The sequence below is a fragment of the Shinella zoogloeoides genome (assembly GCF_030733845.1).
Classification (GTDB): Bacteria; Pseudomonadota; Alphaproteobacteria; order Rhizobiales; family Rhizobiaceae; genus Shinella; species Shinella zoogloeoides_C.
The window spans coordinates 57,672-165,325 of sequence record NZ_CP132311.1; the positions used below are offsets into that span (position 1 = coordinate 57,672).

Consider the following 107,654-nt stretch of genomic DNA (forward strand, 5'->3'; position numbering starts at 1 on the left):
AGAAGAGCTTGCGCCGCAAGGACGGCGTCTGGGATCCGCTGGCAGACAGCGCGCAGGACAAGCACCGCGCCGCGGTGGTGCCGCAGACGCCGCAATCGGCTAGCCCCGCCTATAGGCTTGCCTATGTCGACGACGATTTCCTCTGCCGCGAGGAACTGCGCCCCGTACGCCTCCAGCTCGAATTGCTGAAGGTCGAGATGATGCTCGCCGAGCGCGGCATCAAGTCGACCGTGGTCATGTTCGGCGGGGCGCGCATTCCCGCGCCCGGCGCGGACGCATGGGCCGCGCGCAACGAGACGCAGCGTGCCAATCTGGAGGCCGCTTCGATCTACTACGAGGAAGCGCGCAAGTTCGCCCGCATGTGCTCGGAAAAGTCGGCCGAACTCGGCCACAAGGAATATGTCGTCGTCACCGGCGGCGGCCCGGGCGTCATGGAAGCGGGCAATCGCGGGGCGGCCGATGTCGGCGCGCCGTCGATCGGCCTCAACATCGTGCTGCCGCACGAGCAGGCGCCGAACCCCTATGTGACGCCGGAGCTAAGCTTCAACTTCCATTATTTCGCGATCCGCAAGATGCACTTCCTGCTGCGCGCCAAGGCCGTCACGGTCTTCCCGGGCGGTTTCGGCACGCTGGACGAGCTGTTCGAGACGGTGACGCTGATGCAGACCGGGCGCATGGCCCTGGTGCCGCTCATCCTGTTCGGCAAGAAATTCTGGCACAAGATCATCGACTTCGACGCGCTCGCCGCCTTCGGCACGATCGCGCCGGGCGATGTCGATCTGATGCAATTCGTCGAAACGGCCGACGAGGCCTGGGACATCATCGTCAAATTCTACGAGAATCTGGAAGCGGAGCAGGCGGTGGCGGCGCACGGCTGACGGGACCTGCCAACCCTTTCCTCCGTCATGCCGGACTTGCTCCGGCATCCAGCCGCTCACGTCCGTGAGCGCAAAAGACAACCCTGCCAGATGCGGAGAGTTCTTTCACCGCGCGGACGCGCGGTGGCTGGACCCCGGATCGGGTCCGGGGTGACGGCGGGGAGGAGAGCTTGCGTCACACAAAAGACGCCCCGGAAAACCGGGGCGTTCAGTCGGACGTGCTGCGAGGAGATGTTATTTCTTGTGACGCTTGCCGATTTCGTCGGCGGTGATAAAGCCGTCGCCGTTGCGGTCGCGCTTCTTGAACATGTCGGCCGCGGCGGTTTCCATCTCCGCCTTGGTCAGCGTGCCGTTCTTGTCGGCATCGGCCCGCTCGAACATGCGGCTGCCCATGCGGTCCATCCGCGCATTGCGCAGTGCCGCGCGGGCGGCGTCCCGTGCTTCGCCTTCGCTCGCCTTCACCGCACGGAAGGCCTTGCGGGCATCGCGGAAGGCTTCACGCTTCGCATCGACCTCCGCTTTGGTCACCTCGCCGTTCTTGTCCGCATCGACGCGCTGGAAGGTCTGCGTGGCGCGCGCCAGCATCTCGGCCTGCGAGATCTTGCCGTCCTTGTCGGTGTCGAGGCGCTTCAGCATGCGCTCGGCGCGCTCTTCGCCGCCCTTCCCGTGATGGCCCTTGCCCTTGCCGGGACGGGCATCGGCCGTGTCGAGGGCGCCGTCCTTGTTGCTGTCGCGGCGCTGGAAGATTGTTTCGGCCGAGGCGAGCACTTCGGCCTCATCGAGCGTGCCGTTCTTGTCGGTGTCGGCCCGGTCGAACATCTTGCCGGCGCCGGGCAGCCAGAAGGGGCCGGCAGCGCGCAGCGCCTCGCGGGCCTTGTCCTTGTCGGCGTCCGCCGCCTCGCGAACCGCCTTGCGGGCGTCCTTCAGGGCAGCCTGGCGCGCCTTCACTTCGTCCTTCGTCACCGCGCCATTGCCGTCAGCGTCGAAGGTCTTGAAGGTGGCGGAGACGTTCGTCTTGAACTCGTCGAGCGAGACCTTGCCGTTCTTGTCGGCGTCGAGGCGCTCGATTATCGCGGCGTGGCGCTGGTGGTGCTTGCCTTCGCCCTTGGCGGCGAATGCGGGCGAGGCCGCACCCGAGAGAAGAAGGCCGGCGGCAACGGCGCCGAGAAGAAGTTCCTTTTTAGCCATGGTCGTTCCTTTCATCCATCATCGTCCCTTGAAGGGCAGGATAGGGGGAACGCCGGCTTGCACCAGTTACAAATTGGTAATTCAACCTTTTGACGGAAAAGGGCTTTTTCCGTGTCCTGATTGTGTCGCTGTTGCCTAGAGGAGCGCGTTCAGGAAGGCCGTGAGGTTCGACGTCATGTAGTCGATGTGCTTGTCCTCGTCGGTGCGCTTTTCCCAGGCATCGACGAATTCGTGGTTCTCGTCCAGCGGGGTCAGGAGCACCGTCTTCATGCCGAGCGCCTTCGGCACGACGAGGTTGCGCGGCAGGTCCTCGAACATCACGGCATGGTTCGTGTCGACCCGGTGCAGCGCCATGAACTTGTCATAGGTCGCGCCGGCGGGCTTCGGCACATACTCGGCTGCCACGATGTCGAAGACGTCGTCGAAATGGTCGAAGATGCCGAGCGCCTTCGCCGCCATCTCGGCATGCTTGACGCTGCCATTGGTGAAGATGAACTTGCGGCCCGGCAGCGCCTGGATCGCCTCGCCGAGCGAAAGGTCGGGCGACAGCACGTTGTAGTCGATGGCATGCGCCTTCTCCAGGAAGTCCGCCGGGTCGATCTTGTGGTGGATCATCAGGCCGTTCAGCGTGGTGCCGTGGTCGAAATAGTATTGCTTCTGCAAGGCCCGCGCCTCCTCGCGCGAAAGGCCAAGCAGGGCGGAGACATAAGCCGTCATGTTCTTGTCGATCTGGGCGAAGAGATCGATGTGATGCGGATACAGCGTGTTGTCGAGGTCGAAGACCCAGTCACGCACATGGGAAAAGTCGGCTTTGTTCGGAAGATCGCTCATGGGCCGTCTTATGACACGAGCGATTGCCGAGGGAAACGGAATTTTCCGCGTGGGGCTGGCCGGGCGATGGATTTGGCGCCGGCCGCATGCTAGCGGGCTTCGCATGGAAACCTGGGTCCTCATCACCATCACCGCGGCCTTCCTGCAGAACGTCCGCTCCGCCATGCAGAAACACCTGAAGGGCCGCATGGGCACGACGGGCGCCACCTTCGTGCGCTTCGGCTTCGGCATGCCCTTCGCGCTGATCTACATGGCGCTCCTCGTCTTCGTGTTTGCCCGGCCGATGCCGGCGCCGAACGGCACGTTCTTCTTCTGGGCGGTCGTCGGCGGCGTCGCGCAGATCGCGGCGACCTTCCTGCTCGTCCACCTCTTCTCTTTCCGTAATTTCGCGGTCGGCACGGCCTATTCGCGCACCGAGCCGGCGCAGGCCGCGCTGTTCGGCCTCGTCTTCCTCGGCGAGCGGGCCTCCGCCGGCACGCTGGTCGCCATCGCCATCTCGGTCGTCGGCGTTATGGTGATCTCCGTCGCCCGCAGCGTCGTCTCTGTGCGCTCGCTCTTCACCTCGGTTCTGACGCGCACGGCCGGCATCGGCCTCCTCTCCGGCACCTTCTTCGGCGTTTCCGCCGTTGCCTATCGCTCCGCCTCGCTGGCGCTCGCGCCCAGCCTGCCGGCGCCTGACTATGCGATGCAGGCGAGCTACACGCTGGTCTTCGTCATCATCCTGCAGACCGTGCTGATGTTCGGCTGGATCCTTGCGCGCGAACGGGCCGAGCTGCCGCGCATCGTGGCGGCCTGGCGGCCGGCGCTGCTGGTCGGTTTCGTCGGGGCGACGGCCTCCTTCGGATGGTTCATGGCGATGACCTTGCAGCAGGCGGCCGTCGTCAAGGCGCTGGCGCAGGTGGAGATGCTGTTCACCTTCGCCTCCACGGTCTTCATCTTCAAGGAGCGCATCAACCGGCTGGAAATCCTCGGCTGCGCGCTCATTGTCGTGGGGGTTCTCGCGCTGCTCTTCTACGGCTGAGCGCCTTTACCATCGCGGCCCGCCACGCTAGTTTGCGGGCCTTCCAAGCACTGCACAAGGGAAACGGGGCCAATGGACGGATTCATGCGAGGCGCGGGGGAATTCCTGCTGCTGCTCGGCGCGATCTATGCGGTCACCGTGGCGATCTACTTCATCCTCGGCTTCGGCATCACCTGGCTGAACGACCGCAATCCCGAGCGACGCATCCAGAAGAACCGGCGCGGCGAGAAGCGCAAGAGGGCGGAAATCCGCCTCAGCATGGCCTCGATCCTGGTCACCTGCCTGTCGGTCTCGATCGGCCTGTTCGCGCAGTACAAGGGCTGGGCCTGGACGCCCTGGTCGTTTTCCTGGTGGACGGCGGTGCCGCTCTTCCTGCTCGCCATGGTGCTGTTCGACGCCTGGTTCTATTTCGCGCACCGCCTGCTGCACACCAAGCCGTTCTACCGCTTCCATCTGGAGCATCACCGCAGCGTCGCGCCGACGGTCTGGAGCAACGATTCCATCGGCCTCGTGGACACCGCACTGTCCCAGGGCTTCTATGCGGTGATCGTCTTCATCGTGCCGTTTCCGCCGGTCATCCTGCTGGCGAACCGGCTTTTCGACCAGATCAACGGCACGTTCGGCCATGCGGGCTTCGAATACTTCGCCTCGAAGACCGCGCGCCACCCTTCACCCATGCTGTGCACGACCTATCACGACCAGCACCACGCGGAGTTCAAGTACAACTTCGCCAACTATTTCTCGTTCTGGGATCGCGTCATGGGCACGATCTCGCCGGTCTACGACAAGCGCGTCGAGACCTTCGAGAAGGAAGCGCCCCCCTTGAAGCTGACACTTGCGAAGGAAATGGCGTCGCAGGGGCGCGACGCCTCCGTCTGAGGTTAAAGATCAGGGAACGATGAGCGTGCCCGCGCCGTGCTCGGTGAAGATTTCGAGCAGCACGGAATGGGCGGTCTTGCCGTTGAGGATGACGACGCCCTGGACGCCTGCCTTGATGGCGTCGATGCAGGTTTCGACCTTCGGGATCATGCCGCCGGAAATCGTGCCGTCCTTGATGAGCGCGCGCGCCTCGGCGACGGAAAGCTCCTTGATGAGCTGGCCGTTTTTGTCGAGCACGCCCGGAACGTCCGTCAGGAAGAGCAGGCGCGTCGCGTTCAGCGCCCCGGCGATGGCGCCGGCGAAGGTATCGGCATTGATGTTGTAGGTATGGCCGTCGCGGCCGGGCGCGACCGGCGCGATGACCGGGATCATCTCCGATTTTGCCAGGAGGTCGATGAGCGTGCGGTCGACCTCGACCACCTCGCCGACGAAGCCGAGATCGAGGATGCGCTCGATATTGCTGTCGGGGTCGACGACGGTCTTCTTGGCCTTCTCGGCGAAGACCATGTTGCCGTCCTTACCGCACAGGCCGATCGCCCATTCGCCCGTCTGGTTGATGAGGGCGACGATTTCCTTGTTGATCGAACCGGCGAGCACCATCTCGACGATCTCGACCGTCTTCTGGTCGGTGACGCGAAGGCCGCCCTCGAACTTCGATTCAATGCCCATCTTGCTCAGCATCGCGCCGATCTGCGGGCCGCCGCCGTGCACGACGATCGGGTTGACGCCCGACTGCTTGAGGAGCGCGATATCGCTGGCGAAAGCCTTGCCGAGCTCCGCATTGCCCATCGCATGGCCGCCATATTTCACCACGATGGTCTTGTTCTCGTAGCGCTGCATAAAAGGCAGGGCCTGGGCGAGAAGGCGTGCTTGGGTTTCGCTTTCGGATAGGGACATGGCGGCCTCGTGGAATTGGACGGGGGCCTGTTTAACGCATGTTTTGTGACGATGGAATGATTCCCGAACGAGATTGCGCAAGGCCGGGCAAAAAGACTAGGGTTGCCGGCAACAGGCAAGGAGCCGCGCGTGACGGGCAATGACCTCTCCTACCTCATCGGCCGCATCTGCCTGAAGGACCGCAAGGCCTTCGCCGCGCTCTATGATGCCAGCGCCCCGAAACTCTTCGCCATCTGCCTGCGTATTCTCCGGGACAGGGGGGATGCGGAAGAGGCGCTGCAGGAGGTCTACGTGAAGATCTGGCATCGCGCCGATCGCTACATGGCCGGCAATGTGCATCCGATGGCGTGGCTCGCAGCGATCGCGCGCAACCATTCCATCGACGTCATTCGCGCGCGAAGACCGGTGGCAACGGACATCGATGAGGCTTATGATATCGCCGATCCGCTGATGTCGCCGGAGGAGGCTGTCGTGATGCGCTCGGAGGGCCGGCGGATCGACGCCTGTATGGAAGAATTGACGCCCGACCGGGCATCAGCCGTGCGGCGTGCCTATATAGAGGGCCTGAGCTACGAGGAACTCGCCGATATCCACGGCGTGCCGCTGAACACGATGCGAACCTGGCTTCGCCGAAGCCTGTTGAAACTGAGAGAGTGCATGAGCCGATGACGGCGTCCGACAAAGAGATGAGAGACCCCCGCCGCGACGAGGTGATCGCGGGCGAATACGTGCTCGGGGTGCTTTCCGCCGAAGACCGCCGCAAGGTGGAGGCGCGGCTTGCCAAGGACCGCCAGTTCGCCGCCATGGTGAACCGCTGGGAGGAAAACCTCTCCACCTTCAACGACGACTACGAAGCGCTGCAACCGCCGCCGCGCGCCTTCTCCGCCATCGAGCAGCGCATCCTCGGCCCGGCCTCGCCGCCGGATGCGGCCTTTGCCGGCAATGTCGCCGGCGGTTTCTGGAATTCGCTGGCGCTCTGGCGCGCGCTTGCCTTCGCCTCGCTGGCGGTCGCCGCCGGGCTTGCTTTCTCGATGAGCACGCTGCTTGCGCCCCGCCCGGTTAGCGGCGGACGGCTGGTCGCGGATCTCTCGGGGGAGGGCGCTGCGATCAATCTCGTGGCGCGCTATGACGAGGCGAACGGCGCGCTGCGCGTCACGCCCGTCGCGGCCGGCAAGGAAAAGGAAAAATCGCTCGAACTCTGGCTCGTCGAGGACGGCAAGTCGCCGGTCTCGCTCGGCGTGCTGCCGCAGACCGGCGAAGGAGAACTGGCGGTGCCCGAGCAGATGCGCGGCCGCCTCGTGCAGGGCGCCGTGCTGGCCGTCAGCGTCGAGCCTTTCGGCGGCTCGCCGACCGGCAGCGCGACCGGCCCGGTCATCGCATCGGGCGCTGCCCGGTTCGACTGATCGCATCGGAAAGAAAACATGAAGGCCGCGCTCTGTGCGGCTTTTTTGTTGCCAGGACAATGACTTACGAGAAATATCGCCGTGTCCTGAAACTCTTTTTCCCAAGCTCCCGTTGCTCGCAATGATCGCCCATCGGGCATCGCAACCGGGAGGACCCGCATTCCGCGGGCCGGAAAAAAAGGACGACCCATCATGATCCGTTTCACGTTCCGCACCGCCGCTCTCGCCTCGGTTCTCGCGCTCGGCGCCTTCGCTGCCCATGCCGAGAACCCGATGGTCGGCGGCGCGCCGATGTATGAGGACAAGAACATCGTCGAGAACGCGGTCAACTCGAAGGACCACACGACGCTGGTCGCCGCGGTGAAGGCCGCCGGCCTTGTCGAGACGCTCTCGGGCGCCGGTCCCTTCACCGTCTTCGCGCCGACCAACGCCGCTTTCGACGCGCTGCCGGCCGGCACGGTCGATACGCTACTGAAGCCTGAAAGCAAGGACCAGCTCGTCAAGGTGCTGACCTGCCATGTCGTCGCAGCGGATGCCATGTCCGAGGCGATCGGCAAGATGATCAAGGACGATGGCGGCGCGCATCCGGTCAAGACCGTGGGCGGCTGCACGCTGACGGCCAAGATGGACGGGGACAAGATTACCCTGACCGACGAGACGGGCGGCGTCGCGACGGTGACGACTGCCGACGTCAAGCAGTCGAACGGCGTCATCCATGTCATCGACAAGGTTCTGCTGCCGAAGGCCTGATAACACCAAGGGTCAGACCTTCCAAAGCACTGGCCGCCGGCTCTGCCGGCGGCTTTTTATCGGGTGATCGCGGTGAGGATGGCGCTGCGCAGTTCGTCGAGGCCGCGGCCCTTTTCCGACGAGGTGGCAAGCACTTCGGGATAGGCGGCGGGACGCTTGGCGATCTTTTGCAGCGTTTCGTCGAGAAGACGCGGCACGCCAGCATCCTTGATCTTGTCGGTCTTGGTCAGCACGATCTGGTAGGAGACGGCCGCCTTGTCGAGCAGCGCGAAGACCTCCTCGTCGTTCTTCTTGATGCCATGGCGGCTGTCGATCAGCACATAGACGCGCTTCAGCGTAGAGCGGCCGCGCAGGTAGTCGAAGACGAGCTTCGTCCAGGCGTCGACCTGTTCCTTCGGTGCCTGCGCATAGCCGTAGCCGGGCATATCGACCAGCGCCATCGGCGGCAGGTCGTCCTGCGCGCCGGAAAAACCGTCGGGAACGAAATAGTTGAGTTCTTGCGTGCGGCCGGGAGTGTTGGAGGTGCGCGCCAGGCCCCTGTGGCCGACCAGCGCGTTGATCAGCGACGACTTCCCGACATTCGAGCGCCCGGCGAACGCGATCTCCGGGGGGCCTTCCGGCGGCAGGAACTTCATGGCGGGCACGCCGCGGATGAAGATCCACGGCCTGCCGAACAGCGGCTTGTCGTCCGGTGTCGTCGTCTCGGTCATAGGTGAGGCCTTTGTTGTTAGGCTCCCCGCTTCCGGGTTTTGGCCGCGAAAGTCAAGCGCGGCGCTGGCGCCAGAGCTCGACGCCGAGATAGCACAGGAGGGCCGCGAGCACGATGACGCCGCCGATCACGGTCCTGATCCCAGGTACCTCGCCATGGATGAGCGCGACCCAGAACGGGGCCAGCACGGTCTCGGCGGTGCCGAGAAGAGCGGCCAGCGCCGACGGGATGAGCCGGGCGCCGGTGACGAATAGCGCAAGCCCGAGGCCGAAATTCAGCGCGCCGAAGACGACGAGGACACCGAGTTCCTGCGCGGACACGGCAAAGCCCGAGGCCTGGCTTGCCGCCGTCGCGGCGGCTATGACGGTGCCGAGAAAGACGGCGGGCGTCATGCGCACATGCGCGAAGCGCCGGGTGATGATCGTCGCGGTGGCAAAGGCGAACGCGATGAGGAGGGCGAGCGCGTCGCCCATCGGCGAGACGCCGCCGCCGAGCGATTCCGACACCATGATGGCCACGCCGCCAATCACCGCGGCGATGGCGATCCAGGTATGGACGGCAACCTTTTCGCGGAAGAGCAGCCACGCCATCAACGCCGCGATCAGCGGCACGCCGGCCTGGATCAGCACGACATTGGCGACGGTCGTATAGGCAATGGCAAGGATGAAGGACGTGGAGGCGGTGGCGAAGCACACGCCGACGGCGAGGCCGGCAAGGCCTATGCCCCTGAAGAGCTGGATCGTGCCGCGCGGGCCGTCACGCAGCAGCATGAAGCCGAGCAGAAAGAGGGCGGCGAAGAGCGAGCGCCAGAAGACCACGGTCCAGCCGTCCTCGATGGCGAGGAACCGGGCGATCGTGCCGCCGAAACTCCAAACGATGGCGGAGCCGAGCACAAGGGCGGCGCCATAGCCTTGCCCCCGGCTTTCCGGGAGGGTGGGCGTGAGCGGAAGCGTCGAAGCGGACATGGAAGCGCTCGCAGGGCAGGATCGAAGGCGAGCATGACAGCAGCGCGCCCGTTTCGCTTCCATGCCAGCGACGAAGCGCTGTCGCAAGCGCGACGGACGGAAAGTTCAGGGCAAAAGAAAACCCCGGCGCGAGGCCGGGGTTTCTGCTTGTCTTGCCTGACGCGCCGTCAGGATGGTTTGGGCTTGTTGCCGAACAGGCCCTTCAGATTGTCGAAGAGCTCGATCTTCACGCCGTGGCGCTTCATGATGATGCCCTGCTGGATGATCGACAGCGTGTTGTTCCAGGCCCAGTAGATCACGAGGCCGGCCGGGAAGGTCGCCAGCATGAAGGTGAAGACCAGCGGCATCCAGGTGAAGATCATCGCCTGGGTCGGATCGGGCGGTGTCGGGTTCATGCGCATCTGAAGGAACATCGTGATGCCCATGACGATTGGCCAGACGCCGATCATCAGGAAGTGCGGCACGTCGTAGGGAAGCAGGCCGAACAGGTTGAACAGCGACGTCGGATCGGGCGCGGAAAGGTCCCGGATCCAGCCGAAGAACGGCGCGTGGCGCATTTCGATCGTGACGTAGATCACCTTGTAGAGCGCGAAGAAGACGGGAATCTGCAGGAGGATCGGCCAGCAACCCGCGAGCGGATTGATCTTCTCTTCCTTGTAGAGCTGCATCATCGCCTGCTGCAGCGCCATGCGGTCGTCGCCGTGCTTGGCCTTCAGCTCCTCCATCTTCGGCTGCATCTTCTTCATGTTCGCCATGGAGGCGTACTGCTTGTTGGCAAGCGGGAAGAACAGGCCCTTGACGACGATCGTGGTGATCAGGATCGCGATGCCGAAATTGCCGAAGTAGCGGTAGAAGAAGTCCATCAACTGGAACATCGGCTTGGTGAAGAACCAGAACCAGCCCCAGTCGATCATCAGGTCGAACTGCGGAATGGCATAGGCCGTCTCGTACTGGTCGATGATCGGCACTTCCTTGGCGCCGCCGAAGAACAGGTTCTTGACCTCGATCGTCTGGCCCGGCGCGATGGAGACGTCGTCCTGGCGATAATCCGCCTGGTAACGCGGACGGCCGTCCTTGAAGTAGGAGAAGCGCGTCTCGTAGGGCGTCGCCTGCGGCGGCACCAGCGCGGTCGCCCAGTACTTGTCGGTGATGCCGAGCCAGCCGCCGGTCGCCTTGCCGGGCGCGACGGTCGTGTCGTCCTCGGTCGTGGTATACTTCACCTCGTGCAGGCCGAGATCGCCGAGCACGCCGATGAAGCCTTCATGCAGCACGTAGACGGACGGATCGGTGGGCTTGAAGAAGCGTGTCGCGCGGCCGTAGGGCGACAGGGCGACCGCTGCGTCCGTGCGGTTCTCGATGCTGTCGCTGATCGTGAACATGTAATGTTCGTCGACCGAGATCGTGCGGGTGAAGGTGATGTTCTTGTCGTTGGTGAAGGTGAGTTTCACCGGGGTCGTCTGCGTCAGCTTGCCGGCGCCGTCCTGCGTCCAGACGGTCTGCGGGCCCGGAACGGTGCCGGTCGCATCGCTGCCGACATAACCGACTTCGGCGAAATAGCCGTGTTCGGTCTCGGCGGGGCTGAGCAGGGTGATGATCGGGCTCGTCTTGTCGACGGTCTCGTGGAATTCCTTCAGCTTCAGGTCATCGAAGCGGGCGCCCGTCAGGCTGATGGAGCCGGAGAGCGACGGCGTGTCGATCTCGATGCGCGAAGACCTTGCAAGGGCGGTCTCGCGCGTCTCGGTCGTGGCGGTCGTTGCCGCGCCGCCCGGTAGCGCGCCGTTCGTGCCGGTCGCCGTCGTCGTGGTGGTCGTGCCGCCGGATGTCGTCGTCTGCTGGGTCTGGGCGGCCTGCTGCGCTTCGAGCGCGGCACGGTCCTTCTCCAGCTTGGGGTTCACATAGAGGAACTGCCAGGCAACGAGGATCAGCACGGACAGCGCGATCGCCACGAAATAATTGCGGTTTTTTTCCATCACTCTTTCCCGGGAGCAGCAGGGCGCTGCTGCTTCTGTTTCTGCCTTGTCGCGATCCTGTCCTTGAGGCCGGCTTCAAGGGATTTGAAGGGCGCGCTCAACACGTCCCGTCTGGCGACAACCACATAGTCGTGTCCGGGCTCCATTGCAAACCCGGCCGATAGCCGCACCGCCTCTTTCAGGCGTCGGCGCATGCGATTTCGTTCCACGGCATTGCCGTGCTTCTTGGTAACGGTGAAGCCGACGCGGGGCGCTTCGTCCGGCATCTGCCGGTCGCGCACTTCGAGAAGGAACAGTGGTCCCCGGCGCTTCTCGCCCTCGCGCACAAAAAGAAACTGCGGACGGCTTTTCAGCCGTCCGACAGCAGATTGTCTAACAGTCTTCGTCATTGCCCGTCGCCTCTGTTCCGGGCAGGCACGGCCTTAGGCCGAGAGACGTGCGCGGCCGCGGGCGCGACGAGCGGACAGGACCTTGCGGCCGCCCTTCGTTGCCATGCGGGCACGGAAACCGTGACGACGCTTGCGAACAAGCTTGGAGGGTTGGTAGGTACGCTTCGACATTTATTTAATACCGCGGTGTGCGGCCCTTCTTGGATTTGCGATACGCAAGGAGCGTTCAAAGTCCGGCACGGCCCGACCCTCGCGGGAAGGCAGTTTTCCAGACGTGCGCGGCTTATAAGGGTAAAGCCGGTCAAAAGTCAATTGCAGGCAGGCACCGATCCGAACTGTCGCAATCGTTAACGGATTTGCTGCCATAGGTTGTGATTCGGTTGAATTTTGGCATTTCTGTGTCACGTAAGGTAATCTGCGCGCCCTGAATTTCCGGCAATCCGACATCGATTAAATATTAGTGAAGGTGAATGCTGCCAATATTCGGGCGGTTGCATCAAAATCTAGTTAACCTTTAGCGTTTACCGTCCCTATCAAAGGGTGAGGTGGATCGTGCCGTCTTGCCGGCGTGTGTCCTGTGGCTTTGGAGCGTGACGTGAAGATACGTGGCAAGATCTACCTTATCGTGGGGGTGATGGGCTTCATCTCCGTCCTCATCGGCGCCATCGCGGTCCACGTCGTCTCCGAATTCAGCGAAAAGCTCCATCAGTACGAGAACGCCGCCGACCGCGCCTTCCTCGGCGAGCACCTGAACCGCCAGGTCACCGCCGTCGTCATGGAAGCGCGGGGCATCTATGCGTCCAAGGACATGGAAGGCGCCAAGAAGTTCGCTGCGGGCATCGCCAAGGAACTCGACGGCATCGACAAGACGCTGAACGAATGGCGCCCGCTGGTGCCGGATGAGCAGAAGGCCGCCTTCGACGCAGTCGTGACGCGCTCGGCCGAATTCCGCACCTTCCGCACGGAGACCGCCCGCCTCGGCACCACGGTCTCGATCGCCGCCGCCAACGAGCAGGGCAACAACGAAGGCAACCGCGCCAACCGCAAGGCCTTCCAGAAGGAAATCGATGCCGTCGTCGAGACGGACAACCAGAACCTCACCGCGATCAAGGACGATATCGCGGCCTTCGAAACGCTGATGCTGACGCTGGTGCTCGGCACGGTCGGCGCCGGCCTCATGCTGGGCGGCGGCGTTGCCTTCTACATCGCGACCAACGAACTCAGCCGGCCGATCCAGAATGTCACCGACACGATGAAGCGCCTTGCCGGCGGCGACCTCGAGACGGAAGTGCCCTATGCCGGCCGCAAGGACGAGATCGGCGAAATGGCCGGCGCCGTCGCGGTCTTCCGCCAGAACGCCATCACCGTGCGCGATCTAAACGCCCAGGAGCAGATCCTGCGCGAGAAGAGCGCCGACCTTCAGTCCTCCATCGCCACCGTCGTCCATGCGGCGGCGGCTGGCGACTTCTCCTCGCGCATCACCAAGGACTACCAGAACGAGGACCTCAACCGCTTCGCCCGCAGCGTCAACGAGCTCGTCGCCGGCGTCGAGGAAGGCATTGCCGAAACCCGCCGCGTCATCGGCGCGCTCGCGGAAGGCGACCTGACGCAGAGCATGGACGGCAGCTTCCGCGGCGCCTTCGCCGAACTGCAGCAGAACGTCAACACGACGCTCGCCACGCTCCAGCGCACGATGCGCGAGGTGCGCGCCTCGACGGACGCCATCAACGCCAATTCCGGCGAACTGCGCACGGCTTCCGACGATCTGTCCAAGCGCACCGAGCAGCAGGCTGCGGCGCTGGAGGAGACATCGGCCGCATTGGACGAGATCACCGTCGCCGTCAGGAATTCCACGGAGCGCGCCAACGAGGCGAGCGTCATGGTGAACGAGGCGACGCAGAGCGCCAAGCAGTCCGGCGCCATCGTGCGCAATGCCATCGACGCGATGGGCCGCATCGAGCAGGCCTCCAGCGAGATCAGCCAGATCATCTCCGTCATCGACGAGATCGCCTTCCAGACCAATCTTCTGGCATTGAACGCCGGCGTCGAGGCGGCGCGGGCGGGCGAGGCCGGCAAGGGCTTTGCCGTCGTGGCGCAGGAAGTGCGCGAGCTCGCCCAGCGCGCCGCAAGCGCCGCAAAGGACATCAAAGGCCTCATCACCAAGTCGGGCAGCGAGGTTTCCGTCGGCGTCAAATACGTGCAGGAGACCGGCACCGCGCTTTCCGACATCGAAAGCCGCGTCGTCACCATCAACGATCGCATCCACGCGATCGCCACGGCCGCCCGCGAGCAGGCGACCGGCCTTCAGGAAGTCAGTACCGCCATCAACCAGATGGACCAGGTGACCCAGCACAATGCCGCCATGGTGGAGGAGACCTCGGCCGCCACGCACAAGCTGAAGGGCGAGGCGGACGGCCTTGCCGATCTGGTCGCGCGCTTCCGCACCGGCGATACCGCGCAGCGCCTCGCCGCCGTGCGCGCCGAAACCCGGCCCGTCGAATCGCCGGCGCGCCGCATGATGGGCAATGTCGCCCGCGCCTTCGGCGGCAGCCGCGCCGCCACCGCAACGACAGCCCAGGAGAGCTGGGAAGAGTTCTGATCCAAGGCGAACGGTTCGAGCAGGCGCGGCGGTCCCCGGATCGCCGCGTCTTGCTTTTTGCGCGGCGTTGGAAAAATTGCCGCAATCTCCTATAATTGGCTGTCGGCTGTGGCCGGAGCGGGTCGCCGATGCTTCGCCGCGAAGTCGAGATGTCCGGGAGTTGAGAGATGGTGGACAAAGACGGGGCGCCGTCCTTGACCGAAACGCCGGTGCCGGCGGTCGGCTTCCTGTCCGGTCTCTCGGGCAGGCTCCTGCTGCTCACCGCCGTCTTCGTCCTGATCGCCGAGGTGCTGATCTTCGTGCCCTCGATCGCCAACATGCGCCTGATGTGGCTGCGTGACCGGCTCAACATCGCCGCCGCCGCCAGCGTCGTCATCGAGGGCCTGCCCGACCAGGAATTGCCACGCAACGTGCAAGTGGAAACGCTGCTGGCGACCGGCGCCAAGGCCATCGTGCTGAAGAAGGCGGATGCCTCGCGCATGGTCGCCGCCGTCGACATGCCGCCGAGCGTCGATGCGCAATACGACCTTTCCGATGTCTCGACGCTCGCCTCGGTCTACGATGCGTTCGATACGCTGATGTTCGGCGGCGACCGCATCATCCGCGTCTATGGGCCGGTCGGCGAAACGACGACGCGCATCGAACTCCTGCTCGACGAACACGCGCTGCGCCGCGCCATGTTGCGCGCCGCACGCAACGTCTTCATCCTCTCGATGATCATCTCGCTGGCGACGGCAGGCCCGATCTTCTTCGCGCTCAATCGCCTGCTGATCCGCCCGATGCGCCGCATGACGGCGAACATCCAGGAATTTGCCGCCGACCCTTCCAATCCGGCGCGCGTGCTGGAACCCTCGGGCGGGCGCGACGAGATCGCCGTTGCCGGCATCCATCTCGCCGCCATGCAGCAGACCTTGCAGCGCACGCTGAAGGAACAGAAGAACCTCGCCGATCTCGGCCTCGCCGTGTCGAAAATCAACCACGACATGCGCAACATCCTCTCCTCCGCCCAGCTCATGTCCGACCGCCTTTCCGACGTCGACGACCCGGTGGTCAAGCGCGTCGCGCCGAAGCTGCTGCGCAGCATCGACCGGGCGGTGGGCTATACGAACGAGGTGCTTTCCTATGGCCGCATGCGCGAGCCGGAGCCGCGCCGCCGCTTCGTGGCGCTACGCCCGCTGGTGCTGGAGGTCTCCGAAGTGCTGGCGCTCGATACGCGCGGCGAGATCGACTTCGTGCTGCAGGTCGAGCCCGGCCTCGAGGTCGATGCGGATGGCGAGCAGCTCTTCCGCGTCATCCACAATCTCTGCCGCAACGCCGTCGAGGCGCTGTTGCAGGATGTCGGCATCCAGCGGCGCACCGTTCTGGTGACGGGCCTTCGCACCGGCAGCGTCGTCTCCATCGCCATCGACGACAACGGCCCCGGCATGCCCGCCAAGGCGCAGGAAAACCTCTTTGCCGCCTTCCGCGGCTCCGTGCGCTCCGGCGGCACCGGCCTCGGCCTTGCCATCGCCCGCGAACTGGTGCTCGCCCATGGCGGCACGATCGCGCTCGTGGAAAAGGCGACGCCCGGCACGCTGTTCCGCATCGAGCTGCCGGACCGCCCCGTCCCCCTCGACGCCTTCCGCCACCGCGCCTGATGCAGGCAGGCCCCGGCCGGATGTGACGGCTCGATGAAAAAAGTACATTTTTTCTCAGAAAGGCGCTTGCAATAAACCCGTCTACCCTTTAGGAACCGCCTCGCAGCCGGGCACAACGTCCCGCCACTGCCAGCGCACCCGTAGCTCAGCTGGATAGAGCACCAGACTACGAATCTGGGGGTCAGGAGTTCGAATCTCTTCGGGTGCGCCATTTTCAATGCATTGTTTTGGCATGTATTTTCACTTCCGATGCGGGACAAAACCAGGACTCGCCTGGTGATTGTTCGACGAGCCGCGCGCAAATCGGCCAGGTGGCTGGCCAACATGCCGGCTGAAGGCCGTGCTGAACGTGCTGGCCGATCCGTAACCGACGCGCTCGGCGACTTCAGCGATTTCGATGTCCTGTCGGCGAAGAAGGTCTTTTGCCAGCGCCATCCGCCACGACAGCAAATATTCCATGGGCGGCACCCCGACGTTGCGCGCGAAGCGGTCAAAAAAAGCAGAGCGAGATAACGCAGCCTGTTTGGCCAGATCGGCCATTGTCCACGGACGTGCCGGATTGGCGTGCATCTGTCTGATAGCTTCCGCCAGCCGAGCATCGCCGAGCCCTCGCAGCAATCCCGCGGGAGCGTCGGATGCCTGTGTAAGCCTCAATGCTTCCAACAGCAAAATCTCGACGAGCCGGTCAAGCACCAGTGTGCGCCCCGATCGATCCGATGAAGCTTCGTCGATCAAAAGCCGGACCAGTGTCGATAGTCGCTCGACGCCGTAAACATGAATCTGCTCTGGCAGCAGCGACAGGAGGAGACCAGAATCCTCGCCGCCAAAAAGAAAGTAGCCGCCCATAATGCGAACGCTTGGCGGGCCGTCCTGCCGGCCGTGGCGGACCTCGCCGGTCGCGTTCGCTGCAACGTGCGGATCAATGAATTCCGGCGTGACCTGCTCAAAGCCGGACATAGTGAAGCCGGGCGTAGTTGGCAGGAGAACAAAATCACCCGCGTTCAGGACCAGTTCCTTTTGACCATCGACAGCCAGACGGCAGGAGCCTTCGATCACGATGGCAAAGCTCGGATGGCCAAAATTGCTGTAGCGGACGCCCCATACTCCCGCACCGCTGATTCCTTTTGTAAAAACAGCGTGAGGACGGAGCAGGCCTATAACTTCAGAGAGCGGATCGATCATCTCTGGACTATTGCAAATAAATTGCGGACTTTCAATTGTATATAGTCCGAAGCATGCAGGTTAGGATGGAATTCATGGATATTTGAACAAGGAGATGAAGCCATGAAAACCATACTGATTACGGGCTGCTCGTCGGGCTACGGCCTTGAGACGGCTCGCTATTTTCTTTCAAAACAGTGGAACGTCATTGCGACGATGCGCACCCGGCGCGAGGGCATCCTGCCGCCCTCGGAAAACCTGCGCATCCTGCCCTTGGACGTAACGAATGATGCCAGCATCGCGACGGCGATCGAAGCCGCCGGTCCCATCGATGTGCTGGTCAACAACGCGGGCATCGGCGTCGTTGGCGCGTTCGAAGCAACACCCCTGTCTCACATCCGAAGGGTGTTCGATGCCAATACCTTCGGTGTCATGGCAATGACCCAGGCTGTCATTCCGCAGATGCGCGAGCGCCGGTCCGGCGTGATCATCAACGTGACGTCGAGCGCGACCCTGGCCCCCATGCCTTTGGCGGCAGCCTACACTGCCAGCAAGCAGGCTATCGAGGGCTTCACCGGCTCGCTCGCGCACGAGTTGGCGCACTTCAACATCCTGGCCAAGCTGGTGGAGCCCGGCTATGCGCCGACCACGCGGTTTGCCCAGAACACTGCCGTACGGGTAGAAGATCTCATTCCGGAGGCTTATGCCGCCTTCGCAGGTCCTGTCTTTGAGGCATTCGCTAAGCCGGCACTGACCACGAGGGAGATCGATGTTGCCGAAGCCGTATGGCGGGCAGTCAACGACACCACCGGTACGTTGCGCTTTCCAGCGGGACCGGACGCAGTAGCGCTTTCACGCACTGCGTAGCCAGGGCCCGCGCCGGCCTCAACGCATCGAGAGGTCGGCGCGAGGTTGTCAATTTTTTTGATTGTGGACGCCTCCGGCCGGGGTCAGGTCGTGGCGGCACTGGATATCGCTTTGGTCGGGGTTTGATTTGGCGTTCCCGATGGCCTCCGCCGTGGCGAATATGCCACGTCGCGCGGACTCCTCGTATGCCAAGGCTTCAAAACAATCCGCCGCTCGGCTAAGCAGGGATGAGCGGTGCGTGCACGGCACCGGCGAACACAGGGAAGCGGAAGGAAGCGGTACATGACGAGCCGCACGATGCCGCGCGTATTGCGTCGCGTGATCTTCGCCGGAATGCTGGTGCTGGCAGGCTGCGCCGGCCGGCCGGAAGGCGTTATGGTGCCGAGCGGCGAGGCGCCTCCCGGCGTCTCGACTGTCGACCTGCTTGTCGCCACGACCCGCGCCCCCTCCAGCCAGCCCGGCGTGCTCTTTTCGGGCGAGCGCGGCTCGCAGCTCGAAATGCGTGACATCGTCGTGTCGATCCCACCGGAGGGCAACCGCAAGGTCGGGCAGGTCCAGTGGCCGTCCAAGCTGCCGGCCGACCCGCTGAAGGATTTTACCACCGTCAGCGTCAACCAGGCCGACGGCGCGAAAGCCGGCCGCATCTGGCTCGACCGCAACTTGCCGAAGAGCCGGCGCGTGCTCGTTTTCGTGCATGGCTTTAACAATCGCTACGAGGACGCCGTCTACCGCTTCGCGCAGATCGTGCACGATTCGAAGACGGACGCCGCGCCGGTGATCTTCACCTGGCCGTCGCGCGCCAGCATCTTCGATTATTCCTACGACAAGGAAAGCACCAACTATTCGCGCGATGCTCTGGAAGAGCTGCTGCGGGCTGCCGTCGACACGCCCGAGGTCGGCGAAATCACCATCATGGCCCATTCCATGGGCACCTGGCTTGCGGTGGAGACGCTGCGCCAGATGGCGATCCGCGACGGGCGCGTGCCGAAGAAAATCCAGCAGGTCATTCTCGCCTCGCCCGATCTCGACGTCGACGTCTTTGGCCAGCAGTTGCGCGCCATCGGCAGGGAGACGAAAGACCGGCCGCAATTCACCCTGTTCGTCTCGCGCGACGACCGGGCGCTGACGCTGTCGCGCCGCATTTCCGGCAATGTCGACCGGCTCGGCCAGATCAATCCGGCGGAAGAACCCTATAGGTCGATGCTGGAAAAGCAGGGCATCACCGTACTCGACCTGACGGCGCTCAAATCCGGTGACCGGCTCAATCACGGCAAGTTCGCCGAAAGTCCCGAGGTCGTGCGCCTCATCGGCAACCGACTGATCGATGGCCAGGCGGTGACGGATTCGCAGGTCGGCCTCGGCGAGCGGCTCGGCGCCGTCGCGCTCGGCACGGCCCAGACGGTCGGTAGCGCCGCGAGCATCGCCGTCTCGACGCCCATCGCCATCTTCGATCCGGTGACGCGCAAGAATTACGACGATCAGTGGAGGCGCCTCGGCAACTCCGTCGAAGACACGACGATTACCGCAGCCGGGCGATAAAAAGGCGGCCGGAAGGCCGCCTTTTCCATCAACGGGCTGAGGCGTCAGCGCACCCAGATCACTTCGCGGCTGGTGCGGTCGACGAGAACCGGGCGCTGGTCGACATAGATGTAGCCGTAGCTCGGGTTCTCAGGCACTTCCACGATCTGCACGGTCTCCGGGATCACCACGCCGGCCTCGACCGGCCCTTCCAGCACCACCGGCTCCAGCGGGTGGCGCTCGACATAGGTGATCGTCGCCTCGGGAATGTCGGACGAGATGCTGGCCGTCGTCTCGACTTCCGGTGCGTAGATCACCTGGCGGCTATCCGTGCGCACGATGACCGGGCGGTTGTCGACATAGACATAGGCGAGGTCAGGGTGCTCGGGAATCGGCGTCAAAGTGACGGTTTCGTCGAAGCGGGTATCGGCTGTTACCTGTCCCTCAAGGACGACGGGCGGTGTCGGGTTCTGCATCACGTAGACGCGGGCGTCTTCGGGAACGGCCGCTTCCGCGCCGATGGCGAAGCCGGCGACGCCGCCGACGATGGCGCCGACAGGGCCGCCGACGACAGCGCCGGCAGCAGCACCCGCAGCGCCGCCTGCCGCGCCGCCGAGCGCTTCCTTGTCGCGGTCGTCAGCATGGGCGGCGGTGACGCCGATGAGTGCGAGGGCCGCACCGGCCATGAGAATCTTACGCATGTCTTTCTCCTTCGAAAATCGGGTTTCCCACCCCTTCGGCGGAGACAACGTCAGACGTCCCACTCGGTTCCGGCCGATCGGCGGCCGGGCATCACGATGTGTAACCGGCTTTAATCGCCCGGCTCAGGCGATTTCCGGATCGCGCCTTGCGATTTCATAGTCCTCGTTGTGCACCTGCAAGCCTTCTTCCGTCACCACGACGATACCGTAGGCGGCGGGCTCGTCGACCGACAGCGAGGCGTTCGGCATGTCGAAGGGCATGGGCTGCTGGTGCACCGGGCTCTTGAAGATCGAGAATGGAATGCCGCGATGCGAGCCGCCGATCGTGCGGTGTACATGGCCGGCGAAGATGTGGCGGACATTGCCGTGCCTCAGCACGAGATCGTAGAAGGCGTCCTCGTTGCCGAGGCGGATCGCGTCCATGCCGGTAAAGCCCGTCTTGTGCGGCGGATGGTGCATGAAGATGAGGACCGGCAGGCCGTCCGCGGTCGCGAGCGCCCGGTCGAGCCAGGCGAGGCGCCGTTCGCACAGATAGCCGGCATGGCTCAGTGGGTAGTCGTAGGGCGGGGCGAAGAGCGTATCGAGCAGCACGACGCGGCAATCGGGAAAGTCGATCGCCTGCTGCACGAAGCCGTCCGCGTCCGGCGTCACATGGGAAAAGGTTTCGAGGAAACGGTCGCGGTAGTCGTGGTTGCCGATGGTGATGGCGGCGGGGGGCACGAGCAGCGACAGGAGGCCGCGCAGGCGCTCGTAGGACAGCGTGTCGGCGCGGTGCGTCAGGTCGCCGGTGAAGATCACCCGGTCCGCATCGGCATGGTAGCGATTGACGTGCTCGATGCCGGCCAGCAGGCGCTGGTACGGGTCGAGGCCGATGATCGTCATGCCCTCGGGCACCATGTGCAGATCGGTGAAGACAATTAGCTTGGTCATGGAAATGTCTCGTGGCGGGAGGAAAATACGGCGTGCGGGGTTTGCGCTTCGGGACTATTTTCGTAGCGCGCAAACCTGTCGCATGAAAAGCAGTTGGAACGCATGACGATCTGATATATCAGGGAGCCGAGAGCAGCCGGAAGGCCGGCGAGAACGGAGCATGTCGACATGAGATGGAAGCGTACGATCCAGTTGCTGGACGTTCATTGCGAAGGTGAAATCGGCAAGGTGGCGATCGGCGGCGTGCCGAAGATTCCCGGCAACACGATCGCCGAACAGCTCAACCACATCAATACGGTCGATGACAGCCTGCGCCGCTTCCTTTGCCTCGAGCCGCGCGCGGCCGCGACGGGCTCGGTCAACCTCTTGGTGCCGGCCAAGCGCCCGGAAGCCGATGCCGGCTTCATCATCCTGCAGGCCGACCAGGCGCATGCCTCTTCCGGCTCCAACTCGATCTGCGTCACCACAGCGCTGCTCGAATCGGGCATCGTCGAGATGAAGGAGCCGGAAACCGTCGTCGTGCTCGACACGGCGGCCGGCCTCGTCAAGGCGACGGCGACCTGCCGCGACGGACGCTGCGAGAAGGTGAAGCTCACCATGGTGCCCTCCTTCGTCGAGGCGCTGGACGTGGAAATCGACACGCCGCACTGGGGCCGCGTGCGCTTCGACATCTCCTATGGCGGCATCTTCTATGCGCTGGTCGATGTCGACCAGATCGGCACGAAGATCGAGAAGGGCAATGCCCGTGCGCTCGTCGATGCCGGCATGGCGCTGAAGGACCTCATCAACAAGTCGATGAAGATCGTGCATCCGGAAATCCCGGAAATCAATGGCATCGCCTATGTCATGTTCCGCGATCGCGATCCCGATGGCCTCGTGCGCACCGCTACCACCATGTGGCCGGGCCGCGTCGACCGCTCGCCCTGCGGCACCGGCAATTCCGCCAACCTCGCCACGCTGCATGCCCGCGGCCTTGCCAAGGTGGGCGATACGTTCCGTTCGCGTTCGATCATCGGCTCCGAATTCGAGGTGGGGCTCCAGGCCGAGACCATCGTTGCCGGCCGCAAGGCGATCATCCCCACCATCACCGGCCGCGGCTGGACCTTCGGCCTGCACCAGATCGCGCTCGACCCGACCGATCCCCTGGCGAACGGTTTCGCCATGACGGACACCTGGGGTCCGCAGGCCGGCGAGATCGTCTGATCCCGTCCGTGCCGGGAATTCACCTCCCGGCGTAATGCTTCTCGATGGCGCCGAGGGTGATCGGATCGATCTCCGCGTTTTCGGCGTCGTCGATCAGGTCGCGCTCGGCGAGCACGCGCTTGATGGCAAGGCGCGCATCGGCGGTAAGCTGCTCCGGCTGGTCGCGCAGGATCACTTCGAGGTCGACGTCGCGCATCCGGAAGGCGGCGACGAGGCTGTTCACCGCCTGCTCCACGTTCTTGACGATGCCGGTGCCACTCTGCTGCATCAGGCCGAGCTTAAGCTTGCCGTAGCTGTCGCCACGCTCGGCCGCCTTGCTGAAATAGCCGGCGGCGGCGGGAAGGTCCTGCGCGATGCCTTCGCCCGATTCCAGCATGAGGCCGAGATTGATCATGGCATCGACATTGCCGCCCTCGGCCGCAAGCCGGTAGAAGGCCGCCGCCCGCGCATTGTCCTCCGCGACAAGGCTGCCGTCGTCGAACAGCACGCCGAGATTGAAGGCGGCCGTCTCGTCGCCGCCTGCCGCCGCCTTGTCGAACCAGCGGGCGGCTTGCGCGCCGTCGATCTGCGTGCCGATGCCGTCGCGATAGGCGACGCCGAGATTGTAGGCGCCGAGCAGGTCGCCCAGTTCCGCCGCCTTCTTGTAGTGGTTGAATTCGCCGGCGGGGTCGCCGCGCTTGCCCAGCATGCCGCCATAGTTGACCATCGCCACCGTGTGGCCGAGGGCGGCGGCCTGCGCATAGAGCTTCATGGCTTCGAGGTCCTGGCCGGCGCGCTCCAGCGCACGGCCGAGCTGGAACGCCATGCGGGCGCCGCCATCGGCATTGTATGCCGCGCGGCAGGCCGAAAGCGCCGGGCCGATCTTGATGTCCTCCAGCGCCACCGGCGAAAAGCGCGTGTTGCGCGTCCGGTCGTAGCGGCTACCGGCGCTCGCGTCGCACTGGTACTGGATGGAAGGCGGGCTTGCGAACGCCCCGCCGGCGGCGCCGGAAAGAAGGACCGCGAAGAAAAGGGCGCGGCCAGCCGTCTTCATGTTTGTGGATCGCGTGATCATTTCCGTTTCCCTTCGTTGGATGGCCACACCTTAGACAAGGGGAAAAAGCCGGCTGTTTCCGCGGGAACAGAGCGGGCAGGGCGACGGGCGCATAAGGGATGCATGAGGGGAGGGCGCATGCGATTGACGCGCCGGCCCCGATCGGTTCAATTCCTCCGGCGGGCGATCCCGCGCGAAAGGTGTACGATGCAGACGTTCAACGCTCCCGGCCCGGTTTCCATCAGCCGCAGGCTCTTTCTTGCCGGCGGCGCGCTCGCGCTGACGGGGATCGGTATCCGCGCCACCCAGGCCAATTCGATCATCGGCAAGGCGGTCGAGATCACCGGCGACGTCACCCGCAAGCAGGCGGATCATCTGGAAGGGCTGAAGGCCGGCGCCAGCCTGATGGACCACGATTTCGTCGCGACCGGCAAGGAGAGCTTCGCCGAGCTTGCCCTCGGTGACGATACGAGCCTGCTCCTCGGCAGCGAGACGGAACTCCTCATCGACACCTTCATTGCCGGGCAGGGCGGAACGATCGAGCTCGGCACCGGCCAGATGGTCTTCGACCGGCCGGAGGGCCTTGCCAAGATCGACCTCACCGTGCGCACCGCCTTCGGCATGATTGGCGTGCGCGGCACGAAATTCTTCGCCGGCCCCAGCCGCGGCGTCTTCGGTGTCTTCGTCGAGCATGGGCTTGTCGAGGTTACCGGCGGCGGCGTGACGCGGCAGGTCGGCCGCGGGCAGGGCGTCGATACCGCATCGCCCGGCGCGGCGCCCAGCGAGGTCGCGCAGTGGGGCGATGCCCGTATCCGCGAGGCCTATGCCCGCGTCGGCATCCGTTAATCCAGGGTGAAAAGCTCCATCGTGCCGAAGCCGCGGATTTCGTGGCTGCCGATGGCGCGCAGCGTCCGGCTGGTTTGCCCGGCCGCGTGCGGGCCGATACAGATCTGGGTGCCCAGGAACTTGTTGGCATCCTGAAGCCGTGCCGCAAGGTTCACCGCGTCGCCATGGGCCGTGTAGTCGAGCTTGCCGCCGGCACCCACCTCCCCGAGCACCGCCATGCCCGTCTCGACGCCGATGCGGGTGCGCCCGAATTCCTTCTCGAAGAAGGCGGGCCGCCGGCGCATCTCCTCGGTCAGCATGCGGATCTCGTCGGCGCAGGCGAGCGCCTTGTCCACATGGCGGTCGAGATCGTCGGGTGCGTTGAAGAGCGCATGCACGGCATCGCCCACCACCTTGTCCACCATGCCGCCATGGCGCGCGACAAGGGCGTTCACCTCGGAGAAGTAGATATCGAGCAGCTTGACGAGATCGTGCGGGCCGATCTTCTGGGCGAGCGCGGAAAACCCTTCGATGTCGGTGAAGAGCGCCGTTACCTGCCGCTCCTCGCCGGCGACGCGGCCGAGGTCCGGATTGTCGATATAGCGCGAGACGACGGATTGCGGCAGGTATTGCGCAAAGCGCAGCCGCGCCGTGGCCTCGGCCCGCCGCACATGACCATATTGCAGGAGGCCGGTGACGAGCGCCGCCGTCGCCACGATGAGCGAGACGCCGACCGCATCGGACAGCAGCGCCGTGCGGGCATAGAGCAGCACCGAGGCGCCGAAGACGAGGCCGACGAGACCGATGCCGGCCACCGCCGCGCCGAGCGGGCGCAGCCGCGCCGCCGCAAAGGCCGCCGCGGCCCCGGCGAGGAAGGCGAAGCCCGCCTCGAACGGCAGGAGACCGAGATCGCGCCTCGGGATGTGATCGGTCAGGATCGCGTTCGCCATGTCGGCATGGATCTGCACGGAGGGTTCGAGCGGCATGGAGGCGCTGGTGCGCAGGCCGCCGAGATTGGGCAGGCTGCTGCCGATCAGCACGACCTTGCCGGTGATCCTGTCGGCCGGCACTTGCCCCGCCACGACATCCGCCGCGGAGAAGGTGCGCGCGCCGATCGCCGCCGCGCTGCTCGCCACGAAGCGCAGGCTGCCGTCTTCATCGAGCTGCAGGATGCGCGAATCGTGGCGCAGCCATGTGGGCGTGCCGCCCAGCATGGGCGTACGAGCGCCGGCGGCCAGCCGTGCCGCCTCGACGCCGAGCGCCGGATAGGCGGCGTTGCCGATGATGGCATAGGCCTGAACACGGCGCACGACCGCATCCTCGTCGCCGACGAGGAAGGCAGCGGCGGCGGCGGCGGACTTGTCCTGCAGGAAGGCGCAGGAGCTTTCCGTGCCCTCGATGAACCAGAGGTCCGGCACGGTGACCGGCCGCTGCAGGGCGAGCTTGGGCACTGGATGCGGAGCGCCGTCCAGCGTCTCGCCGATCAGGAAGCCGAGAATGGTCGGCACCTTGCCGATTGCGGCGGCAAGCGCGGCATTGGCCGGTTCTTCCGGCGCGCAATCGGTACTGAAGATGAAGTCGAAGGCGACGGCCGCCGGCTTGGCGGCTGCGAGCCGCTCGATCAGCTGTGCCGTCTGCGCGCGCGTCCATTCCTTGTTCTCGGCGCTCTGGAAGGCCTTGCGGTCGATGTCGACGACGACGATCCGGTCGCTTGTGGCTGCCGGAACCGCCTGCGTCAGGGCGTCGAAATAATATTCGCGCTGCTGCTCCAGCGCGCCCTCGCCAAGCACGAAGAGCGCCAGCGCCCCCGCAAGGCTCGCGACGAGGCCGGCGGCAAGGGGCCTGTATCTCTTGGCGATCAAGGCGGAAATGCTCTAGTCGTCATCGGGTTCGGCAATCGTGTAGAGCCGGCCGATATGGCAGTGGATGATGCCATCGCTGCGGCGGATGGCGCCGGCCTCCTCCAGCGCCAGGATCGACCGGTTGATCTTCGGCCGGCTCGCGCCGAGGATGCCGGCGATCTCGGTCTGGCTCAGCGAAAGCTGGAGATTGGCGCTGTCAGGCAGTTCCTCGCCATGGATGGTGCGCAGCGTCGCCAGGAAGAAGCGGGCGACGCGGGCGTCGAGATCGTAGAGCGCGATGGTCTCGAGCTGTTCGGTCGTCTCACGCAGCTTGGTGCAGAGATAGTGGATGATCGCCTGCGCGGCCGTAGGGTGGCGGGTGATGAGATCGAGGAAATCGCGCTTGGAGATGACGTAGCCTTCTGTCGCCACGGCGGCGGTGGCGTCGGCCGAGCGCGGCTGGCCGTCGAGGATCGCCATCTCGCCGAGCACCGAACCGGGTTCGAGCTGGCGCAGCGACAGTTCCTTGCCCTGCGGCGTGATGAGGGAAAGCTTGATGCGGCCGGAGACGAGCACGATGAGATAGGTGCCTTCGTCGCCACGCTGGAAGATCACGGTGCCGGCCGGCCATTTGCGAAAGGTCGCGATATCGGCGATCTCACCGATCGTTTCCTTGCTGAACCCCTCGAAAATCGGAAAAGAACGCCAGAACGCGGCACTCTTGTTGATCTCGTTCATATCCGGTTTCCCCCGGCCGCCGCTACAAGGGGCCGCTCGCGGGAAATCTTCGCCCAGCCGCCGGGCGCTTGCAACAGAAAAGAACGGATCTATCGGCAGATGCGCACGCGCTTGCTGACCGTCCGGCCGTAGGCATCGGCGGTGCGGATGCGCTTGGTGATGCAGTTCTGCTGGTAATGGCCATAGTAGCCTTCGCCGTAGGAGGTGCCCGCATGGCCGGTGGAGGTGAAAACGAGGGAGGCGGCGGCAAGGGCAAGGGCGATCAGGGTGTGGCGCATGATATCTCCGGCAGGAAGGCAGGTGGGATGGGCCCTTGTTGCACGGCCGGCCGCACCGGTCTGTTCCACCGGGAACAGGTGGTCGTTCACAAAAAGAGAACGATCTGTCGTCCAATTGCCCGTCTAGCTTGACGCTGGAAAGCTGATATCTGTCTGCCAACGCAACGATTGAAGCCTCAGGAGCTTTCCATGCAGCAGAACGCCGTCGTCCTCGTCGGACGCATCCTCCTCGCCCTCATGTTCATCACATCGGGTTATCCCAAGCTGATCGATCCGTCGGGCACCGCCGGCATGATCGCCGGTGCGGGCCTCCCGGCCGCCACCGCGCTCGCCTACCTCGCCGGCATCTTCGAGCTCGTCGCCGGTCTTTTCATCCTCGTCGGCTTCCAGACGCGCATCGCCGCCTATCTGCTCGCCGCCTTCAGCGTGTTCACGGCTCTTGTGTTCCATAGCGGTTCGATCAACATTCCGGATTTCCCGGAAGGCGCCAACGGCCTTCTTACGGTCTTCAACGGCCTGATGATGTGGAAGAACATCACGATCGCCGGTGGCTTCCTCGTCCTCGCCGCCTTCGGCCCGGGCTCCCTCTCGCTCGACGCCCGCCGCGGCGCCGCCTGAACGACAGCGCGACCGCGATATCAAGGAACCCTTCCCGGCCTCCGGGGAGGGTTTTTCGCCATCTGGCCCTTGGAAAACCCCGCAGCCGCTGGAAAGCCGCGGCTCTTGCTGCTATGCGCACCGGCAGACAGACATGTGGGAGATGCCGATGTTTTCCAATTCCTTTCCGGACAAAGACGTGATGGCGGAGCTGATGGCCCGCATGCTGTGGGAGATCAAGGCGGTGCATTTCCGTCCGGAGGAGCCCTACAAGCTCGCCTCCGGCATGGCTTCCCCGGTCTACATGGACTGCCGCAAGCTGCTCTCCTATCCGCGCATCCGCTCGGCGATCATGGATTTCGCCGCCGCGACCATCACCCGCAATGCCGGCTTCGAGCGCTTCGATGTGATTGCTGGCGGGGAGACGGCCGGCATTCCCTTCGCGGCGCTGCTCGCCGACCGCCTCGGCCTGCCGATGATCTATGTGCGCAAGAAGCCGAAGGGCCATGGCCGCAACGCGCAGATCGAGGGCGTGATGGCGGAAGGCGCCCGCGTGCTGGTCATCGAGGATCTCGTGACGGTCGGCGGCTCCATGTTCACCTTCATCGACGCCATCCGCGCGGCCGGCGGTATCGTCGATCACGGCATGTCGCTGTTCTACTACGGCATCTTCAAGGAAGCCGAAGCCCGTTACGCCAATGGCGGCGTCAAGCTGCACCACGTCGCCACCTGGCGCGACGTGCTCGCCGTCGCGCGGGCGGAAAAGCTCTTCGACGATGCGACGCTCGCCTCCGTCGAAGCCTTCTTCGACGCGCCGCTCGTCTGGTCGGCGAACCATGGCGGCGTTTCGGAACTGCCGACGTCGTAAATGGGGCTGGCGCTTTCCGCTGCGATCGTTTAAATCGATTGAAAATCGCTTGGAGGACTCTGGATGATCCTGTGTTGTGGTGAAGCGCTGATCGACATGCTGCCGCGGATGACGACGCTCGGCGAGGATGCCTATGCGCCCTATGCCGGCGGGGCGATCTTCAACACGGCGATCGCGCTCGGCCGTCTCGGCGTGCCGACGGGCTTCTTCACCGGCCTTTCCGACGACATGATGGGCGACATCCTGCGCAAGACGCTCGCCGAGAGCGGCGTCGACTACAGCTATTGCGCAACCCTCTCGCGTCCCACCACCGTCGCCTTCGTCAAGCTGGTCCATGGCCATGCGACCTATGCCTTCTACGACGAGGGCACGGCCGGCCGCATGATCACCGAGGCCGAGCTTCCGGTGCTGGGCGGGGATTGCGAAGCCCTGCATTTCGGCGCGATCAGCCTCATTCCCGAACCCTGCGGCTCCACCTACGAGGCGCTCCTGGCGCGCGAGCACGACAAGCGCGTCATATCGCTCGACCCGAACATTCGTCCCGGCTTCATCAAGGACAAGGACGCCCATATGGCCCGCATCCGCCGCATGGCGGCGATGGCCGATATCGTGAAATTCTCCGACGAGGACCTTGCCTGGTTCGGCCTGGAGGGCGACGAGGATGCGCTGGCGCGCTACTGGCTGCACCATGGCGCCAAGCTCGTCGTCGTCACGCGCGGCGCCGAAGGCGCGGTCGGCTATACGGCGGGCCACAAGGTCGTGGTGCCGAGCGAGCGGGTGAGCGTGGTCGATACGGTCGGTGCCGGCGATACGTTCGATGCGGGCGTGCTCGCCTCGCTGAAGATGCAGAACCTGCTGACCAAGGAGCAGATCGGCAGGCTGAGCGAGGAGCAGATCGCCAAGGTTCTGGCACTCGGCGCCAAGGCCGCCGCCGTCACGGTCTCCCGCGCGGGCGCGAACCCGCCCTGGGCGAAGGAAATCGGCCTCGCCTGATCCGGGCCACCTTCATTCGCCTGTCATCGCGGCATGGTCAAAGGGGCCATGCTCGATCACCCCGCCCCCGATTCGCTCGTCCCCGACCGGCCGGATGGCCGGGCGCCCACCGTTCTCGTCGTCACGGATGCGTGGCGGCCGCAATTGAACGGCGTCGTGCACACGCTGGAGGAACTTGCCCGCTCCATGGCGGAGGAGGGCGTCGACATCGTCTTCCTGACGCCGGAAAAGTTCGCGACGATCCCGCTGCCATCCTATCCGGAAATCCGCCTCGCCCTCACGTCGAGCCGCCAGGTGTTGGCCGAGATCGAGGCGGTCGCGCCGGACTATATCCACATCTCGACGGAAGGCCCGCTTGGCATGGCGGCGCGGCGCGCCTGCCTGCAACGCCGGCTGCCGTTCACCACGGCCTATCACACGCGTTTTCCCGAATTCATCAGCGCGCGCCTGCCCATTCCGGAAAGCTGGAGCTACTGGTGGCTGCGGCGCTTCCACAATTCCGGCGAGGGCATGATGGTGGCGACCAAGTCGCTCGGCGCGGAAATGGCGGCGCGCGGCTTCGTGCGCATCAAGCGCTGGTCGCGCGGGGTCGATACCAAGCTGTTCGACCCGGCTCGGCGCCGCGATCTCGGCCTGCCGCGGCCGGTCTTCCTCAATGTCGGGCGTGTGGCGGTGGAGAAGAACCTGCCCGCCTTCCTCGGCCTCGATCTGCCCGGAAGCAAGGTCGTCGTCGGCGACGGGCCGGATCTTGCCGCCCTGCGCCAGCGCTATCCCGACGTGCACTTCCTCGGCCGCAAGACCGGCGAGGACCTGGCCTCGATCTACGCCTCGGCCGACGTCTTCGTCTTCCCGAGCCGCACCGATACGTTCGGCAATGTCATGCTGGAAGCGCTGGCGAGCGGCGTTCCCGTCGCCGCCTTCCCGGTGACGGCGCCGCGCGATGTGCTGGGGGAGGGCGGGGCGCTGTCGGAAGACCTGCGGCAGGCGGCCCTAGCCGCGCTCGAAATTCCCCGGGATGTCGCCCGGGGCCGCGCCATGGCCTATAGCTGGCGTGCCTGCGCCCGCGAATTCCTCGGCAACCTTGCGCGCGTGCCGCGCGGTGCGTTCGCGGCACGCCGTCTCAGCCTGCGCTGAGTTATCTGGCGGCCTTGAGGAGCGCCGCGACAAGCCCGGCCGTCGACGAATCGTGGCCTTCCGCGCTCTCCTTGCCCTCGACGACCGGCAGCAGGCCCGTCGCCAGCTCCTTGCCTAGCTCCACGCCCCACTGGTCGAAGGAGTTGATGTTGAAGAGCGCGCCCTCGACGAAGACGCGATGCTCGTAGAGCGCGATCAGCCGGCCGAGCGCGAAGGGCGTCAGGCTGTCATACACCATGGTGATCGACGGCCGGTTGCCGGAGAAGACGCGGTGCGGCGCGATCTTGTCCGCCTTCGCCTCGTCCATGCCCTTGGCGGTGAGCTGCGCCTTGGCCTCGGCCAGCGTGCGGCCTTTCATCAGCGCCTCGGACTGCGCCAGGCAATTGGCGATAAGGAGCTGGTGCTGATGGCGAAGGTTCTTCTCGTGGCCGTTCGCCGCGATCATGAATTCGGTCGGGATGACCGACGTGCCCTGGTGGATGAGCTGGTAGAAGGCATGCTGGCCGTTGGTGCCGGGCTCGCCCCAGACGACCGGGCCGGTCTTGCCCGCGACGGGCCTGGAGTCGATGGTCACGGACTTGCCGTTCGATTCCATGTCGAGCTGCTGCAGATAGGCCGGGAAGCGCGACAGGCGCTGGTCATAGGGCAGGATGGCGCGCGAGGGATAGTTCAGTACATTGCGGTGATAGTAGCCGATGAGGCCGAGCAGCATCGGGATGTTCTCCCGGATCGGCGCCTCGCGGAAGTGATTGTCGATGGCATGGCCGCCGGCGAGGAACTGCGCGAAATCCTCCTTGCCGATGGCGATCATCAGCGGCAGGCCGATGGCCGACCAAATGGAATAGCGCCCGCCGACCCAGTCCCAGAAGCCGAAGACGCGGGCCTCGTCGATGCCGAAGGCGGCGACCTTGTCGAGCGCCGTCGAGACCGCGCAGAAATGGCTGCCGACGGCCGCCTCGCCCAGCGCCTCGGCGATGAATGCGCGCGCCGTCGCGGCATTGGTCATCGTCTCGATGGTGGTGAAGGTCTTCGAGGCGACGATGAAGAGCGTCGTTTCCGCATCGAGCAGCTTCAGCGTATCGGCGATATGCGCGCCGTCGATATTGGAGACGAAGTGCAGGCGCGGGCCATCGTGGAAGGGTGCGAGCGCCAGCGTCGCCATCACCGGGCCGAGGTCCGAGCCGCCGATGCCGATATTGACGACGTCGGTGATCTTCCTGCCCGTCGCGCCTTTCAACGCGCCGGAGCGGATGCCGTCGGCAAAGGTGCCCATGGCGTCGAGAACCGAATTGACGTCGGGCATGACGTCCTTGCCCTCGACGAGAACGGGCGTGTTCGAGCGGTTGCGCAGCGCCGTGTGCAGCACGGCGCGCTCCTCGGTCATATTGATGATCTCGCCGGCGAACATCGCGTCGCGTTTCTTCTCGACGCCGGCATCCGTGGCCAGTGCTTCCAGCCCGTCGAGCACGGCATCGTTCACCGCGCATTTGGAATAGTCGAAGAGGAAATCGCCGAGCGTCGTGCTGTAGCGGGAGAACCGTTCGGGATCGGCCGCGAAGGCAGCCCTGATGTCTGTGGCGTTGGTATCGCGGACGATGGATTTCAGCTTATCGACAAGCGCGTTCATCGGCGTCTTCCCTGGCTTTGGACGATGCCCTAGCTAGTCGCTTTGGCATGTCCAAATCAAGGCCGCAAACGCTCTTGAGCGAAAAAATTAAATCGGTTTAACCGGGGCTGCCCTCAGCCCCGGAGGTCCTTGCGCAGGATCTTGCCGACATTGGATTTCGGCAGTTCGGCGCGGAATTCGACGAATTTCGGCCGTTTGTAGTTCGTCAGGTTCGCCGCGCAATGCGCCTTCACGTCGGCTTCGGTCAGCGCCGGGTCCTTCTTCACCACGAAGAGTTTCACCGCCTCGCCGGAATGCTCGTCCGGCACGCCGATCGCCGCGCATTCGAGGATGCCGGGATGCGACATGGCCACTTCCTCGACCTCGTTCGGGAAGACGTTGAAGCCGGAAACGAGGATCATGTCCTTCTTGCGGTCGACGATCTTGGTGAAGCCTTCCGCCGTCATTAAGCCGATGTCGCCGGAGCGGAAGAAGCCGTCCGGCGTCATCACCTTGGCGGTCTCGTCCGGCCGCTGCCAGTAGCCGGCCATGACCTGCGGGCCGCGGATGCAGATCTCGCCGACCTCGCCGAGCGCCAGCGTCCGGCCGTCGTCGTCGCGGATCTCGATGTCGGTGGAGGGCAGCGGCAGGCCGATCGTGCCGGTGAATTCCGGCTTGTCGAAGCGGTTGGCGGTGGCGACCGGCGACGTCTCGGACAGGCCGTAGCCCTCGGTGATCGCGCAACCCGTCATCTTCTGCCAGCGCTCGGCGACCGGGCGCTGCACCGCCATGCCGCCGCCGAGCGTCAGCACGAGTTCGGAAAAGTCGAGTTTGGCGAATTCCGGATTGTTCATCAGCGCGTTGAACAGCGTGTTGAGGCCGGGGAAGATGTGGGTGCGGATCTTCGCCAGTTCTTTGACGAAGGCCGGGATGTCGCGCGGATTGGCGATCAGCACGTTGTGGCCGCCAAGCGCGATGCCGGCGAGCCCGTTCACCGTCAGGGCGAAGATATGATAGAGCGGCAGCGCGCAGACGAAGGTGAGCTGTTCCGGCCGCTTCTTGATGCGGAATGTCGGCTCGATCCACAGCTTGATCTGCTCCATGTTGGAGAGCAGGTTCGAATGGGTCAGTGTCGCGCCCTTGGAGACGCCCGTCGTGCCGCCGGTATATTGCAGGAAGGCGGTGTCGCCCGGAACGATGCTGACCGGCTTCAGGGTGCCGCGCGCACCCTCGGACATCACCTGCTTGAAGGGAATGTGTCCCGGCAGCGACCAGGCGGGCACGAGCTTCTTGACCTTGCGCACCACGAGATTGACGATCAGCCCCTTGAGGCCGAGCATGTCTCCCATCGCGGTGACGACCACATGCTTGACGGCCGTGCGGGAGATGACCTGCGCCACGGTGCTGGCAAAATTCTCCAGCACGAACAGCGCTTTCGCGCCGGCATCCTTCAACTGATGCTCCAGTTCGCGCGGCGTATAGAGCGGGTTGACGTTCACCACGACGAGGCCGGCGCGCAGGATGCCGAAGATGATCACCGGGTTCTGCAGGATGTTCGGCATCATGACCGCGACGCGGTCGCCCTTTTCCAGGCCCCGCGCCTGGAGCCAGGCGGCAATGCTGCGCGTGGCAGCGTCGAAATCCCGGAAGGTCAGCGTCTTGCCCATGCTGGTGAAGGCGGGGCGGTCGGCAAACTGGGTGCAGCAGCTTTCCACCAGCGCGCCGATGGAATTGTGTCCGAGCGGCACGATCTCGCCGGCCACGCCCTCGGGATAGGAGGCGAGCCAGAAGCGGCCGGACGGCAGCGTGGAAGGGGACGTCTCAGTGGCCGACATATGTGCTCCTCCTCGTTGGGCGCAGGCATCGTCCGTCCCGCCGCCATCGAAAGATCCTCCAACCATCCGATACCGACAAGATGATGCTTTTGACGGGCGCCATCAAGAGCCATCGCTATCTTACATTGACGTAAACGTCAACAATTTGCGAGGCGTTCACACGGTCGCTTTTTCGTGAAAGCGGCGATTTCCTGTTGCGTGCGACGTCTCAGCGCGCCATTGCCCAAAAAACCGCGTATATGTTTAACATTCCTCGGGTAGATCATATGTAGGTGATCCGGCCGGGCGCCGGTCTCAGGAGTTGGACAGTTGCTGCATTCGGAACATCGCAGAAGTGAGCCGCGGTTTCTCGGCGCCGCCCGCCAGACGGGCGCCGCGATCCTGTCGCCGATCTCGGTGGCGCGCTGGCTGCTCGTGCTCGTCGCGCTTGCCGGCATCTATTTCTTCCACGGTTTCGTCGTTCCGGTGCTCGCGGCGCTCGTCATTGCCTTCGCGAGCTGGCCGCTCTATGTCCGGCTCCTTGCACGGGTGAACGGCAACCGCACGCTGGCCGCCTCCATCGCCATCCTGCTCATCCTGGGCTTCATCGTCGGGCCGGTCATGTTCGCGGCGACCTACGCCATTCACGAGATCCGCGACTGGATCGGCTGGGCCGTCGAGACGAACCGCACCGGCGCGGCGACCCCGGACTGGATTCGCGTGCTGCCGGTCGTCGGCGGCTGGCTCGACATGCAATGGACGCGTTTCCTCGATCATCCCGGCGCGATCGGCGAACTGACGCAGATCGTCAGCGGTGCCAATATCGGCAACATCTACCGCGTCGCGCTCGCGACCGGCGGAAAGGCCTTCAACCTGCTGCTCGCCGCGCTCTTCATGCTGATCGCGCTCTTCTTCATCTACCGCGACGGCCAGTCCTTCGCCGGCCAGGTGGATCGCCTCGGCGAGCGCATCCTGCCCACACGCTGGGAGCGCTTTTCCCGCATCGTGCCGGCGACGATCAGCTCCACGGTCACCGGCATGACGCTGATCGCCATCGGCGAGGGCATCGTGCTCGGCATCGCCTACTGGGTCGCAGGCGTGCCCTCCGCCGTTACGCTCGGCGTGCTCACCGGCGTCATGGCGCTCTTTCCCGGCGGCGCGCCGCTGTCCTTCACGCTGGTCTCGATCTATCTGGTCTCCAGCGGCTCGCCCGTCGCGGGCCTCGCCTTGTTCCTGTGGGGCTCGGTGGAACTCTTCATCGTCGACAAGACGCTGCGCCCACGCCTTGTCGGCGGACCGATCAAGCTGCCGTTCCTGCCCACCTTCTTCGGCCTCATCGGCGGCGTGAAGACCATGGGCTTCCTCGGCCTCTTCATCGGACCCGTCCTCATGGCCCTCCTCGTCGCCATCTGGCGCGAATGGATCCGCGAGATCGAAGCGACGGAGCCAGGCTCTCCCATCCTGCTCGACCCCCATTCCGAATCGCCGGCTCAAGGAGAGCAGGAGCGCAATGTCGGCTGAGACCCGGGCCTCGACTCGCGGCCACGGATGAGCGAATGTTGCCACGGGGGTGGCGAACATGCGCGTCGTTGGATCTATCGCAGCAGCATCCGCATTCGTTTTGACCTTGCCGGTCTGCGCGCAGGATTTCGATGCCAGCGGCCCGACTGGCCCGCGCACCAGCCGCAACGATGCCCAGGTGGAAATCGAGCGCCTGAAGGGCATCATCCGTGAACTCGAACGCGAGATTTCCCGATTGCGGCAGGACGCCGCCGCGCCGGATGCGACGCCTGAGAAGGGTGATCTCATCGGAACCTGGCTCGGCAGTGTCGGCTGTGGTCGCCGCCAGTTCTCCATCACCTTCTCCGTCAACGAGCAGTTCGGCAGGGTGGCCAAAGGCAAGTGGGAATTCAGCGGCGCCGCAAAGGGCACCGACGAGGCACAGATAAGCCCCGCGCCGACCGGTGATACGCCCGACACCTACACCATCGTCACCGCACAACCCGGCACCTTTGACTATGTGGTCCAGGTGGAGGCGAACACGATGTCGGGCAAGTCGACGCGCCAGAACTGCCAGATCCGGCTGGAACGCGGCTAGCCTGAAGCACCTGAACGGATTGTCTTTGGAAGGAAGTGGTGCCGCTTACGTGACTCGAACACGTGACCCCGTCATTACGAATGACGTGCTCTACCAACTGAGCTAAAGCGGCATTCTCAGGTCCCGAAGCGTGTCGGGACCGGAATGGGTGCGCTGATAACCGCAATGGACGGAGATTTCAAGCGCGTAGTTTCAACTTCCGCATTTTTCCCATGCGGTGCAGCGAAATCGTTCGGTCAGGCGCCGGTGATGCGGGCCTTGGCGGCCGCATATTCGCGCTCCATCCGGGCCACGAGGTCTTCGACCGGGCCGATGGCCTTGACCGCGCCGATGCCCTGGCCGCAGCCCCAGATATCCTTCCAGGCCTTGGCGCCGGTGGTGGCCGTTTCGAAATCCATCTTTGACGGGTCGGCCTCGGGCAGGTGCTCGGGGTCCATGCCGGCCGCGGCGATCGAGGGTTTCAGGTAGTTGCCGTGGATGCCGGTGAAATAGTTGGAATAGACGATGTCGACCGCCGCGCTGTCGACGATCATCTGCTTGTAGGCATCGCTCGCCCGCGCCTCGCTGGTCGCGATGAAGGGAGAGCCGATATAGGCCATGTCGGCGCCCATCGCCTCGGCGGCGAGGATCGCCCCGCCCGTCGCGATCGCGCCGGACAGCAGGAGCGGGCCGTCGAACCATTCGCGGATTTCCTGGACCAGCGCGAAGGGCGAGAGCGTGCCGGCATGGCCGCCCGCGCCGGCGGCAACGGCGATGAGGCCGTCCGCGCCTTTGCGGATCGCCGAACTGGCATGGCGATTGTTGATGACGTCGTGCAGCACGATGCCGCCATAGGAATGGATCGCCGCGTTCACCTCCGGCACGGCGCCGAGCGAGGAGATCACCACCGGCACCTTGTATTTAACGCACATCATCAGGTCGTGCTCGAGCCGCTTGTTGGAGCGGTGGACGATCTGGTTGACGGCGAAGGGGGCGGCGGGGCGATCGGGGTTCTTCGCGTCATGCGCGGCAAGACCCTCGGTGACTTCCGCCAGCCATTCGTCGAGTTGGGATTCCGGGCGCGCGTTCAGCGCCGGAAAGGCGCCGATGACGCCGGCCTTGCATTGGGCAAGGGTCAAGGCAGGGTGCGAGATGATGAAGAGCGGCGCGCCGACGACGGGCAGGCGCAGCTTGTCCTTGAATATCGCGGGCAGGGCCATGGCGGATGTCCAGTCTTTTATTGACGTTTACGAAAACGTCAAAACCATAGCAGCGTGTGCCTGCTCTGAAAAGGGGGCTTTAGATGCAGGAAGGGCGGGTGTTTTGGCTTCGGCCTATCGGCGCCCGATGCCTCCGGCAGGATCGCAGTGCGCTGTCGGCGTCACGTAAGGCGGCTTATCCCCGATGAAGGGTGGGCACTTTCGGCCGCAAGGCTTGCGCAATTTCCCTGCAAACGTTACGCAAAAACTAACAAAAGCCGGAAAGTAGGGCTCTTTCCACAGTGTATCGTCGCCGCCCGGTTTGGCGGCGCCCGCAGAAGGGTCGGATGTGAGCGGACTGGAAACGGCAATCAGGAACGCGCTGGCGCGCTCGGAACGCGGCAATGCCGAAGTTCGGGCGCGCATTTACCAGTCGGCACGCAACGCGCTGGAGGCGGGCCTGCGCAAGCAGGAGGTCAACGATCCCGAGGCGATCGCCGCGCAGCGCCACCGGCTGGAAGCCACCATCCACCAGATCGAGGGCGAGGAGCGGGCGGAGCTGGCTGCCGCCGCACGCGACATGCGCGTCGAGCCGGTGGTGGAGGCGCGGCCCGAGCCTGTGCTGCGCGCCGAGCGCGACGTGCGCCCCGAACCCTCCCTCGATGCCGAGCCGCGTCTTGAGGCGGAACGGCCGGCCGCGGCTGCAAGCGACATCGGCGCCATCAGGCCCGAGCGTCAGGACGGTTTCGCCAAGGCAGCCGCGCCCACAGGCAGTGAGCACGAAGGCGAAGCGTCGGATTTCCGTCCGGAGCGGGTCGCGAAGGCCCGCAAGCGCCGTGGCCGCCTGTTTTCCTTCCTTCTCGTCGTCGCGACCCTGATCGCGGCCTTCGGCGCCCTCGCATGGTGGGTGCAGACGAGCGGGCTGCTCGACGACCTGCGCAACCGCGGCGACGATTCCACGCCGCCGGCGCGGGTCTCCGGCGAGGATTTCTCGGGCGAGGACCCGATCAAGAAGGCGCTCGATACCCAGAGCCGCTTCTCCTCCGAATGGCGCGCGGTCTTCTCGCCGGGCGATACGGCAAGCATATCCGCCGGCGCGGCGGGCCGTTTCGAATCCGTCAGCACGAACGAAGGCCCGGCCGTGCGCGTCATATCGGATAATCCCGAGCGCGACGGCGCGGTGCGTATCGAGGTCTCGCCGGAGGTCCTCGGTGAGATGGGCGGCAAGACCTCGACGGTGGCACTCACCGTGCAGGCGGCCGGCGACAAGCCGGTGCAGCTTGCCGTCGAATGCGACTTTTCCAGCATGGGCGGCTGCGGGCGCCACCGGTTCACCGTGTCGGAGCGCACCGACATCCTGTTCCAGGTGGAGTTCGACCGCTCGCTCTCGCCGAGCGCGGCAGGCCACCTACTCCTCAACAGTGACATCACCGGCGGCAAGGCGGGCGTCAATCTCTTTGCCGTCCGTATCCTGCCGGGTGAATGAGCCGCCGCGTTATTTGAGGAAGCCCGGTCCCGAGCCGACGATCTTGTCGTCGATCTCGCCGATCGCCTTTTTGTCCTTGCCCTCGTAGTCGAGCGTCTTGAGGATGTGGCGGATCAGGTTGATGCGCGCGCGGCGCTTGTCGTTGGCGCGGATCACCGTCCACGGCGCGTTGTCCGTGTGGGTTTCCTTCAGCATGCGGTCGCGCTTTTCGGAATAGTCGTCCCACTTGTTGAGGGCGGCGATATCCATCGGCGAGAGCTTCCACACCTTGAGCGGATCGTGCCGACGGTCGTGGAAGCGCTTGAGCTGCATTTCCCGGCCGATATTGAGCCAGAACTTGAAGAGGTGGATGTCTTCCGAGACGATCATCTTCTCGAAGCGCGGCGTTTCCTTGAGGAATTTCTCGTATTGCTCCGGCGTGCAGAAGCCCATGACCGGCTCCACGCCGGCGCGGTTGTACCAGGAACGGTCGAACAGCACGAATTCGCCCGAGGTCGGGAAGGTCGCGACATAGCGCTGGAAGTACCATTGCCCCTGCTCGGTGCCGGTCGGCTTGGTCAGCGCGACGATGCGGGCCGAGCGCGGGTTCATGTAGGACATGGTGGCGTGGATCGCGCCGCCCTTGCCGGCAGCATCGCGCCCCTCGAAGACGGCCATGATGCGCTTGCCCGTCTTCTGCTGCCAGAACTGCACCTTGACCAGCTCGATCTGCAGGAGCTTCAGCGTCTTTTCGTACTCCTTGTTGTCGAGCTTCTTGTCATAGGGGTAGTCGTCGGAGCCGAAGGCCTTCTCCTCGATCCAGTCGGGAAGCACCGGATCGTCGATATCGAATATCCGCTTCTTGCCGTGGATATCCAGCTCAACAGCCCGGTTTTCGGTCTTCTCCGCCATCGTCTGCTCCTTGAAATGTCGGGGCGCGGCACGCGCCGCGTCGCCGAAGGTGGCCACAACCGGATTGCGAATTCAAGCGTGCCGTGAAAAACATGTCATGAAGCCGCGCTATCCATGGGGAATCGATGGAGGCGCGGAGGATACGATGCTTGCAAGGGAATGGGTGGCAGTGACGGATCAGCGGACCGGCCTCGGCTGGCTGACGGCGCAACTGTGGAACGAACGCGTTCTCATCGCATCCGCCGTCTTCGTCGGTTTCATGATGTGGCTTGCCGGCCTGCATCTCGGCTGGGTGTCCTTCGCCGTCCTCCTGCTCGTCATCGCCGGCCTGATGCGCACCGAGCGACGTGTCGCGGACGCAGTGGGCGGGGCGGTGACGGTAGCTCCTGTCCCGCCGGCCGCCGTAACCGCGCCGCCGGCAGATGACCTGACGGCGATCGCGGCTGTCCTCGGCGCATTGGACGCGCCCGCGCTGCTCCTTTCCGCGCGCGAGACGGTGAAGCTGCAGAACCGCGCGGCCGAAGGCATCTTCGGTGCGATCCCCCAGGGTAGCGACCTTGCCGGCCGCATCCGCGCGCCGGGCATTCTCGACATGGTGCGCGATGCCATCGGCTCCGGCCTGCCGCGCGAGACCGAATATGCGGAACGGCTCCCCTCCGAGACGGTCTATGTCGTGCGCATCGCCCCGCTCGCCGGTCCGACGACCGAACCGCTCTGGCTCCTGACCTTCCACGACGTCTCACAGGCGCGCCGCATCGATCGCATGCGCTCCGATTTCGTCGCCAATGCCAGCCATGAGCTGCGCACGCCGCTCGCCTCGCTGCGCGGTTTCATCGAGACCCTTCAGGGACCGGCAAGGAACGATCTCAAGGCGCACGAACGGTTCCTCGGCATCATGCACGAGCAGGCGACGCGCATGAGCCGCCTCGTCGACGACCTGCTCTCCCTCTCCCGCCTAGAGCTGCGCTCCAACGTGGCGCCGGACCAGACCGTCGATCTCGTGCCGCTCATCGCCCATGTGCGCGACAGCCTCCAGCCGCTCGCGGGCGATCTCGGCGTCGATATCGCGCTGGATTTGCCGAAGCATCCCGTCGCCGTGCCGGGCGAAAGGGACGAACTGGTCGAGGTCTTCGAGAATCTCATCGAGAACGCCTGCAAATACGGCCAGGAGGGCAAACGGGTGGATGTCGTGCTGACGGGCGGCATCGACAACGTGCCGGTCGAGGTCAGCGTCACCGACTACGGCCCCGGCATCCCGTCCGAACATGTGCCGCGCATCACCGAACGTTTCTACCGGGTTAACGTGGAAGCGAGCCGGTCCAAGAAGGGCACAGGCCTCGGCCTTGCCATCGTCAAGCACATCCTCACCCGCCACAAGGCACGCCTCGTGGTGAAGTCCGAGGTGGGCAAGGGCACGGTCTTTACCGTCAAGTTCTGACACAAAGGGCCCGGCTCTTGTCTTCTCGATTGGAATAGTCAAGCGATTTCAGATGCTTGGTGTGTCACAAATGTTTCGTCAAACTGACATAAAAGAGAGGGCGATCGGGGTTTAGAGAAGAGCCGCCGGTCAACGGCAGAGAGCGCGAGACAGCGCTTCCCACACACGTCCTCTTCGGGAGAACCCAGATGAAATCTCTTAAGCTCACCCTCGCGGCGCTCGTTGCCTCCGCCGCATTCGCAGGCGTTGCCGTTGCGCGCGACCAGGTCCAGATCGCCGGCTCCTCTACCGTTCTTCCCTACGCCAAGATCGTCGCCGAGACGTTCGGCGAGACCTTCCCCGACTTCAAGACCCCGATCGTCGAATCCGGCGGTTCGTCGGGCGGCCTGAAGGAATTCTGCAAGGGCGTCGGCCCGGAAACCATCGACATCGCCAACTCCTCGCGCCCGATCAAGGACAGCGAAGTCGAGGCTTGCAAGGCTGCCGGCGTGACGGAAATCCAGGAAGTGCGCATCGGCTATGACGGCATCGTCTTCGCGACCGACGCCGGCAATGCCGACCTGAAGCTCGAGCCGAAGGACCTCTACCAGGCGCTTGCCGCCGAAGTCGTCGTCGACGGCAAGCTCGTCGCCAACCCCTACAAGAAGTGGTCTGAAGTCAACAAGGACCTGCCGGACGCCGAGATCGCCGCCTACATCCCGGGCGAGAAGCACGGCACGCGCGAAGTCTTCGAAGAGAAGATCCTGGCACAGGGCTGCAAGGACTCGGGCGCGCAGGACGTCATCAAGGCTGCCGTCGCCGATGAAAAGGAACAGCATTCCAAGTGCGTCGCCGTTCGCAAGGACGGCCTGGCTGTCGACATCGACGGCGACTACACGGAAACGCTGGCCCGCATCGCCGCCAACAAGTCCGGTATCGGCGTGTTCGGCCTGTCCTTCTACGAAAACAACGCCGACAAGTTGAAGGTCGCCACCGTCAACGGCATCGTCCCGTCGACTGAAACGATCGCTTCCGGCGAGTACCCGGTTTCCCGTCCGCTGTTCTTCTACGTCAAGAAGGCGCATCTCGGCGTCATCCCGGGCCTGAAGGAATATGTCGAGTTCTTCACGAGCGACGACATGGTCGGCCCGGACTCCCCGCTGGCTGAATACGGCCTCGTCGCCGCTCCGGATGCCGAGCGCGAAGAAGCCCGCAAGGCCTTCGCCGACGGCAAGATCATGTAATTGACTTGGCCCGACCCGGCATTTCCTTGGAAATGCCGGGTCGGGCCGCTCCCCATTTGGCAGGCCGAACAAATGACAGCGCGGATGATCTCGCCGGGAGAATTTCCTAAATGAGTATTTCCCTTCTTCTGCTCATCATCGCCGTCATCGGCGTGGCGGGCTATCTTGTCGGAAGCTGGCGCGCCAACGCGCTTGCCGGCGGCAGACTTTCAAATCTTCATTCCCGGCCGGGCTATTACGGCTCCTTCGTCGCCATCTGGGCCATGCTACCCGCGCTTGTCGTGCTCCTCGTCTGGATCGTCGCGAGCCCGATCTACATCGGCTCGTCGGTGCGTGCCGGCTTCCCCGACGAGGTGAAGGCCGAGCCGCAGGCGACGCAGAACCTCAACTACAACATGATCGGTGCCATCGCCCGCGGCTTGAAACTGCTGTCGGCGGAAGAGCGTGACGCGCTGTTTGCCGACGGTTCGACCGCCCGGACGGTGCTCGGCGCCAAGGGCGTGCCGCTCGCGGCCGATCCGGCACAATACATGCTGACGTCGGCGGACGATCTCAACCGCATGACGTCGACCAGCAGCACCCTGCTGTCGATCCTCGTCATCGTCGCCGCGCTCGCCGGCGCCTTCCTCTCCTACCGCGCGATCGCACCGAAGTTCCGGGCCCGCAATCGCGTCGAAGGCGTCATGCTGGTCGGCCTCATCGGCGCTTCGTCGATCGCCATCCTGACGACGGTCGGCATCGTCGCCTCGATGGCCACGGAAGCCATCCATTTCTTCAACATGGTGCCTGCCTGGGAATTCTTCTTCGGCACGACCTGGGACCCGCGCTTCGCCGCGGCCGGCGCGACGGAATCCTCCGGCCAGTTCGGCCTGATCCCGCTGCTCGCCGGCACGCTCTATATCGGCTTCGTCGCCATGCTGGTCGCCGTGCCGGTCGGCCTCTTCGCGGCCATCTACATGTCGGAATACGCCTCGCGGACAGTCCGTTCTATCGCCAAGCCGCTGCTCGAAGTGCTCGCCGGCATCCCGACCATCGTCTACGGCTTCTTCGCCCTGATCACGGTCGGCCCGTTCCTGCGCGATATCTCCGCCCAGCTGAACGGTCTCGTCACCGGCAATTATGTGAACTTCATTCAGGCGCAGAGCGTTCTGACGGCCGGTATCGTGATGGGCATCATGCTGATCCCCTACGTCTCCTCGCTGTCGGACGATATCATCACCGCCGTGCCGCGGGCGCTGCGTGACGGTTCACTCGGCCTCGGCGCCACCCGTTCCGAGACGATCAAGCGCGTCATCCTGCCGGCTGCCCTGCCGGGCATCGTCGGCGCGCTGCTGATGACCGCGTCGCGCGCCATCGGCGAAACCATGATCGTGGTTCTGGCCGCCGGCGTCGCCGCCCGCATGCAGCTCAATCCCTTCGAGCCGATGACGACGGTGACGGTGAAGATCGTCAACCAGCTGACGGGCGACCTCGAATTCACCTCGCCGCAGACGCTGGTGGCTTTCGCGCTCGGCATCACGCTCTTCGCCATCACGCTTTGCCTCAACATCTACGCCCTCTATATCGTGCGCAAATACCGGGAGCAGTACGAATGAGCCAGGTCTCCACGAGCCCCGCCCTAGGCATCGCCGCCAGCCCCGAACGCCGCGATATCGGCCTTCGCCGCCGCTATGCCGCCGAGCGCCGCTTCCGCCTCTACGGCATGGCCGCGATCGGCTTCGGCCTCCTCTTCCTGTTCCTCCTGCTGTTCTCGGTGTTTTCCAAGGGCTACACCGCTTTCCAGCAGACGATGATCACCATCCCGGTCGAGTTCTCCGAACAAATCATCGACAAGAATAATGAGCGCGCCTCGAACCCCCAGAAGCTGGTCTCGGCCAACTATCCGGTCGTCGCCCGCAATGCGCTCGCCAAGGTTCTCGGCGTCAGCGAAGACGACCGTGCCGGCCTGAAGGCCGTGGGCGGCATGATCTCGGACAGCGTCCGCGTCCAGTTCCGCGACCTCGTCACCGCCGATCCCTCGATCATCGGAACCACGCAGAACGTGACTTTCCTGGCGCATGGCGACCTCGACTCGGCCTTCAAGGGCCAGATCGACCTCGGCGTGGCGGAGAACAACCGCAAGGTCTCCGACAAGCAGGTCGGCTGGATGAACCAGCTTGCCGAAAGCGGGGCGTTCGCCAAGCACTTCAACACGGGCCTCTTCACCAACGGTGCATCGAGCCGTCCGGAAGCCGCCGGCGTCGGCGTCGCCGCCATCGGCTCGCTCTACATGATGCTGATCGTGCTGGCGCTGTCGTTGCCGATCGGCGTCGCCGCCTCGATCTATCTCGAGGAATTCGCCCCGAAGAACCGCTTCACCGACCTCATCGAGGTGAACATCAACAACCTCGCCGCGGTGCCGTCGATCGTCTACGGTCTGCTCGGCCTTGCGGTCTTCGTCAACTTCGCCGGTTTCCCGCGCTCGGCAGCCCTCGTCGGTGGCCTGGTGCTGACGCTGATGACGCTGCCGACGATCATCATCGCGACCCGCGCGGCGCTGAAGGCCGTGCCCCCGTCGATCCGCTCGGCCGCGCTTGGCCTCGGTGCCTCGAAGATGCAGACCGTGTTCCATCACGTCCTGCCGCTCGCCATGCCCGGCATCCTCACCGGCACGATCATCGGCCTGGCGCATGCGCTCGGCGAGACCGCGCCGCTGCTCCTCATCGGCATGGTCGCCTTCGTCGCCGATATTCCATCGACGCCGCTTGAGCCCGCAACGGCACTGCCGGTGCAGATCTACATGTGGGCTAACGAGGCGGAACGCGCCTTCGTGGAGCGCACCTCGGGAGCGATCATCATCCTCCTCATCTTCCTCATCCTCATGAACGTGGGTGCAATCCTGTTGCGCCGCCGTTTTGAACGGCGCTGGTAGAAGGTTATAGACAGATGAACATCATGTCAGAAGCAGCAGTCGAGAAAGCGCTGGACAAGAAAATGAACGACATTTCCTACAAGATGATCGGCAAGGACGTCTCGGTCTACTACGGCGACAAGCGCGCACTCTACGACGTCAACCTGAACGTCCGCGAAAACACCGTGACGGCGCTGATCGGCCCGTCGGGCTGCGGCAAGTCCACCTTCCTGCGCACGCTGAACCGCATGAACGACACGATCGACGGCTGCCGCGTCACCGGCCGGATCACGCTCGACACGGACGACATCTACGATCCGTCGATCGACGTGGTGGAACTGCGCGCCCGCGTCGGCATGGTCTTCCAGAAGCCTAACCCCTTCCCGAAATCGATCTACGAGAATGTCGCCTACGGCCCGCGCATCCACGGCCTTGCCAAGGCGAAGGCCGACATGGACGCCATCGTCGAGCAGAGCCTGCAGAAGGCCGGCCTGTGGAACGAGGTGAAGGATCGCCTGCACGAAGGCGGCACCGGTCTTTCCGGCGGCCAGCAGCAGCGCCTGTGCATCGCCCGCGCCGTCGCCGTCAGCCCCGAGGTCATCCTGATGGACGAGCCGTGCTCGGCGCTCGATCCGATCGCGACCGCCAAGGTCGAGGAACTGATCCACGAGCTGCGCGCCAACTTCACCATCGTCATCGTGACGCACTCGATGCAGCAGGCGGCCCGCGTCTCGCAGCGCACCGCCATGTTCCACCTCGGCAATCTCGTCGAGGAGAACGACACGGACAAGATGTTCACCAACCCGGACGACCAGCGCACGCAGGATTACATCATGGGCCGCTTCGGCTGACGCAACCGTCGCCAAAACCCTGACCATCCGAGCGCATCAAGGATAAAGACATGTCATCGACCCATATCGTTTCGATCTATGACGAAGAACTGAAGTACCTCTCCCGCCGCATCTCCGAAATGGGCGGCACGGCCGAGCAGATGGTTTCGGATTCCGTCCGCGCGCTCGTCACCACCGATGCGGCGCTGGCCCAGAAGGTCATCTCGGAAGACGTCATCCTCGACAATGCCGAGCGCCAGATCAACGACAAGGCCATCGTCACCATCGCCAAGCGCCAGCCGATGGCGGCGGACCTGCGCGAGATCATGGGCGCCATCCGCATCGCCGCCGAGCTGGAGCGCGTCGGCGATCTCGGCAAGAACACCGCCAAGCGCGTCATCGCCGTGCAGAGCTCGGGCATGCCCCGCAAGCTCGCCCGCGGCCTGGAGCATCTTGCCGAACTTGCGCTGATGCAGCTCAAGGAAGTGCTCGACGTCTACGCCACCCGCTCGATCGAGAAGGCCAAGGCCATCCGCGAGCGCGACGACGAGATCGACGCGATCTACACCTCGCTGTTCCGCGAACTCCTCACTTACATGATGGAAGATCCGCGCAACATCACGCCCTGCACGCACCTCCTGTTCTGCGCCAAGAACATCGAGCGTATCGGCGACCATGCGACCAACATCGCGGAGACCATCTACTATATGGCGACCGGCTCGCAGCCGGAAGGCGAGCGCCCGAAGGACGACACCTCGACGTCCGTCGTTGCCGCCGACGTCTCCGAGTAAAGAGAGTAGGTTCGCTTTATGGTGCCGAGAATTGCCGTCGTGGAAGACGAGGAGGCGCTCAGCGTCCTCCTGCGCTACAACCTCGAGGCCGAAGGCTTCGAGGTCGATACGATCCTCTCCGGTGACGAGGCGGAGATGCGCCTGCAGGAGCGCATGCCGGACCTTTTGATCCTCGACTGGATGCTGCCCGGCGTTTCCGGCATCGAACTGTGCCGGCGCCTGCGCCAGCGGCCGGAAACGGAGCGCCTGCCGATCATCATGCTGACGGCGCGCGGCGAGGAGAGCGAGCGCGTGCGCGGCCTTGCCACCGGTGCGGACGACTATGTGGTAAAGCCCTTCTCGACGCCGGAACTCGTCGCCCGCGTCCGTGCCATGCTGCGAAGGGCCAAGCCCGAGGTCGTCTCGACGGTGCTGCGCTGCGGCGATATCGAACTCGACCGCGAGACGCACCGTGTCCACCGCCGCACCCGCGAGGTGCGCCTGGGGCCGACGGAGTTCCGCCTGCTGGAATTCCTGATGACCTCGCCCGGCCGTGTCTTCTCCCGCTCGCAGCTTCTCGACGGTGTCTGGGGCCACGACATCTATGTGGACGAGCGCACCGTCGACGTGCATGTCGGGCGCCTGCGCAAGGCGCTCAACTTCGCCAACATGCAGGACGTCATCCGCACCGTCCGCGGCGCCGGCTATTCGCTGGAAACCTGAGCCGCCGAAATTCCTCCCAAGGACGGGAATGGGCCCTTCGGGGCCCGTTTCGCGTTTTTGGGTCATCTCAACGGCAATAACGAAAACGGGCCCCGAAGGGCCCGCATCTCATTCCACGATCGCTGTTGTTACCGCATCCGCCGCCGCTCGGCGGAGGGCTGGTAGGCGAGGCGCTGGTGGTAGGTGCAGTAGGGCGAGTTGTCCGGGGACTCGTTGCCGCAGAAGTGGAAGTCGTCGTTCAGCGGGTCGCCGATCGGCCACTTGCAGGTGCGCTCGGTCAGTTCGGTCAGCTCCAGGCGGCGCGACATCGGCACGACCACCTTGTTGCCGTTGGCCGGAACCGGAAGCTGCTCGCTCTGCGTCTCGAAGTCGGTGTCCAGCTCTTCCTTGGGAAGGGCGCTGCCGGCAGGCCGGGCGACAGTGCGCGTCACGGCCGGGCGGGCTGCGAAATTCGACGGGCGCGGGGTTGCCGCGGCCGGGCGCTTCGGGCGTGACGCCGTCTGCGTGCCGCCGGCCTTGGCGCGGCCCGGCAGGTTCAGCCGGTGAACCTTGCCGATCACCGCGTTGCGGCTGACGCCGCCAAGCTGTGCAGCGATCTGGCTCGCGCTCAGGCCCTCGGCCCAGAGCTTCTTGAGTTTCTCGACCCGCTCGTCTGTCCAGTTCATGTTCTCGTCTCCGCTCGGCGCTCGCAATGCGGGAATCCCTCATCGCGTCCCGGACGGGTCCGGAACCTGAACGCCTTGACTCTTTTGGTGACTAGTTCCGCCGCATGCAGTCTAGTAATTGGTCTTTAACCTAGAGACAGGGGGACTCTGTGACAAGAGTCGCGGGAATCGGCGCGAATCGATTTCTAAGTTTTCCCCAACTTGCTGGTCTGGTGTGACTCGATAGAGACACCTTCCGCGCGTGCCGCGAATCCTCACCTTGCGGCAGGTTCAGCCATATTTCGGGATGCACTTTTGTTGACATGGAGGGGTGAAATGCCGATAGTGCGGCATGCCGCCGAAAGGCGGCTTTTGATTTTTCTGGTGTCCGGAAAAGTCAAGCACGGGACCCGTTTTTCCGCATCTCTTTTCGGAGGATACGCGCCATGGCCGATGCCGCGCCGCTCTATGAAACCTATATGCGTGCGCCGCTCCGGTTCACGCGCGGGGAGGGCGTCTGGCTGATCGCCGAAGATGGCGAGCGCTATCTCGATTTTGCCGCCGGCGTCGCCGTCAATTCGCTGGGCCATGCCCATCCCCATCTCGTCGCCGCGCTGAAGGACCAGGCCGACAAGGTCTGGCATCTGTCGAACCTCTATGAGGTCCCGGGCCAGGAAAGCCTCGGCCGCCGGCTGACGGAAGCGACCTTCGCGGACAAGGTGTTCTTCACCAATTCGGGCGCCGAGGCGCTGGAATGCGCGATCAAGACGGCGCGTCGCTATCATTTCGCCAAGGGCCATGCCGGCAAGTACCACATCATCACCTTCGACGGCGCCTTCCACGGCCGCACGATCGCCACCATCGCGGCCGGCGGGCAGGAAAAGTATATCGAGGGTTTCGGCCCCAAGGCGCCGGGCTTCCTCAAGGTCCCCTTCGGCGATATCGGCGCCGTCAAGGATGCGATCACCGAGGAAACGGCTGCGATCCTGATCGAGCCGGTGCAGGGCGAGGGCGGCATCCGCCCGGTGCCGAAGGAATTCATGCAGGAGCTGCGCCAGCTCTGCGACGAATACGGCCTGCTGCTCATCCTCGACGAGGTGCAGTCGGGCGTCGGCCGCACGGGCCGCCTCTTCGCCCATGAATGGGCCGGCGTCACGCCCGACATCATGGCCGTCGCCAAGGGCATCGGCGGCGGGTTCCCGCTTGGCGCCTGCCTTGCGACGAACGAGGCCGCCGCCGGCATGGTCGCCGGCACGCACGGCTCCACCTATGGCGGCAACCCGCTTGCCATGGCCGTCGGCAATGCCGTGCTCGACGTCGTCCTAGAAGAGGGTTTCCTCGAGCATGTGCGCGACGTCGCGCTCGTCTTCCGCCAGGGACTTGCCGCGCTGAAGGATCGTTTCCCCGAGGTCATCGAGGATGTGCGCGGCGAGGGCCTGCTGCTTGGCATCAAGGCAAAGGTACCGGTCGCCGACCTGCTGAAGGCAATCCGCGCGGAAAAGCTACTCGGCGTGCCGGCCGGCGACAACGTGCTGCGCATTATGCCGCCGCTGACCGTTACAGCGGAAGAAGCGCGAGAGGGGCTCGCCCGTATCGAGCGGGCAGCGGAAAAGCTGACGGCCGCCTCCAAGGCGGCATAGCAGGGACTGGGACAGACAGGACACATCATGGCCAAGCATTTTCTCGATCTTTCCGCCGTTTCGGAAAGCGATCTCCGCGTCATCATGGACGATGCGCATTCCCGCAAGGCCGCCAGCAAGGCCGGCACGGAAGCAAAGCCCCTCGCCGGCAAGATGCTTGCGATGATCTTCGAGAAGCCTTCCACCCGAACCCGCGTCTCCTTCGACGTCGGCATGCGCCAGCTCGGCGGCGAGACGCTGTTCCTGTCCGGCACGGAAATGCAGCTCGGCCGTGCCGAGACGATCGGCGACACGGCCAAGGTCCTGTCGCGTTATGTCGATGCCATCATGATCCGCACGACGGACCATGCCCGCCTGCTGGAACTGGCCGAGCATGCCACCGTGCCCGTCATCAACGCGCTGACGGACCTTACCCATCCCTGCCAGATCATGGCCGACATCATGACCTTCGAGGAGCATCGCGGCACCACCAAGGGCAAGACCTTCTCCTGGATGGGCGACGGCAACAACGTGCTGCACTCCTTCGTCGAGGGCTCGGCCCGCTTCGGCTATACCATGAGGATGGCCGTGCCGATGGGCTCCGAGCCCGACGACAAGATCCTGAACTGGGCGCGCGACAATGGCGGCAACATCCTGCTCGGCCATGATCCGGAAGCGATCGCCGACGGCGCGGACCTTATCGTCACCGACTGCTGGGTGTCCATGAACCAGGAGCACCGGGCGCGCGGCCACAACATCTTCCAGCCCTATCAGGTCAACAAGCAGCTCATGGCGCGGGCGAACGAGGACGCGCTCTTCATGCACTGCCTGCCGGCCCATCGCGGCGAGGAAGTCACCGACGAGGTGATTGACGGTTCGCAGTCGGTCGTGTTCGACGAGGCGGAGAACCGCCTGCACGCGCAGAAGTCGATCCTTGCCTGGTGCTTCGGCGCCGTCTGACGCCGACTTGAAAATGCCCGCCGGCGGCACGATCTAGGGACCACGCAGGCGCCGCAAGGCGCTGTCTCTGGCGCATGTCCGCCCGGTATGGAATGATCGGCGGCAGGTAGCGCTCAATCACGGTAGAACGCCGGTCGGAAGCAACCGGGCTCATGGCCCGGCCGCCCATGGCGTGCAAGGAGCAGACGATGATGGCTGAGAATGACCTGAAACTCGGTGAGCCCGGCTTTGCCGGCGACGATCATATTCTGCCGTTCCAGGTGGAAGGTCTCGACGTGCGCGGCCGCGCGGTGCAGCTCGGCCCCCTGCTCGACGGCATTCTGGGCCGGCACGACTATCCGGCGCCCGTCGCCCGGCTGCTGGCCGAGGCGATCACGCTGACCGTGCTGCTCGGCACATCACTGAAGTTCGAGGGCAAGCTGATCGTCCAGACCAAAGGCGACGGCCCCGTCGACCTGCTCGTCGCCGATTTCTCGGCGCCCGAGGACGTGCGCGCCTATGCCCGTTTCGACCAGGCCGCGCTCGACGCTGCCGTCGCCGCCGGCAAGACGGAGCCGCACGAGCTGCTCGGCCAGGGCATCCTCGCGTTCACCATCGACCAGGGCGCGCACACCCAGCGCTACCAGGGCATCGTTCCGCTGGACGGCCATACGCTGGAGGACATCGCCGGCGTCTATTTCCGCCAGTCGGAGCAGATCCCGACCAAGGTGCGCCTCGGCGTAGCCGAACTCTACGACCGGGACGAAGCCGGCAAGGCCCGTCATCGCTGGCGCGCCGGCGGCATGGTCGCGCAGTTCCTGCCGCAAGCGCCCGAGCGCATGCGCCAGGCCGACCTGCCGGGCGGCGACGGCGAGGAGGCCGGCCACAAGATCGATGACGACGACAACTGGGCGGAAGCCAAGACGATGGTCGAGACAATCGACGCCGACGAGCTGACGGATCCGAATGTCGGCACCGAGCGGCTGCTGTTCCGGCTCTTCCACGAGCGCGGCGTGCGCGTCTACCAGCCGCAGCGGGTCTTCGACCGCTGCTCCTGCTCGCGCGAGAAGCTGAAAGGCGTGCTGGCCGGCCTCAGCGCCGACGACATCGCGCACACGGCGGACGAAAAGGGCGAGATCGCGGTCACCTGCGAGTTCTGCTCGACCACCTACCGCTTCGAGGCGTCGGAAGTCCTGCCGCAGTAAGAGGGCGCCTGTCGCCCTCAGTTTAGAACCCGAACCTGGCCCGGTGTGTCCAGCGAGAAGGCGGGAATGGCGACGTCGAAGGCTTCGCCATTCTCCGCTTCCATCCGGTAGCGGCCGAACATGATGCCGGAAGGCGTTTCGAGCGGGCAGCCCGAGGAATATTCATAGGTATCGCCGGGGCGCAGCACCGGCTGCTCGCCGATGACGCCCGGTCCGTTGACCTCGTCCACCTGGCCGTTCTGGTCGGTGATGTTCCAGTAGCGCGTCACCAGCCGTACGGCGACATCGGAATGGTTCGAGATGACGACCCGGTATCCCCAGACATAGCGGCTGTCGTCTGGGTCGGACTGATCGGCCAGATAGTATGGCTCTACGGTCACTTCGATGTCGTGGGTCAGCGCACGATACATTGGCAAGCCTTGAACTGATTAGCTCATGCTATTCTACACGAATGTGGTTTCGTCAAGGATACGCAAAGAAGGCGCCGGCCTCGTCGGACGGCGCCTTCCTGTTGTTTACCTTAATGGCGCGAGGTCACGCGCCGATCTTGGAAAGCGCCCGCGCAAAATCCTCGAGCAGGTCTTCGCTGTCCTCGATCCCGGCGGAGAAACGCACCGTGCCGGCCGAGATGCCGAGCTCCGCGCGGGCCTCGTCCGTCAGGTTCTTGTGCGTCGTCGTCGCCGGGTGGGTGATCAGGCTCTTGGCGTCGCCGAGATTGTTGGAGATCTTCACGACGTCGAGCGCGTCCTGCAGCGCGAAGGCCGCGTCCTTGCCGCCCTTCAGGTCGAAGCAGACCAGCGTCGAGCCGCCCGTCATCTGCTTGGCGATAATATCGGCCTGCGGGTGGTCCTTGCGGCCCGGATAGATCACGCGGGCGATCTGCTTCTGGTCCGCGAGGAAGTCGGCGATGCGGCTTGCATTCTCCGTCTGCTGCTTGACGCGCAGCGGCAGCGTCTCGATGCCCTTCAGCAGCGTCCAGGCGTTGAACGGCGACATGGCCGGGCCGGTGTGGCGGAAGTAGTCGTGCAGGTTCTCGTCGATCCACTCTTTGTCGGACAGCACCACGCCGCCGAGGCAGCGGCCCTGGCCGTCGATATGCTTGGTGGCGGAATAGACGACGACATGCGCGCCGAGTTCCAGCGGCTTCTGGAAGAGCGGGGTCGCGAAGACGTTGTCGACGACGACCTTGGCGCCGATCTGGTTGGCGAGCTTCGCCACGCCGGCGATGTCGATGACCTCGAGCGTCGGGTTGGTCGGGCTTTCGAGGAAGAACACCTTGGTGTTCTTCCGGATGGCCTTTTCCCAGTTGGCGAGGTCGCGGCCGTCGACCAGCGTGCATTCGATGCCGTATTTCGGCGCCAGCGTCTCGACCACCCAACGGCAGGAGCCGAAGAGGGCGCGGGCGGCGACGATATGGTCACCGGCCTTGAGCTGGCAGAGGATCGCGGCGGAGACGGCGGCCATGCCGGAGGCCGTCGCGCGGGCATCCTCGGCGCCTTCCAGCATGCACATGCGCTTTTCGAACATGTCGTTGGTCGGGCTGCCGTAGCGGGCGTAGATGAAGCCGTCCGTCTCGCCCTTGAAGCGGGCTTCGGCCGCAGCCGACGTGTCATAGACGAAACCCTGGGTCAGGAAGATCGCCTCGGCGGTTTCGCCGTGCTGGGAGCGGGTGGTTCCGCCGTGAACGAGTTGGGTGGCCGGGCGCCAGGACTTGCTCATGTGATCGTCGCCTTCAAACAAAAAAACCGGCCGCAAAAGCAGGCCGGTTCGAAACCCGGCCTTTTTAGCTACTTGTTTTACGTGGCTGCAAGCCGGCCGGCCAAATCACCACGGGATAACCCTGCTAATACTGCGCGGCCGCGCTTGCGTCAATTGCCGGCATTTGGTTTTGTGCGGGGCTTCTGACGGGACGATGAGACCATGGCTTCTGCGACGCGCAGCACGGGTATTTTGGCGGACAGCGCCATTCGCGGCTTGTTCGACGGCGGCAGGCTGAAAAGCGAGGCGCTGCTCGACGAAGACCAGATCCAGCCGGCCAGCCTGGACCTGCGCCTCGGCGCAAGGGCCTTCCGCGTGCGCGCCAGCTTCCTTCCGGGCCCGTCGAACCTCGTTGCCGACAAGCTCGACCGGTTGAAGCTGCATGTCATCGACCTTTCCGAGGGCGCGGTGCTGGAGACGGGCTGCGTCTATATCGTGCCGCTGATGGAAAGCCTCGACCTGCCGCCGGAACTTGCCGCCTCTGCCAACCCCAAGAGCTCCACTGGCCGCCTCGACATCTTCACCCGCGTCATCACCGATCGCGCGCAGGAATTCGACAAGATCCCCGCCGGCTATTGCGGCCCGCTTTATCTCGAAATCTCGCCGCGCACCTTCCCCATCGTGGTGCGCCGCGGCTCGCGCCTGTCGCAGATCCGGTTCCGCAAGGGCAATGCGCTGCTCGGCGAGAGCGAACTGCTCGCCCTGCACGGCAGCGACACACTGGTCGCCAGCGAGACGCCGAACGTTTCGGGCGGCGGCATCGCGCTGTCCATCGACCTCAAGGGCACCGGGCCGGAGGGCCTGATCGGCTATCGCGGCAAGCACCACACCGCCGTCGTCGATGTCGACCGCAAGAACCAGCACGACATCTTCGATTTCTGGGAGCCGCTGTTCAGCCGCGGCCGCAACGAGCTGATCCTCGATCCGGACGAGTTCTACATCCTCGTCTCGCGCGAGGCCGTGCATGTGCCGCCGCGCTATGCGGCGGAGATGACGCCCTTCGACCCGCTCGTCGGCGAATTCCGCGTGCACTATGCCGGCTTCTTCGATCCCGGTTTCGGCCATGCGCCGGCCGGCGGCTCCGGCAGCCGCGCGGTGCTGGAAGTGCGCAGCCACGAAGTGCCCTTCATTCTCGATCATGGCCAGATCGTCGGCCGCCTGATCTACGAGCACATGCTGGACGCGCCCGAAGGCCTCTACGGTTCCGGCCTCGGCTCCAACTATCAGGCGCAGGGCCTCAAGCTCTCCAAGCATTTCCGCGCCGGCTGATACCGCGTTTCACCCTTTACAACGAAATTAAACGTTTTTATCATGCGGTAAACGTTTGATAGCCTGCGCGCGGGATCGCCGGGAAAGACAGGCGCGGGACGCGATGCAAAGACCGACGATCAAGACCATCGCGCAGGAAACCGGCCTCTCGATCGCCACCGTGTCGAAGGCGCTGAACGACAGCCCGCAGGTGCGGCCGGAAACGCGCGCCGTCGTCGTCGCCGCTGCCGAGCGCATCGGCTACCAGCTCAACATGCATGGCGTGCAACTGCGCACCGGCAAGACCTATCAGGTCGCCGCCATCATGACCGCGCCCGGCCCCAAGCAGAACGAGTGGGAAGGCGTCGAATACGCCCAGCTCCTCAGCGGCATCTCCTGGGCGCTGGAGGACAGCCCCTACCGCGTCTCGCTCTATGCCGTGCGCAGTTTCGAGGAGAGCCTCGCCACCATCCGCCAGATCGTCTCGCTGAAGAAGGCGGACGGCATCATCGTTTCCGGCACGCGGGCGGACGATCCGCGCGTGCGCATCATGCAGGAGGCGGATTTCCCCTTCGTCACCTACGGCACGACGATCCACAATGCTCCCCACGCCTTCGTCGATGCCGACAACGAGCAGATGATCCGCCTCTGCGTCGCGCGCCTCGCCGAGCGCGGCCACCGCCGCATCGCGCTCGTCAACCCGATCGCCGAACTCAGCTATGCCATCACCCGTCTCGATGCTTACCGCCGCGCCCTCGAAACCGCGGGCCTTGCCTACGACCCGGCGCTCATCGCCCACGGCCACCTGACCCCCGCCTTCGGCCGCGAGAGCGTGCTGGCGATGTCCGAGCGTCCGGACCCGCCGACCGCCTATATCTGCGCCAACGAAGCCTCGGCGCTGGGCGCCTTCTCCGGCTTCCATGCGCGCGGCATCGTGCATGGCCGCGATGCCGTCATCAACGCGACGGACGATCTCAATGTCAGCCAGTATTTCGCCCCGCCCATCACGACCTATTTCCTGCCGATCCACGAGCCGAGCGCACTGCTCGGCAGCTTCATCCTGCGCCGCATGGAAGGCGAGCCGCCGGAAGCGCTCCAGGCCCTCATCATGCCCAAGCTGATCGAGCGCTCAGACGACCGCCTGGCGCGATAGCTCCCGTCCCGGAAAGCGCCTTCGCCTATGCTACCCGCCAACAGCCAGCCTCATCCGAAGGGATGAGCAGGGAGCGCAGGCAGCAGCTTTTTGATTACTGTGATCGGCCGGCGATCCATCCTATCCTGATTGAAATCGCACGCAGGCATGGGCAGCCATGACGGATGGGAGCACGCGGATGGACCGGGCAATTCTGATCAATACCGGCCTCGGCGTCTACGTACAGCGCTTGCGCGAGCGCATCGAGCTCGTAAGGTCGGCCCTGTCGATGCCGGAAAATACGGCGACGATCTCCAACGACATGATTTCCCGGCATCTGCTGGAGCGCCTTTGCCGGCCGGGCGCTGTTGTCGTCGATATCGGCGCCCATATCGGGTCCGTCGTCGATGGTGTGCGCCGGCACAGCCAGCCCTCGGCGGTGATCGCGATAGAAGCCATGCCGGACAAGGCGGCGGCATTGCGCCGCAAGTTTCCCGATGTCATGATCCATGCCTGCGCCGTCGGGGAGGAGGACGGCACTGTCCCCTTTTTCGTCGACGTCAAGAGCACCGGCTATTCCTCGCTCTATTCCACCCGGAACCGGGAAGCGGATGTACGAGAGATCACCGTCCCTTTGCGCCGCCTCGACGACCTCCTGCCGTCCGAGATGGTCGACCTGATGAAGATCGACGTCGAGGGAGCCGAGCTCGGCGTGCTCAAGGGCGCCCGCTCGCTGATCGAGCGCTCACAGCCGGTCATCATGTTCGAAAGCGGCCCCGAAGTGCGGGGCGACTACACCAAGGAAGCGCTCTTCCACTGGTTCGACAGCATGCACTACGCTCTCCTCGTCCCCAACAGGGTCGCCCACAACGACGACGGGCTGACCCTGCAAAGCTTCGTGGAAGCCCACCTCTATCCCCGCCGCACCACCAACTACTTCGCCATCCCCCGCACCCGCCGCATCGAAATCCGCGACCGCGCCCGGCGAATACTGAAGATCGGCTGAGTGGCATCATTCACTATCAGCACAGCGTCGCGCCAACCGTTGACAAACAATGCCCTGCCTTGACACGCCCCGCGAACTATTGAATGGATGCGCCCTCGGCGCTGCCCTGCGGGTATGATGTAATGGTAGCCTGTCAGCTTCCCAAGCTGAACGCGCGGGTTCGATTCCCGCTACCCGCTCCAGCCGGTTTATCAGGGGTTTGCGCCATATTTAAGCAGACCCTTTTTCATGCGGTTTTACAGAAGGTTTTACAGCTTCTGTTCTTGCTCTGGCCTCATCGAGTTTTCGGATGATCGCTTCGGTTGCGGCGTTTCTGCCGACATAGCGGCGGATAATCCTGTCGACGTGTTCTTCTTCCCAGCCCAAAATTTCAGCGATGACCCGCTTGTCGAGGCCGGCTTTGTAGAACTTCGTCGCCGCTGTGCCGCGAAGGTCATGGAAGTGAAGATCGCGCTCGTCGAGCTTCGCATCGGTCTTCGCCTTGATGAAAACGGATGCGAAGCCGTTGACGGTCCAGGGACGTTTTCGGCTGTTGGTGAGAACGACCGGCGAGTGTTTGGGGATGGCGTCGAGCAACTCGCGCAATTCTCCGTACACCGGAACGACGACCTCGCGCTGGTGCCGGCTCTTGCCTGTCGTCATCGTGATTGCGTTCTCGCCGACATGCGACCATGCGAGCCGAAAGAGATCGCCGGCGCGCAAGCCTGTGAGCGCCGCAAGGCGGACGGCAAGCTTTGCCTCCGCCGAGCATGCGGCCAGCACCTGCTCCATTTCAGGCGCCTCCCAGATGATCGCCGCCCGGTTGGCGGAGTAGAGCCGTCCGATGCCTTCGCATGGGTTCATGCCGATCTTCGCCAGCGGGTCGACCGCATAGGACAAGACGCGCGAAAGGACCTGCATGCCATAGTCGGCCGCACGCGGCGTGGCCGCATAGTTGGCGCGCCACTTTCGGATACGGGGACGGATCTGGTCGGGGCGGTCGAAGTTCTTGATCCGGAGCGAGCCGAAGTGCGCGTCGATCCGATCGAGCCAGCCGGACCAGTTCTTCTTGGTGCTGTCGGCAAGCTTTTTATAGTCGTCGCTTCGCTTGTAGAAGGTGATCAGCGCCGAAAAGCTGCTCTCGTCGGGCACGCGAATGCTTTCCAGCGCCTCGGCATACGCCTTCTGAAACGCAGGCGTGCCTGGCTCCGCATTGATGCGCGGTCCACCACGCCATGCATAATAGTAGACCTTGCCCTTGACCTTGACGGTGTGGACGCCCTTGAGCTCAACTGTAACCATGCTTCCTATCGAACTCCGCGAGCTCGCGATCGAGCTCGGATTCCTCCGAGCCGTCATTCTTTGCGAGCGAGTGATCCGGCGCAACCCGGAAGATAAAACCGTTGAATTCGACCTCGGCGCGCACGCCTTCTCTCTTCGCAAAGGCTGCGAGGCGCTTCATCTCGGATAATTTGAGAGGGATGCTCGCCGGCATTATCTGCCCTCCTGCCATCGTTTGAATTCCGCCCGCAGCGAAAACCATCGCTGGCGGGCGTTTTCGTCCGTGTTGAGTTCGGCGCGGGACTGGATGGCAAGTATGGAGCGAATGCGGGCGTTCACACGCTCGTCATCGGTCGCCTCTAGACCGTGACACTCGCGCAGGAAGGCACGGAAGGCCTGTTTGCCGCACTGCATCGCGCACTCCGCAGCGTAGTCCTTGACCTTCCTCGGCGGGTTGATCCGGTTTATCTCCGCCGTCATCTCCCGAAGCCGTTTCACAGCCCGGTCGTAGCGGTCGAGCAGCCAAGGCAGATCCTCGGGTGCATGCAGGATCAATTCGCGATCTTCGATGTAGACTTGCTCGGCAAATGTCAGCACGTCGGGGAGGTCGCGCCCCTCGCCAGCCGTCATCGTCATCCGCGACCCATCGGCAACCAGGCCCCATGCCGACGAGGCAAGTGATACGCGGTTTCGGATGGCGTCGAGACGAATCTGTGCAGGTGAAGCGACGGGATGGCTCATATGCCGCCTCCGTTTGCTGCTGGGGCGGCGCAGTCGATGATGCCTTCACCACCGCAATCGGGGCATTCGGCCACCGCTTCATCGCCCTTGTCGCCTGGATGCGGGTGGCGGTAACGATCCCAATCGGTGACAATCTCGCCGTTGCCTTGGCACCGCCCGCAAGTTTCACGAGTTTCTTCCGGGCGCTCATAGATGTCAGCCGTGCACGGCTCGGCGCACGACCAGCTCCCGCCGTCGTAAATCGTGCCGATGCGGTATCCGCGATCATGCGCTTGGCGCACGTCGGCCGGGTCTGCGACATCAATCGTTCCGACCAAGCGATAGCCGGGCGGGCAGTCGTCGCCGATAAAGGTGTAGTTCTTGCGGTCAGCCATGATCGCCCCCGGATGCTGTTGAGGCGTCATCGTGGACGTTGCCGTTGAATTCGCCATCTTCGGTCGGCAGGAAAGCGGCATGCGCCGGCGAGGCGAGTTCGCGGATACCTTCGATGATCTCTTCGAGCTCATAGACGTACTCTTCGCCATTGCCGGGATACTCGACGGTGCCAGTGTCCGGATCGGTCGAGCCGTGTTCAGACACGTAGTCGTGCAGGCGTTTCTCTACGAAGCGCGCGGATGCCTCGATACCCATTGGAATGGCGACTTCCGCGAGGTTGCGCAGAATGTCGGCCAACTCCTCCGAGGTGATAAGCAGATGCTCCGGGTAGTCATCCGGCGACGTGCGATCATCCCACTCGTTCACGGATTGAACGACGCGGGCGATCTCCTGCTCCAGCTTGTCACTGTGCATCGGACGACCCTTTCGCAGTATTGGCGGCCGACCCGAAGCTGGACTCTTCCACCGGAGCGGTGCACGATATTGGTGCAGCGTTCAGGAGGTTTGAAAGGTGACGCGCATCGTTGGATACGGAATTGCCATAGGCGTTGGAACGGCACTTTTGTGCTGGCTCACTTGGTCCTTGGCATGATGCTTCTATGACTGCCCGGATCGCCGCGCGCGGGTTATCGTGGCTGCTCTCGGCCACGACGCGTTGAGAGTCTTTCCTGAGTGCGGAACAAATCCCCCTTCTTGGCGTTCGTGCGAGCGGAAAATATGGAGGCGCGATATGTCCAGCAGTGCATGGAAAAAGCCTGTCGAAATTCACCTCGGAATGGTCGGTACCCGTGAGGTTTCCGGCCCGTTTGATGCTCTCATCTATCTTACCGACCAATGGCCCAACCGGTCTGGACCTCGGTTTGTCAAAGCGCGGATTGCATGTAAGGCTGCGGTCGAGGGTCGCCTCACTGCGGAGGCTGCTCGGCAAGAATTCATTGCGGCCGCTGACGAAGTGAGAGTGCTTCTTCACTAGGATGATATACATCAGTCGCGGCTCCCGGTCGCAGTTGAGGCGGCTTTCAAGCCTGCCACATGGTTGACCGCGCTGACGATCATCATGGCAATCGCAGTGGCCTGCTCGTCGGGGCGCTCGCCGTTGCTGTCGACCGTGACGACGTCTACGCCGTCATCATCGAGAATGACGCCGGTGTCCTCGTCGGAAAGCCGCAGCGGAAGGGCCACATTCTGATCGCGGAAAGCCGCGATGACGGCGGCGCTGGAGATACTGATGCTATTCATCGGCCGAACCCTTCGAGCTGGTGGTGTCACCGCGCGCCATGCAGTCCTTGCACATGGGCTGGAAGTCTGCGCCGGGGGCGGGCTTTGGCGTCTTCGGGGCGGTCTGCCCCCATCCGAAGCCGTGCAGACGCATGGCCTCTTTCTCCAAATCGGTCAGCCAGTTGCCCCAATTGGGATACAGCGTCGCCGCCTCGACGCGCTCTTCCGGCGTCTGCATCGTGCCGCACATGCACTCACCGGAGCGGCATAAGGCCTTGGCAACCGGGTTGATCGGCGTTTGGCAGCGCTCGAGGTATTCGTCCCGGTCATCCATCGTCCAGTCGTGGATGATGTTGACCCAGACGTTGCCCGGCGATGCCGGATCGGCGCGGAAGAGCTTTAGGTTTTTCTTGCGGTTCTCGCTCTCGTCTTTGCGGGCGCCGTTTAGCAACAGGACGCGAACGCCGCGCTTGCCCTGCCGGATCTCGCGAGAAACGGCCTTGCGGAACGGCGTGGCCTTCAAGACGCGATAGGCATAGCCGTGGGCGTCGCGACCTTTGCCGAAAAAACCCTTACGCAACACGTAATCTTCATAGGCCGTGCCGGCGTCGGCTTCGACATATTCGCCCATTCGGCCATAGGTATCGCGAACGAACTGGCTGGTCTCGGCAATGCCGCAGCGGGTGTTGCCGTGAATGACGAAATCGATCTTCGCGCCTAGCTCTCGCGCAATCTGATCCGAAGCGGCGCTGTCCTTGCCGCCTGAGACCATAGAGACGATGTGCGTCGGGTTAAACTGATCGATCGCATCGCGAAGGATCTGCACGCTGCTGTCGATCTTCATTCGGCGCGTCCTTTCTGGTAGGTCCACAAGCCTGAAAAAAGCAGACGAGGGTGTCGAGAGATGATGGATAAGCAGACTGCTCAAGGCCTGATCGACAAGCTCCTTAGTGAGATCGGGTTTGCTCAACCGACTACGGAGCAGGCGCTTCGGCTGCTTCGGCTTCAAAGCTATGTCGATGGTTCCGACGAGCCTGAAGAGTATGAGGCTAGGTATTCGGGGAATGGGGACCTGGATGACGATCTCTGACGCAATCATTCGCCACCGCCGTTTCCAGAAGAAACGTTGGCGGTGCCAGTGAGGCCAAGGTAAAGCGGAACGGTGAAGCCGAACTCCGTATCGGACCGCACCGCGGCGAGCACACCGCCGGAGCGGATACGATCGAGACCTTCTGGCGTAATGAAGAGGATGGGCGACAGCCGGATAGCCTGAGCTTCCCGCTCCAGGATGCGCCCCTCCTGGATGCCCTTGCGCACACCCTTGCGAAAAGCGGATCTGAGACGATCGCGGCCTTGGCTCTTATGTTCGTGCATGAAATCACTCCACGGTGAAGCGCGGCCGCATGGCCGTCAGCAGGTAAAGTTCCGGGGATCCGTCGAGCGGGCGCATGACAACCGCCGTCGCGGCGTCGGTCAGGCTGATCTCGATATCAACGGAATGAATGTTGGCGAGCGTCTTCTCGAGGCGCGGCGCCGAGTGCGCGACGACGAAGCCGTCGGGCACATTGATCTCGCCCTCGACCACATCCGATGCGAAGCCGCCCTCGGCCGTCAGCATGTCGATCTGGAGCTGGCCGGCCGAGACCTTGAGGCGGATGCCGTCGCTCTTGGTGTCCTCGACCATCGCGGCAACACGGCGCACGCCGGCCGCAAAGGTCTCGCGGGCGATGACGATGATCTGCCTGGTTCGCGCCGGGATGAGCTTCTCGTATTTCGGGTAGATCGCATCGATCAGCTTCGACTGGATTTCCACGCCGTCATAAGCGACGGCGATCTTGGCGGCGGACACCGCCATGCGCGCGCCATGCTTTGCGCCGTCCAGGAGCTTGCGGATAGGATCGGCGCCCATGGGCGGCAGGATGATGTGCGGGTAGGAATTCTCGACCGGCGGGAAGGCTACGGGGCGCGCGTCCGGCATCTTGACTTGCACGAGATAGTGCCCGTCCGTCGCTGCCACGACCATGCCGTCGGCATCTTCGGTCTCATGAAGGCAGAAGCCGCAAAGGTAAGGCCGATCGTCCGCCTTGTTCACCGCATAGGCAGCCTTCTTCAGGGCCTCGGCGAACCTGGCGCCGTCAATCTCGACCCAGCCGCCATCGATGCGGCTGCCCATTTCCGGGAAGTCCGCACCCGGCAGGCACGGCAGGGAGAAGGAGGACCGGCCGGACCGGATGCCGACTTGATCCTTCAGCCGGCCGGGGCCGAAGGCCAGCTCGGCGCTTTCCGGCATCTCCTTCAGGATCGCCGAAAGCCGGCTGACCGGCAGCGCGACGGCGGGAAAGCTCGCGCCATCCATCATCTCGCATTCCGCCTCGATCTGGAGGTCGAGATTGGTGCAACGCAGGCGGAGCGTTGCGCCGTCCGGCTGCAGCAGGACGTGGGTGAGGATCGGGATCTTCGCCTTGGTATCGATCGCATCGGAAACCCGCGAGAGCGCAGGAAGAAGCGATGAGCGGTGGATGGTGAACCATGTCTCAGCCATCGGTGCGACGCTCCGTGCCGCAGTTGCGCGCAAGCTGGATCTCGCTGACGGGGGGGCGAAGATTGTACGTCTGGCCCCACCTGTCGTGGACGATCTCCAGCAGTTCTTCGCGCGGCGCGTTGTCGGCGATGCGTCGATACAGATGTTCAACGGCCTCTCGGCTATGCAGATATTCCTTGGCCATTCGGCGCACTCCTAAAGGCGGGTCGAGCCGTCAACCGGCGACCTCTTCGCAGACGAGGGGGGCAGGCTGGCGCCGCGCACGATCGCGCCGGCGCATGTTTTCGCGGTGGGTCACGAGCTCGGTGTGCTTCGGGTCCGGGTTGACGCAGAGGCGGTTGCGGCACTTGTGGTCGAGCTGCTTCTTGCCCGGGATGAAGCCGTGTTCGTTGGTCCACATCGCCAGATGCACGGCGACCGTCTGGCCGTCGAGCGACATGCGGGGGTAGCCCTTGCCGCGACCGTTGTTGCCGGACGTCGGTCCGGTCCAGAGCCAGCAGCCAGTCGCGGCGTCTATCGTGACGCGCGAGAGGATCTTGGCCCGGATGCGGTCGCGGCGGCTGCTCACGGCGTCCTCCAGAGCGCGATGGCGATCGCGAAAAGGGACAGGAGCGGGCTGATGAAGATCAGGGCGATCATCAGGTTGCCGGCCGGCGTGGTCTTCCGGCGCGGCGGGCGGACTTCGACATGGTCGCGCGGAGCCATCATGGTCAGACCCTCGCGTCGAACGTCATCTGCCGCTCGACCTTGACGAGCTGCAGCGTGCAGGCGAGGCCGAACAGGCCCATGGCGAGGATGCCGGCGATAACGATGTAGCCGCTGGCAATGTCGGCGCTGCGCTCCAGCACGGGTTTTTCGCGGGGGATGTAGGGATGCTCTTCCATGGCATTCACTCCTTGCCGCCATCGACGACGATCGAGACGATCCGTCTGCCGGGGTTGCGGCGCTTGACGTGGAGGCGAGCGTGCTCGGCCTTTTCGGCCGAGACGACGAATTCGATGCCGCCCGCAATGCGGACGCGGAAAACGTGATGGATGGCCTTCACCGGCTCAGGCGGACGGCGAAAGCAGAGGCGCTGATCGTAGACGTGATCGGTGAGCGCCATGGCGGTCAGGCGGCCAGCTTGCCGGCGCGCACCGAGTCGGCGTTCGCCATCTCGGTGGCGTCCGTGCCGTAGATCGAGATCTCCCGCCGTGTGAACTTGAGGCGGATCAGGCGCTCGATAGTGCAGTCGTCGCCGAGTTCGCGCATGGCGTTGGCCATCTGGCGGATGCGGGTCTGCTGGGATTTGCTGGGGTGATGCATTGCGGGTCTCCGTTCAGGGGTGATCCGGAGAGGTTGGCCGCCGCTGCGCTGGAGGAAGGGGGTGTGATCAGCGGCGGCCTACCCGTCCGGGAGGAACGAAGAGAAAAATATCACGAAGCGTGAACTTGGCAAGCGAAAAATTCACACAACGTGAAGTCCTGTGAAGGGGGCCAGGCTGGAGGGGTGATGACAAGATCGCCTACCCCGCGCATAACTCAAGGGGAAGCGACCCCTTTTACGGGAAGTCGCAACATACAGTGCCCGAAAGAGGGTGTGAATGAATTCCTAAATTTGTTCTTGTTGTGTTCCCTTTTTCGAGTCATGTTTAGGCCAAACCAGAGAGCCAATGGAGCATGAACATGGCAGAGTTTTTCGTTGTTCAGTCCTTTTCACCGGCGAAGCGCGGCTTAAAGCCTGACGTCCCAGTCCAGGTAACCAGTGTTCAGCATGCACGTCGCATGGCGGAGCGATTGGCGTTGCGAAAGCCCATGGTCTTCGCCACCGCCACCAAAGGCGATCCCGAGACGGGAGACTTTGAGGAGCCGAAGCTCATCTGCTTTCACGGGACCGAGCGCCCTGAAGAGATCAACGATATGCAGCCGGCGTAAGAGGTTCAGAAATGGCTGAAAATCTGAAACTGCAGGCCGACCCGCACATCAAGCGCATGGCGTGCCAAATCTACACGCAGCTTCCCGAGGACAAGAGGGAGGCGCTGCAGGTTCTCCAGTACGTCCGCCAGATTATATTCTGCCTAGGAGAAGATTGGGAGGCCGTGGTGAAAACAGCGGCTATCCTGCCTTTTCAGCACCAGGAGATGAAAGGTCCGGCAGTTCGGCTGCGAGCCGTACAGGAAGGCCCGAACGATCACCAAGATAGATCCAATCCAGAGTAACGCCGGTGCGTGTCTGGATTGAAATTGCCACGTCTATATCCGGTCGACGAAGACCTTTCAGATAGTTGTTCAGGGCAGGTTGGGTTACCCCGATCAGGGAGGCGAACTCTACCTGCTTTTTCCCAAGCGCCGCCATAAGTGCGCTAAGTCGCCTTGCGATATCCGCATTTGATCTTCCGCCGTCTGCCATAGGTGATTTCTTGCACATTCACGCAGTGAAAAGAATTATCATGTGACGGCTTGAAAAAAATTCACGCTACGTGATAATTAGCGGCATGGAGACGCACGCTAACATCGTCGATCGTATCGTAACGGACCTCGGAGGCCTGACTAAAACGGCTACGGCCCTCGGGCTGCGCAATCCGAGCGTTGTGGCTAACTGGCGAAAGCGCGGTAGGGTGCCGTACCAGCGAGCGGTCGAGATCGAACGTCTTACAGGCATCTCTCGCCACATACTTCGCCCCGATGTCTTCGGGCCGCAGCCGGAGGCCGCCAAATGACGATCTCCTTTTGCGATCGCATCGGCTGCTTATCGATATCCCCATCACGATCGTGCGATCCACGCCGCCACCTGCCGGTTGGCCGACGCGCTCGCACCACCTGGCGCCGGAACGCGGTCCTGCAAGGTATTGCGTGGCGGACTGTTCCGGCGCCGTTTTTCTTTTCGCCTGCATGCGGGCCTCCGTGAGTTGATGGCTCGACCCTAGACGGCGTCCGCGCCGCCTTCACGGAATCCTTTCAGTCCATTTTTTCCTTGACCGAACCTCAGGGGTGTCTTCGTGCGCTCATTTTCCGACTGCCAGTCCATCATCAAGGCCGCGACCGTCTCCGCCTACGAGGCCGTCGGCGGCGTCACCGCGGCGGCCGACATGCTCGGCGTGCGTTCCTCGACCCTTACCAAATATGCCTCGCCCGGCGAGGAATGGCAGGCGAGCTTCATCCGGCTCGACCTTGCCGTCCGGCTCGACCGGCAGAGCGCGCATCCGTTTTTGCTGACTGCGATGGACCGGCTGGTAAAGGCGGAGCGGCCGACGGGGTTCGGCAGCGTCACGGCGAGCGCCATCCTGAAACTGGATGGCGTGCTCGACGACGTGGTGCGCGAGGTCGCGCGCGCGATCGAGGGCGACGACCATATCGACGCGGCCGAACGCGTCGCCATCCGCAGCAAGATCGTCGCCGCCAAGCAGATCCTTGCACAGCTCGACGCGGTGCTGTGATGGCGGCGTACGACTATTCCGATTCCGAAGAGACCATTCGCCGGATCGAGGCCGTCCTGCCGGAAGAGGACCTCAAGGCCCTTTCCGTCCTGCTCACCGCCTCCGCCATCAAGGCGGTCGATAGCGGCGTGTCCGACACGCGCGCTGTTTCCGGGCTGATCGCCTCGCTCGCCACCGTCCGCAACCAGTTGAAGAGACCGGGGAACCACTGATGATGGTCATCGAGAAGCTTTCCGACGCGGCCCGCAAGGTCGTCCGCGACGCTCACGCCGACCCCCAGGGCGTCGTCCTCGGGTGCGGCGTTCGCTTCCGCGAGGCCTGCGCCGCCGGATATTTGGTGCCGGTGCGCGGCGCCATTGACCGATGGCACATCACCGTCAAGGGGCGGGAATACTGCCTCAGGCTGATGAGGGCGCACTGATGGCCCTCAGTCCAGACCAGACCAGGATCCTCACCGCCGCCCTCGTGGGCGGCTCTTTCCATTCGCAGGAACAGCGCGACCTCATCAAATGCCGCGCGCTGAATTCGAAAGGGTATCTGCGCCGCGACCCGCAGGACGGTTGCCTGTGGTATCCGACCGATCTTGCCGGCGCGTTGAGCCTCGTTCCTGCCGACCTCCATGGCGCCGAACCGGAGAAGCCCGCCGGCGGGCCGCCGGCGCGACTGCCGCATCATCCTCTGGCGGCGCTCTTCCCGATGTTCGCCGAGGACGAACTGCAGCGCCTGGCGGACGACATCGCGGCGCGCGGACAGGAGGAGCCTGTCTGGCTGCTCGACGGCCATATTCTCGACGGTCGAAACCGCGAGGCGGCCTGCGCGCTCATCGGAATCGACGCATGGACGAAGGACTACGAGGGCAAGGATCCGCTCGGCTTCGTCCTGTCGCTCAACCTGCACCGGCGGCATCTTTCCGAAAGCCAGCGGGCGATGGTGGCGGCGCGCATCGTCGATTGGGAACGCGGTATCAACCAGACGACAGCCGGGGATGCAAATTTGCACGCCCGCGAGGCCGGTCGTCGCCTCTCGATTTCCGAGCGAGCCGTAAAGGCGGCCAAGCGCGTGCGCGACCATGGCATCGAGCAGCTTTCCGACGCGATCCGCGACGGTCGGCTGTCGGTCAATGCCGGCGAGGCCATCAGCTTCCTTGAGCGCGAGGCACAGGAGGAGGTGCTCCGCCTCGAGGAAAAGCAGATCGTTCAGCGCGCGAAGGAGATCCGCGAGAAACGGGCGAAACTCCGCCACGCCGTGCGCCTCACCCACATGGCGCATGTGGTCGATCGCGGTCAGCCGACGGTCGGGCGCGTCGAGACGAAATACCCGGTCATCTATGCCGACCCGCCCTGGCAGTTCGGCGTGCGCAGCGAGGTGACGGGCCGCGAGAAGAGCGCCGAGAACCATTATCCCACCATGCCGACGGACGATATCTGCGCGCTGTTCGATGAGATCGGCGATCCGGCCAAGCGCGACGCCGTGCTCTTCCTCTGGGCCAGCAACCCCATGCTGCCGGACGCGTTTCGCGTCATGGCGGCGTGGGGTTTCTCCTACGTCCACCATTGGATCTGGGACAAGGAGATCGCCGGCACGGGCTATTGGGGCCGCGATCGGCACGAACTCCTGCTGATCGGCAAGCGGGGACAACCCGTCGCGCCGCTGCCCGGCACCCAGCCGGAAACCATCCACCGCGAACGCAAGGGGCGCCACAGCGCCAAACCGGACTGGTTCGCCGAACAGATCGAACGCCTCTACCCGGACATGCCGCGGCTGGAGCTGTTCTGCCGCGCGCCACGCCCTGGCTGGCACGCATGGGGTTATGAGGCGGCGACGCCGGAAAGCGAGACGGTATGAGCGCGGACGTGCTTCTTGTCAGTCACTCCGCGAGTGCATGCAAATTGTCGCGCGGATCAGCTCTTGCCGATTGCCTTGTCCAGCAGCTCGGTGAAATTCGGCGGATCCACGCTATCCGAATTATGGCCCGGCGTCGGGCGGAACAGCGCGTTCAGGATAAGGGCGCGGTCCTCCCGCACGGCTGCCTGCCGGCCAATCAGATGGAAATAGGTGTCCATCATCGTGTGCCGCTGCCGGGCGTCTTCCATAAGGGCAAGGGAGTGCAGATTGAAGCGGACGAGGAGCCGGACAATCCAAAAATAGAGTGCCAGTGGAACGGTTATGATGACCAACCGGCTGACAGCGGAGACGGTTTGCTGCACGGTGGATGCATTGGCGGGGAGATCCGCTGTGGCGACGTCTCCGATGTGCTTGAGCGCGCTCAACACGGTATCGAGATTGAACAGTGCGAGGCCGGGCAGAACCAAAAGAAAAATCGCGATCAGGCCTGCGGATATCCAGAAGGCCCGGTTGCTGGTTTTTGCACGCGCGTCCCACAGGCGCTTGACGGACAGGGTTCCGAGATTTTCGTCTATCTTGGCGGCGAGCGCTTCCGTCTCCTTGGCTTGCTTCTCGACAGCATCAGCCCGGTCCTCCCAACCCTTCGCCCGCTCATCAAGGCTCGCCATGACCGCCCGCATTTTCTCTCTCGTCACGTTCAGATCGCTGAGAGCTTTCTGGTTCTCGGTTTGCGATTGTATAACATTATCCTTGGACGCGCTGACCTGTGCTTCGATCCGTCCAGCTGCATTTTCTACCAGGGGTATTTGCGCCTCTACGCGCTTTGTGAAGTCCTTCATCACCTCATCCATGCCGCTCCGACAGAAAGCCTTCATCTCCTCGATGGCGTGTTCCGAACGCGCTTCTATTTCCGCAAATGTGCGCAAGGACGTGTAGCTACCGATCTCCGCCGCTACGGTGAGCGGCGTGGCGGCGCTAATGCTGTTGAGCTGCTGGACGGTCATTTCGCATATAATGCCAGCGAGAACAGCAACGATATCCTCGATACCCGCCATATCCATCCAGGAGTCGAGTGCTGTGACTTCAGGAGCCATCAAGGGCGGCGGCCCCTTTATTCGAGGAGGGTTTGGGCCTTCCCCGATCACGGCGCGAAATACGACGGTTGCGAAGCTATCAAGTTCAACGCGCGATTCCTCCGGAAGTCTCGCGAGAGCCGCCGCAACGGACCTTCTCAAGTGAGCTTTATCAGTCAGACTTTGCTCGGGGCGAACCGACGTGGAAATCCCCTTGTTGATGACCTTAAACGTCTCGTAGTTCACGGCGAGCCCCCGCTCTTACAGCTTCAGAATTGGCGGCACCCTGCCCACTACGGCGTGAAAAAACAATCTCCGCGTGCGCCGAGTGCCTTTGTATTTGTGCGGAATTCACATGTTCAGGTGGCTGTGCAATGAGCCACGATGCCACCAACTGGGCAATCAAGCAGCGCGGTATCAAGCCGGCCCTCAAGGTCGTGCTGTGGAACCTGTGCGACCGCTACCATCCCGACAACGGGTGCTTTCCCAGCCAGGATACGCTGGCAGCGGATTGCGAGGTGCCGCGCTCGACGCTCAACGTCTACCTGAAGGAACTTGAAGATATGGGTCTCATCGTGCGCGAGCAGCGCCGCGAGAAGGGATCGAACCGGATGGACCGCACGCGCTACCGCTTCCCGTTCGAACCTGATTTTCCGGCGAAAACCGAGGAAAAGCCGGGTCCAGATTCTGGACACGGCCCCGTGTCCAGAAATCGGCCCGAGCCGAGTCCAGAAAACGGCAAAAGCCATGTCCAGAATCTGGACAGTAACCCTGTAAGGGAACCAGTAAAGGGAACCAGTAAGGAGAGAGAGGGCGGGCGCGATAGGCAGGAAGGCAAGCAGGAGGCGCAGACGGAAGTGCATGCCGAAACGCCGGCGTCGATCGAGCGGGCGTTCTGGCGGTTGGTGAAGAATTGGCCGGACTTTGATGGCATGCCCAAAGAGCCGGCGAAGGGTCCGTGGTTGACCTTGACGCAGGCGGAACGCAGCGAGGCATTGGCCCAGCTGCCTGCGTGGCTTGCGGCTCTGAAGCGGCAGAAAAAGAGCCATGTTCCCGCACCATCGACGTATCTTCGCGAAAAGCTCTGGCAGGATATCCCGATATCTCTCGATCAGCAGGCCGGGGCGAAGACGGCCGTGACAAAGCTCGCCGCGCCCTACGGCAAGCTCTGGATGGCCGAGCGTATCGCAGATCTTCTGCGTAAGCCGTATGGCGTGATCGGCGGTCTGACAACATTCGAGAAGCGTCAGGTTCAGCTGAACCAGAAAACAGCGGACGAGCTTTACAGGGAGAAAATCCGCCGTAGCGGCTGGACGCTGGTGAACACCATGCATGAGCGCGCTGCGGACATGAAGGGGTATCCGTGCCGACCGGAACTGATGCCGTTGGCTGAGAGCTTCCGGCCGGCGCATCGCGACGGAGACCTCTATGCGGCTTGGCGCCGCGAGCACGAGCGCCGGGGCTGGCCGTTCATAGACAATACGCGACCGCCGGAATGGGTGCATTTCCCACCTGTTCCGGATGGATGGGAGGCGGACCCAGACGCGGCGGTCTGGTCGGCATTGGAAGAATTTGCGGCACAGGTGCGAGAGGTACGGGGCGATGAACATGCAGCATGACGGTCTTATCGGACAACCGATAGCGAAACGTTCCGGCGAGCGCTTCGCCGATCGCATGCGTCGTATCAGCGAAGCGAGGCTCGATGAGGGTGCTCTTGCCACCATCAATTGCCGAATCAGCGCAGGGAAAGTGCCGTGGTTTGCGATTCGAGTAAGGACCGGCCGCGAGCAGGCTGTGGAAAACGCGCTTGGAGCGATGGATATCGCGACCCTTGTGCCGATGCGTCGGGGGCCGGATTTGCGTCGTCGCGGGCGCATTATCGTCGGTTCCATGATGCCCGTGATCCACGGCTATGTGCTCGCCCAGATGCTTCCGATCTCGGACTATTTGTCCGGATTCCTGGGCATCGAGCACGTCATTGACATCCTCGGCGGATGCGATCGACAGGTGCGTCTGTCCGACAAGGAAGTGTGGCGCTTCAACGGATTGGCAGAGGCGGGCGTATATGACTGGGAGCGTCCGGTGGACATCACCCTAGTCCAGGGCGAGCCGGTCTTCATCGTGGCCGGCCCCTTTGCAGGCCAGAAGGCGATTGTCGTCACACCGAACCGCAAGGGGCGTGGTGATGTTGTGGTCGCGATCGCGTTCATGGGAGGCGATGTGCCTGCCTCCGTGCCGCTTGCGCTTATCAGGAAAATGTGAGAGTCATCTTGTACTGGATGAGCTGATGATCCTGAAGTGAGCCTCTGAGAACGCCTAGCACGCGGGGAGCAATCCCGAGGTCGGTACACCGGTCAGCCCCAACCCTGACAGCCTCACGCGAGAGGCATCGATTCAGGGCCAGTGCGACAGCTATGCTCAGATGAAACACAGGCGGCCGAGAGGTCGCCTTTCACATGTCTACGGATATGGCGACCGAACTTCACTTCGACGCATCCGAATTCGATATCCTCGGCAGAGCGATTGCGCGGCTGCCGGGCGATATCAAGACCAAAGCCTTCGCGCGGGCGATGAGCCGCATGCGTGACATGGCGCGCACGCGCATCGTTCGCCGGTCGAGCGAGCGCACCGACATTCCGGTCGGCATGGTGCGCGCGCTTACGACCGCGTACCTCAATGCGGGCGGGCATTCGATCGAAATGGTCATGCGGTCGGGATGGGTGCCGCTTGCCAAGCTCGGTGCGCGCCAGACCTCGACAGGTGTCAGTGTGCGCAATCGCGGCTCCTATCGTTCGGCGTTCCTCGCCAACATGGCGAGCGGTCACCGCGGGGTGATGATCAGGGAGGGCGCGGCCCGCCTGCCGATCCGCGAACTCTTCGGCGCCAATCCGGCGCACGATGTCACGAACAATCCCGATGAGTTCCTTCCGGTGCTCGCTGAGGTCATCCAGGATCATCTCCTGCCTCGTGTCCTGCACGAGCTGGAACGCCTCCTTCCGGGCTGACCCTACCCCCCCCGATTCAGGGACCGTAGAATCTTCCGCCCCTCCCACGGGCCGGGGCGACCCCCGAAACCTGTCCGATTTTCCCACGGAATTATTGGGTTGACGGGGTTAACGCGGTTAACGCAGCGCGGTTGACGCGATCAACGGTTAATAGGTGGAGCCATGGCTGACGAAACGCTGGTCATGTGGTCGATCTCGCAGATTGCCGAACGCGACGGCGTCTCGAAGGCGGCGGTCTCCAAAGCGGCGAAGAAGCTGATCGAGGACAAGCCCGACACGCCGGTCGAGCGAGACGGCCAGGGCCGGGTGATGCTGATCTCGCTGGCGCATTATGACCATCATCGCCAGCGGTTCGTGAACCCGGCCAAGGCGACCGCGCCAATCCGCTCGATCACCTCGGCGATGTCGGCGACGGTAGAACCCGGTGAGACATTCGACGAGGCGCGGCGCCAGTCCGAATGGTTGAAGGTGGCGCGAGAGCGCATCCGGCATCAGGAGGAAGTCGGGCGGCTGCTTCGCCGTGACAAGGTCGAGGAAGCGCAGCGCGTAGCCGGCCGCGAGATTCAGAACATCATCCGCCGCCTGCAAAACAAGGCCGACGACGTTGCGATGGCGGTTTCCAAAGAGGGCGTCCACGGGGTCCGCGTCCTGCTTCGCCAGGTGGCATTCGAGATCGGCAACGAAATCGCAAGCCGCCTCGAGCTCGTCGCCGAGGCTGCCGACACGACCGACGAACTGATCGAGGACGAGGACGCGTGAACGCTCACCCTGGTGCGCTTGGTATCGTAGCACGAGCGCTGGCGGTCTCGATCCGGCCGACGCCGCCGATGCCGTTTCCGGCCTGGCTTGCGTCGAACATCGTGCTGGTCGATGGCTCCCGCAAGGGCGAGTTCTGGTCCGCGGAGGATGCGCCGTACCTTCTGGAAATCGCGGAGTGCCTGAGCCAGGAGCACCCGTGCAATCTCGTGACAGTGCGCAAGGCGCAGCAGACCGGCGTTTCCATCCTTGCCCTGGCGTGGATGCTCTACATTGCGGAGATGTGCCCGGACAATGCGCTCTATGCGGCGCCGGGCATCGACCTTTTGCAGGACCTCAACAGCGGCAAGCTGCAGCCGCTGATCGATACATGGCAGGAGAAAACCGAAAAGCGCGTCATCGACGCCACCGGCTCGACGACCTACACCAAGAAGGTAGGGCAGGACACCTTCATCTATCTCGGCAACGCCAACACGAAGAAGGATCTGTCGGGTAAGACGGTCCGCTATGGCGTAAAGGACGAGGTGTCGAAGTGGGAATTCTTCCCGGACGGTTCGGATCCGGAGACGTTGTTCTTCGGCCGCTTCACGGCATTCCGCCGGCAGAAGACCTACAAGATCCTCGAGCTTTCGACGCCCGAACTCGACAGCGGCGATGCGCTCGGGGAAGGGCCCGGCCACTGCCGTATCGACAGATCCTTTCGTCGATCGGACCAGAGGTTCTGGCACATCAAATGCCCGGAATGCGCTTTCGAGCAGGTTCAATACGATCAGAACCTCGTCATCGACCGGGCTCATCCGCACCGCACGACGATGCGGTGCGTCCATTGCGGGCACCTCATCTCCGAAATGGAGCGCGTGACCTGCGTTCGCGCGGGTCGCTATATCCCGACGCTGGCCGGGCCTGATCGTCATCCGGGCTTTCATGTCGATGCGTTCATGTCGCTGATGATGTCCTATGAGGCGATTGCCGAGGACCGGATATCGTCGGAGGGCAAGGGCGAGTCCGGTGCGAAGGATTACAGCAACCTGGTGCTGGCGCTGGCCTACCAGATGAAGGGAAATGCGCCCGACCACGTTCGCCTGATGGAGCGGCGTGAAGACTACCAGCCGGAGACGATCCCCGCAGGCGGCCTCCTGTTCGTCGGAGGTGCGGACGTCCAGGGCCACGGTATTTACGTAGAACTCGTCGCATTCGGCCAGGATCGCCAGAGCTGGACCGTCGCGGCCGCGTACCTGCCGGGCGAAACCGACAATCCGCAGGCCGGCGCGTGGATTCTTCTCGACGAGTTCACGTCGCGCGAGTTTCCCGACGCCCATGGCGTCCTGCGCACGCTCGATGCGCTCGGGGTGGATTCGGGCTATCGTACCAACCAGGTGCTCGAATGGTGCCGACGTCGGCCGAACACCTATGCGGTCAAAGGCGAGCCCGGCCGGGGTCGTCCGGCGATCAGCCAGCCGCAGCGCAAGTCGGTGACGAAGAAGGGCAAGCGCAAACGGTACGGCTCGACGATGTCATGGCCGGTCGGCACCTGGTCGCTGAAGGCGGAGTTTTACGGCAACCTGCACAAGACCGGCCTGGCCGCCGGCGAGCCTTGCGACCCACCGGGCTATTGCCACTTCCACAAGGAGCTCGGCGAGGAGTTCTTCCAGCAGATCACGGCCGAATATTTCGAGCAGAAGCTGATCCGCGGGAAACTGTTCGAGGAATGGAAGCCGCGCCGGGTGGATAACCACTGGCTCGATTGCCGCATCTACGCGATGGCCATGGCCGAGCACATTGGCCTTTCGCGCATGTCGCCCGCCGATTGGGCTCGGCTCCGCGCAGTGTACGAACCCGCCGTGGACGTCGATCTCCTGTCGTCGGCCCCAGAACGCATTGCCGCGGCTGCGCCCCTCGCTCCCGCCCCACCAGCGGAAAAGAAGCCCGCGCGCCGCAATGTGCAGTGGGCAGCCTACAGAAAGTAGCTCTGGAATGGATACACCGAAGCCAAAGGTCAGGATCCCCGCCGGGCGATCCGTCGCGACATCGCTGGGTGCTCCGAAGCCAGCGGCTCGCCCGGCGGAGATGCGTTACCTCAATCGGGATCGCACCGGCGTCCTGTCCCTGCGTCACGCCGTTCGCCGGGACGGCCGGCACGACGTGCGGGAAGCGGCGTTGCGCGCGTCGGCACTGGCGTTCGACTTCATGCAGAATTCCGGCTGGATCGCCGGCGCATGCGACCAGATGATCGTCGACACGATCGGAACCGAGCTGAAGCTGAACGCCCGGCCGGATTTTGCCAAGCTCGGATATACCGATCAGGAGCGGTCGGAATGGTGCAAGGTCGTCGAGGCGGAGTGGCGACGCTGGTCGTGGAATCCGCGTGAATGCGATCTCGCGGGCAAGGCGACGATCGCGGAAATGTGCGACGGCCTGATGCGGTACTATATCGGCGGCGGCGAGGGCTTCGGCGTCATCTCGTATTTCGACGAACGCATGCGCCGGGCCTATGGCGTCCAGACCGGTACGAAGGTCAACATCGTCGCGCCGCATCGCGTGCCGCATATCACCCGCGAATTCGAGGGTCTCGAAGGCGGCATCTTCCACGACGCGATCGGGCGCCCGACGCATTGCAGGTTCAAGCGCCGCGAAGGCGGCATGGATGTCGACCATGACCTTGCCTTCCTGTTGCCGAACGGGCTGGCGCAGGTCGTCCATGTTCTCGACCGCGGGGACAATCCGGATAGTCCGCGCGGCATCTCCATCATGGCGCCCATCCTGAAGGTCATCGCGCAGAGCGACCAGTTGGCGGATGCGACGCTCGCCACCGCTCTCCTGCAGACGATCTTTGCCGCCGTCATCAAGAGCCCGGAGCCGAGCGAAGAGGCCTTCCAGGCTATCCAGACGCTTGCCGATACCGGCGTTGGCAAGGTCGAAGGGATCGACCAGCTTGCCCAGGATTTCATCGACGTGTGGGGCGCCCGGTTCGAAGCCCTCAAATCCGGCGGGATCAATCTCGCGGACACGGCGCGCATCGGTCATCTCGGGCCTGGGGAAGAGCTGGATTTCAAGACGGCGGGCACGCCCGGCGGAAACTACCTTCCGTTCAACAAGAACCTCCAACGGGAAATGGCCCGTCGCCTGGGCGTGACAATCGAGAGCTTCTCGATGGATTTTACCGAGGCCAGCTATTCCTCGGTGCGCATGGCAACGGCGACGATCCACCCGATCGCCACCCGCCGCCGCGAGCGTATTCCCGCTCCCTTCTGCCAGGCGGTTTACGAGGCGTTTCTCGACGAGAAGGTTGCTACGGGCGCCATCCCCTTCAAAGGTGGATACCGCGCCTTTGCCGCGAACCGCGACAAGGTCTGCTGGGCGGAATGGCAGGGCCCGGCAAAGCCGTCTGCCGATGACTACAAAAGCGCCAATGCGGCGAAGGTGCGACTGGAAACCGGCGTTTCCTCGCTGGCGGACGAATGCGCCGAGTACGGTCGCGACTGGGAAGAGACCGCCGCGCAGCGCGAGCGCGAGCTGAAGGCGATTACCGGCATGGGCCTCCCCAATCCGTTCGAGCGTGTGCGCGGGGGTGGCGGTCCTGAGGGCGGCGCTGTCGAGGGCGATCGTGAGCCGGCGAGGACGAAGGCATGAGCGAGCCCCTGCAGCCGAACATCGTCATCATCGCCGGTACGCCGGTCGATGTGAACGACCCCTGCGCATTGTGCCGGGCACTCCAGGCCTATCGGGTACGTCTCGCAACAGGCGGCGTGGTCGAGGAAATCGAGATCCGCTCTCCCGTCACGACCCGCCGGACGCGATTTTCATCCGGGTCGAAGATGGCCGATCTCGACGCGATGATTGCCGATGCCAAGGCTGCCTGCGAGGCCAGCCTTGGTTCAACACCAAAGCGGACGCGCTACGCGATCAGCGCCCGGTACCGCCCTTACTGAGGATCACATCATGGCTGCCATTCTTGAAGACGGAAAGCTTCGGCTCTCCGGCTATGTCGGCGACTACTATTTTTCGGATGGCTTCACCTCGTCCGACGTCGTCGTTGCCCTCGCATCGATCGACGACGGTGATGACCTGACGGTCCATATCAATTCGGGTGGCGGCGTCGCAACGGAAGGCGCCGCCATCCATGCGCTGTTGTCGGCCCGCAAGGGTGTCACCGACGTCGTGATCGAGGGCATTGCGGCATCCGCTGCCTCGCTCATCGCAATGGCGGGCGCGACGGTCACCATGTCGGCCGGCGCGGTCATGATGATCCACGATCCGAGCGGATACACGTTCGGGACCAGCGACGACCATTCGAAGACGATCGAAGGTCTCGAGGCGCTCGCGACGGCCTATGCGCGCGTCTATGCGCAGAAGTCGGGGAAGACCGCCGAGGAATGCCGCGAGATCATGAAGGATGAGCGCTGGCTCACGCCCGAGCAGGCCGTCGCGGAAGGTTTCGCGGACGAAACCACCGAGGCGAAGGCACTCGCTGTCGCGGCTTTCGACTATCGCCTCTATGCGCACGCGCCGAAGCGCCTGACCGCGCTTGCCGTGAAAAAGGATTGGTCCGCCGCCCCGGCTGACCGAAAGGCGGCGCCGTCCGCCGCTTCCACCCGTCAACCACAGGAGACATCCATGACGGAAAAAACGAAGGCGGACGAAATGACCGCCGCCGTAGCCCAGGCAAAAGCCGATGCCGCTGCCCGGATCAAGGCAATCATGACCTCTCCCGAGGCGAACGGCCGCGAACAGCAGGCCGAGCACCTGGCGTACGAAACCGACATGGCCGCCGATGCCGCCGTCAAGATTCTCGCCACGGCGCCGCAGGGAGCCGCCGCCGCGGACGAACCGGCCGCTGATGACGATACGCCGGATCCGAAGACCTACGAGGCCAGCCGCATCGCCGGCGCCGGCCTCGGCGGGAAGACCAAGACGCAACAGCCGCAGGCGAGCGGATCCCTCGTCGCCAACATGCGCAAACTACTCGGCAAGGAGGCCGTATAATGCCCACGATCAATGAAGGCCGCTATGCCAGCGACTGGCTGAAGGCGGAAAGCCACACGTCCGGCTACTCGCGCGAGGAAGTGATCGTCGTCAGCGGCGCCGGCAAGCTCGTCTCCGGCACTGTCCTCGGCAAGATCACGGCATCGGGAAAGTACACGCCCGTCACCGTCGCTGCAGCAGACGGCTCGCAGAACGCCGCCGGCATTCTCCTCGACGCTGTCGATGCATCCACGGCGGACGTCTCGGCGGTGATCATCGCGCGCGACGCCATCGTCGTCCAGCAGGGCCTCGTCTATGGCGCCGACGTCAACACGGCGCCGGAGCGGCTCGCGGTGCAGAACGCGCTGCGTGCGCTCAATCCCCCCATCCTCGTACGCGAAGGAGCGTAAGCCATGCTGAGCATCGTAGATATCTTCGGCAATGCCGCCTTCAGCTCCACATCGCTGACGCAGGCCATCAACATCGTGCCGAACGACTATGGCCGCATTCGCGATCTCGGGCTGTTCGCCAACGAGCCGATCCCGACCACGACGGTGGCGGTGCAGTTCGAAAACGGCACGCTCAACCTCCTGCCGACCCGCGAACGCGGCGCGCCGTCCTCGCTCGGCATGCCGGAAAAGCGGAACGCCAAGCAGTTTGCCTGCTTCCACATTCCGCACGACGATTTCGTGCGCGCCGACGACGTGCAGAACATCATCGCGCGCGTCGGGCAGGAGGGTGTCCTGGAATCAGTCGAGACGCTGGTCAACCGGAAACAGATCGTCATGCGGCGCAAGCATGCGATCACGCTGGAGCACATGCGCATGAGCGCCCTGCGCGGCGAGATCCTCGACAGCGACGGCTCCTCGCTGCTCAACCTGTTCACGTCCTTCGGCGTAACGCAGAAGGAGATCGACTTCGTGCTTGGGACGGCCAACACGGATGTCGGCGCCAAGATCGACGAGGTCGTCGCTTACATGGAGGACAACCTCAAGGGCGAGGTGATGGACGGCGTGCATGTCCTCGCATCCCCGGAGTGGTTTGCCAAACTCGTCGGCCACGCCACCATCAAGGATGCCTGGAAATACTACGACGGCCTCTACAACGTCCTGCGCGAGAACGTCCGCAAGAAGTTCGTCCACCGCGGCGTCACCTTCGAGGAATACCGAGGCGCGGCGAACTTCCTCCAGGAAGACGGGACCTACGGCACGCGTCGCTTCATCCCGGCGAACGAAGCAATCGCCATCCCCATGGGCACGACGGACACCTTCACGACCTACTGGGGCCCGGCCGATTTCATCGACACGGTCAACACCCTCGGCGAGGAAATCTATGTCCGCCAGGCCGTCGATCCCGAGTTCCAGCGCTGGGTGAAAATCCACAGCCAGTCGAACCCGCTGCCGATGGTCAAGCGGCCGGCGCTTCTCGTGAAGCTCACCACCAGCAACTGAGGATAGCCCGATGCAGGTACGCAACAAGACGACCGGCGAAGTGGAAACGCTTCGCCATGGACCCGCGACCGACGGGGTGACCGCCGGAACGCACGAGTTCGTCAACATCGAAGTCAATGGCGACGAACCGAAGACCGACAAGGCCACACCTTCGAAGCCGGCAAAGGCAGAGAAGTAGCCATGTCCTGGAAAGATGACCTCGCGACAACCGACAGCCTTGTCGCGGGGTATTTCGACACCGATTCCTGCAGGCTGGTGCCGCGTACCGGCGGCATCGGGGTCAACCACGGGCGGCAGGACGACGCCAGCCGCGAGGCGTTCGATTTCCTTGGCTCGCTCGATGAGCAGCCGTCGGGCGACCTGATGGCGCGGCATCGATCCAGCGATCCGGCTGCCGGCAAGGCCAACCCTTACTACGACGCCGTGCTGACGGCGCTCGTGACGGGTTGGCCCTGGCTGCCCCGGAGGGATGACCATGTCGTCGTTGGCGGCGTGACGTGGCGGATCATGGCGGATGCGACCGATGGCACCGCTCGCCGCGCCTGGTATATGAACAGGAACTGACCGATGCTCTTCGCAGAAGCCGCCCGGCTGGCCTTGATCGAGACCATCTGCCCGACGTCCGCGATCGTCACGGGCGAGGGTTTTCCGACGCTCGCGGGCGGGAGCATCTTTGACAGCCGGGCCGCGCGCGGCGCCGAGCTTGACGCATCGCGCGCGTTCACGCCGACGGTCGCGGTCTACACGGTCGAAAGCTCCGCCAATCTGCGCGGCCCGCTCTCTGATGCGTCGGATCGCGAGGCGCGCGCCGTCCTCGACATCGTCACGGAATTGTCGGTGCTGGAGGGTGACGCGGACACGACGCCGCTTGCGGAGAACGATCCGCTTGCCCGGCTGGTGCTCGCCGCCCTGACATCCCAGGTGCGCTACCTGATCGAGCACGCACCTTCCGGGCGGTCATTCTTCCGGCGCTTCGTCAATTTGGTCGAGAGGATCGAAACGAAGACGCTTGTGGTGCCGGAGCTGGGCCTTCGCCTGCAGAGCCAGACGACGCGCGTTACGGTGCTTTGCGACGACGACGACTTCAACGTACCGGCCGGGGAGCTGCCGGAGCCGATCCGTTCTCTCCTGGTGGACCTTCCCGCAAATTCCTACGCGCGACAGCAGCTCCTTATCCTTGCGGCGGCGTTCGCGCCGCAGTCGCTTCCCGACCTCGAGGTCGCACGGTTCGAAACGAACCTTGGCGTTTCGGGCGAGGGCCTTCCGCAGAATTAAGCAAAGGACATCGCCATGAAAGACCTTTATCGGCCGGCCGACGGTCGGCGCGTCATGCTGCCTGGTGGCAACGAAGACTGGCCGGTCAGCGGCCTGCCTGCCGATTTCTCCAATCCCTATGTCGCGCGGCTCGTCCGTGACGGCGATCTCGTCAAAGTCCCCCACACCCCCCGCAAGGGCAAGAAACCCGCAGGAGACGACGCATGACCAGCAATATCCCGGGCAACCTGACGGCCCCGATCCTCGCCTTCGACGTCACCTCCGGCGGGCAGTTCGAAAACGAGAGCCGCGTGATCCTCATCGGCCACGGCCTTGCCGCGGCGGCGCTCGCCGCCGGCTCCATTGCCGCGTGTTCCTCCGCCATGGATGCGCGCATCCTCGCCGGCGCGGGTTCCATGCTCGAGGGCATGTTCCTCACGGCCCGCCGCAATGCGCCCGCGCAGGAAATCTGGCTTGCCAATGTCGCCGATACCGGAACGGCGGAGGTGCGCACCATCACCTGCGCCGCGCCGCCGGCAACCGGTGGCCAGGGCATTCTGTCGATCGCCGGCCGCACCTTCTCGATCGAGATCGCGGCAGGCGCCACGGCGGCGAACGTGGCCTCCGCCCTCGTCGTTGCGATCAACGGGTTCTACGACCGCCTCACGAAACAGTCGCTGCCCTATACCGCCGCCATCGACGGGGGCGACCCTGCCGTCGTCGAGGTCACCGCCCGGCACAAAGGCACCTACGCCGCCGCGCACGATTTCCATATCCCGGTTTCCGATGGCAACAACGCCTTCACCGGCCGGCTGACCTTCGCGACGGCAACGGCCGGCGCCGGCCTCCCGGATCTCGCACCGGTGCTCGCCGCCATGGGGGACGATCCCTTCGAGACGATGATCTCGGCCTTCGGCGACGCCGACAATCTCACGAAGGTGGCCGGCTTCCTCAGCAATACGTCCGGCCGCTGGTCCTATGCCCAGCAGCTCTACGGGCACTTCTTCTATACGCGGTCGGGAACGACGTCCGACCTGACCACGGCCGGCCTTGCGCGGGATGACTGGCACATGACCCTCATTCCGCGCTTCGCGGCCGGTGGCAATGCCGAGCCGGATTACGAATTCCTCGCCGGCGTGGTGGCGCGCGTCGCGCCCTGGCTCGGCGGCGGATCGAACGGCGACGTCTCGCGCAACCAGACCGGCCTTGTCGTGGAGGGCATCACTGCGCCGCGGGACCGCGCCTATTGGCCCGAATATGCGACGCGCGATGCTTTCCTGAAAAACGGAGTTTCGACGTGGAAGGTCTCGCGCACGGGCGAGGTCATGATCGACAAGCTCATCACCCAGCAGCAGACCACGAACGGTGCGCCCGACACGACCTTCCGCGATGTCCAGCGACCCTACCAGCTGATGTATGCGCTGAAGAAGTTCCGGGCCGATCTCGCCGCCGAACACTCGAACAAGGCGCTTTCCGCGGACAATCCCGACAACCTCGACGCCATCACCACCGTCAAGGAGATCAAGGCGACGCTGGTGCACAGCTATCTGGAAATGTCCGGCGTGCTGGAAAACGCCAACGCCGTGATCGACGCGCTCACCGTCGTGCGGGATCTGGCAAACCCCAACCGCGTCAACATCCACCTGCCGCTCGATTTCGTGAACCCGCTCGACATCTTCGCGGGCCTCGCCGTCGCCAACAGCCAGATCAACACCGTCGCCGCCTGAGCGGCGCCAGCACAAGGAACCTGAAACATGGGCAAGAAAGACTTTGGCGGCGTCATTCGCATGCGGCTTTCCACCGGTGAACTGATCCCGCTGCGCGGCACGCTCTCCATGAACACGGCCGGGATTTCCGCCGAGGCGATCACCAACCAGGACGGCACAGTCGACCGCTCGATGACGCCGCAGGCCCGGCGCGCTGAGTTCAGCTTCGCCGATCGCGGCCTCGACCATGACAAGCTGATGCAGTCGGACCGGTTCAACGTGACCTTCATCGAGGACAGCACCGGCGTGACGCACTACTTCAGCCGTGCGTTCGTCGTCGGGGATCCCGCGAAGAACAGGATCAATGGCGAAGTCACCGGCATCTCCATCGCCGCCGAGGCGTACCGGAAGACGGAGGACTGAGCCGTGGCACGAACTACCGTCCCGCTTTCCCGGTCCTACGATGGCCATGACGGGAAGTTCTCGTCGATCGAATTGCGCGAGCCGACCTACAAGGAAATCTATATCGACGGTCTCGGTGAGCCGCAGCAATGGCAGCCGGGCACCAACGGACAACCGATCCTCATTACCCTGCCCGACGTCATCAACGAGTATGTCGAGCGCCTCGCGGTCAACCCGACAGCCGAGAACCTTGCCCAGCTCAATGCGAAGGACAGTCGCACCCTGGCACGGGCGGTGATCGGTTTTTTTCAGGATGCGCCGGCGCCGACGAACTCGCCGACCTCCTCGTCTTCCGTTTCGGCTGGGACGCAGGACGAATAGAGGTCATGTCGCTGCGACAGATTCACTACTGGTTTGATCGGCTCGTTCGGATGAAGGAGCGCCAATCGTGACACGCGAAGTCGAGGCACGCCTCAGGATATCCGCCGTCGACGGCTCCGGACGCGTCCTGCAGCAGTTTGCCGGCCGTCTCCAGCAGGTCAACCGGCAGGCTGCCGCGCTGAACGCGCAGCAAGGCAGGCTTGGCCGGACGACGGCGTCCACCATGACGATCATGTCGCGCTATCTGGCGCCGGCGGCCGTCGGTGCGTTCACAGCCGGCGCTGTCAAGGACTTCGCCGCGGTCGAGCGCCAGATGACGCGTATCGGCATCACGGCTGGCGCCAGCGCCAACGAAACGGAAGAGGCGTTCCGCCGGATGCAGATGGTCTCGAAGGAGATCGCGCTTCCGTTGGAGAGTGCGATTGACGCCGTCGATACACTGGTGTCCGCGGGGCTTTCCCTTAAAGAGGCCATGGACTTCCTGCCGTCCGTGCTTGCAACGGCACAGGCTTCGGGTTCTGCCACACAAGATATCGCCAACACCGCCGTGAAGGCGGCATCCGCGTTGAAAATCGAGGCTGGCGAGATGCAGCGTGCCTTCGACATCATGGTTGCGGGCGGCAAGGCGGGCCAGTTCGAACTCAAGGATATGGCAACCTACATTCCGGAGCTTGCCAACTCTTTCGCTTCCCTCGGCTATACGGGCGAGGAAGGGTTGCGTCAGCTGATCGCAATGTTGCAGACCATCCGCGAAGACACCGGCTCGGCCTCCGCTGCAGCGACGCAGGCGCAGAACATATTCGGCAAGATGTTCACCGAGGACACGGCCAAAAAGTTCGGCAAGTTCGGCATCGACCTTCGGCGTGAACTCGAAGCGGCAAAGAAGAATGGGGAAGATGCAGTTTCCGCTTTCGTCCGGCTGTCGAAAGAAGCCATCGACGGAGACCTGTCCAAGCTGCCTTTGCTCTTCACCGATCAGGAATTCCGTCTCGGGATGCAGTCTCTGATCACCAGTGCTGACAGCTACAAGAAGTTCATTGATGCCGTAAACTCTGCTGAGGTTGACGGAACCGTGCAACGTGATCTCAAGCGTGTCACGGACGATACGCAGGCCAGCATCGACAAGCTGTCGGCAAGCTGGGACGAACTGATGAAGCGGTTCGGGCAGAAGGCGGCGACGGTCGTGACGCCGGCGATCGATGCGATCGTCTCCGCAACGGACCGGCAGGGCGCGATCGACCGCGCCTTGAAGAACCGCGGCATGGGATATCTCGAAAGCCAGTGGCACCAGGTCGGCCTTAGCCAGCGCGACCAGGACCTGCTTGCCATCGAGGGCGGGTTCAAGGATGCCGAGCTCCGGCGGAAGTACGAATTCGGCCCGTCGTTGCTGCAAGGCTGGAAGCCGGAGAAGGAGTTCCCGGGCGGCGGAACGGATGCGAAACCTATTCCCCGTGCTCGCCCGACGACAATCGCCGGGAAATCCGGACGGGACCAGATGGCCGCGTTCATGCTCGCCCGGCGATCCGAGATCGATTACATCAACAGCCGCGGCACGGACTGGTCTCATCCCTCGGCGCCTGCGGAGTTCGCAGGGTCCGCCGTAGGCTATACGCCTCGAAAGGCCACGTTCGTCTCCGGTGTTGGAAAAACCGCGACGCAATCCTATGCCGCGCGCCACGCCGGCATGGAGCCCTGGACGCCGACGCGGGTGCTCGACGGCATCAAGAGCCTGTTCAGCCCGGAAGAGGCCGAGCCCGTCGGCGAGGCTTTGGCGCAAGCGGCCATCTCGAAACTCAGTTCGGATGCCGGGTCGGTGGGTACGGAACTGGGAAGTGTCGTGCGCGACGCGATGATGGCCATGGCGCCGCAGATCGGCACGGCCATGGCGCAGGCATTCGCCGCGACCGCCAGCCAGGTCAAGCTCGGTGTCAACGTTGCGGGCATCTCCGGTAAGGTCAATGCCGATACCGGACGCTCGATGCCGACGAGCGCCGGTCTGCCGGTTACGGCAGGCCGCTAGGAGGATCCATCATGCGTGACTGGACAAAGACCCTTCGCCGGGCGAGCTTCCGCGGCGTCTCGTTCTGGGTCGAGGCGGAAGACCTCGCCGGCGGCAAGCGTCTCGCCCGGCATGAATATGCCGGCGGGCGGACCACCTATCTCGAGGAGATGGGACTGGCCACCCCGGATTTCTCGGTCACCGCCTATCTTGTCGGCGACGACAGCGACGCACGGGCGATCCTCCTCACGCAAGCTGCCCAGACGCCCGGCCCCGGCCGGCTCGTTCTGCCGATGGACCGGGGCCAGATGGCTTATGTCGAGGGCTTTCGCCGCTCGCGGTCGCGCGATCGCGCCGGGTACATCGCCTTCGACTTTACGGCAATCCCGCTCTCCACCTCGGGCGGTTCGATGCTCGGCGTCGCCGACATGACGACGGCGGTCCTTTCCAACCTGTCCGGCGCGTCCGCCGGCTTCGGAGGTTTTTTCTGATGGCCGCCGATCGTGGTGCAATTGCCGCCTGGCTGTCCGGGCTCGCCGGCATGCTCGTGACGGACGCTCTCGATGCGGTTGATCTGGCGAACCGTCTTTCGGATGCGACGGCTCTGGAGGGGCAGGCGTTCGCCGCGGAAGCGCTGGCGATTATGCGCGTCATCGCCGAAAGCGTTGCCTCGCCGTCGGCGTTCGATATCCTTGCCGTGCCATCGTTCACGGACGCGGACACGTCGGCCGCCGCCATGGTGCTTGGTACCTTCGGGCTGTGCGTTGCCGCGCCCCGTATCGCATGGGCATCACGCCCTCAGGCCAGGGCCGCGCGCGTGCGGATCGTCGGTCATGGCGAGGCCGCCCTTGGCGTCGTCTCCAGGGCCGGCGGCGCGGCGGTCGATCTTTACCGATACCTTTCGCGTCTCATCGAGATCGCCGTCCTCATCGTATCCGAGCAGGCCGCGAATGCCGTGCCGATCGTCCGCGTCGAGACCGGCGTCTCGCTGCCGTCATCGGTCCTGGCGTACCAGCTATACGGCGACGCGGCGCGTGCGCAGTCCCTGGTCGACATCGCGCGGAGCGCAACGCCGATGATCATGCCCATCGCTTTCGAAGCGCTGGAGAGCTGACATGCTGCCGATCAGCAGCCGGCCGCTCGAAACCGTGGTCGTCGACGGGCTCCCGCCTGTTCTTTCGATCGAGATCAGCATCTCGGCGGAAGAGGCTGCCCGGACGGCGAGTGGAACATTCGTGATCTCCGGTCCGGGCGTTCCCGTCATGCCGGGCCTGCCGACGCGCATCACGGCCAACGGAACGGTGCTTCTCACCGGATATGTGCGTGATGTCGACACGGGCTACGGAGAGGCGGACCGGACGCTCGGGTGCAGCTTCGTTTCGCGCACCATCGATCTGATCGAGACGTCGGCGGATCACCCGTCCGGCGAGATCCTCAACAAGAATCTCCTTGCCATTGCGAAGGAGCTGGACAGCACGGGAGTCGGCATCGAGAGCGACGGTTCCAGCTTTCCCCCGGAGCCGCGGCACAAGCTCATCGAGGGCGAGAGTGCCTTCTCCTCGATCGAGCGGCGCGCCCGGGGTCGCGGCGTCCTGATCCACGACACGGAAAAGGGTCGCCTGAAACTCTCGACCAAACCTGGCGGCATCCACGCCGGCACCCTGAAGCGCGGCGTCAATATCCTGCCGGGCGCCCGGGCAAGCTTTACCGAAGCGGGGCGCTATTCGGATATCAAGGTGCGCGGGCAGCAGACAAGCGGAACGCAAAAGCAGCACCTTCGCGGCGAGACGAAAGTTGCCGACAGCGGTGTGTCGCGAAAACGGGTCCTGATCCTACCGCACGAGGGCGAGGCGACGATCGACCGGATGCGCACGCGCGCAATCTGGCAGGCGCGCCGGGCCGCCGGAAACAGCGTCACGGCCAGCATTCCCACGACCGGCTGGCGCGACGCCGCCGGCAGGATATGGGCGCCAAACTGGCTGGTGCAGGTCGAAGACGACTTTCTCGGCATCTCGGGGCTCATGATCATCAAGAGCGTGCGGCTCTCCCAGGCCGGCGATGACAAGACGTTCGCGACGCTGTCGCTTGCCGATCCGCGCTCCCTTGGCGGTGAAAACCCTCGGGGAAAGACCTCGGACAGCTATGCCGCGCCTGGCGTGATCTCGGCGGAGTATGAAGACGAATGAGGCGGATCGAACTGGATGGGCGGGTCGTCGAGCGTGGCGGACAGCAATTCGTCTCCGGGCGTGGGGCTAAGGCAGACGCGTGGACCGAAATCCACCGCATTGAACCGCATGGCTTCGCCTCGTCTCCGATCAAGGGCGGGCAGGGCCTCCTGCTGCCGATGCCGGGCAACCCGGACATGGCTTACGTCCTTGGCGGGGAGAATCCGGGACACCGCCCGGCTGGCCTGCCCGCTGGCGGCACGGCACTTTACGATTCACATGGCAACATCATCAGCCTTGTCGGCAGCAAGGTGAGGTTTGTCGCGCCGCTCTTCGAGTTCGTCGGCAAAGTTAGCATCGACGGCAGCATCGAGATGACGGGCGGGATCACCGCGGCCGGCTCGATCGTCGACGGCGACGGGAACAACGGGGCATAGCGCCCCTCGGGAACCCCCTTTCATGATCCGCATCATACCGCTCGACGAAAGCGTCGAACCCTATCGCGCGCCCGATCTCGGGTGGGACGGCCTTGTCGGCGATCTCATCCTCAACCGCTTCGACCATCCCTCGGCGCCGGGAGACCTTCGTAGCGAGCAGGGCCTTGCGACGCAGGTGTTGATCCACCTGATGACCGATCGCCGGGTCGAGGAGAGCGAGCTCCGCGAAGGCGAGGACAATCGCGGCTGGCTCGGCGACAGCTTCGACCAGATGGACGGTGAGGGGCCGCTCGGTTCGCGCCTCTGGCTGCTGATGCGGCAGGCGATCTACGAGGGCATCGAGATCGATGTCGAAGACTACGTGCGCGAGGCCCTCGAGCCTCTGATCGACCAGGGCGCGGTGGCATCGGTCGGCGTCGCCGTCTCGGCCGATCGCGCGCAAAGCCGCGTGGACTACACGGTGACGCTGGCAGGCCGCGACGGCGCCCGCGTCTACGAACAGAAATTCGAACTTCTCTGGAGGCAGATCAATGGCGTGGTCCATCCGCTCGCTGGCTGAGGCGTCGCAGGCAATCCGCGGCGCGTTCCGGCAACACCTGCCGGGAACGGACACCGCGCTGAAAAACAACTTCGTGACGGTCGTTGCGAAGGTGCTTGCCGGCCTTTCGCATGAATTCGAGCTGCGCATGGCCTATATTGCGCGGCAGCTGTTCGCCCGCACGGCGTCGCTATCCTTTCTCGTGCTGCATGGCGCCGATGTCGGCATCCACCGCAAGGCGGCATCGGCGGCTACCGGCGCCATCGACGGGACGGGCCAGCCGAACGCGATCTATCCCGCCGGCATCCGGTTCGTGTCGGGCAGCTCGACATATCTGTCGATCTCGCCCGGGCAGGCGAATTCCATCGGCGCGGTGCGTATCGTCGTTGTTGCCGAGAGCAGGGGAGCCGACACCAACCGCGAGGCGGGCGGCCTTCTGACGCTCTCGGATCCGGGGCTTTATCCGACGCTTGGCGGGAGTTTCGTCGTCGCGCCTGGCGGCCTTGGCGGCGGCGCCGATGTCGAGGACGTCGAGGATCTGCGGGCGCGCATCCTGTTCCGCAAGGCAAACCCGCCGGGGGCGGGCAAGCTCACGGACTACGAGCGCATCGTCCGGGACGTTCCCGGCGTGCTGAAGGCCTGGGCCTATCGCAACAACCTGACGCCATCCTTCATTGTCGTCTATTTCCTGTTCGATGGCCGCCCGAACCGCATCCCGACCGAGGGTGACAAACTCGTCGTGCAGGCGGCGGTCGATGCGCAGCGTCTCATCCGTGTCAACGACAGCGTGGTGGAGGCGCCGACGCCGGAGCCGTTGAATCCGATCATTGCGAACCTCCGTCCGGATACGGCCGAGGTGCGTGCGAAAATCGCGGCGGCGATCGGCGATGTGCTTTACGAGCGCGCCCGGCCGGGCATCGAAGGCGATATGTTCTGGCTCTCGCGCAGCTGGATTGCCGAGGCCGTCTCCCGGGTTGCCGGTGAAGACAGCCACGAGCTGGAATGGCCCCTGAACGATCTGCCGTACACGAATGGGCGCTATCCCGTTCTCGGCACGATCAGCTTCGTTTGACGATCGCGCGGTGAAACCATGAGTGCGCGCGAAAGCCACCAGCATACGCAAACGCTGCTCTACGAAGAGCAGACATGGCCGGTCGTCGCCATTCCCGGCGACGGCCTTTCCGCCCCCACGAATGACGGGCTGATTTCCGCGGCGCTCTCGTTCTGGCCGGTCGGCGCGGCTTGGGGCACACCCGACGGGCAGGCGCTGTCGCTCCGCTCCGTTCTCGCTCGCTTCACGCGGGCACTCGTTGCGCCGTTCGAATGGCTCTATGCGCGGGCCTGGCGCCTCGCGCTGGAATCGAGCGTGCAGACGGTCGGCGAAACGCTCGACGAATGGGAGGTGGAATACGGCCTTCCGGAGCGGTGCTTTCCCGGGGAGCAATCGACCTCGCAGCGGATGAGTTCCCTTCGGCGCAGGGTGAGCGCCGTCCCGCTTTCACATCCTGAGGATTTCATCCGGGTGGCGGCCGAGTTCGGCTTCCCGATCGAGATCGAGGAACCCTGCATCTTCGAGTGCGGCTATTCGAATTGCGGCGGCGCGCATGAGACGGGGGCCGCGCGCGAAGAAGCCTTCATCGTCGTGCGCGTTCTCAGCGCCTCGGAAAGCTATTTCGAGTGCGGCACATCGGAGTGCGGTTTCGACCGGCTCTACGACCTCATCGGTACCGAGCAGATCGTCTGCTTCCTGCGCGAGCACTTGCCGGGCTGGGTCATCGCCCATCCGACGACGGCCGCCGGCCTCGGCTTCATCCTGACCACCACCGAAAGCGATTTCCAGAATTACATCCTCGTGGTCACGCACGAGGACGCTCTCGACTACATCCTCACCGGAGACCTGAACTAATGGCAGAGACGATCGTACCGCTCGAGCGCCAGCGCAAACTGGTGGACGTTGCCGCCCGCGTGCGCGAGCAGCTGGGCCTTCAGAACGCAGCCCTGATGCAGGCCAGCGAACTGCGGGACCGTTCCACCCATACCGGCCTGCAGGCGATGTCGACGATCACCGGCCTCGTCGACCTCCTTGCGTCGAAGGCCTCGACAGAGTCCGTTGCTGCGGCCATTGCAGATCTGGTGAACAGCTCGCCGGCTGCGCTGGACACGTTGCAGGAACTGGCCGCGGCGCTCGGCAACGACCCGAACTTTGCGGCGACGGTTTCGGCCGCGCTCGGCAACAGGCTCAGGGTCGATGCCGCGCAGGCGCTGTCCGGTGCCCAGAAGAACCAGGCGGCGGCGAACATCGGCATCGCGCCCGGAGCGACGGCCAATGCGACGGACGCAGACTTGCGCGCCCGTGCCTCGCATACCGGCGAACAGGCCATGTCCACGGTCACGGGCCTCGTTGCGGCGCTTGCCTCGAAGGCGACGCCGGCCGACATCGCTGTCGCAATTGCAGGCCTTGTCGACAGCGCGCCAGGAGCGCTCGACACGCTGAAGGAATTCGCCGATGCGCTCGGCAATGATCCGAACTTCGCGGCGACGATTTCGACGGCGCTGGGGAACCGGCTGCGGGTCGATGCTGCGCAGGCCCTCACGACCGGGCAGAAGAACCAAGCGGCGGCGAACCTCGGCATTGCGCCGGGCGCGACCGCGAACGACACGGACGCGAACCTCAAGAGCCGTGCGAACCACACGGGTACTCAGGGAGTGGACACCATCTCCGGCATCGGGGAGTGGGTGGAGGACCGGGTGGCGGGTCTGCTAGAGGCGGGCCCCAACATTACCCTGGACTACGACGACGTAGCGGGCAGGCTGACCATCGGGGCAACCGGCGACCTCAACACGACGGCAGAGAGCACCACGTTTGTACCGGCTGGTGGTCTAACCTCCACTAACGTGCAGGGTGCTCTTTCGGAACTTGGCAGTTTTAAGCTCAACGAGATGTCGGGAGCCGTACAGTCTGGAGAAGACCTGAACGACCTCAAAGACAACCTGCGTATGGTTATTGCGCCTACAGGAGTACTGAACCATCCGGAGCCTGGGTCTTACATGTGGCTCGACTCCTGGTTTGACGGAAATTCCTGCACGCAGTACGCACGCGGGGTGTATCATAATTCGGAATACAGACGATATGGTAACGCTACTACGAACTACTGGGAACCGTGGACTCAGTTGACCAATCAAGGCGGTCACGACCCTACCTCCGTTAACCGGGGAGGGGATGCCATGTATGGTGATCTACTCATTGCTAAGGACTACCCGAATCTACTCCTGCGGGCGCTTAACCCAGCTAATCCGGCAGTAGTCACTTTCCGTAGGGATGACGATACGACCTCGGGTGTTCTGGTTGCTCAGCGAGATGGTAACCTTCAGTACGGGGTGTATGGCCCAGATGGTGCTTGGCGCGGAACTCCCTTCGAGATCGATACCGGTAACTTGGCGTTTACGACGCCTACAGGGTTTAAGTGGATCAGGTCTGTTAACCTGCCCTATGGCACCGATCTGGACACCGTCACTCAGGGTGGAACGTACTTCGTACAGACCACTACCAACGCTCCCAATCAGGCGAACTTCGAGGCGTTCTTGCGCGTCGAAAGCGCATATGGGACGGACTCTCTCGTTACTCAAGAATACCACATGCCGTACAATGCTAACTACTCTGGCAGACCCGCCAAGTGGGTGCGTCGTAGGCACAGTGGTTTCTGGGGGGCGTGGTATCCAGAAGGTGGCTGGATTACTCCTGAGCATTTCAGTGCTGCTGGTGACGGTAGTGCAGATGACACTCTGGCTGTAGCTGCTGCGCTGCGGTTCCCCGCCCCGGTACTGCTCGCCGGTCTATACCGCCTGACGGGTCCTGTGCACTTCGGCGTTGGCTACAACAGTGAGCCGCTGCCGAACGTGCTTATACAGGGCAAAGGCCAGCGTGCCTTCTATCTGGCAACTGCAGATGCGGGGCTGGTGTTCCACACCGGGGAGGCGCAGGTCATCGGTGGGCGAGCTAGCATTACCGCTAGGGACTTCGTAGGTATCTGCGGAGTTAGCAACCACACCACGGCGCTCCTTAAGGTGGAGGGCGGCCTAGGATCGGGTTCTACTGAGAAGACGTTTGACATCAGGAACGTGCACTCCTTCGGGGACGCTCATGACGCTGCACCGCTCTATGGCATCCACCTTCACAACGGGCGCAACGGCGTCATTGATGGAACGGTGCACCAGGGCAAGCGCAATGGGGTTCCCGGATCGATGGAGGGTGCAGCCGTCTACCTTACTGGTGGGGAAGACCCGGTGGGCATCAACATAACCAACTGGAAGGCTTATTTCTGCCAGGCGGGGGTCAATATCCAAGACACTCATGAGGGCATCGAGGTCAGCAGCGGCGAGGCCGTGATGGTCGACTATGGCGTCCTTGCCGATCTTGACGAGACGGTCCCCTCCGGAAACGACGAGGGCAAGCCGCTCCTCAAGGTGGTGAACAACCATTTCAACGTGCACCGCTACGGCGTATTCATGAACGATGTCCGGGACTTCAACATCACGAACAACGACTTCCTGTTCCAAGGTTCGGGCGCCAAGATCGGCATCTGGGTAAATGCCCGGTCCACCGCAACCCTCTATGGCGAGATCAGCGGAAACAAGTTCGATGGGTCCAACTCGACGGGATCGGTAACCGGGATCTGGTGCCAGGGATTTTCGGGTGGCGGCACGCTCGGGACGCACGTCGGCCTCAATCGCTATGTACTTCTCAGCTACGGCCTTTATCTCGGCGACCATGCGCGCGGCGTGACCTATCACGGCGCCAGCATCTACGCGGCCGTCGGCACGACGGTCTACGCCTCGGGGTCCAGCTCCGGCATTCTCCGCTACGGCGTTCCTGCCGCCGTTTGAACGGCGGGCAGGCCCTTCAGCCCGTCACGACGGCTCCCTTCTCCTGACATTCAAGAGGTATCGACATGCAATACGTCCCACCGCTGGGCGAAGCCAACCCCAATGCGTCCTATAAGGACAGGAATACCGCCGCGGGCCAGCCCGGATCGCGCGTGCCGGCGCCGGCGATCGAGCACGCCATGCGCGAGATCGTCGCCGTGATCGTGGATGCTGGTCTGACGCCGACAGGTGAAGACCTGACACAGCTTCTTCAGGCGATCGACCTGAAGATTTCGGCGATCACCGGGGAGGGCGACGGGGCGCTCTATGTGCTAATGGAGGCCCTGCGCTCGCGCAATCCGATCTTTCCTGAGGTCGTCAGCGCCGATGGTTCTTTCAATCTCTCGACGCCGGCGCTTGGCACGGTGCGGATCCCGCCCGGCATCCAGATCGTCCACCGGGGGTGTTTCAGCGACACCACGGTGCAGCAGGATCTTTCGACCGTTCCGAACAAGACCTATCACCTGCGCAAGAACTGGTCGACCGGCTGGAGCCTAAAGGATGTCGCGGACGCGACTTACAATCCGTCGGCGCTTCCTGAGGGGCACGCCACCTTCGACACCAGCTATGACGACATGATAACGCACCGCATCGTGACCAATGCGTCGAACGTCGCGACCATCACCAACCTCAAGAACAAGGACCGGCTGGCGATCCATGCGGGCGTAACCGGCACGAACTTCGTCGAGGCAAACGGTGGGAATTCGCGCGCGGATTTCCTGCTCGAACTCAATTGGGCCCGCACGCCGAAGACGCGCAGCTACAGCATGACGGGCGTGGCGGCCACGGACGGCCTGGTCGATGACCGGGACATCGTGCTCTACTCCAGCTACCCGGGTGTGCAGGCCGCAGAGATCCCCGCAACGCGCTACCGGATCGCCTACACCATGCTCTATGACTACACCTACACGCTGACGGCCGCGATGAACGCGCAGGCTTGACCTGTTCACTTATTCACAATCAGATTGTAGGTATCCGTGAAGAGGTAATAGTCCGCCAATCTGGCGCTTTTACGCCATTCAACCAATCTTGTAGTTTGTACTGACAACAGTCTTCTGTTCCATCAAAGGCTCGCGCATAAGTACTTCCATGGCTGGAATCCCCAGCAGCTGCTGCATGAACACGCGATGATGGCCATCGATATTGAGGGCCGAGAAGGATTCGCCTGACAGCTTTTTGAAGGTTAGCGCGCCTTCGCCAGGGCGGATGGTGGGCGGCGCAACGAGATGACCATTTCCGCTCAGGATGTTGGTAATGTCCTGATACTTGTGCTCGATCTTCTGGAGGAGAAGGAACTCGTCATCGACAAGGTACTTGAGGTTCTGATCGAGACGCCCCTCTTTGATGGCCTGTCTAAATTCGTGAGCAAAGACATTGCCAGCCGTCAGGTTCCCGGTCGTTGAGAACTCGTGGTAACCCGCCATGAAGAGTTCGAAATAGGAGGTTCCGAGGCCCTGAATGGTCGGTTTCTTATCCGTAACTTTTTTGGCGACGTCCGCGGCGTGTCCTGCGAATGCCTCGACCGTCGTCTTCCCGTGACGTGTAAAATAGTCATGGTCGAAATACATATCGGTCGTCACTTGATGCAGTTTGAGCGTTCGAGCCAACCGCGCTGCTGTTTTTGCGAACACCATGAAGCAGCGGCTTTTCCGCATGTCGCGTTTCTCATCGTAGCCAACGACCCGAAAATATGGGAAGTACTTCGACATTGGCTTAGTGTACATCTCGAGGCCATGGTCGAGGGTATGGGTTTCAAAGACGACTACATCTGCGATGTCCGCGATTTTATCGAGAAGGTGTGCGGTGTATACCCACACTGCAAACGTCATCACGATGTCATACTTCATGCCCTCGTAGAGAGCCCTGTCGGTTGCGTCGCCTTGGAACAGCGAGACGCGGGTCATGCCTGTTGCGGCATTGATCATGCGTCCGGTCTCAACAAAGAGCGGATCATATTCGTAGCCGTCCACCAAGGCTGCGCCCCGCTTTCGGGCAAGTCTCGACATTTCGCCGGTGTTGGCGCCGATATCTAACGCGGTTTTGCCGGCGAAATCCACATGATCAAGGAAGAGATTTCTGTGGGGGCGTCCACCTTGGGTGGCAATGAGATCGAGGTCAACTGATTGGTAACCATTGCCCGTCTTGATGCCGTCCTTTGACGAGATACTCGTATACTCGTGTCGCATCGCTGTGACGATTTCCTGCACATAGCGATCCTTAAATGACGGTACGGTGGGGGCTGACTTCTCAGGTGCCGGGGACACAAGATCGCCGAGAGGGTAGGCAACATTGAGAGCGTCGTTATAAAGATAGACAGAAAGCGGCCACGTCTTGGACGACAAACAGTCCGGAAGCTTCATGTCGAAGTCTACCGACGTCGTGTTTTCGGCAAAAACGAATCGCCGTGCGGCGTCGACAATAATGAGTGCGTTGCCTTCAACCGGGCCTTCGACCCTGCCCTTCACTCGCAGACTGTTGCCGCTGTGACTGATCTGGACATTGCCAACCGGGTTCCAGCTATTGCGAAAGTCGACGTTGTTGGGATCGATGAAGAGAGACAACGGTTATTCCTCGTTTACCAGTTCTAACTGCGACGGCATCGTCGTACACGACTGCGCATCACTGAGTGAGGTTGCGGACGAACAGTCGCCAATCTCACGATAGGGTTTTATGAAAGTTCTGTGACAGCCTTTCCGTCGCGATGTCAATACCAGACCCGGTGGTTGGCGGCCCCGCCCCGGACTCTGGCACCTCCCGATCCCGCCGAACGGCTTGCTATAGAAGTATCTACTAAATCGCTGCGTAAACGCTGAGCATATAGTCCGTAACTTCGGCGACGACGCAGTCTTTGACATGGACATTGTCATCTTCGTAAGCGGACACGCCCCCCATTTTGACCATTTCATAGCTAGGAAAATAATCGACAATAGGGAATGTTTCCGAAATGGACTGCGCCGCACAGCGGAGAACCGACTTCGAATACTCATTCGCGATGACGGCGTCTTGGCCGGTGAACGTAGACCCAATTGGGACAGGTGACACAGTAAGGATTACCTTCAGCCCGGCATCCGAAAGCGCCTGCATCGCGCCCTCGAGTAACGGCATGACGGTCTCGATTCTCATTGGCCCAAATTTAAACCTGTTGGGTTCTGCTGCCATTACTGGCTGCGGCGGCATCTGGTTCAGATACAAGCCCGTCGCCTGGTCAAACCACGCTTCCACGAAACCAAGGGTGACGATTACCACCGCCGATTCCTTTAAGCTCGAATAGACTGTGTCAACTTCCCTTCTTCGCTCCAGCGCCCGCTCTAAAGTAACCGGATAGCCACCCGGCAGAGAAAGATCGAGATATCCTCCTTTTGATGGTACGATGGTTTCGCTAGGTAGCGAATTCCCGTTCAATGCAAATAGTATGCGCTGTGACATAGTGCCTGGATTATATTCATTCAGCAGCGCGTTCGACGGGGCTGGCGTCTCTTCGGTCGGCGTCGTGAAGCGGAGTGTTGGAACGTCGAAGCCTTTCAATTTCCGTTCGATATTTCGAGCAAAGCATGAGCCGATGGTAAAAATCCGGGTATTTGGTTCCAATGTGAAGCGGGGTTTTATGACGGGATACCGTTCGCGGCGGTCACCTCTCGAAGGGTACTTGGCGCAGGCAATACCCATGCGACGCGCAGCGAGCGCTTCCTCCCATCCGATTTTCATGTAGTTTACGCTCCGATCTGAACTGCGTTTATATTCGAGATCCAGCACTAGTGACCCGATTACGATCGCGCAAGTCAGCGCCGACTGGGCCTTGCGTCAGGTAGGGTGCGGCACCGTCACTCGTCGCATCGAATTGACAAACCCGGAGACTTGCTGGAGTTTCGCGGCTACGAACCAGATGGAAGTGACAATGCACGACACCGCAATGCAGATTGGCAAGAAGTTCTTCGAAATATACCGGCGACCCGAATGGAAAATGGTTATCGACTGTGGTGCGATGGATATCAACGGAAGCCTGCGAAAGGCGTGCCCTGAAGATATCGTTTATCTTGGACTGGACATCGAGTTTGGAAAATCGGTCGATATCAAAGTCAATATTGGTGATCCGCTTCCGATCCGAGACGATTTTGCTGACTGCGTTGTGTCGTCGTCTCAAATGGAGCACGATGACTTCTTCTGGATGACGTTTCTTGAATATGTGCGCGTCGTGAAGCCAGGCGGCCACATCTACATCAGCGCGCCATCTAACGGATACTATCACAGGTATCCAAACGACAATTGGCGGTTCTATCCTGATTGCGGCCATGTGTTGGTGCGGTGGGCCAAGAAGAATGGCTTACAGGTTGAGTTGGTGGAATCCTTCATTGCGGATCGCAAGAAGGACGTGTGGAACGATTTCACTGCGGTCTTTGTGAAGGGTGAGGGCGCGCGGCCTGAGCGATTCATCGCAGACGAAATTCCGTCCAGAAATGTTTGGAAACTTGGCGCGAGTGAGCCGGAAAAGGTTTTTAAACATTCTGAGGACCTCGATCTTATTTACGCGGCGCGTGATCAAGCGGCGGCGGCGGAGAAGGCGCTGAAAGACACAACTCCAGCGCTTTCCGTCACAGGCCCAGCTTCCTAAGTCCTGGGTTCTAGGCGTCTCTCCAGCCGAAGCAGCGGCGCCTCGGCTGGAAAAGTCTAGGTAGGCATTGTCTCGTCGGCGCTCATAGCTCTGCGCGAGATAACATCAGCGTAGAGCTGCTCGTACGCGCTTGCGACCTGCCGGATATCGTATCGCTCGCCTATGTTTCTGGATATGAGGCTGCACTTGTTACGAAGGTCTACATCAAGGAGCGAGATAATCGCCCCTTCCAACTGAGAGATAAATGTTGCGTCGTCTTCCAGATTGGGAAGGAGAATTCCTGCCCGGTTATCATCGCTCGTTATCATTGCTCCAATTTCGCCAATTGCCGTAGCGACAATGGGTTTCCCGGCCTGCATGGCTTGTATTAGGCCCAACGGGAAGGACTCGCCGACAAATCGCGTGGCCAGCACGACAACATCCGATATTTCATAAATGTCTCGTATGTCGTTCCGATAGCCTAGGAGCCTTACATTGCTGGGAACGCCTTGCTGGACGAGATCGTCATAGACCGGGCCCGTACCGCATAGAATGAGGCAGAGTGGCGCAGAGGTCGCCTGCTGAGCGGCTTCGAGAGCTGCTATGGTTTCTCTCCAGCCTTTTTCTTCAATAGCCCTGGATGCAATGACAAACACAATTGCATCGTCGGAGATGTCTAGGTCGGCGCGGCTCACGCCACGCTTCGCCCGTGCTTCCGGCACACCATTCGGGATGTGGCGCAGAACGTCGCTGGAAAGCGGAATACCGTCGAGGTGCTTCAGGTTCTTCTGCGTCAGATATACCCAGCAGTCGACACCGCGGATCATTGTCATCAGGTCCCGGTCGGAAATCGATGCGCTGTCGTAAGAGCCATGAAGGGTAACAACGTAGGGATGCCGCTGCCGTGCCCGCTGCAGAAGATAGTACTCGATACCGAGGTAATGGGAATGGACTATGTCGATGGATGCGCTTTCGAGGAAGGCGTCGACGCCAAATTCGAGGGCATCCTGAATGTCGTAGACGCTCACGCGGCTGTCCAGCTCCTCCCTTACCTTCGAAGCATGGTGATCAACACGGATCGCCAAGAACGAAACGAGGAACCCCCTCGAGACCAACTCGTTAGCTAGATATACGGGAAAGAGCTCTCCTCCCCCGAGCTCGAAGCCTAGGACACCCATTAAAATGTGGGTCTTCGTTCTCTTGGTGGACAATACCTCGGAAACATTGAACGCACCGGGGAGCGAGAAGCCATCGATCTGATCACTGAATCGGTCGAATTGTTCCTCGCAGCGCTTGTATAGTCGGAGCGTGTTGAGATCGTCGCTGCCCCAATACTCCCGTATCGTTCTCCCGATACGAGCGTGTTCGACGTAGTAGTGCTCAGAAACGAAACTCTTGACGGACGTGTTCCCACCGTGCTGCCTAAAATAGGAAACCGCGCTTGGCGCGTAGTGTATTTTACCGCCACGCGAAAGGATCAGATAGAGGTACCAATCGCCCAGGATCTTGTACGACATCGCCTCTTTCCATTCGGAAGGAGTGATGACTTGATGCCGGAACACGCAGCCGCCGACGTTGGGAATTATATTGGTATTACCGAAGGCAGTTTGGAACAGCTTTGCGGCTGGAATAGAAAAGCTCTCAGCCCAAGCGCCCGGCATGGATTGCTCTCGATAACCGTCCAAGCCTTGCTGTACCGCGCCACTACGATCAGCAAACTGGATACGCCCAAAGCTTACCATTACGCTTTCGTCAGCGAAGCCTTGAATGACTTCTTCCAGAAATGTCGGCTCGCAAAAATCGTCGCTCTCGCATATCCACACCAGGTTGCCGTTTGCCGCCTCAATGCCCCGACGCCACTGCGAAAAAATGGAGCCACTATTTCGCTCGTTAAGGATAGTTGTGATCAGTTCAGGATGCGTTGATCGGAACTTCTCAATTACCGCTCGACTGTCATCGGTTGAGCAGTCATCCAGGATGATGATTTCGAGGTTCTGATAGGTCTGATTCAGAATGGAATTCAAGCGCTCTTCAAGAAAGGGAGCATGATTGTAGTTCGGTACGATAGCAGTTACTTTTAAGGATACCGTTTTGCTTTTGACCTTCTGCCGGAATGGAAGAGGTGAGCGTCCCTCGCCTCTTCCGTGCTCAACAAAATGCTGAAGTGGATTCATGCCTGAATGGGCAATGTCAACATACATTGCCAAATAATGCGCCGTATTAAATAGGTTTGAAGGGTTTCTGTGCTCCTTCCAGCCGTGGTTCATGTAGTGAAAGAATGGATCAAGATCCGAGTTCGCAATATCTTGATAGTTTTTCTTATAATATTCCGCATCGAAATATGGGGTGTATTCTTCCTCATTATAAGTGTGCTGAGGAACGTAGGTTTCATCGGTGCCATTTTTTACTGAGTTTGATTTCTTTCCGCTCCGTATAAAATGTGTTAGAGGGTCAATGCGCTCGTTTACAAGGTGCGGATGCCTTTTAAGATATTCGCTTGTAGAGAAATGGGAGGAGGGGTCTCTTCCTTCCTGCCAGCCAAACGTAAGATAATGTTTTAAGGGGTCGTGTCCGCTGTCGCGCACATCGTGATTCTTTTCAAGATAGAATGTTTCATCGAATAGAACAGCATACTTTTCGCGCCGAATGCGCCAAAAGAAATTTTTGATGTTTCTCATGTCTCGTCCAGAAATACTTGCAAACAGGGCACAGGTTATATCGGCGATTCCTGTGTATTAATTGTGTCACACCGTGGCTGCAGAATGGGGCGGCGAAGGATTCCTTGTCAACTACTGCGATGCGGGTTTGGACGCAAGGCGCCCGTGGGTTGGCTGGGTTATCCTCCACTTCGAAAGCAGGATTAAAATGTTCAAAAAGCCGTACGTTGCAGGAATAGACGGCGACGCTGTCGTCCAGAAGAAAATCGCGCTTCAGGCGCTCCTACAGGATTTCGGAAACAACACCGGTAACATCATGTTTTCCGAATCCCTTTATCGCAATCTCGACAATGCTGTTCGAGGAACCTTCAACTTTACCGCAGACGACGTCGAGGATTGCGACGTTATCGTTCTGGCGGCTGCCAACTGGATGAACCCTTACTCCGACTTCGGGGATTTGGCCGCCAAAATTGAGGCGTGCGGGTTACCTTGTGTTATTGTGGGGATCGGAGCTCAAAGCGGCGTCGACAAGAGGCTCCCAAATATCCATCCGGGAACCATGCGGTTGATCGAATACGCGGGAGCCACGTCCGGCTTGATCTCTACGCGTGGCGGTTTTTCGTCGCATGTGCTTAACCATCACGGGATCAAAAACTGTCTCGCTACTGGCTGTCCATCGCTTCTGCTTAACGGCGCGAAAGCAATGGTCAGGGAAGCGCCGGCGAGTCTGACGACCGCCGATATTATGGTTCATTCGACACGGCATCTGTGGAACCAAGCCGATGCTTTTCAGGGAAAGCTATACCGTTGGGCGATGGAAGACGGTTGCGATATTCTACTCCAGTCCGAGCTAGCTGACATGTACTATGCGCTCGGGCGGACGAACAACGACGAGATTTTGTCACGCGCAAAGGTCGTGCTCGAAGCGGTTTACGGTCAGCCGATAGAAGCAGTTGCGGAGTACCTCAAGACTCATGGCAAGGTGCCATTCGCGATGCCGCAATGGGAGTCTTTTCTCAAGGCGAAAAAATTCTGCATCGGCACGCGCCTTCATGGGACTGTTGCGGCACTTCTTGCCGGAACGCCTGCTGTTCTAGTCACTCACGATTCGCGGACTGTCGAGACGGCCGAGGCAATGAGCATCCCGACGGTCTCAGCGTCGCAGATCGGCGAGCATTTTCACCCTTCGGCGTATGTGAACCAAGCGGCAATCGCCGCGTATCTCAGCGGATATGAGCGATATCGCCGCAACTTCATGACGTTCTTTCATGTGAATGGACTTCAGACCTCAAAGTACTTTGACCACTAATGTCCATCCAATGGGTTGCTGAAGCTTGTGATTGTTAGAGGTTGCAGTGGGATCAACTGTCAGCGGCCGATCGCCGTGCGTCGCCCTGCATACAAGCCTAGCTCTCTAGTAGGAGACGGCGCGTCAGCCGCTCTACGAGCAAGCCCAGGAAAAGACAGGTGATTGCGTAGAACAGAACATAGGGCTTATCGAGATGTCTAGATGCGTATCCTGGATAATAGGCGGAACGAACCCATTCAACCACCTGAAAAACAGGATTGAATGAGAGGTAATAGGTTGCTTCATCAGGGAGCCTGCTTGGCACAAACATCACTCCCGAAAGGAGATACAATACGATCAGAAACAGCGCCCAGATCGTGACGAAAAATTTCACGGCCATACACGCAATCCCGACGAGATATCCGGCGCCAATCGCGAGAATAAGGACTGACAAATAGCCGAAAACGGCTTCGAAGATGTCCGCCGGTATCGGATCCTCTCCACGAATGAGAAAGATCGAAAAAAGAAGCACCAAGGTCAGAAAAGCGCCAATGACTTCGAGTAGAGCGCGAGCTGTCATTACGTCCAGGATCGTCACTACAGGAAATGATAGCATGTTTCGGTTCGATAGCACCGACAACGCCATTCCTCGTGAAACGTACATGAATGTCAGCGTTGGCAGCAATCCGGTCGCGAAAAAGACGGGAAGGCTCTCCCCGTATGGAGTCTGGCGGCCCATGACTGAGTAAATGGTCAATAGGATCAACATGTGAACCAGCGGCCACACGGGGACCAGTAGGAAGCCTAGGCCGTGGTTGAAGAAGCGGCTCCTCATGTCTCGGAGCATAACGGCGACCATAACATTTCTCTTCTCTTGAAGAGCGTGGTGGATAGGATTGGTCTTCGTTGACATGCGTCAGCTCCTGCTCGTTGGCGACGAATAGGTCAGGCGGGCATTTTTGTCGAGGCTGCACATGATCCCACGCATCAATCATATCCTGGTCGCACTTTATCGGGCGGGTGGGAGAGGCGTTGATGAACGCCGCCTTGCGTGGAGCGAGGAGCATTACCCGGCCGTCAACGAGGCGATGCAGCTTGGCCTGGTGGAGCGCAGAACGAGTTTGCGAAAGTCGACATTCTCGCTCACCAGGCAAGGCTATCGCGAAATCGGACAAAAGCCTCCGGGCGTCACGCCCTATGAGGCGTTTAGAACTGCCGTCTCCTTATTCTTCTTTGGCCCTTCTCGATAGCAGGACGTGACGGGCCTTCGTAATCCGCACCGCGCGTGAGCTCACGCGCGGCGCTCCTGCTTGTCCAAAGGAACGAGAACCCAATGATCACCGCAGCACATGTGCGCGCGGCCGCGAAGGCGCGCGTGAACGACAGCAACCTCAACTCCGTCATGACGGCGCTCGATCGCCACGGCGCGGCGGCCGGGCTCGATCTGCCGCACCGTGCCGTGCACTTCCTCGCGCAGCTGATGCACGAGAGCGGGTCGTTCCGCTTCGATCGCGAGATATGGGGCCCGACGCCGGCGCAGAAGCGGTATGACACGCGCACCGATCTCGGCAATACGCCGGCGGCGGATGGCGATGGCTTCAAGAACCGGGGGCGCGGCCCGATCCAGGTGACGGGCGGCTATAACATCCGGGCGTTCCATGCCTGGTGCGTCGCCAAGGGGATGAACCCGCCGGATTTTGTCAGCAACCCTGATCTCATCAACACCGATCCGTGGGAGGGGCTTTCGGCGATCTGGTACTGGGATGAGGGCAATCCCGACCGCCGCAGCCTCAACCGCTATGCCGACCGGAACGATCCGGAAATGATCACCCGGCGCATCAATGGCGGATTGAACGGCTATCCCGATCGTCTGGACTGCTACACCCGCCTGGGGGTGGTTGTGCTCGGTTACCGCCCCGATGATCTGCGCGGCTTTCAGGGGGCGGCGCGCGCGGCGGGCAAATATTCCGGCGCGCTCGATGGCCTCGACGGCCCGCAGACCCGCGCGGCGATCCATCTCATGCTTGTGGATCTGGCGCCGGGCAAGGTGCGGGCGGTGAAGGCCTCGCCGGTGACGGAAGAGAAGCCGGTAGCCGTCATGCCGCAAAGCATTGATGCACCGTGGTGGCAATCGAAGGAAATCCTCGGGCCGGCCGCAGGTGGCGGGGCGGCGACCACGCTGACGGCGCTTGGCTCGATCCCCTGGCAGAACCTGCTTCTGATCCTCGTCGCCTTCGGCGCTGTCGCCGGCTTCCTCTACTGGCGCAAGCGCATCGACGCGCGAGATGTGCGCAGCCGGGCGTCCGAGGTTGAGGCATGATCCCCTGGCCGAAGATCCTCATGGGCGCCGCCATCGCCGGCGCCCTTATCTGGCTCTATGCCGAAATCCGCGACCAGGGCGCTCGGTCCGCCACCTCGAAAATCGAAAGGCAGAACAATGAAGCACGCAACGCGGCTGACGATGCTCGCAGCGCTTATGACCGTTGCCTTGATGGCGGCGGGCTGTGGAATTTCGGGGCCGGTCGATGTGACAGGTCTTCGCCGCGTCGCGGGGACTGATCTAATTGGCGCCCGCGGGGAAACTCCGGCTGATCAGCGGAAGATCGACCGAACGGTCGTCGGCTTGTGCGCCGGCAAGGTGTGGACCGCTGAAGAGTGCCGTCAGCATGGAGATAAACAATGAGCCCATCAGACTTCGACCCGCGCATGCATCAGCAAATGGGGGAGGTGCTTGCCGAGATCCGGAACCTGCGCGATGCTTTCCGGCAAGCCGAACTCAAGTCCGACACGAGCCGGGCCGCTATGCACTCTCGCATGGATCAGCTCGTAGACCGCATCGGAAAGGTCGAGGGCGGCGTCGCAGCCGTCCAGGAGGACGTGACCGAGATGAGGCCTGTCACGGACGAGGTAAAGCGCTGGAAACTCATGGGTATGGGCGCGCTGGCCGTCACGGGTCTTGCTGCTATGGCGTTGGGGGTTACCTTCAGCGAAGCGTTGAAGCGCATCGGCATGGTGATCATTGGCAAAGGCTAACCGGGAAATCCTTCAGCGGATCGAAGAGGGGCAGCGCTGAGGGATTGAGCGGCGGTAGATTGAGAACGCCCGCGGCAAGACGGGCGTCTGCACAACAAGGCTTCGTTCACGCTTGGGCATTCACCATGAGTTTACGCCCACCATCTCCTTGCCGTTGTACACCTCGACCTTGTTGGGCGCGACGAGGCGCCAGCGCTCGCAGACCTCCTTGCCGTCATCGAGGCCTTCCCAGGTTCGGCAGAACCTGTTTCCTTCGATCCGCCATTTCCCCTTGATCACGATCTTGTCGCCGCTGTCTGGCTGAGCGGACCCGTTGCCCGTTCCATCTGCGGCCAGGGCAAGAGTTCCCGTATACCCCTGACCTTTCCCGCCGAGCTGCAAGGTCTTTCCGCCTTCCAGCAATGTCTTGAGTTCGGCTTCCTTCATGTCTTTCCCCGCCGCATATGCGGACGAAGCGGTAAGTCCCAAAAGCAGCATTGTCGGCAAAAGTAGATTTCGCATGGCAATCCTCCTCTAAACAACTTCATGTTGAATTAGCTTTTTGGAAAGTCAAGCGGCACGAAAAAGCCCGCCGGTGAGGGCGGGCTATCAATTCGAGGAGGCTGGCGGTTTACGCTGCTATGCGCTCCAACTCTCGCCAGTCGGCCGTTGCGTCTATGAGGCGAGCCGTTCTATTGAGGATCAAGAGCTGATCCGAACCGAAGAACTGTTTGCCCTTCAGAACCGCGACCGTTCTGGGCGCTTCTGCTAGGCGCCGGATATCGTCCAATTTCATGTAAGCAGATGATACTGAGATGGGTGAAGGGGATACGGCTTCAACTGCGATATCAGCGCTCTCTGTGTGGACCAGCGCATCCACCGTCCAGCTGTGCGTGGACGCGCCAGAAATTGTTGCGTCAGCTGAAACTCTCTTGGCCCCGAAAACATCAACAAGCCGGTCGATAATTGATGTTTTGAGGTCGAAATCTAGCTTTCTAGCCAACCGGTCTGCAGTAACTTGTACGGCACGCCGTGCTGCATCGGCAATAATTGCAATGACCCCAGGCAGGTTCTCGATCCGGGCGTCTGCTTCGAATATTTCGAAATTATTGAATCTCAGCCCAGCATCCTCTGCTATATGCCTTGCCGCGCGACGGAATATCTCGCTCGCCCCCATCATATCAGCTTCGCTGTACGCCGCGCCATCATCTGAAACGAGGCAGCGATCTCCATTAAAGGAAACCAAGATACTGACATGCGCTCCGGAAGGGAAAAGTACGGGCGTTGTTACGACGGTTCCGCGCGCAAGGCGTTTAGCGCGTACAAGCTCGCTTGCGATCCGGTCAACAAAGTTGCCGGGAGTCAATGGCTCGTTCATAAACCCAACTGCAGCGACCATGGTGGAACCGGTATTTCTGAGGCGTTGTCAAGCTTGAATGTAACACGAACATACGAGAGAAGTTCGTTAAAATCTGGGGGCTCCGGGTCAATTTTCTTGACGATCGGGAGATTATTTTTCTGCATGGTCTCAAGGCCTAAGTCGGCGTTTTCAGGAAAGTCGTGTACGCTCGTGTAGGCTGTCAGGCCCCGTAAGCCTGGAGGGCCGATTTTGTTGGTGTGCGGCTGCCGTGGCCGCCAGTCGATGCGAGCGATGCGAAAGTCAGTGCCATCGATGTCGATAGCAAGCTGGAAAGTGACACGGGCATCCGGTTCGTCTGTCCACGCTGTGCCGATGATTGAAACGCCGGTTAGACCGCTTGGTTGTCCGCAGTCGCAAACGATCGGCACCCGCAGGATGCGTTCCCGTTGACGGTCTTGCTTCCACCCGATTGGCGGCAATGCGACTTTGTTGGCCTCATATGCTGCCTGCATTAGTTGCAGGACGCGCGTCTCATTGCTCAAGTGGCGCGCCCCTCACGTTTCCGAACCCTGCTTTAGGTAAAACCTCGATCAACTCCCGCTTGCCCTGCTCGTCAAGGACTCCGAGCCGTCGCAAGTAGAAAACGAGTGCCGCCGTGATCGATGATGTCGACAGCGCGACAGCCCCTGCGGATAGGATAGCTGGATCGTGGCTCATTGAGTTTCCCCTCGCGCGCACGATAGCGCGATTCACAGTCGGCACAAGAGTTTACGCTCGCTCCGCCTACCATCGACAATTGATAAAATGCCCGTCGTTTCCTTCAGGGTTCGTCCAACGTCGGATGTTACCAACGCGTGTAGACGATCATGTAATGCTGTTTTGGGTTATACAGCGGAGTGGGGCGATGGAAGGTCGATCGATCATCGAGATCGCAACGAAGCCTCAGGAGCAAGGCATCCCTTGGGACTGGTTCATCGCAATAGTCGCTGCGGCCGCGGCCG

Annotated in this window: 122 protein-coding genes, 3 tRNA genes and 1 riboswitch (2 of these 126 cut by a window edge); of the genes, 78 read left to right on the forward strand and 47 right to left on the reverse strand. The window is 62.9% G+C overall.

The features are described from left to right. On the forward strand, window positions 1-878 hold the 3' portion of the coding sequence (locus Q9316_RS01175; RefSeq protein WP_306033442.1) for an LOG family protein. It extends 16 nt beyond the left edge of the window; 878 of the gene's 894 nt are visible here — the last part of the coding sequence; its start codon lies beyond the left edge, outside the window; it ends in the stop codon at window positions 876-878. A gap of 234 nt (window positions 879-1,112) precedes the next feature. Here the strand turns inward: Q9316_RS01175 and Q9316_RS01180 are convergent, their stop codons facing one another. Both Q9316_RS01180 and Q9316_RS01185 read right to left on the reverse strand, forming a co-directional pair. Then, window positions 1,113-2,066: an EF-hand domain-containing protein gene (locus Q9316_RS01180; RefSeq protein ID WP_306033443.1), complete on the reverse strand. Its 954-nt coding sequence runs from the start codon at window positions 2,064-2,066 to the stop codon at window positions 1,113-1,115. 135 nt (window positions 2,067-2,201) lie between these two features. Continuing rightward, on the reverse strand, window positions 2,202-2,897 hold the full coding sequence (locus Q9316_RS01185; RefSeq protein WP_306033444.1) for a pyrimidine 5'-nucleotidase: 696 nt from the start codon (window positions 2,895-2,897) through the stop codon (window positions 2,202-2,204). A 103-nt stretch (window positions 2,898-3,000) separates the two neighbouring features. On the opposite strand from Q9316_RS01185, the gene Q9316_RS01190 reads away from it, so the two are divergent. Together Q9316_RS01190 and Q9316_RS01195 are read left to right on the forward strand one after the other, a co-directional pair. After that, entirely contained in the window at window positions 3,001-3,918 is a 918-nt protein-coding gene (locus tag Q9316_RS01190; protein ID WP_306033445.1) for a DMT family transporter, read from the forward strand. Between the two features lie 72 nt (window positions 3,919-3,990). After that, the gene (locus Q9316_RS01195) at window positions 3,991-4,797 is read left to right on the forward strand and encodes a sterol desaturase family protein (RefSeq protein ID WP_306033446.1); all 807 of its coding nucleotides are present in this window, start codon (window positions 3,991-3,993) and stop codon (window positions 4,795-4,797) included. A 9-nt stretch (window positions 4,798-4,806) separates the two neighbouring features. Here Q9316_RS01195 and argB read toward each other — a convergent pair whose 3' ends face one another. Then, window positions 4,807-5,694, reverse strand: coding sequence for an acetylglutamate kinase (gene argB / locus Q9316_RS01200; protein ID WP_306033447.1), 888 nt, complete (start codon window positions 5,692-5,694; stop codon window positions 4,807-4,809). Window positions 5,695-5,823: 129 nt separating this feature from the next. Between argB and Q9316_RS01205 the strand changes: the two genes are divergently transcribed. From Q9316_RS01205 to Q9316_RS01215, 3 genes are all read left to right on the forward strand, one after another. Beyond that, complete coding sequence (locus Q9316_RS01205) at window positions 5,824-6,363, forward strand: sigma-70 family RNA polymerase sigma factor (protein ID WP_306033448.1); 540 nt, start codon at window positions 5,824-5,826, stop codon at window positions 6,361-6,363. Continuing rightward, window positions 6,360-7,097, forward strand: a complete 738-nt coding sequence (locus tag Q9316_RS01210; protein ID WP_306033449.1) for an anti-sigma factor — start codon at window positions 6,360-6,362, stop codon at window positions 7,095-7,097. The genes Q9316_RS01205 and Q9316_RS01210 overlap by 4 nt, the downstream gene beginning before the upstream one ends. 192 nt (window positions 7,098-7,289) lie before the next feature. Next, entirely contained in the window at window positions 7,290-7,847 is a 558-nt protein-coding gene (locus tag Q9316_RS01215) for a fasciclin domain-containing protein (RefSeq protein WP_306033450.1), read from the forward strand. 56 nt (window positions 7,848-7,903) lie between these two features. Here the strand turns inward: Q9316_RS01215 and yihA are convergent, their stop codons facing one another. The 5 genes from yihA to rpmH all read right to left on the reverse strand — a co-directional run bounded on the left by yihA (window position 7,904) and on the right by rpmH (window position 12,051). Then, window positions 7,904-8,557: a ribosome biogenesis GTP-binding protein YihA/YsxC gene (gene yihA / locus Q9316_RS01220; protein WP_306033451.1), complete on the reverse strand. Its 654-nt coding sequence runs from the start codon at window positions 8,555-8,557 to the stop codon at window positions 7,904-7,906. 52 nt (window positions 8,558-8,609) lie between these two features. Next, the gene (locus Q9316_RS01225) at window positions 8,610-9,521 is read right to left on the reverse strand and encodes a DMT family transporter (protein WP_306033452.1); all 912 of its coding nucleotides are present in this window, start codon (window positions 9,519-9,521) and stop codon (window positions 8,610-8,612) included. Between the two features lie 167 nt (window positions 9,522-9,688). Then, entirely contained in the window at window positions 9,689-11,491 is a 1,803-nt protein-coding gene (gene yidC, locus Q9316_RS01230) for a membrane protein insertase YidC (RefSeq protein ID WP_306033453.1), read from the reverse strand. After that, window positions 11,491-11,880 (reverse strand): ribonuclease P protein component, encoded by a 390-nt coding sequence (rnpA, locus tag Q9316_RS01235; protein ID WP_306033454.1) that lies wholly within the window; start codon window positions 11,878-11,880, stop codon window positions 11,491-11,493. Before rnpA ends, yidC begins: the two co-directional genes overlap by 1 nt. A gap of 33 nt (window positions 11,881-11,913) precedes the next feature. Beyond that, window positions 11,914-12,051, reverse strand: coding sequence for a 50S ribosomal protein L34 (gene rpmH, locus Q9316_RS01240; RefSeq protein WP_037405882.1), 138 nt, complete (start codon window positions 12,049-12,051; stop codon window positions 11,914-11,916). Window positions 12,052-12,475: 424 nt separating this feature from the next. Here rpmH and Q9316_RS01245 point away from each other — a divergent pair, with 424 nt between their 5' ends. The 3 genes from Q9316_RS01245 (at window position 12,476) to Q9316_RS01255 (ending at window position 16,327) form a co-directional block, all read left to right on the forward strand. Further along, window positions 12,476-14,479, forward strand: a complete 2,004-nt coding sequence (locus Q9316_RS01245; protein WP_306033455.1) for a methyl-accepting chemotaxis protein — start codon at window positions 12,476-12,478, stop codon at window positions 14,477-14,479. A gap of 167 nt (window positions 14,480-14,646) precedes the next feature. Further along, complete coding sequence (locus tag Q9316_RS01250) at window positions 14,647-16,116, forward strand: sensor histidine kinase (protein ID WP_306033456.1); 1,470 nt, start codon at window positions 14,647-14,649, stop codon at window positions 16,114-16,116. Window positions 16,117-16,250: 134 nt separating this feature from the next. Beyond that, window positions 16,251-16,327, forward strand: a tRNA-Arg gene (locus tag Q9316_RS01255). A gap of 29 nt (window positions 16,328-16,356) precedes the next feature. Here Q9316_RS01255 and Q9316_RS01260 read toward each other — a convergent pair. Next, a complete protein-coding gene (locus Q9316_RS01260) occupies window positions 16,357-17,298 on the reverse strand; it encodes an AraC family transcriptional regulator (RefSeq protein ID WP_306033457.1) in 942 nt (313 codons plus the stop codon). A 102-nt stretch (window positions 17,299-17,400) separates the two neighbouring features. Here Q9316_RS01260 and Q9316_RS01265 point away from each other — a divergent pair, with 102 nt between their 5' ends. Beyond that, window positions 17,401-18,144, forward strand: a complete 744-nt coding sequence (locus tag Q9316_RS01265) for an SDR family oxidoreductase (RefSeq protein ID WP_306033458.1) — start codon at window positions 17,401-17,403, stop codon at window positions 18,142-18,144. Between the two features lie 282 nt (window positions 18,145-18,426). Further along, complete coding sequence (locus tag Q9316_RS01270) at window positions 18,427-19,683, forward strand: alpha/beta hydrolase (protein ID WP_306033459.1); 1,257 nt, start codon at window positions 18,427-18,429, stop codon at window positions 19,681-19,683. A gap of 44 nt (window positions 19,684-19,727) precedes the next feature. Here Q9316_RS01270 and Q9316_RS01275 read toward each other — a convergent pair whose 3' ends face one another. Then, complete coding sequence (locus Q9316_RS01275; protein ID WP_306033460.1) at window positions 19,728-20,363, reverse strand: DUF1236 domain-containing protein; 636 nt, start codon at window positions 20,361-20,363, stop codon at window positions 19,728-19,730. A 123-nt stretch (window positions 20,364-20,486) separates the two neighbouring features. Further along, window positions 20,487-21,293 (reverse strand): 2', 3'cyclic nucleotide phosphodiesterase SpdA, encoded by an 807-nt coding sequence (gene spdA / locus Q9316_RS01280; protein WP_306033461.1) that lies wholly within the window; start codon window positions 21,291-21,293, stop codon window positions 20,487-20,489. Between the two features lie 168 nt (window positions 21,294-21,461). Here spdA and Q9316_RS01285 point away from each other — a divergent pair, with 168 nt between their 5' ends. Next, the gene (locus Q9316_RS01285; protein WP_306033462.1) at window positions 21,462-22,496 is read left to right on the forward strand and encodes a proline racemase family protein; all 1,035 of its coding nucleotides are present in this window, start codon (window positions 21,462-21,464) and stop codon (window positions 22,494-22,496) included. Between the two features lie 19 nt (window positions 22,497-22,515). On the opposite strand, the gene Q9316_RS01290 is transcribed toward Q9316_RS01285, so the two are convergent. Continuing rightward, entirely contained in the window at window positions 22,516-23,550 is a 1,035-nt protein-coding gene (locus Q9316_RS01290) for a tetratricopeptide repeat protein (RefSeq protein WP_306033463.1), read from the reverse strand. Between the two features lie 186 nt (window positions 23,551-23,736). Between Q9316_RS01290 and Q9316_RS01295 the strand changes: the two genes are divergently transcribed. After that, a complete protein-coding gene (locus tag Q9316_RS01295) occupies window positions 23,737-24,375 on the forward strand; it encodes a FecR family protein (protein ID WP_306033464.1) in 639 nt (212 codons plus the stop codon). On the opposite strand, the gene Q9316_RS01300 is transcribed toward Q9316_RS01295, so the two are convergent. The 3 genes from Q9316_RS01300 to Q9316_RS01310 form a co-directional block, all read right to left on the reverse strand. Continuing rightward, a complete protein-coding gene (locus Q9316_RS01300; protein WP_306035377.1) occupies window positions 24,372-26,213 on the reverse strand; it encodes a CHASE2 domain-containing protein in 1,842 nt (613 codons plus the stop codon). The two genes, Q9316_RS01295 and Q9316_RS01300, sit on opposite strands and share 4 nt — an antisense overlap. 15 nt (window positions 26,214-26,228) lie before the next feature. Further along, complete coding sequence (locus tag Q9316_RS01305) at window positions 26,229-26,933, reverse strand: Crp/Fnr family transcriptional regulator (RefSeq protein WP_306033465.1); 705 nt, start codon at window positions 26,931-26,933, stop codon at window positions 26,229-26,231. An 89-nt stretch (window positions 26,934-27,022) separates the two neighbouring features. Continuing rightward, a complete protein-coding gene (locus Q9316_RS01310) occupies window positions 27,023-27,211 on the reverse strand; it encodes a hypothetical protein (protein ID WP_306033466.1) in 189 nt (62 codons plus the stop codon). Window positions 27,212-27,400: 189 nt separating this feature from the next. Here Q9316_RS01310 and Q9316_RS01315 point away from each other — a divergent pair, with 189 nt between their 5' ends. From Q9316_RS01315 to Q9316_RS01330, 4 genes are all read left to right on the forward strand, one after another. Then, window positions 27,401-27,829, forward strand: a complete 429-nt coding sequence (locus Q9316_RS01315) for a DoxX family protein (RefSeq protein WP_306033467.1) — start codon at window positions 27,401-27,403, stop codon at window positions 27,827-27,829. A gap of 148 nt (window positions 27,830-27,977) precedes the next feature. Then, window positions 27,978-28,676, forward strand: a complete 699-nt coding sequence (locus Q9316_RS01320) for an orotate phosphoribosyltransferase (RefSeq protein WP_306033468.1) — start codon at window positions 27,978-27,980, stop codon at window positions 28,674-28,676. 63 nt (window positions 28,677-28,739) lie between these two features. Continuing rightward, complete coding sequence (locus Q9316_RS01325; RefSeq protein WP_306033469.1) at window positions 28,740-29,669, forward strand: carbohydrate kinase family protein; 930 nt, start codon at window positions 28,740-28,742, stop codon at window positions 29,667-29,669. 48 nt (window positions 29,670-29,717) lie between these two features. Then, window positions 29,718-30,803, forward strand: a complete 1,086-nt coding sequence (locus tag Q9316_RS01330; protein WP_306033470.1) for a glycosyltransferase family 4 protein — start codon at window positions 29,718-29,720, stop codon at window positions 30,801-30,803. 1 nt (window position 30,804) lies between these two features. On the opposite strand, the gene pgi is transcribed toward Q9316_RS01330, so the two are convergent. Both pgi and Q9316_RS01340 read right to left on the reverse strand, forming a co-directional pair. Then, complete coding sequence (gene pgi / locus Q9316_RS01335; RefSeq protein ID WP_306033471.1) at window positions 30,805-32,430, reverse strand: glucose-6-phosphate isomerase; 1,626 nt, start codon at window positions 32,428-32,430, stop codon at window positions 30,805-30,807. A gap of 113 nt (window positions 32,431-32,543) precedes the next feature. Next, complete coding sequence (locus Q9316_RS01340; RefSeq protein ID WP_306033472.1) at window positions 32,544-34,244, reverse strand: long-chain fatty acid--CoA ligase; 1,701 nt, start codon at window positions 34,242-34,244, stop codon at window positions 32,544-32,546. Window positions 34,245-34,622: 378 nt separating this feature from the next. Between Q9316_RS01340 and Q9316_RS01345 the strand changes: the two genes are divergently transcribed. After that, window positions 34,623-35,744 (forward strand): AI-2E family transporter, encoded by a 1,122-nt coding sequence (locus tag Q9316_RS01345; protein ID WP_371878021.1) that lies wholly within the window; start codon window positions 34,623-34,625, stop codon window positions 35,742-35,744. Between the two features lie 58 nt (window positions 35,745-35,802). Continuing rightward, window positions 35,803-36,321, forward strand: coding sequence for a hypothetical protein (locus Q9316_RS01350; protein WP_306033473.1), 519 nt, complete (start codon window positions 35,803-35,805; stop codon window positions 36,319-36,321). Window positions 36,322-36,357: 36 nt separating this feature from the next. On the opposite strand, the gene Q9316_RS01355 is transcribed toward Q9316_RS01350, so the two are convergent. Both Q9316_RS01355 and Q9316_RS01360 read right to left on the reverse strand, forming a co-directional pair. Next, window positions 36,358-36,433 (reverse strand) — tRNA-Thr (locus Q9316_RS01355). 124 nt (window positions 36,434-36,557) lie between these two features. Further along, window positions 36,558-37,520 (reverse strand): NAD(P)H-dependent flavin oxidoreductase, encoded by a 963-nt coding sequence (locus tag Q9316_RS01360; protein ID WP_306033474.1) that lies wholly within the window; start codon window positions 37,518-37,520, stop codon window positions 36,558-36,560. 328 nt (window positions 37,521-37,848) lie between these two features. Here Q9316_RS01360 and Q9316_RS01365 point away from each other — a divergent pair, with 328 nt between their 5' ends. Then, window positions 37,849-38,985 carry a biotin transporter BioY gene (locus Q9316_RS01365; RefSeq protein ID WP_306033475.1) on the forward strand — a complete coding sequence of 379 codons (1,137 nt, stop codon included), beginning with the start codon at window positions 37,849-37,851 and terminating at the stop codon, window positions 38,983-38,985. A gap of 9 nt (window positions 38,986-38,994) precedes the next feature. On the opposite strand, the gene ppk2 is transcribed toward Q9316_RS01365, so the two are convergent. Next, a complete protein-coding gene (ppk2, locus tag Q9316_RS01370; protein WP_306033476.1) occupies window positions 38,995-39,876 on the reverse strand; it encodes a polyphosphate kinase 2 in 882 nt (293 codons plus the stop codon). A 145-nt stretch (window positions 39,877-40,021) separates the two neighbouring features. Between ppk2 and phoR the strand changes: the two genes are divergently transcribed. The 7 genes from phoR to phoB all read left to right on the forward strand — a co-directional run bounded on the left by phoR (window position 40,022) and on the right by phoB (window position 47,750). Then, complete coding sequence (gene phoR / locus Q9316_RS01375) at window positions 40,022-41,314, forward strand: phosphate regulon sensor histidine kinase PhoR (protein WP_306033477.1); 1,293 nt, start codon at window positions 40,022-40,024, stop codon at window positions 41,312-41,314. A 188-nt stretch (window positions 41,315-41,502) separates the two neighbouring features. Then, window positions 41,503-42,537 (forward strand): PstS family phosphate ABC transporter substrate-binding protein, encoded by a 1,035-nt coding sequence (locus tag Q9316_RS01380; RefSeq protein ID WP_306033478.1) that lies wholly within the window; start codon window positions 41,503-41,505, stop codon window positions 42,535-42,537. Between the two features lie 110 nt (window positions 42,538-42,647). Next, on the forward strand, window positions 42,648-44,132 hold the full coding sequence (gene pstC / locus Q9316_RS01385) for a phosphate ABC transporter permease subunit PstC (protein ID WP_306033479.1): 1,485 nt from the start codon (window positions 42,648-42,650) through the stop codon (window positions 44,130-44,132). Then, entirely contained in the window at window positions 44,129-45,448 is a 1,320-nt protein-coding gene (gene pstA, locus Q9316_RS01390) for a phosphate ABC transporter permease PstA (RefSeq protein ID WP_306033480.1), read from the forward strand. The genes pstC and pstA overlap by 4 nt, the downstream gene beginning before the upstream one ends. 14 nt (window positions 45,449-45,462) lie before the next feature. Next, entirely contained in the window at window positions 45,463-46,278 is an 816-nt protein-coding gene (gene pstB / locus Q9316_RS01395) for a phosphate ABC transporter ATP-binding protein PstB (RefSeq protein WP_306033481.1), read from the forward strand. A 50-nt stretch (window positions 46,279-46,328) separates the two neighbouring features. After that, complete coding sequence (gene phoU / locus Q9316_RS01400; RefSeq protein WP_306033483.1) at window positions 46,329-47,048, forward strand: phosphate signaling complex protein PhoU; 720 nt, start codon at window positions 46,329-46,331, stop codon at window positions 47,046-47,048. A gap of 18 nt (window positions 47,049-47,066) precedes the next feature. Continuing rightward, on the forward strand, window positions 47,067-47,750 hold the full coding sequence (gene phoB, locus Q9316_RS01405) for a phosphate regulon transcriptional regulator PhoB (RefSeq protein ID WP_134647809.1): 684 nt from the start codon (window positions 47,067-47,069) through the stop codon (window positions 47,748-47,750). A gap of 128 nt (window positions 47,751-47,878) precedes the next feature. Here phoB and Q9316_RS01410 read toward each other — a convergent pair whose 3' ends face one another. Further along, complete coding sequence (locus Q9316_RS01410; RefSeq protein WP_306033484.1) at window positions 47,879-48,415, reverse strand: GcrA family cell cycle regulator; 537 nt, start codon at window positions 48,413-48,415, stop codon at window positions 47,879-47,881. Between the two features lie 425 nt (window positions 48,416-48,840). Between Q9316_RS01410 and Q9316_RS01415 the strand changes: the two genes are divergently transcribed. From Q9316_RS01415 to Q9316_RS01425, 3 genes are all read left to right on the forward strand, one after another. Next, a complete protein-coding gene (locus Q9316_RS01415) occupies window positions 48,841-50,034 on the forward strand; it encodes an aspartate aminotransferase family protein (protein WP_306033485.1) in 1,194 nt (397 codons plus the stop codon). Between the two features lie 27 nt (window positions 50,035-50,061). Continuing rightward, complete coding sequence (gene argF, locus Q9316_RS01420; RefSeq protein WP_306033486.1) at window positions 50,062-50,973, forward strand: ornithine carbamoyltransferase; 912 nt, start codon at window positions 50,062-50,064, stop codon at window positions 50,971-50,973. 191 nt (window positions 50,974-51,164) lie between these two features. After that, complete coding sequence (locus Q9316_RS01425; protein WP_306035379.1) at window positions 51,165-52,157, forward strand: Hsp33 family molecular chaperone; 993 nt, start codon at window positions 51,165-51,167, stop codon at window positions 52,155-52,157. Between the two features lie 17 nt (window positions 52,158-52,174). Here Q9316_RS01425 and apaG read toward each other — a convergent pair whose 3' ends face one another. Together apaG and Q9316_RS01435 are read right to left on the reverse strand one after the other, a co-directional pair. Then, window positions 52,175-52,567, reverse strand: a complete 393-nt coding sequence (gene apaG, locus Q9316_RS01430) for a Co2+/Mg2+ efflux protein ApaG (RefSeq protein ID WP_306033487.1) — start codon at window positions 52,565-52,567, stop codon at window positions 52,175-52,177. 124 nt (window positions 52,568-52,691) lie between these two features. Then, window positions 52,692-53,876: an O-succinylhomoserine sulfhydrylase gene (locus Q9316_RS01435; protein ID WP_306033488.1), complete on the reverse strand. Its 1,185-nt coding sequence runs from the start codon at window positions 53,874-53,876 to the stop codon at window positions 52,692-52,694. Between the two features lie 43 nt (window positions 53,877-53,919). Then, a riboswitch (SAM riboswitch) is annotated at window positions 53,920-53,998 on the reverse strand. 79 nt (window positions 53,999-54,077) lie between these two features. On the opposite strand from Q9316_RS01435, the gene Q9316_RS01440 reads away from it, so the two are divergent. The 4 genes from Q9316_RS01440 (at window position 54,078) to Q9316_RS01455 (ending at window position 57,483) form a co-directional block, all read left to right on the forward strand. Continuing rightward, a complete protein-coding gene (locus Q9316_RS01440; protein ID WP_306033489.1) occupies window positions 54,078-55,184 on the forward strand; it encodes a 2'-deoxycytidine 5'-triphosphate deaminase in 1,107 nt (368 codons plus the stop codon). A 103-nt stretch (window positions 55,185-55,287) separates the two neighbouring features. Further along, a complete protein-coding gene (locus Q9316_RS01445) occupies window positions 55,288-56,316 on the forward strand; it encodes a LacI family DNA-binding transcriptional regulator (protein WP_306033490.1) in 1,029 nt (342 codons plus the stop codon). A 178-nt stretch (window positions 56,317-56,494) separates the two neighbouring features. After that, the gene (locus Q9316_RS01450; RefSeq protein ID WP_306033491.1) at window positions 56,495-57,301 is read left to right on the forward strand and encodes an FkbM family methyltransferase; all 807 of its coding nucleotides are present in this window, start codon (window positions 56,495-56,497) and stop codon (window positions 57,299-57,301) included. A gap of 108 nt (window positions 57,302-57,409) precedes the next feature. Beyond that, window positions 57,410-57,483 (forward strand) — tRNA-Gly (locus Q9316_RS01455). Between the two features lie 28 nt (window positions 57,484-57,511). Here Q9316_RS01455 and Q9316_RS01460 read toward each other — a convergent pair. From Q9316_RS01460 to Q9316_RS01480, 5 genes are read right to left on the reverse strand one after another with little or no spacing between them, the layout of a single operon-like run. Further along, window positions 57,512-58,582, reverse strand: a complete 1,071-nt coding sequence (locus tag Q9316_RS01460) for a tyrosine-type recombinase/integrase (RefSeq protein WP_306033492.1) — start codon at window positions 58,580-58,582, stop codon at window positions 57,512-57,514. Next, the gene (locus tag Q9316_RS01465) at window positions 58,569-58,775 is read right to left on the reverse strand and encodes a hypothetical protein (protein WP_306033493.1); all 207 of its coding nucleotides are present in this window, start codon (window positions 58,773-58,775) and stop codon (window positions 58,569-58,571) included. Before Q9316_RS01465 ends, Q9316_RS01460 begins: the two co-directional genes overlap by 14 nt. After that, window positions 58,775-59,302 carry a hypothetical protein gene (locus Q9316_RS01470; RefSeq protein WP_306033494.1) on the reverse strand — a complete coding sequence of 176 codons (528 nt, stop codon included), beginning with the start codon at window positions 59,300-59,302 and terminating at the stop codon, window positions 58,775-58,777. The genes Q9316_RS01465 and Q9316_RS01470 overlap by 1 nt, the downstream gene beginning before the upstream one ends. Then, window positions 59,299-59,676: a hypothetical protein gene (locus tag Q9316_RS01475; protein ID WP_306033495.1), complete on the reverse strand. Its 378-nt coding sequence runs from the start codon at window positions 59,674-59,676 to the stop codon at window positions 59,299-59,301. The genes Q9316_RS01470 and Q9316_RS01475 overlap by 4 nt, the downstream gene beginning before the upstream one ends. Beyond that, complete coding sequence (locus Q9316_RS01480) at window positions 59,669-60,091, reverse strand: hypothetical protein (RefSeq protein ID WP_306033496.1); 423 nt, start codon at window positions 60,089-60,091, stop codon at window positions 59,669-59,671. Before Q9316_RS01480 ends, Q9316_RS01475 begins: the two co-directional genes overlap by 8 nt. A gap of 361 nt (window positions 60,092-60,452) precedes the next feature. On the opposite strand from Q9316_RS01480, the gene Q9316_RS01485 reads away from it, so the two are divergent. Further along, window positions 60,453-60,650, forward strand: coding sequence for a DUF982 domain-containing protein (locus Q9316_RS01485; protein WP_306035380.1), 198 nt, complete (start codon window positions 60,453-60,455; stop codon window positions 60,648-60,650). 11 nt (window positions 60,651-60,661) lie between these two features. On the opposite strand, the gene Q9316_RS01490 is transcribed toward Q9316_RS01485, so the two are convergent. Together Q9316_RS01490 and Q9316_RS01495 are read right to left on the reverse strand one after the other, a co-directional pair. Beyond that, on the reverse strand, window positions 60,662-60,916 hold the full coding sequence (locus tag Q9316_RS01490) for a hypothetical protein (protein WP_306033497.1): 255 nt from the start codon (window positions 60,914-60,916) through the stop codon (window positions 60,662-60,664). Continuing rightward, window positions 60,909-61,739, reverse strand: a complete 831-nt coding sequence (locus tag Q9316_RS01495) for a phosphoadenosine phosphosulfate reductase domain-containing protein (RefSeq protein WP_306033498.1) — start codon at window positions 61,737-61,739, stop codon at window positions 60,909-60,911. Before Q9316_RS01495 ends, Q9316_RS01490 begins: the two co-directional genes overlap by 8 nt. 60 nt (window positions 61,740-61,799) lie before the next feature. Between Q9316_RS01495 and Q9316_RS01500 the strand changes: the two genes are divergently transcribed. Further along, on the forward strand, window positions 61,800-61,985 hold the full coding sequence (locus Q9316_RS01500; protein ID WP_306033499.1) for a hypothetical protein: 186 nt from the start codon (window positions 61,800-61,802) through the stop codon (window positions 61,983-61,985). Between the two features lie 5 nt (window positions 61,986-61,990). Here Q9316_RS01500 and Q9316_RS01505 read toward each other — a convergent pair whose 3' ends face one another. The 8 genes from Q9316_RS01505 to Q9316_RS01540 are packed head-to-tail and all read right to left on the reverse strand — an operon-like array spanning window position 61,991 to window position 64,742. Then, window positions 61,991-62,269: a hypothetical protein gene (locus Q9316_RS01505; RefSeq protein WP_306033500.1), complete on the reverse strand. Its 279-nt coding sequence runs from the start codon at window positions 62,267-62,269 to the stop codon at window positions 61,991-61,993. Between the two features lie 4 nt (window positions 62,270-62,273). After that, complete coding sequence (gene dnaN, locus Q9316_RS01510) at window positions 62,274-63,437, reverse strand: DNA polymerase III subunit beta (protein ID WP_306033501.1); 1,164 nt, start codon at window positions 63,435-63,437, stop codon at window positions 62,274-62,276. Next, window positions 63,430-63,621, reverse strand: coding sequence for a hypothetical protein (locus Q9316_RS01515; protein ID WP_306033502.1), 192 nt, complete (start codon window positions 63,619-63,621; stop codon window positions 63,430-63,432). The genes dnaN and Q9316_RS01515 overlap by 8 nt, the downstream gene beginning before the upstream one ends. 30 nt (window positions 63,622-63,651) lie before the next feature. Beyond that, the gene (locus Q9316_RS01520; RefSeq protein WP_306033503.1) at window positions 63,652-64,005 is read right to left on the reverse strand and encodes an HNH endonuclease signature motif containing protein; all 354 of its coding nucleotides are present in this window, start codon (window positions 64,003-64,005) and stop codon (window positions 63,652-63,654) included. Continuing rightward, complete coding sequence (locus Q9316_RS01525) at window positions 64,002-64,145, reverse strand: hypothetical protein (protein WP_306033504.1); 144 nt, start codon at window positions 64,143-64,145, stop codon at window positions 64,002-64,004. The genes Q9316_RS01520 and Q9316_RS01525 overlap by 4 nt, the downstream gene beginning before the upstream one ends. Window positions 64,146-64,147: 2 nt before the next feature. After that, window positions 64,148-64,321, reverse strand: coding sequence for a hypothetical protein (locus Q9316_RS01530; protein WP_306033505.1), 174 nt, complete (start codon window positions 64,319-64,321; stop codon window positions 64,148-64,150). Between the two features lie 5 nt (window positions 64,322-64,326). Continuing rightward, the gene (locus tag Q9316_RS01535) at window positions 64,327-64,542 is read right to left on the reverse strand and encodes a hypothetical protein (RefSeq protein ID WP_306033506.1); all 216 of its coding nucleotides are present in this window, start codon (window positions 64,540-64,542) and stop codon (window positions 64,327-64,329) included. A gap of 5 nt (window positions 64,543-64,547) precedes the next feature. Then, window positions 64,548-64,742 (reverse strand): hypothetical protein, encoded by a 195-nt coding sequence (locus tag Q9316_RS01540; protein WP_306033507.1) that lies wholly within the window; start codon window positions 64,740-64,742, stop codon window positions 64,548-64,550. A 359-nt stretch (window positions 64,743-65,101) separates the two neighbouring features. Here Q9316_RS01540 and Q9316_RS01545 point away from each other — a divergent pair, with 359 nt between their 5' ends. Both Q9316_RS01545 and Q9316_RS01550 read left to right on the forward strand, forming a co-directional pair. Beyond that, window positions 65,102-65,350, forward strand: a complete 249-nt coding sequence (locus tag Q9316_RS01545) for a hypothetical protein (RefSeq protein ID WP_306033508.1) — start codon at window positions 65,102-65,104, stop codon at window positions 65,348-65,350. 11 nt (window positions 65,351-65,361) lie between these two features. Continuing rightward, entirely contained in the window at window positions 65,362-65,634 is a 273-nt protein-coding gene (locus tag Q9316_RS01550) for a hypothetical protein (protein WP_306033509.1), read from the forward strand. Here Q9316_RS01550 and Q9316_RS25640 read toward each other — a convergent pair. Beyond that, on the reverse strand, window positions 65,531-65,842 hold the full coding sequence (locus Q9316_RS25640) for a helix-turn-helix domain-containing protein (protein ID WP_371877941.1): 312 nt from the start codon (window positions 65,840-65,842) through the stop codon (window positions 65,531-65,533). The genes Q9316_RS01550 and Q9316_RS25640 overlap by 104 nt on opposite strands. A 67-nt stretch (window positions 65,843-65,909) precedes the next feature. Between Q9316_RS25640 and Q9316_RS01555 the strand changes: the two genes are divergently transcribed. The 5 genes from Q9316_RS01555 to Q9316_RS01575 all read left to right on the forward strand — a co-directional run bounded on the left by Q9316_RS01555 (window position 65,910) and on the right by Q9316_RS01575 (window position 68,696). Then, window positions 65,910-66,134 (forward strand): transcriptional regulator, encoded by a 225-nt coding sequence (locus Q9316_RS01555; RefSeq protein ID WP_306033510.1) that lies wholly within the window; start codon window positions 65,910-65,912, stop codon window positions 66,132-66,134. Between the two features lie 279 nt (window positions 66,135-66,413). Beyond that, the gene (locus Q9316_RS01560; protein WP_306033511.1) at window positions 66,414-66,851 is read left to right on the forward strand and encodes a hypothetical protein; all 438 of its coding nucleotides are present in this window, start codon (window positions 66,414-66,416) and stop codon (window positions 66,849-66,851) included. After that, entirely contained in the window at window positions 66,851-67,063 is a 213-nt protein-coding gene (locus Q9316_RS01565) for a hypothetical protein (protein ID WP_306033512.1), read from the forward strand. Before Q9316_RS01560 ends, Q9316_RS01565 begins: the two co-directional genes overlap by 1 nt. Continuing rightward, window positions 67,063-67,272 (forward strand): hypothetical protein, encoded by a 210-nt coding sequence (locus Q9316_RS01570; protein ID WP_306033513.1) that lies wholly within the window; start codon window positions 67,063-67,065, stop codon window positions 67,270-67,272. Before Q9316_RS01565 ends, Q9316_RS01570 begins: the two co-directional genes overlap by 1 nt. Continuing rightward, entirely contained in the window at window positions 67,272-68,696 is a 1,425-nt protein-coding gene (locus Q9316_RS01575; RefSeq protein WP_306033514.1) for an MT-A70 family methyltransferase, read from the forward strand. The genes Q9316_RS01570 and Q9316_RS01575 overlap by 1 nt, the downstream gene beginning before the upstream one ends. A gap of 56 nt (window positions 68,697-68,752) precedes the next feature. On the opposite strand, the gene Q9316_RS01580 is transcribed toward Q9316_RS01575, so the two are convergent. Beyond that, window positions 68,753-70,015 carry a DUF6161 domain-containing protein gene (locus tag Q9316_RS01580; protein WP_306033515.1) on the reverse strand — a complete coding sequence of 421 codons (1,263 nt, stop codon included), beginning with the start codon at window positions 70,013-70,015 and terminating at the stop codon, window positions 68,753-68,755. A gap of 128 nt (window positions 70,016-70,143) precedes the next feature. On the opposite strand from Q9316_RS01580, the gene Q9316_RS01585 reads away from it, so the two are divergent. From Q9316_RS01585 to Q9316_RS01715, 27 genes are all read left to right on the forward strand, one after another. Beyond that, on the forward strand, window positions 70,144-71,388 hold the full coding sequence (locus Q9316_RS01585; protein WP_306033516.1) for a helix-turn-helix domain-containing protein: 1,245 nt from the start codon (window positions 70,144-70,146) through the stop codon (window positions 71,386-71,388). Next, entirely contained in the window at window positions 71,372-72,031 is a 660-nt protein-coding gene (locus tag Q9316_RS01590) for a transcription termination/antitermination NusG family protein (protein ID WP_306033517.1), read from the forward strand. Before Q9316_RS01585 ends, Q9316_RS01590 begins: the two co-directional genes overlap by 17 nt. 194 nt (window positions 72,032-72,225) lie before the next feature. Then, complete coding sequence (locus Q9316_RS01595) at window positions 72,226-72,774, forward strand: hypothetical protein (RefSeq protein ID WP_306033518.1); 549 nt, start codon at window positions 72,226-72,228, stop codon at window positions 72,772-72,774. A gap of 162 nt (window positions 72,775-72,936) precedes the next feature. Continuing rightward, window positions 72,937-73,533, forward strand: coding sequence for a hypothetical protein (locus Q9316_RS01600; protein ID WP_306033519.1), 597 nt, complete (start codon window positions 72,937-72,939; stop codon window positions 73,531-73,533). Beyond that, window positions 73,530-75,497, forward strand: a complete 1,968-nt coding sequence (locus Q9316_RS01605) for a terminase gpA endonuclease subunit (RefSeq protein ID WP_306033520.1) — start codon at window positions 73,530-73,532, stop codon at window positions 75,495-75,497. Before Q9316_RS01600 ends, Q9316_RS01605 begins: the two co-directional genes overlap by 4 nt. A gap of 100 nt (window positions 75,498-75,597) precedes the next feature. Continuing rightward, window positions 75,598-77,160 carry a phage portal protein gene (locus Q9316_RS01610; protein ID WP_306033521.1) on the forward strand — a complete coding sequence of 521 codons (1,563 nt, stop codon included), beginning with the start codon at window positions 75,598-75,600 and terminating at the stop codon, window positions 77,158-77,160. Then, entirely contained in the window at window positions 77,157-77,459 is a 303-nt protein-coding gene (locus Q9316_RS01615) for a hypothetical protein (RefSeq protein WP_306033522.1), read from the forward strand. The genes Q9316_RS01610 and Q9316_RS01615 overlap by 4 nt, the downstream gene beginning before the upstream one ends. 10 nt (window positions 77,460-77,469) lie before the next feature. Further along, window positions 77,470-78,513, forward strand: coding sequence for a head maturation protease, ClpP-related (locus tag Q9316_RS01620; protein ID WP_306033523.1), 1,044 nt, complete (start codon window positions 77,470-77,472; stop codon window positions 78,511-78,513). Then, window positions 78,513-78,902 (forward strand): head decoration protein, encoded by a 390-nt coding sequence (locus tag Q9316_RS01625; RefSeq protein ID WP_306033524.1) that lies wholly within the window; start codon window positions 78,513-78,515, stop codon window positions 78,900-78,902. The genes Q9316_RS01620 and Q9316_RS01625 overlap by 1 nt, the downstream gene beginning before the upstream one ends. A gap of 3 nt (window positions 78,903-78,905) precedes the next feature. After that, complete coding sequence (locus Q9316_RS01630; protein ID WP_306033525.1) at window positions 78,906-79,943, forward strand: major capsid protein; 1,038 nt, start codon at window positions 78,906-78,908, stop codon at window positions 79,941-79,943. A gap of 10 nt (window positions 79,944-79,953) precedes the next feature. After that, window positions 79,954-80,121: a hypothetical protein gene (locus Q9316_RS01635; RefSeq protein ID WP_306033526.1), complete on the forward strand. Its 168-nt coding sequence runs from the start codon at window positions 79,954-79,956 to the stop codon at window positions 80,119-80,121. Between the two features lie 2 nt (window positions 80,122-80,123). Then, window positions 80,124-80,507, forward strand: a complete 384-nt coding sequence (locus Q9316_RS01640) for a hypothetical protein (protein WP_306033527.1) — start codon at window positions 80,124-80,126, stop codon at window positions 80,505-80,507. A gap of 3 nt (window positions 80,508-80,510) precedes the next feature. Then, entirely contained in the window at window positions 80,511-81,218 is a 708-nt protein-coding gene (locus Q9316_RS01645) for a hypothetical protein (RefSeq protein ID WP_306033528.1), read from the forward strand. A gap of 15 nt (window positions 81,219-81,233) precedes the next feature. Next, complete coding sequence (locus Q9316_RS01650) at window positions 81,234-81,425, forward strand: hypothetical protein (protein ID WP_306033529.1); 192 nt, start codon at window positions 81,234-81,236, stop codon at window positions 81,423-81,425. Further along, complete coding sequence (locus Q9316_RS01655; RefSeq protein ID WP_306033530.1) at window positions 81,422-82,924, forward strand: phage tail sheath subtilisin-like domain-containing protein; 1,503 nt, start codon at window positions 81,422-81,424, stop codon at window positions 82,922-82,924. Before Q9316_RS01650 ends, Q9316_RS01655 begins: the two co-directional genes overlap by 4 nt. A gap of 27 nt (window positions 82,925-82,951) precedes the next feature. Next, complete coding sequence (locus Q9316_RS01660) at window positions 82,952-83,326, forward strand: phage tail tube protein (RefSeq protein ID WP_306033531.1); 375 nt, start codon at window positions 82,952-82,954, stop codon at window positions 83,324-83,326. Window positions 83,327-83,329: 3 nt separating this feature from the next. After that, window positions 83,330-83,686 carry a hypothetical protein gene (locus tag Q9316_RS01665; protein ID WP_306033532.1) on the forward strand — a complete coding sequence of 119 codons (357 nt, stop codon included), beginning with the start codon at window positions 83,330-83,332 and terminating at the stop codon, window positions 83,684-83,686. Window positions 83,687-83,909: 223 nt separating this feature from the next. Continuing rightward, complete coding sequence (locus Q9316_RS01670; protein ID WP_306033533.1) at window positions 83,910-85,706, forward strand: phage tail tape measure protein; 1,797 nt, start codon at window positions 83,910-83,912, stop codon at window positions 85,704-85,706. A gap of 11 nt (window positions 85,707-85,717) precedes the next feature. Beyond that, window positions 85,718-86,176 carry a DNA circularization N-terminal domain-containing protein gene (locus Q9316_RS01675; RefSeq protein WP_306033534.1) on the forward strand — a complete coding sequence of 153 codons (459 nt, stop codon included), beginning with the start codon at window positions 85,718-85,720 and terminating at the stop codon, window positions 86,174-86,176. Further along, window positions 86,176-86,799, forward strand: coding sequence for a hypothetical protein (locus Q9316_RS01680; protein WP_306033535.1), 624 nt, complete (start codon window positions 86,176-86,178; stop codon window positions 86,797-86,799). The genes Q9316_RS01675 and Q9316_RS01680 overlap by 1 nt, the downstream gene beginning before the upstream one ends. Window position 86,800: 1 nt before the next feature. Further along, window positions 86,801-87,871, forward strand: a complete 1,071-nt coding sequence (locus tag Q9316_RS01685) for a phage baseplate assembly protein (RefSeq protein WP_306033536.1) — start codon at window positions 86,801-86,803, stop codon at window positions 87,869-87,871. Beyond that, window positions 87,868-88,287, forward strand: coding sequence for a phage baseplate assembly protein domain-containing protein (locus Q9316_RS01690; RefSeq protein ID WP_306033537.1), 420 nt, complete (start codon window positions 87,868-87,870; stop codon window positions 88,285-88,287). Before Q9316_RS01685 ends, Q9316_RS01690 begins: the two co-directional genes overlap by 4 nt. Before the next feature lie 22 nt (window positions 88,288-88,309). Then, a complete protein-coding gene (locus Q9316_RS01695; protein ID WP_306033538.1) occupies window positions 88,310-88,846 on the forward strand; it encodes a phage GP46 family protein in 537 nt (178 codons plus the stop codon). Next, on the forward strand, window positions 88,818-89,897 hold the full coding sequence (locus tag Q9316_RS01700) for a baseplate J/gp47 family protein (RefSeq protein WP_306033539.1): 1,080 nt from the start codon (window positions 88,818-88,820) through the stop codon (window positions 89,895-89,897). Before Q9316_RS01695 ends, Q9316_RS01700 begins: the two co-directional genes overlap by 29 nt. An 18-nt stretch (window positions 89,898-89,915) precedes the next feature. Then, complete coding sequence (locus Q9316_RS01705) at window positions 89,916-90,731, forward strand: hypothetical protein (protein WP_306033540.1); 816 nt, start codon at window positions 89,916-89,918, stop codon at window positions 90,729-90,731. Then, window positions 90,731-93,709, forward strand: coding sequence for a hypothetical protein (locus Q9316_RS01710; protein ID WP_306033541.1), 2,979 nt, complete (start codon window positions 90,731-90,733; stop codon window positions 93,707-93,709). The genes Q9316_RS01705 and Q9316_RS01710 overlap by 1 nt, the downstream gene beginning before the upstream one ends. A 65-nt stretch (window positions 93,710-93,774) precedes the next feature. After that, entirely contained in the window at window positions 93,775-94,689 is a 915-nt protein-coding gene (locus Q9316_RS01715) for a hypothetical protein (protein ID WP_306033542.1), read from the forward strand. A gap of 78 nt (window positions 94,690-94,767) precedes the next feature. Here the strand turns inward: Q9316_RS01715 and Q9316_RS01720 are convergent, their stop codons facing one another. Both Q9316_RS01720 and Q9316_RS01725 read right to left on the reverse strand, forming a co-directional pair. After that, entirely contained in the window at window positions 94,768-96,309 is a 1,542-nt protein-coding gene (locus Q9316_RS01720; RefSeq protein WP_306033543.1) for a class I SAM-dependent methyltransferase, read from the reverse strand. 229 nt (window positions 96,310-96,538) lie between these two features. Further along, on the reverse strand, window positions 96,539-97,453 hold the full coding sequence (locus Q9316_RS01725) for a GSCFA domain-containing protein (RefSeq protein ID WP_306033544.1): 915 nt from the start codon (window positions 97,451-97,453) through the stop codon (window positions 96,539-96,541). A 190-nt stretch (window positions 97,454-97,643) separates the two neighbouring features. Here Q9316_RS01725 and Q9316_RS01730 point away from each other — a divergent pair, with 190 nt between their 5' ends. Beyond that, on the forward strand, window positions 97,644-98,357 hold the full coding sequence (locus Q9316_RS01730) for a methyltransferase domain-containing protein (protein WP_306033545.1): 714 nt from the start codon (window positions 97,644-97,646) through the stop codon (window positions 98,355-98,357). A gap of 56 nt (window positions 98,358-98,413) precedes the next feature. Here Q9316_RS01730 and Q9316_RS01735 read toward each other — a convergent pair whose 3' ends face one another. Continuing rightward, the gene (locus Q9316_RS01735; RefSeq protein WP_306033546.1) at window positions 98,414-101,014 is read right to left on the reverse strand and encodes a glycosyltransferase; all 2,601 of its coding nucleotides are present in this window, start codon (window positions 101,012-101,014) and stop codon (window positions 98,414-98,416) included. A 187-nt stretch (window positions 101,015-101,201) separates the two neighbouring features. Here Q9316_RS01735 and Q9316_RS01740 point away from each other — a divergent pair, with 187 nt between their 5' ends. Beyond that, on the forward strand, window positions 101,202-102,302 hold the full coding sequence (locus tag Q9316_RS01740; RefSeq protein ID WP_306033547.1) for a polysaccharide pyruvyl transferase family protein: 1,101 nt from the start codon (window positions 101,202-101,204) through the stop codon (window positions 102,300-102,302). A 97-nt stretch (window positions 102,303-102,399) separates the two neighbouring features. On the opposite strand, the gene Q9316_RS01745 is transcribed toward Q9316_RS01740, so the two are convergent. Further along, window positions 102,400-103,194, reverse strand: coding sequence for an ABC transporter permease (locus Q9316_RS01745; RefSeq protein ID WP_306033548.1), 795 nt, complete (start codon window positions 103,192-103,194; stop codon window positions 102,400-102,402). A 61-nt stretch (window positions 103,195-103,255) separates the two neighbouring features. Here Q9316_RS01745 and Q9316_RS01750 point away from each other — a divergent pair, with 61 nt between their 5' ends. The 5 genes from Q9316_RS01750 (at window position 103,256) to Q9316_RS01770 (ending at window position 105,314) form a co-directional block, all read left to right on the forward strand. Beyond that, the gene (locus tag Q9316_RS01750) at window positions 103,256-103,531 is read left to right on the forward strand and encodes a hypothetical protein (protein ID WP_306033549.1); all 276 of its coding nucleotides are present in this window, start codon (window positions 103,256-103,258) and stop codon (window positions 103,529-103,531) included. An 83-nt stretch (window positions 103,532-103,614) separates the two neighbouring features. Then, complete coding sequence (locus tag Q9316_RS01755; RefSeq protein ID WP_306033550.1) at window positions 103,615-104,601, forward strand: glycoside hydrolase family 19 protein; 987 nt, start codon at window positions 103,615-103,617, stop codon at window positions 104,599-104,601. Between the two features lie 20 nt (window positions 104,602-104,621). Continuing rightward, entirely contained in the window at window positions 104,622-104,840 is a 219-nt protein-coding gene (locus Q9316_RS01760) for a hypothetical protein (RefSeq protein ID WP_306033551.1), read from the forward strand. Further along, a complete protein-coding gene (locus Q9316_RS01765; protein ID WP_371877942.1) occupies window positions 104,743-104,964 on the forward strand; it encodes a hypothetical protein in 222 nt (73 codons plus the stop codon). Before Q9316_RS01760 ends, Q9316_RS01765 begins: the two co-directional genes overlap by 98 nt. After that, complete coding sequence (locus Q9316_RS01770) at window positions 104,961-105,314, forward strand: DUF1515 family protein (protein ID WP_306033552.1); 354 nt, start codon at window positions 104,961-104,963, stop codon at window positions 105,312-105,314. Before Q9316_RS01765 ends, Q9316_RS01770 begins: the two co-directional genes overlap by 4 nt. A gap of 120 nt (window positions 105,315-105,434) precedes the next feature. On the opposite strand, the gene Q9316_RS01775 is transcribed toward Q9316_RS01770, so the two are convergent. From Q9316_RS01775 to Q9316_RS01785, 3 genes are all read right to left on the reverse strand, one after another. Further along, window positions 105,435-105,740: a hypothetical protein gene (locus Q9316_RS01775; protein WP_306033553.1), complete on the reverse strand. Its 306-nt coding sequence runs from the start codon at window positions 105,738-105,740 to the stop codon at window positions 105,435-105,437. A gap of 184 nt (window positions 105,741-105,924) precedes the next feature. Then, window positions 105,925-106,692 (reverse strand): hypothetical protein, encoded by a 768-nt coding sequence (locus Q9316_RS01780; RefSeq protein ID WP_306033554.1) that lies wholly within the window; start codon window positions 106,690-106,692, stop codon window positions 105,925-105,927. Continuing rightward, on the reverse strand, window positions 106,668-107,195 hold the full coding sequence (locus Q9316_RS01785) for a hypothetical protein (protein WP_306033555.1): 528 nt from the start codon (window positions 107,193-107,195) through the stop codon (window positions 106,668-106,670). The genes Q9316_RS01780 and Q9316_RS01785 overlap by 25 nt, the downstream gene beginning before the upstream one ends. Window positions 107,196-107,557: 362 nt before the next feature. Here Q9316_RS01785 and Q9316_RS01790 point away from each other — a divergent pair, with 362 nt between their 5' ends. Continuing rightward, window positions 107,558-107,654 carry the 5' end (the start) of a hypothetical protein gene (locus Q9316_RS01790; protein ID WP_306033556.1) on the forward strand. 224 nt of this gene lie beyond the right edge of the window, so 97 of the gene's 321 nt are visible here — the first part of the coding sequence; the start codon lies at window positions 107,558-107,560; its stop codon lies off the right edge, out of view.

What these genes read in the sequence shown, in the direction of transcription:
- Q9316_RS01460 (WP_306033492.1), bottom strand. Translation starts at nt 58,582, where the DNA reads ATGGTTACAGTTGAGCTCAAGGGCGTCCACACCGTCAAGGTCAAGGGC.
- Q9316_RS01780 (WP_306033554.1), bottom strand. Translation starts at nt 106,692, where the DNA reads ATGGTCGCTGCAGTTGGGTTTATGAACGAGCCATTGACTCCCGGCAAC.
- yidC (WP_306033453.1), bottom strand. Translation starts at nt 11,491, where the DNA reads ATGGAAAAAAACCGCAATTATTTCGTGGCGATCGCGCTGTCCGTGCTG.
- Q9316_RS01730 (WP_306033545.1), top strand. Translation starts at nt 97,644, where the DNA reads ATGCACGACACCGCAATGCAGATTGGCAAGAAGTTCTTCGAAATATAC.
- Q9316_RS01625 (WP_306033524.1), top strand. Translation starts at nt 78,513, where the DNA reads ATGCCCACGATCAATGAAGGCCGCTATGCCAGCGACTGGCTGAAGGCG.
- argF (WP_306033486.1), top strand. Translation starts at nt 50,062, where the DNA reads ATGGCCAAGCATTTTCTCGATCTTTCCGCCGTTTCGGAAAGCGATCTC.
- Q9316_RS01265 (WP_306033458.1), top strand. Translation starts at nt 17,401, where the DNA reads ATGAAAACCATACTGATTACGGGCTGCTCGTCGGGCTACGGCCTTGAG.
- Q9316_RS01675 (WP_306033534.1), top strand. Translation starts at nt 85,718, where the DNA reads ATGCGTGACTGGACAAAGACCCTTCGCCGGGCGAGCTTCCGCGGCGTC.
- Q9316_RS01440 (WP_306033489.1), top strand. Translation starts at nt 54,078, where the DNA reads ATGGCTTCTGCGACGCGCAGCACGGGTATTTTGGCGGACAGCGCCATT.
- rnpA (WP_306033454.1), bottom strand. Translation starts at nt 11,880, where the DNA reads ATGACGAAGACTGTTAGACAATCTGCTGTCGGACGGCTGAAAAGCCGT.
- Q9316_RS01650 (WP_306033529.1), top strand. Translation starts at nt 81,234, where the DNA reads ATGAAAGACCTTTATCGGCCGGCCGACGGTCGGCGCGTCATGCTGCCT.
- Q9316_RS01660 (WP_306033531.1), top strand. Translation starts at nt 82,952, where the DNA reads ATGGGCAAGAAAGACTTTGGCGGCGTCATTCGCATGCGGCTTTCCACC.
- Q9316_RS01630 (WP_306033525.1), top strand. Translation starts at nt 78,906, where the DNA reads ATGCTGAGCATCGTAGATATCTTCGGCAATGCCGCCTTCAGCTCCACA.
- Q9316_RS01380 (WP_306033478.1), top strand. Translation starts at nt 41,503, where the DNA reads ATGAAATCTCTTAAGCTCACCCTCGCGGCGCTCGTTGCCTCCGCCGCA.
- Q9316_RS01330 (WP_306033470.1), top strand. Translation starts at nt 29,718, where the DNA reads ATGCTCGATCACCCCGCCCCCGATTCGCTCGTCCCCGACCGGCCGGAT.
- Q9316_RS01550 (WP_306033509.1), top strand. Translation starts at nt 65,362, where the DNA reads ATGGCTGAAAATCTGAAACTGCAGGCCGACCCGCACATCAAGCGCATG.
- Q9316_RS01725 (WP_306033544.1), bottom strand. Translation starts at nt 97,453, where the DNA reads ATGAAAATCGGATGGGAGGAAGCGCTCGCTGCGCGTCGCATGGGTATT.
- Q9316_RS01635 (WP_306033526.1), top strand. Translation starts at nt 79,954, where the DNA reads ATGCAGGTACGCAACAAGACGACCGGCGAAGTGGAAACGCTTCGCCAT.
- phoU (WP_306033483.1), top strand. Translation starts at nt 46,329, where the DNA reads ATGTCATCGACCCATATCGTTTCGATCTATGACGAAGAACTGAAGTAC.
- apaG (WP_306033487.1), bottom strand. Translation starts at nt 52,567, where the DNA reads ATGTATCGTGCGCTGACCCACGACATCGAAGTGACCGTAGAGCCATAC.
- Q9316_RS01190 (WP_306033445.1), top strand. Translation starts at nt 3,001, where the DNA reads ATGGAAACCTGGGTCCTCATCACCATCACCGCGGCCTTCCTGCAGAAC.
- Q9316_RS01435 (WP_306033488.1), bottom strand. Translation starts at nt 53,876, where the DNA reads ATGAGCAAGTCCTGGCGCCCGGCCACCCAACTCGTTCACGGCGGAACC.
- phoB (WP_134647809.1), top strand. Translation starts at nt 47,067, where the DNA reads ATGGTGCCGAGAATTGCCGTCGTGGAAGACGAGGAGGCGCTCAGCGTC.
- Q9316_RS01310 (WP_306033466.1), bottom strand. Translation starts at nt 27,211, where the DNA reads ATGCGCCACACCCTGATCGCCCTTGCCCTTGCCGCCGCCTCCCTCGTT.
- Q9316_RS01285 (WP_306033462.1), top strand. Translation starts at nt 21,462, where the DNA reads ATGAGATGGAAGCGTACGATCCAGTTGCTGGACGTTCATTGCGAAGGT.
- Q9316_RS01495 (WP_306033498.1), bottom strand. Translation starts at nt 61,739, where the DNA reads ATGAAGATCGACAGCAGCGTGCAGATCCTTCGCGATGCGATCGATCAG.
- Q9316_RS01610 (WP_306033521.1), top strand. Translation starts at nt 75,598, where the DNA reads ATGCGTTACCTCAATCGGGATCGCACCGGCGTCCTGTCCCTGCGTCAC.
- Q9316_RS01195 (WP_306033446.1), top strand. Translation starts at nt 3,991, where the DNA reads ATGGACGGATTCATGCGAGGCGCGGGGGAATTCCTGCTGCTGCTCGGC.
- rpmH (WP_037405882.1), bottom strand. Translation starts at nt 12,051, where the DNA reads ATGTCGAAGCGTACCTACCAACCCTCCAAGCTTGTTCGCAAGCGTCGT.
- Q9316_RS01320 (WP_306033468.1), top strand. Translation starts at nt 27,978, where the DNA reads ATGTTTTCCAATTCCTTTCCGGACAAAGACGTGATGGCGGAGCTGATG.
- Q9316_RS01185 (WP_306033444.1), bottom strand. Translation starts at nt 2,897, where the DNA reads ATGAGCGATCTTCCGAACAAAGCCGACTTTTCCCATGTGCGTGACTGG.
- pgi (WP_306033471.1), bottom strand. Translation starts at nt 32,430, where the DNA reads ATGAACGCGCTTGTCGATAAGCTGAAATCCATCGTCCGCGATACCAAC.
- Q9316_RS01270 (WP_306033459.1), top strand. Translation starts at nt 18,427, where the DNA reads ATGACGAGCCGCACGATGCCGCGCGTATTGCGTCGCGTGATCTTCGCC.
- Q9316_RS01470 (WP_306033494.1), bottom strand. Translation starts at nt 59,302, where the DNA reads ATGAGCCATCCCGTCGCTTCACCTGCACAGATTCGTCTCGACGCCATC.
- Q9316_RS01770 (WP_306033552.1), top strand. Translation starts at nt 104,961, where the DNA reads ATGAGCCCATCAGACTTCGACCCGCGCATGCATCAGCAAATGGGGGAG.
- pstC (WP_306033479.1), top strand. Translation starts at nt 42,648, where the DNA reads ATGAGTATTTCCCTTCTTCTGCTCATCATCGCCGTCATCGGCGTGGCG.
- Q9316_RS01755 (WP_306033550.1), top strand. Translation starts at nt 103,615, where the DNA reads ATGATCACCGCAGCACATGTGCGCGCGGCCGCGAAGGCGCGCGTGAAC.
- Q9316_RS01620 (WP_306033523.1), top strand. Translation starts at nt 77,470, where the DNA reads ATGGCTGCCATTCTTGAAGACGGAAAGCTTCGGCTCTCCGGCTATGTC.
- Q9316_RS01325 (WP_306033469.1), top strand. Translation starts at nt 28,740, where the DNA reads ATGATCCTGTGTTGTGGTGAAGCGCTGATCGACATGCTGCCGCGGATG.
- Q9316_RS01500 (WP_306033499.1), top strand. Translation starts at nt 61,800, where the DNA reads ATGATGGATAAGCAGACTGCTCAAGGCCTGATCGACAAGCTCCTTAGT.
- Q9316_RS01745 (WP_306033548.1), bottom strand. Translation starts at nt 103,194, where the DNA reads ATGTCAACGAAGACCAATCCTATCCACCACGCTCTTCAAGAGAAGAGA.
- Q9316_RS01485 (WP_306035380.1), top strand. Translation starts at nt 60,453, where the DNA reads ATGGTCGGTACCCGTGAGGTTTCCGGCCCGTTTGATGCTCTCATCTAT.
- yihA (WP_306033451.1), bottom strand. Translation starts at nt 8,557, where the DNA reads ATGACCGAGACGACGACACCGGACGACAAGCCGCTGTTCGGCAGGCCG.
- phoR (WP_306033477.1), top strand. Translation starts at nt 40,022, where the DNA reads ATGCTTGCAAGGGAATGGGTGGCAGTGACGGATCAGCGGACCGGCCTC.
- Q9316_RS01570 (WP_306033513.1), top strand. Translation starts at nt 67,063, where the DNA reads ATGATGGTCATCGAGAAGCTTTCCGACGCGGCCCGCAAGGTCGTCCGC.
- Q9316_RS01540 (WP_306033507.1), bottom strand. Translation starts at nt 64,742, where the DNA reads ATGCATCACCCCAGCAAATCCCAGCAGACCCGCATCCGCCAGATGGCC.
- pstB (WP_306033481.1), top strand. Translation starts at nt 45,463, where the DNA reads ATGAACATCATGTCAGAAGCAGCAGTCGAGAAAGCGCTGGACAAGAAA.
- Q9316_RS01700 (WP_306033539.1), top strand. Translation starts at nt 88,818, where the DNA reads ATGGCGTGGTCCATCCGCTCGCTGGCTGAGGCGTCGCAGGCAATCCGC.
- Q9316_RS01250 (WP_306033456.1), top strand. Translation starts at nt 14,647, where the DNA reads ATGGTGGACAAAGACGGGGCGCCGTCCTTGACCGAAACGCCGGTGCCG.
- Q9316_RS01295 (WP_306033464.1), top strand. Translation starts at nt 23,737, where the DNA reads ATGCAGACGTTCAACGCTCCCGGCCCGGTTTCCATCAGCCGCAGGCTC.
- Q9316_RS01670 (WP_306033533.1), top strand. Translation starts at nt 83,910, where the DNA reads ATGACGATCATGTCGCGCTATCTGGCGCCGGCGGCCGTCGGTGCGTTC.
- Q9316_RS01360 (WP_306033474.1), bottom strand. Translation starts at nt 37,520, where the DNA reads ATGGCCCTGCCCGCGATATTCAAGGACAAGCTGCGCCTGCCCGTCGTC.
- Q9316_RS01585 (WP_306033516.1), top strand. Translation starts at nt 70,144, where the DNA reads ATGAGCCACGATGCCACCAACTGGGCAATCAAGCAGCGCGGTATCAAG.
- Q9316_RS01535 (WP_306033506.1), bottom strand. Translation starts at nt 64,542, where the DNA reads ATGGCGCTCACCGATCACGTCTACGATCAGCGCCTCTGCTTTCGCCGT.
- Q9316_RS01565 (WP_306033512.1), top strand. Translation starts at nt 66,851, where the DNA reads ATGGCGGCGTACGACTATTCCGATTCCGAAGAGACCATTCGCCGGATC.
- Q9316_RS01290 (WP_306033463.1), bottom strand. Translation starts at nt 23,550, where the DNA reads ATGATCACGCGATCCACAAACATGAAGACGGCTGGCCGCGCCCTTTTC.
- Q9316_RS01615 (WP_306033522.1), top strand. Translation starts at nt 77,157, where the DNA reads ATGAGCGAGCCCCTGCAGCCGAACATCGTCATCATCGCCGGTACGCCG.
- Q9316_RS01260 (WP_306033457.1), bottom strand. Translation starts at nt 17,298, where the DNA reads ATGATCGATCCGCTCTCTGAAGTTATAGGCCTGCTCCGTCCTCACGCT.
- Q9316_RS01740 (WP_306033547.1), top strand. Translation starts at nt 101,202, where the DNA reads ATGTTCAAAAAGCCGTACGTTGCAGGAATAGACGGCGACGCTGTCGTC.
- Q9316_RS01225 (WP_306033452.1), bottom strand. Translation starts at nt 9,521, where the DNA reads ATGTCCGCTTCGACGCTTCCGCTCACGCCCACCCTCCCGGAAAGCCGG.
- Q9316_RS01475 (WP_306033495.1), bottom strand. Translation starts at nt 59,676, where the DNA reads ATGGCTGACCGCAAGAACTACACCTTTATCGGCGACGACTGCCCGCCC.
- Q9316_RS01415 (WP_306033485.1), top strand. Translation starts at nt 48,841, where the DNA reads ATGGCCGATGCCGCGCCGCTCTATGAAACCTATATGCGTGCGCCGCTC.
- Q9316_RS01305 (WP_306033465.1), bottom strand. Translation starts at nt 26,933, where the DNA reads ATGAACGAGATCAACAAGAGTGCCGCGTTCTGGCGTTCTTTTCCGATT.
- Q9316_RS01490 (WP_306033497.1), bottom strand. Translation starts at nt 60,916, where the DNA reads ATGAATAGCATCAGTATCTCCAGCGCCGCCGTCATCGCGGCTTTCCGC.
- Q9316_RS01760 (WP_306033551.1), top strand. Translation starts at nt 104,622, where the DNA reads ATGGGCGCCGCCATCGCCGGCGCCCTTATCTGGCTCTATGCCGAAATC.
- Q9316_RS01750 (WP_306033549.1), top strand. Translation starts at nt 103,256, where the DNA reads ATGATCCCACGCATCAATCATATCCTGGTCGCACTTTATCGGGCGGGT.
- Q9316_RS01600 (WP_306033519.1), top strand. Translation starts at nt 72,937, where the DNA reads ATGGCTGACGAAACGCTGGTCATGTGGTCGATCTCGCAGATTGCCGAA.
- Q9316_RS01505 (WP_306033500.1), bottom strand. Translation starts at nt 62,269, where the DNA reads ATGCACGAACATAAGAGCCAAGGCCGCGATCGTCTCAGATCCGCTTTT.
- Q9316_RS01735 (WP_306033546.1), bottom strand. Translation starts at nt 101,014, where the DNA reads ATGAGAAACATCAAAAATTTCTTTTGGCGCATTCGGCGCGAAAAGTAT.
- Q9316_RS01690 (WP_306033537.1), top strand. Translation starts at nt 87,868, where the DNA reads ATGAGGCGGATCGAACTGGATGGGCGGGTCGTCGAGCGTGGCGGACAG.
- Q9316_RS25640 (WP_371877941.1), bottom strand. Translation starts at nt 65,842, where the DNA reads ATGTGCAAGAAATCACCTATGGCAGACGGCGGAAGATCAAATGCGGAT.
- Q9316_RS01645 (WP_306033528.1), top strand. Translation starts at nt 80,511, where the DNA reads ATGCTCTTCGCAGAAGCCGCCCGGCTGGCCTTGATCGAGACCATCTGC.
- Q9316_RS01655 (WP_306033530.1), top strand. Translation starts at nt 81,422, where the DNA reads ATGACCAGCAATATCCCGGGCAACCTGACGGCCCCGATCCTCGCCTTC.
- Q9316_RS01765 (WP_371877942.1), top strand. Translation starts at nt 104,743, where the DNA reads ATGCTCGCAGCGCTTATGACCGTTGCCTTGATGGCGGCGGGCTGTGGA.
- spdA (WP_306033461.1), bottom strand. Translation starts at nt 21,293, where the DNA reads ATGACCAAGCTAATTGTCTTCACCGATCTGCACATGGTGCCCGAGGGC.
- Q9316_RS01590 (WP_306033517.1), top strand. Translation starts at nt 71,372, where the DNA reads ATGAACATGCAGCATGACGGTCTTATCGGACAACCGATAGCGAAACGT.
- Q9316_RS01340 (WP_306033472.1), bottom strand. Translation starts at nt 34,244, where the DNA reads ATGTCGGCCACTGAGACGTCCCCTTCCACGCTGCCGTCCGGCCGCTTC.
- Q9316_RS01210 (WP_306033449.1), top strand. Translation starts at nt 6,360, where the DNA reads ATGACGGCGTCCGACAAAGAGATGAGAGACCCCCGCCGCGACGAGGTG.
- Q9316_RS01640 (WP_306033527.1), top strand. Translation starts at nt 80,124, where the DNA reads ATGTCCTGGAAAGATGACCTCGCGACAACCGACAGCCTTGTCGCGGGG.
- Q9316_RS01595 (WP_306033518.1), top strand. Translation starts at nt 72,226, where the DNA reads ATGTCTACGGATATGGCGACCGAACTTCACTTCGACGCATCCGAATTC.
- ppk2 (WP_306033476.1), bottom strand. Translation starts at nt 39,876, where the DNA reads ATGGCGGAGAAGACCGAAAACCGGGCTGTTGAGCTGGATATCCACGGC.
- Q9316_RS01215 (WP_306033450.1), top strand. Translation starts at nt 7,290, where the DNA reads ATGATCCGTTTCACGTTCCGCACCGCCGCTCTCGCCTCGGTTCTCGCG.
- Q9316_RS01450 (WP_306033491.1), top strand. Translation starts at nt 56,495, where the DNA reads ATGGACCGGGCAATTCTGATCAATACCGGCCTCGGCGTCTACGTACAG.
- Q9316_RS01530 (WP_306033505.1), bottom strand. Translation starts at nt 64,321, where the DNA reads ATGGAAGAGCATCCCTACATCCCCCGCGAAAAACCCGTGCTGGAGCGC.
- Q9316_RS01545 (WP_306033508.1), top strand. Translation starts at nt 65,102, where the DNA reads ATGGCAGAGTTTTTCGTTGTTCAGTCCTTTTCACCGGCGAAGCGCGGC.
- Q9316_RS01685 (WP_306033536.1), top strand. Translation starts at nt 86,801, where the DNA reads ATGCTGCCGATCAGCAGCCGGCCGCTCGAAACCGTGGTCGTCGACGGG.
- Q9316_RS01525 (WP_306033504.1), bottom strand. Translation starts at nt 64,145, where the DNA reads ATGATGGCTCCGCGCGACCATGTCGAAGTCCGCCCGCCGCGCCGGAAG.
- Q9316_RS01445 (WP_306033490.1), top strand. Translation starts at nt 55,288, where the DNA reads ATGCAAAGACCGACGATCAAGACCATCGCGCAGGAAACCGGCCTCTCG.
- Q9316_RS01315 (WP_306033467.1), top strand. Translation starts at nt 27,401, where the DNA reads ATGCAGCAGAACGCCGTCGTCCTCGTCGGACGCATCCTCCTCGCCCTC.
- Q9316_RS01350 (WP_306033473.1), top strand. Translation starts at nt 35,803, where the DNA reads ATGCGCGTCGTTGGATCTATCGCAGCAGCATCCGCATTCGTTTTGACC.
- Q9316_RS01480 (WP_306033496.1), bottom strand. Translation starts at nt 60,091, where the DNA reads ATGCACAGTGACAAGCTGGAGCAGGAGATCGCCCGCGTCGTTCAATCC.
- Q9316_RS01680 (WP_306033535.1), top strand. Translation starts at nt 86,176, where the DNA reads ATGGCCGCCGATCGTGGTGCAATTGCCGCCTGGCTGTCCGGGCTCGCC.
- Q9316_RS01705 (WP_306033540.1), top strand. Translation starts at nt 89,916, where the DNA reads ATGAGTGCGCGCGAAAGCCACCAGCATACGCAAACGCTGCTCTACGAA.
- argB (WP_306033447.1), bottom strand. Translation starts at nt 5,694, where the DNA reads ATGTCCCTATCCGAAAGCGAAACCCAAGCACGCCTTCTCGCCCAGGCC.
- pstA (WP_306033480.1), top strand. Translation starts at nt 44,129, where the DNA reads ATGAGCCAGGTCTCCACGAGCCCCGCCCTAGGCATCGCCGCCAGCCCC.
- Q9316_RS01575 (WP_306033514.1), top strand. Translation starts at nt 67,272, where the DNA reads ATGGCCCTCAGTCCAGACCAGACCAGGATCCTCACCGCCGCCCTCGTG.
- Q9316_RS01775 (WP_306033553.1), bottom strand. Translation starts at nt 105,740, where the DNA reads ATGAAGGAAGCCGAACTCAAGACATTGCTGGAAGGCGGAAAGACCTTG.
- Q9316_RS01715 (WP_306033542.1), top strand. Translation starts at nt 93,775, where the DNA reads ATGCAATACGTCCCACCGCTGGGCGAAGCCAACCCCAATGCGTCCTAT.
- Q9316_RS01275 (WP_306033460.1), bottom strand. Translation starts at nt 20,363, where the DNA reads ATGCGTAAGATTCTCATGGCCGGTGCGGCCCTCGCACTCATCGGCGTC.
- Q9316_RS01555 (WP_306033510.1), top strand. Translation starts at nt 65,910, where the DNA reads ATGGAGACGCACGCTAACATCGTCGATCGTATCGTAACGGACCTCGGA.
- Q9316_RS01410 (WP_306033484.1), bottom strand. Translation starts at nt 48,415, where the DNA reads ATGAACTGGACAGACGAGCGGGTCGAGAAACTCAAGAAGCTCTGGGCC.
- Q9316_RS01515 (WP_306033502.1), bottom strand. Translation starts at nt 63,621, where the DNA reads ATGGCCAAGGAATATCTGCATAGCCGAGAGGCCGTTGAACATCTGTAT.
- Q9316_RS01710 (WP_306033541.1), top strand. Translation starts at nt 90,731, where the DNA reads ATGGCAGAGACGATCGTACCGCTCGAGCGCCAGCGCAAACTGGTGGAC.
- Q9316_RS01180 (WP_306033443.1), bottom strand. Translation starts at nt 2,066, where the DNA reads ATGGCTAAAAAGGAACTTCTTCTCGGCGCCGTTGCCGCCGGCCTTCTT.
- Q9316_RS01695 (WP_306033538.1), top strand. Translation starts at nt 88,310, where the DNA reads ATGATCCGCATCATACCGCTCGACGAAAGCGTCGAACCCTATCGCGCG.
- Q9316_RS01425 (WP_306035379.1), top strand. Translation starts at nt 51,165, where the DNA reads ATGGCTGAGAATGACCTGAAACTCGGTGAGCCCGGCTTTGCCGGCGAC.
- dnaN (WP_306033501.1), bottom strand. Translation starts at nt 63,437, where the DNA reads ATGGCTGAGACATGGTTCACCATCCACCGCTCATCGCTTCTTCCTGCG.
- Q9316_RS01465 (WP_306033493.1), bottom strand. Translation starts at nt 58,775, where the DNA reads ATGCCGGCGAGCATCCCTCTCAAATTATCCGAGATGAAGCGCCTCGCA.